This window comes from Fulvivirga marina (assembly GCF_016775155.1).
Taxonomy (GTDB): Bacteria; Bacteroidota; Bacteroidia; order Cytophagales; family Cyclobacteriaceae; genus Fulvivirga; species Fulvivirga marina.
On sequence record NZ_JAEUGD010000004.1, the window covers coordinates 115,343 to 230,685 of the forward strand.

The 115,343-nt window shown below is 40.0% G+C and carries 104 protein-coding genes and 1 riboswitch (2 of these 105 running past the window's edge); of the genes, 47 read left to right on the forward strand and 57 right to left on the reverse strand.

Features of this window, described 5'->3' with window-relative positions:
• Positions 1 to 545 carry the 3' portion of a coiled-coil domain-containing protein gene (locus JMN32_RS02275; protein ID WP_202854657.1) on the forward strand. The gene continues 418 nt to the left of window position 1, outside the view, so 545 of the gene's 963 nt are visible here — the last part of the coding sequence; its start codon lies off the left edge, out of view; the stop codon is at positions 543 to 545.
• Between the two features lie 634 nt (positions 546 to 1,179).
• Here JMN32_RS02275 and JMN32_RS02280 read toward each other — a convergent pair.
• Entirely contained in the window at positions 1,180 to 2,043 is an 864-nt protein-coding gene (locus JMN32_RS02280; protein ID WP_202854658.1) for a M57 family metalloprotease, read from the reverse strand.
• A gap of 524 nt (positions 2,044 to 2,567) precedes the next feature.
• The gene (locus JMN32_RS02285) at positions 2,568 to 3,317 is read right to left on the reverse strand and encodes a DUF547 domain-containing protein (RefSeq protein WP_202854659.1); all 750 of its coding nucleotides are present in this window, start codon (positions 3,315 to 3,317) and stop codon (positions 2,568 to 2,570) included.
• 196 nt (positions 3,318 to 3,513) lie between these two features.
• Between JMN32_RS02285 and rpsF the strand changes: the two genes are divergently transcribed.
• The 7 genes from rpsF to JMN32_RS02320 all read left to right on the forward strand — a co-directional run bounded on the left by rpsF (position 3,514) and on the right by JMN32_RS02320 (position 7,862).
• Positions 3,514 to 3,882: a 30S ribosomal protein S6 gene (gene rpsF / locus JMN32_RS02290; protein ID WP_202854660.1), complete on the forward strand. Its 369-nt coding sequence runs from the start codon at positions 3,514 to 3,516 to the stop codon at positions 3,880 to 3,882.
• Positions 3,879 to 4,130, forward strand: a complete 252-nt coding sequence (gene rpsR / locus JMN32_RS02295; RefSeq protein WP_040495468.1) for a 30S ribosomal protein S18 — start codon at positions 3,879 to 3,881, stop codon at positions 4,128 to 4,130. Before rpsF ends, rpsR begins: the two co-directional genes overlap by 4 nt.
• Before the next feature lie 13 nt (positions 4,131 to 4,143).
• On the forward strand, positions 4,144 to 4,584 hold the full coding sequence (gene rplI / locus JMN32_RS02300) for a 50S ribosomal protein L9 (RefSeq protein WP_202854661.1): 441 nt from the start codon (positions 4,144 to 4,146) through the stop codon (positions 4,582 to 4,584).
• 110 nt (positions 4,585 to 4,694) lie between these two features.
• The gene (locus JMN32_RS02305; RefSeq protein WP_202854662.1) at positions 4,695 to 5,240 is read left to right on the forward strand and encodes a GNAT family N-acetyltransferase; all 546 of its coding nucleotides are present in this window, start codon (positions 4,695 to 4,697) and stop codon (positions 5,238 to 5,240) included.
• A 237-nt stretch (positions 5,241 to 5,477) separates the two neighbouring features.
• Positions 5,478 to 5,882 carry a hypothetical protein gene (locus tag JMN32_RS02310; RefSeq protein ID WP_202854663.1) on the forward strand — a complete coding sequence of 135 codons (405 nt, stop codon included), beginning with the start codon at positions 5,478 to 5,480 and terminating at the stop codon, positions 5,880 to 5,882.
• A 102-nt stretch (positions 5,883 to 5,984) separates the two neighbouring features.
• Positions 5,985 to 6,818 carry a 4,5-DOPA-extradiol-dioxygenase gene (gene ygiD / locus JMN32_RS02315; protein ID WP_202854664.1) on the forward strand — a complete coding sequence of 278 codons (834 nt, stop codon included), beginning with the start codon at positions 5,985 to 5,987 and terminating at the stop codon, positions 6,816 to 6,818.
• 93 nt (positions 6,819 to 6,911) lie between these two features.
• Positions 6,912 to 7,862 carry a bifunctional helix-turn-helix transcriptional regulator/GNAT family N-acetyltransferase gene (locus JMN32_RS02320; protein ID WP_238354313.1) on the forward strand — a complete coding sequence of 317 codons (951 nt, stop codon included), beginning with the start codon at positions 6,912 to 6,914 and terminating at the stop codon, positions 7,860 to 7,862.
• A 314-nt stretch (positions 7,863 to 8,176) separates the two neighbouring features.
• Here the strand turns inward: JMN32_RS02320 and argJ are convergent, their stop codons facing one another.
• Genes argJ through argB form a run of 4 tightly spaced genes read right to left on the reverse strand, consistent with a single transcriptional unit; the run spans position 8,177 to position 12,493 of the window.
• Positions 8,177 to 9,388, reverse strand: coding sequence for a bifunctional glutamate N-acetyltransferase/amino-acid acetyltransferase ArgJ (argJ, locus tag JMN32_RS02325; protein ID WP_202854665.1), 1,212 nt, complete (start codon positions 9,386 to 9,388; stop codon positions 8,177 to 8,179).
• A 25-nt stretch (positions 9,389 to 9,413) separates the two neighbouring features.
• Positions 9,414 to 10,448: an N-acetyl-gamma-glutamyl-phosphate reductase gene (gene argC, locus JMN32_RS02330; RefSeq protein ID WP_202854666.1), complete on the reverse strand. Its 1,035-nt coding sequence runs from the start codon at positions 10,446 to 10,448 to the stop codon at positions 9,414 to 9,416.
• On the reverse strand, positions 10,445 to 11,638 hold the full coding sequence (locus tag JMN32_RS02335; RefSeq protein ID WP_202854667.1) for an aspartate aminotransferase family protein: 1,194 nt from the start codon (positions 11,636 to 11,638) through the stop codon (positions 10,445 to 10,447). Before JMN32_RS02335 ends, argC begins: the two co-directional genes overlap by 4 nt.
• A gap of 12 nt (positions 11,639 to 11,650) precedes the next feature.
• Complete coding sequence (gene argB, locus JMN32_RS02340; protein ID WP_202854668.1) at positions 11,651 to 12,493, reverse strand: acetylglutamate kinase; 843 nt, start codon at positions 12,491 to 12,493, stop codon at positions 11,651 to 11,653.
• A gap of 155 nt (positions 12,494 to 12,648) precedes the next feature.
• On the opposite strand from argB, the gene JMN32_RS02345 reads away from it, so the two are divergent.
• The 4 genes from JMN32_RS02345 (at position 12,649) to JMN32_RS02360 (ending at position 17,795) form a co-directional block, all read left to right on the forward strand.
• Positions 12,649 to 13,140: a DUF1905 domain-containing protein gene (locus JMN32_RS02345; RefSeq protein WP_202854669.1), complete on the forward strand. Its 492-nt coding sequence runs from the start codon at positions 12,649 to 12,651 to the stop codon at positions 13,138 to 13,140.
• 83 nt (positions 13,141 to 13,223) lie between these two features.
• Positions 13,224 to 14,594 (forward strand): hypothetical protein, encoded by a 1,371-nt coding sequence (locus tag JMN32_RS02350; protein ID WP_202854670.1) that lies wholly within the window; start codon positions 13,224 to 13,226, stop codon positions 14,592 to 14,594.
• A gap of 100 nt (positions 14,595 to 14,694) precedes the next feature.
• Positions 14,695 to 15,672 (forward strand): GSCFA domain-containing protein, encoded by a 978-nt coding sequence (locus tag JMN32_RS02355; protein ID WP_202854671.1) that lies wholly within the window; start codon positions 14,695 to 14,697, stop codon positions 15,670 to 15,672.
• Positions 15,669 to 17,795: a thioredoxin domain-containing protein gene (locus JMN32_RS02360; RefSeq protein WP_317191751.1), complete on the forward strand. Its 2,127-nt coding sequence runs from the start codon at positions 15,669 to 15,671 to the stop codon at positions 17,793 to 17,795. Before JMN32_RS02355 ends, JMN32_RS02360 begins: the two co-directional genes overlap by 4 nt.
• Positions 17,796 to 17,902: 107 nt before the next feature.
• Here the strand turns inward: JMN32_RS02360 and JMN32_RS02365 are convergent, their stop codons facing one another.
• Both JMN32_RS02365 and JMN32_RS02370 read right to left on the reverse strand, forming a co-directional pair.
• On the reverse strand, positions 17,903 to 18,433 hold the full coding sequence (locus JMN32_RS02365) for an acyl-CoA thioesterase (protein WP_317191752.1): 531 nt from the start codon (positions 18,431 to 18,433) through the stop codon (positions 17,903 to 17,905).
• A 91-nt stretch (positions 18,434 to 18,524) separates the two neighbouring features.
• The gene (locus JMN32_RS02370) at positions 18,525 to 19,178 is read right to left on the reverse strand and encodes a GDSL-type esterase/lipase family protein (protein ID WP_202854673.1); all 654 of its coding nucleotides are present in this window, start codon (positions 19,176 to 19,178) and stop codon (positions 18,525 to 18,527) included.
• Between the two features lie 296 nt (positions 19,179 to 19,474).
• On the opposite strand from JMN32_RS02370, the gene JMN32_RS02375 reads away from it, so the two are divergent.
• Complete coding sequence (locus JMN32_RS02375; RefSeq protein ID WP_202854674.1) at positions 19,475 to 21,019, forward strand: hypothetical protein; 1,545 nt, start codon at positions 19,475 to 19,477, stop codon at positions 21,017 to 21,019.
• A gap of 3 nt (positions 21,020 to 21,022) precedes the next feature.
• Here JMN32_RS02375 and JMN32_RS02380 read toward each other — a convergent pair whose 3' ends face one another.
• The 4 genes from JMN32_RS02380 to JMN32_RS02395 all read right to left on the reverse strand — a co-directional run bounded on the left by JMN32_RS02380 (position 21,023) and on the right by JMN32_RS02395 (position 25,299).
• A complete protein-coding gene (locus tag JMN32_RS02380) occupies positions 21,023 to 23,518 on the reverse strand; it encodes an Hsp70 family protein (RefSeq protein ID WP_202854675.1) in 2,496 nt (831 codons plus the stop codon).
• A 3-nt stretch (positions 23,519 to 23,521) separates the two neighbouring features.
• A complete protein-coding gene (locus JMN32_RS02385) occupies positions 23,522 to 23,839 on the reverse strand; it encodes a hypothetical protein (RefSeq protein WP_202854676.1) in 318 nt (105 codons plus the stop codon).
• A 302-nt stretch (positions 23,840 to 24,141) separates the two neighbouring features.
• Complete coding sequence (locus JMN32_RS02390; RefSeq protein ID WP_202854677.1) at positions 24,142 to 24,279, reverse strand: hypothetical protein; 138 nt, start codon at positions 24,277 to 24,279, stop codon at positions 24,142 to 24,144.
• Between the two features lie 156 nt (positions 24,280 to 24,435).
• Positions 24,436 to 25,299, reverse strand: a complete 864-nt coding sequence (locus JMN32_RS02395; protein ID WP_202854678.1) for an AraC family transcriptional regulator — start codon at positions 25,297 to 25,299, stop codon at positions 24,436 to 24,438.
• 781 nt (positions 25,300 to 26,080) lie between these two features.
• Between JMN32_RS02395 and JMN32_RS02400 the strand changes: the two genes are divergently transcribed.
• Positions 26,081 to 29,554: a M43 family zinc metalloprotease gene (locus JMN32_RS02400; RefSeq protein ID WP_202854679.1), complete on the forward strand. Its 3,474-nt coding sequence runs from the start codon at positions 26,081 to 26,083 to the stop codon at positions 29,552 to 29,554.
• Positions 29,555 to 29,800: 246 nt separating this feature from the next.
• Here JMN32_RS02400 and JMN32_RS02405 read toward each other — a convergent pair whose 3' ends face one another.
• Both JMN32_RS02405 and JMN32_RS02410 read right to left on the reverse strand, forming a co-directional pair.
• Positions 29,801 to 30,265: a GNAT family N-acetyltransferase gene (locus JMN32_RS02405; protein WP_202854680.1), complete on the reverse strand. Its 465-nt coding sequence runs from the start codon at positions 30,263 to 30,265 to the stop codon at positions 29,801 to 29,803.
• On the reverse strand, positions 30,259 to 30,651 hold the full coding sequence (locus JMN32_RS02410) for a rhodanese-like domain-containing protein (RefSeq protein WP_202854681.1): 393 nt from the start codon (positions 30,649 to 30,651) through the stop codon (positions 30,259 to 30,261). Before JMN32_RS02410 ends, JMN32_RS02405 begins: the two co-directional genes overlap by 7 nt.
• A gap of 108 nt (positions 30,652 to 30,759) precedes the next feature.
• On the opposite strand from JMN32_RS02410, the gene JMN32_RS02415 reads away from it, so the two are divergent.
• The gene (locus tag JMN32_RS02415) at positions 30,760 to 31,698 is read left to right on the forward strand and encodes a LysR family transcriptional regulator (RefSeq protein WP_317191753.1); all 939 of its coding nucleotides are present in this window, start codon (positions 30,760 to 30,762) and stop codon (positions 31,696 to 31,698) included.
• 21 nt (positions 31,699 to 31,719) lie between these two features.
• Here the strand turns inward: JMN32_RS02415 and JMN32_RS02420 are convergent, their stop codons facing one another.
• From JMN32_RS02420 to JMN32_RS02465, 10 genes are all read right to left on the reverse strand, one after another.
• Positions 31,720 to 32,325 carry a hypothetical protein gene (locus JMN32_RS02420; RefSeq protein WP_202854682.1) on the reverse strand — a complete coding sequence of 202 codons (606 nt, stop codon included), beginning with the start codon at positions 32,323 to 32,325 and terminating at the stop codon, positions 31,720 to 31,722.
• A 241-nt stretch (positions 32,326 to 32,566) separates the two neighbouring features.
• On the reverse strand, positions 32,567 to 33,157 hold the full coding sequence (locus tag JMN32_RS02425; RefSeq protein WP_202854683.1) for a hypothetical protein: 591 nt from the start codon (positions 33,155 to 33,157) through the stop codon (positions 32,567 to 32,569).
• A 243-nt stretch (positions 33,158 to 33,400) separates the two neighbouring features.
• The gene (locus JMN32_RS02430) at positions 33,401 to 34,261 is read right to left on the reverse strand and encodes an immunity 49 family protein (protein ID WP_202854684.1); all 861 of its coding nucleotides are present in this window, start codon (positions 34,259 to 34,261) and stop codon (positions 33,401 to 33,403) included.
• 357 nt (positions 34,262 to 34,618) lie between these two features.
• On the reverse strand, positions 34,619 to 35,107 hold the full coding sequence (locus tag JMN32_RS02435; RefSeq protein WP_202854685.1) for an ankyrin repeat domain-containing protein: 489 nt from the start codon (positions 35,105 to 35,107) through the stop codon (positions 34,619 to 34,621).
• Between the two features lie 7 nt (positions 35,108 to 35,114).
• Positions 35,115 to 36,314: a GH-E family nuclease gene (locus JMN32_RS02440; protein ID WP_202854686.1), complete on the reverse strand. Its 1,200-nt coding sequence runs from the start codon at positions 36,312 to 36,314 to the stop codon at positions 35,115 to 35,117.
• A gap of 117 nt (positions 36,315 to 36,431) precedes the next feature.
• Positions 36,432 to 37,289 (reverse strand): immunity 49 family protein, encoded by an 858-nt coding sequence (locus JMN32_RS02445; RefSeq protein ID WP_202854687.1) that lies wholly within the window; start codon positions 37,287 to 37,289, stop codon positions 36,432 to 36,434.
• 113 nt (positions 37,290 to 37,402) lie between these two features.
• Complete coding sequence (locus tag JMN32_RS02450) at positions 37,403 to 38,491, reverse strand: outer membrane protein assembly factor BamB family protein (RefSeq protein ID WP_202854688.1); 1,089 nt, start codon at positions 38,489 to 38,491, stop codon at positions 37,403 to 37,405.
• Between the two features lie 44 nt (positions 38,492 to 38,535).
• On the reverse strand, positions 38,536 to 42,696 hold the full coding sequence (locus tag JMN32_RS02455) for a hypothetical protein (RefSeq protein ID WP_202854689.1): 4,161 nt from the start codon (positions 42,694 to 42,696) through the stop codon (positions 38,536 to 38,538).
• Positions 42,697 to 42,705: 9 nt separating this feature from the next.
• The gene (locus tag JMN32_RS02460) at positions 42,706 to 44,208 is read right to left on the reverse strand and encodes an ATP-binding protein (RefSeq protein WP_202854690.1); all 1,503 of its coding nucleotides are present in this window, start codon (positions 44,206 to 44,208) and stop codon (positions 42,706 to 42,708) included.
• 195 nt (positions 44,209 to 44,403) lie between these two features.
• Positions 44,404 to 45,003: an alpha-ketoglutarate-dependent dioxygenase AlkB family protein gene (locus JMN32_RS02465; RefSeq protein ID WP_202854691.1), complete on the reverse strand. Its 600-nt coding sequence runs from the start codon at positions 45,001 to 45,003 to the stop codon at positions 44,404 to 44,406.
• A 189-nt stretch (positions 45,004 to 45,192) separates the two neighbouring features.
• On the opposite strand from JMN32_RS02465, the gene JMN32_RS27465 reads away from it, so the two are divergent.
• The 8 genes from JMN32_RS27465 to thiH all read left to right on the forward strand — a co-directional run bounded on the left by JMN32_RS27465 (position 45,193) and on the right by thiH (position 51,647).
• Positions 45,193 to 45,321 (forward strand): hypothetical protein, encoded by a 129-nt coding sequence (locus JMN32_RS27465; protein WP_262896690.1) that lies wholly within the window; start codon positions 45,193 to 45,195, stop codon positions 45,319 to 45,321.
• Positions 45,322 to 45,546: 225 nt separating this feature from the next.
• A riboswitch (TPP riboswitch) is annotated at positions 45,547 to 45,638 on the forward strand.
• A gap of 46 nt (positions 45,639 to 45,684) precedes the next feature.
• Positions 45,685 to 45,888 carry a sulfur carrier protein ThiS gene (gene thiS / locus JMN32_RS02470; RefSeq protein ID WP_202854692.1) on the forward strand — a complete coding sequence of 68 codons (204 nt, stop codon included), beginning with the start codon at positions 45,685 to 45,687 and terminating at the stop codon, positions 45,886 to 45,888.
• A gap of 25 nt (positions 45,889 to 45,913) precedes the next feature.
• On the forward strand, positions 45,914 to 47,785 hold the full coding sequence (thiC, locus tag JMN32_RS02475) for a phosphomethylpyrimidine synthase ThiC (RefSeq protein ID WP_202854693.1): 1,872 nt from the start codon (positions 45,914 to 45,916) through the stop codon (positions 47,783 to 47,785).
• Positions 47,786 to 48,394, forward strand: coding sequence for a thiamine phosphate synthase (locus JMN32_RS02480; RefSeq protein ID WP_202854694.1), 609 nt, complete (start codon positions 47,786 to 47,788; stop codon positions 48,392 to 48,394).
• On the forward strand, positions 48,391 to 49,140 hold the full coding sequence (locus tag JMN32_RS02485; protein ID WP_202854695.1) for a hydroxymethylpyrimidine/phosphomethylpyrimidine kinase: 750 nt from the start codon (positions 48,391 to 48,393) through the stop codon (positions 49,138 to 49,140). The genes JMN32_RS02480 and JMN32_RS02485 overlap by 4 nt, the downstream gene beginning before the upstream one ends.
• Entirely contained in the window at positions 49,137 to 49,787 is a 651-nt protein-coding gene (locus JMN32_RS02490) for a thiamine phosphate synthase (protein WP_202854696.1), read from the forward strand. Before JMN32_RS02485 ends, JMN32_RS02490 begins: the two co-directional genes overlap by 4 nt.
• Positions 49,771 to 50,538: a thiazole synthase gene (locus tag JMN32_RS02495; RefSeq protein WP_202854697.1), complete on the forward strand. Its 768-nt coding sequence runs from the start codon at positions 49,771 to 49,773 to the stop codon at positions 50,536 to 50,538. The genes JMN32_RS02490 and JMN32_RS02495 overlap by 17 nt, the downstream gene beginning before the upstream one ends.
• The gene (gene thiH, locus JMN32_RS02500) at positions 50,535 to 51,647 is read left to right on the forward strand and encodes a 2-iminoacetate synthase ThiH (RefSeq protein WP_202854698.1); all 1,113 of its coding nucleotides are present in this window, start codon (positions 50,535 to 50,537) and stop codon (positions 51,645 to 51,647) included. Before JMN32_RS02495 ends, thiH begins: the two co-directional genes overlap by 4 nt.
• Positions 51,648 to 51,801: 154 nt before the next feature.
• Here the strand turns inward: thiH and JMN32_RS02505 are convergent, their stop codons facing one another.
• From JMN32_RS02505 to JMN32_RS02525, 5 genes are read right to left on the reverse strand one after another with little or no spacing between them, the layout of a single operon-like run.
• Entirely contained in the window at positions 51,802 to 52,401 is a 600-nt protein-coding gene (locus JMN32_RS02505) for a MarR family winged helix-turn-helix transcriptional regulator (protein WP_202854699.1), read from the reverse strand.
• Position 52,402: 1 nt separating this feature from the next.
• Positions 52,403 to 52,651 carry a hypothetical protein gene (locus JMN32_RS02510; RefSeq protein ID WP_202854700.1) on the reverse strand — a complete coding sequence of 83 codons (249 nt, stop codon included), beginning with the start codon at positions 52,649 to 52,651 and terminating at the stop codon, positions 52,403 to 52,405.
• A 35-nt stretch (positions 52,652 to 52,686) separates the two neighbouring features.
• Positions 52,687 to 52,944, reverse strand: a complete 258-nt coding sequence (locus JMN32_RS02515; protein WP_202854701.1) for a DUF2024 family protein — start codon at positions 52,942 to 52,944, stop codon at positions 52,687 to 52,689.
• Between the two features lie 49 nt (positions 52,945 to 52,993).
• Positions 52,994 to 53,713 carry a hypothetical protein gene (locus JMN32_RS02520; RefSeq protein WP_238354314.1) on the reverse strand — a complete coding sequence of 240 codons (720 nt, stop codon included), beginning with the start codon at positions 53,711 to 53,713 and terminating at the stop codon, positions 52,994 to 52,996.
• Position 53,714: 1 nt separating this feature from the next.
• A complete protein-coding gene (locus JMN32_RS02525) occupies positions 53,715 to 53,954 on the reverse strand; it encodes a thioredoxin domain-containing protein (RefSeq protein WP_202854702.1) in 240 nt (79 codons plus the stop codon).
• A gap of 359 nt (positions 53,955 to 54,313) precedes the next feature.
• Here JMN32_RS02525 and JMN32_RS02530 point away from each other — a divergent pair, with 359 nt between their 5' ends.
• The gene (locus JMN32_RS02530; RefSeq protein WP_202854703.1) at positions 54,314 to 54,559 is read left to right on the forward strand and encodes a hypothetical protein; all 246 of its coding nucleotides are present in this window, start codon (positions 54,314 to 54,316) and stop codon (positions 54,557 to 54,559) included.
• Between the two features lie 4 nt (positions 54,560 to 54,563).
• Here JMN32_RS02530 and JMN32_RS02535 read toward each other — a convergent pair whose 3' ends face one another.
• A complete protein-coding gene (locus JMN32_RS02535; RefSeq protein WP_202854704.1) occupies positions 54,564 to 54,848 on the reverse strand; it encodes a hypothetical protein in 285 nt (94 codons plus the stop codon).
• Between the two features lie 152 nt (positions 54,849 to 55,000).
• The gene (locus tag JMN32_RS02540; protein WP_238354315.1) at positions 55,001 to 55,228 is read right to left on the reverse strand and encodes a DUF4372 domain-containing protein; all 228 of its coding nucleotides are present in this window, start codon (positions 55,226 to 55,228) and stop codon (positions 55,001 to 55,003) included.
• Positions 55,229 to 55,456: 228 nt separating this feature from the next.
• Here JMN32_RS02540 and JMN32_RS02545 point away from each other — a divergent pair, with 228 nt between their 5' ends.
• Positions 55,457 to 58,567 carry an eCIS core domain-containing protein gene (locus tag JMN32_RS02545; protein ID WP_202854705.1) on the forward strand — a complete coding sequence of 1,037 codons (3,111 nt, stop codon included), beginning with the start codon at positions 55,457 to 55,459 and terminating at the stop codon, positions 58,565 to 58,567.
• A gap of 32 nt (positions 58,568 to 58,599) precedes the next feature.
• On the opposite strand, the gene JMN32_RS02550 is transcribed toward JMN32_RS02545, so the two are convergent.
• The gene (locus tag JMN32_RS02550; RefSeq protein WP_202854706.1) at positions 58,600 to 59,967 is read right to left on the reverse strand and encodes a WG repeat-containing protein; all 1,368 of its coding nucleotides are present in this window, start codon (positions 59,965 to 59,967) and stop codon (positions 58,600 to 58,602) included.
• A 192-nt stretch (positions 59,968 to 60,159) separates the two neighbouring features.
• On the opposite strand from JMN32_RS02550, the gene hrpB reads away from it, so the two are divergent.
• Positions 60,160 to 62,649 carry an ATP-dependent helicase HrpB gene (hrpB, locus tag JMN32_RS02555; protein WP_202854707.1) on the forward strand — a complete coding sequence of 830 codons (2,490 nt, stop codon included), beginning with the start codon at positions 60,160 to 60,162 and terminating at the stop codon, positions 62,647 to 62,649.
• 1 nt (position 62,650) lies between these two features.
• Here the strand turns inward: hrpB and arfB are convergent, their stop codons facing one another.
• Both arfB and JMN32_RS02565 read right to left on the reverse strand, forming a co-directional pair.
• The gene (gene arfB / locus JMN32_RS02560) at positions 62,651 to 63,067 is read right to left on the reverse strand and encodes an alternative ribosome rescue aminoacyl-tRNA hydrolase ArfB (RefSeq protein WP_202854708.1); all 417 of its coding nucleotides are present in this window, start codon (positions 63,065 to 63,067) and stop codon (positions 62,651 to 62,653) included.
• 29 nt (positions 63,068 to 63,096) lie between these two features.
• Positions 63,097 to 63,459: a hypothetical protein gene (locus JMN32_RS02565; RefSeq protein WP_202854709.1), complete on the reverse strand. Its 363-nt coding sequence runs from the start codon at positions 63,457 to 63,459 to the stop codon at positions 63,097 to 63,099.
• A 344-nt stretch (positions 63,460 to 63,803) separates the two neighbouring features.
• On the opposite strand from JMN32_RS02565, the gene JMN32_RS02570 reads away from it, so the two are divergent.
• The 11 genes from JMN32_RS02570 to JMN32_RS02620 all read left to right on the forward strand — a co-directional run bounded on the left by JMN32_RS02570 (position 63,804) and on the right by JMN32_RS02620 (position 75,828).
• The gene (locus JMN32_RS02570) at positions 63,804 to 64,373 is read left to right on the forward strand and encodes a hypothetical protein (protein WP_238354316.1); all 570 of its coding nucleotides are present in this window, start codon (positions 63,804 to 63,806) and stop codon (positions 64,371 to 64,373) included.
• Positions 64,374 to 64,630: 257 nt separating this feature from the next.
• The gene (locus JMN32_RS02575; RefSeq protein WP_202854710.1) at positions 64,631 to 65,074 is read left to right on the forward strand and encodes a hypothetical protein; all 444 of its coding nucleotides are present in this window, start codon (positions 64,631 to 64,633) and stop codon (positions 65,072 to 65,074) included.
• A 36-nt stretch (positions 65,075 to 65,110) separates the two neighbouring features.
• The gene (locus tag JMN32_RS02580) at positions 65,111 to 65,722 is read left to right on the forward strand and encodes a hypothetical protein (protein ID WP_238354317.1); all 612 of its coding nucleotides are present in this window, start codon (positions 65,111 to 65,113) and stop codon (positions 65,720 to 65,722) included.
• Entirely contained in the window at positions 65,719 to 66,585 is an 867-nt protein-coding gene (locus tag JMN32_RS02585; protein ID WP_202854711.1) for a hypothetical protein, read from the forward strand. Before JMN32_RS02580 ends, JMN32_RS02585 begins: the two co-directional genes overlap by 4 nt.
• Before the next feature lie 23 nt (positions 66,586 to 66,608).
• Positions 66,609 to 68,636 (forward strand): leucine-rich repeat domain-containing protein, encoded by a 2,028-nt coding sequence (locus tag JMN32_RS02590; RefSeq protein WP_202854712.1) that lies wholly within the window; start codon positions 66,609 to 66,611, stop codon positions 68,634 to 68,636.
• Between the two features lie 506 nt (positions 68,637 to 69,142).
• On the forward strand, positions 69,143 to 69,520 hold the full coding sequence (locus JMN32_RS02595; protein ID WP_202854713.1) for a hypothetical protein: 378 nt from the start codon (positions 69,143 to 69,145) through the stop codon (positions 69,518 to 69,520).
• 159 nt (positions 69,521 to 69,679) lie between these two features.
• A complete protein-coding gene (locus JMN32_RS02600) occupies positions 69,680 to 71,242 on the forward strand; it encodes a SulP family inorganic anion transporter (RefSeq protein ID WP_202854714.1) in 1,563 nt (520 codons plus the stop codon).
• Complete coding sequence (gene can, locus JMN32_RS02605; RefSeq protein ID WP_202854715.1) at positions 71,215 to 71,862, forward strand: carbonate dehydratase; 648 nt, start codon at positions 71,215 to 71,217, stop codon at positions 71,860 to 71,862. The genes JMN32_RS02600 and can overlap by 28 nt, the downstream gene beginning before the upstream one ends.
• 213 nt (positions 71,863 to 72,075) lie before the next feature.
• The gene (locus JMN32_RS02610; protein WP_202854716.1) at positions 72,076 to 73,734 is read left to right on the forward strand and encodes a S41 family peptidase; all 1,659 of its coding nucleotides are present in this window, start codon (positions 72,076 to 72,078) and stop codon (positions 73,732 to 73,734) included.
• 97 nt (positions 73,735 to 73,831) lie between these two features.
• Complete coding sequence (locus JMN32_RS02615; RefSeq protein ID WP_202854718.1) at positions 73,832 to 74,086, forward strand: alpha/beta fold hydrolase; 255 nt, start codon at positions 73,832 to 73,834, stop codon at positions 74,084 to 74,086.
• The gene (locus JMN32_RS02620) at positions 74,083 to 75,828 is read left to right on the forward strand and encodes a L,D-transpeptidase family protein (RefSeq protein WP_202854720.1); all 1,746 of its coding nucleotides are present in this window, start codon (positions 74,083 to 74,085) and stop codon (positions 75,826 to 75,828) included. Before JMN32_RS02615 ends, JMN32_RS02620 begins: the two co-directional genes overlap by 4 nt.
• On the opposite strand, the gene JMN32_RS02625 is transcribed toward JMN32_RS02620, so the two are convergent.
• From JMN32_RS02625 to JMN32_RS02640, 4 genes are all read right to left on the reverse strand, one after another.
• On the reverse strand, positions 75,825 to 76,409 hold the full coding sequence (locus tag JMN32_RS02625; RefSeq protein ID WP_202854722.1) for a C40 family peptidase: 585 nt from the start codon (positions 76,407 to 76,409) through the stop codon (positions 75,825 to 75,827). The two genes, JMN32_RS02620 and JMN32_RS02625, sit on opposite strands and share 4 nt — an antisense overlap.
• Positions 76,410 to 76,494: 85 nt before the next feature.
• On the reverse strand, positions 76,495 to 78,654 hold the full coding sequence (locus tag JMN32_RS02630) for a glutamine synthetase III family protein (RefSeq protein WP_202854723.1): 2,160 nt from the start codon (positions 78,652 to 78,654) through the stop codon (positions 76,495 to 76,497).
• 787 nt (positions 78,655 to 79,441) lie between these two features.
• Positions 79,442 to 79,834, reverse strand: a complete 393-nt coding sequence (locus tag JMN32_RS02635) for a nuclear transport factor 2 family protein (RefSeq protein ID WP_202854725.1) — start codon at positions 79,832 to 79,834, stop codon at positions 79,442 to 79,444.
• Complete coding sequence (locus JMN32_RS02640; protein ID WP_202854727.1) at positions 79,831 to 80,940, reverse strand: alkene reductase; 1,110 nt, start codon at positions 80,938 to 80,940, stop codon at positions 79,831 to 79,833. The genes JMN32_RS02635 and JMN32_RS02640 overlap by 4 nt, the downstream gene beginning before the upstream one ends.
• A 415-nt stretch (positions 80,941 to 81,355) precedes the next feature.
• Between JMN32_RS02640 and JMN32_RS02645 the strand changes: the two genes are divergently transcribed.
• The gene (locus JMN32_RS02645) at positions 81,356 to 84,229 is read left to right on the forward strand and encodes a S8 family serine peptidase (RefSeq protein WP_238354318.1); all 2,874 of its coding nucleotides are present in this window, start codon (positions 81,356 to 81,358) and stop codon (positions 84,227 to 84,229) included.
• A 14-nt stretch (positions 84,230 to 84,243) separates the two neighbouring features.
• Here JMN32_RS02645 and JMN32_RS02650 read toward each other — a convergent pair whose 3' ends face one another.
• On the reverse strand, positions 84,244 to 85,236 hold the full coding sequence (locus tag JMN32_RS02650; RefSeq protein ID WP_202854729.1) for a CDP-alcohol phosphatidyltransferase family protein: 993 nt from the start codon (positions 85,234 to 85,236) through the stop codon (positions 84,244 to 84,246).
• A 123-nt stretch (positions 85,237 to 85,359) separates the two neighbouring features.
• Between JMN32_RS02650 and JMN32_RS02655 the strand changes: the two genes are divergently transcribed.
• The 3 genes from JMN32_RS02655 to JMN32_RS02665 all read left to right on the forward strand — a co-directional run bounded on the left by JMN32_RS02655 (position 85,360) and on the right by JMN32_RS02665 (position 88,419).
• Positions 85,360 to 87,189, forward strand: coding sequence for an LTA synthase family protein (locus JMN32_RS02655; RefSeq protein WP_202854730.1), 1,830 nt, complete (start codon positions 85,360 to 85,362; stop codon positions 87,187 to 87,189).
• Positions 87,179 to 88,099 (forward strand): diacylglycerol/lipid kinase family protein, encoded by a 921-nt coding sequence (locus JMN32_RS02660; protein ID WP_202854732.1) that lies wholly within the window; start codon positions 87,179 to 87,181, stop codon positions 88,097 to 88,099. Before JMN32_RS02655 ends, JMN32_RS02660 begins: the two co-directional genes overlap by 11 nt.
• Positions 88,100 to 88,263: 164 nt before the next feature.
• A complete protein-coding gene (locus JMN32_RS02665; RefSeq protein WP_202854733.1) occupies positions 88,264 to 88,419 on the forward strand; it encodes a hypothetical protein in 156 nt (51 codons plus the stop codon).
• 72 nt (positions 88,420 to 88,491) lie between these two features.
• Here the strand turns inward: JMN32_RS02665 and JMN32_RS02670 are convergent, their stop codons facing one another.
• Complete coding sequence (locus JMN32_RS02670; RefSeq protein ID WP_202854734.1) at positions 88,492 to 89,184, reverse strand: head GIN domain-containing protein; 693 nt, start codon at positions 89,182 to 89,184, stop codon at positions 88,492 to 88,494.
• Between the two features lie 372 nt (positions 89,185 to 89,556).
• Here JMN32_RS02670 and JMN32_RS02675 point away from each other — a divergent pair, with 372 nt between their 5' ends.
• Positions 89,557 to 89,952: a TerB family tellurite resistance protein gene (locus JMN32_RS02675; protein ID WP_202854735.1), complete on the forward strand. Its 396-nt coding sequence runs from the start codon at positions 89,557 to 89,559 to the stop codon at positions 89,950 to 89,952.
• A gap of 18 nt (positions 89,953 to 89,970) precedes the next feature.
• Here JMN32_RS02675 and JMN32_RS02680 read toward each other — a convergent pair whose 3' ends face one another.
• From JMN32_RS02680 to JMN32_RS02690, 3 genes are read right to left on the reverse strand one after another with little or no spacing between them, the layout of a single operon-like run.
• Positions 89,971 to 91,083, reverse strand: a complete 1,113-nt coding sequence (locus JMN32_RS02680) for an alanine racemase (RefSeq protein ID WP_202854736.1) — start codon at positions 91,081 to 91,083, stop codon at positions 89,971 to 89,973.
• A gap of 28 nt (positions 91,084 to 91,111) precedes the next feature.
• Positions 91,112 to 91,720, reverse strand: a complete 609-nt coding sequence (locus JMN32_RS02685; protein WP_202854737.1) for a DUF2911 domain-containing protein — start codon at positions 91,718 to 91,720, stop codon at positions 91,112 to 91,114.
• A gap of 48 nt (positions 91,721 to 91,768) precedes the next feature.
• On the reverse strand, positions 91,769 to 93,505 hold the full coding sequence (locus JMN32_RS02690; RefSeq protein WP_202854738.1) for an amidohydrolase: 1,737 nt from the start codon (positions 93,503 to 93,505) through the stop codon (positions 91,769 to 91,771).
• An 83-nt stretch (positions 93,506 to 93,588) separates the two neighbouring features.
• Between JMN32_RS02690 and JMN32_RS02695 the strand changes: the two genes are divergently transcribed.
• Positions 93,589 to 94,293 carry a hypothetical protein gene (locus JMN32_RS02695; RefSeq protein WP_202854739.1) on the forward strand — a complete coding sequence of 235 codons (705 nt, stop codon included), beginning with the start codon at positions 93,589 to 93,591 and terminating at the stop codon, positions 94,291 to 94,293.
• Positions 94,294 to 94,438: 145 nt separating this feature from the next.
• On the opposite strand, the gene JMN32_RS02700 is transcribed toward JMN32_RS02695, so the two are convergent.
• The 14 genes from JMN32_RS02700 to JMN32_RS02765 all read right to left on the reverse strand — a co-directional run bounded on the left by JMN32_RS02700 (position 94,439) and on the right by JMN32_RS02765 (position 111,319).
• A complete protein-coding gene (locus tag JMN32_RS02700) occupies positions 94,439 to 96,595 on the reverse strand; it encodes an OmpA family protein (RefSeq protein ID WP_202854740.1) in 2,157 nt (718 codons plus the stop codon).
• 231 nt (positions 96,596 to 96,826) lie between these two features.
• The gene (locus tag JMN32_RS02705) at positions 96,827 to 97,627 is read right to left on the reverse strand and encodes an ABC transporter permease (RefSeq protein ID WP_202854741.1); all 801 of its coding nucleotides are present in this window, start codon (positions 97,625 to 97,627) and stop codon (positions 96,827 to 96,829) included.
• A complete protein-coding gene (locus tag JMN32_RS02710) occupies positions 97,620 to 98,519 on the reverse strand; it encodes an ABC transporter ATP-binding protein (RefSeq protein WP_202854742.1) in 900 nt (299 codons plus the stop codon). The genes JMN32_RS02705 and JMN32_RS02710 overlap by 8 nt, the downstream gene beginning before the upstream one ends.
• 123 nt (positions 98,520 to 98,642) lie before the next feature.
• Positions 98,643 to 99,119, reverse strand: coding sequence for a DUF4252 domain-containing protein (locus JMN32_RS02715; protein WP_202854743.1), 477 nt, complete (start codon positions 99,117 to 99,119; stop codon positions 98,643 to 98,645).
• 100 nt (positions 99,120 to 99,219) lie between these two features.
• Entirely contained in the window at positions 99,220 to 99,723 is a 504-nt protein-coding gene (locus JMN32_RS02720; RefSeq protein ID WP_202854744.1) for a DUF4252 domain-containing protein, read from the reverse strand.
• Between the two features lie 43 nt (positions 99,724 to 99,766).
• Positions 99,767 to 100,294 (reverse strand): DUF4252 domain-containing protein, encoded by a 528-nt coding sequence (locus tag JMN32_RS02725; RefSeq protein ID WP_202854745.1) that lies wholly within the window; start codon positions 100,292 to 100,294, stop codon positions 99,767 to 99,769.
• A 10-nt stretch (positions 100,295 to 100,304) separates the two neighbouring features.
• The gene (locus tag JMN32_RS02730; RefSeq protein ID WP_202854746.1) at positions 100,305 to 100,829 is read right to left on the reverse strand and encodes a hypothetical protein; all 525 of its coding nucleotides are present in this window, start codon (positions 100,827 to 100,829) and stop codon (positions 100,305 to 100,307) included.
• Positions 100,816 to 101,334, reverse strand: a complete 519-nt coding sequence (locus JMN32_RS02735) for an RNA polymerase sigma factor (RefSeq protein WP_202854747.1) — start codon at positions 101,332 to 101,334, stop codon at positions 100,816 to 100,818. Before JMN32_RS02735 ends, JMN32_RS02730 begins: the two co-directional genes overlap by 14 nt.
• Before the next feature lie 313 nt (positions 101,335 to 101,647).
• On the reverse strand, positions 101,648 to 102,880 hold the full coding sequence (locus tag JMN32_RS02740) for a DUF3999 family protein (protein WP_238354319.1): 1,233 nt from the start codon (positions 102,878 to 102,880) through the stop codon (positions 101,648 to 101,650).
• Entirely contained in the window at positions 102,864 to 105,194 is a 2,331-nt protein-coding gene (locus JMN32_RS02745) for a DUF2339 domain-containing protein (protein ID WP_202854748.1), read from the reverse strand. The genes JMN32_RS02740 and JMN32_RS02745 overlap by 17 nt, the downstream gene beginning before the upstream one ends.
• 112 nt (positions 105,195 to 105,306) lie before the next feature.
• Positions 105,307 to 105,951, reverse strand: a complete 645-nt coding sequence (pdeM, locus tag JMN32_RS02750; RefSeq protein WP_202854749.1) for a ligase-associated DNA damage response endonuclease PdeM — start codon at positions 105,949 to 105,951, stop codon at positions 105,307 to 105,309.
• A 193-nt stretch (positions 105,952 to 106,144) separates the two neighbouring features.
• On the reverse strand, positions 106,145 to 108,355 hold the full coding sequence (locus tag JMN32_RS02755; protein ID WP_202854750.1) for a DUF6851 domain-containing protein: 2,211 nt from the start codon (positions 108,353 to 108,355) through the stop codon (positions 106,145 to 106,147).
• A gap of 122 nt (positions 108,356 to 108,477) precedes the next feature.
• Complete coding sequence (gene trxA, locus JMN32_RS02760; RefSeq protein ID WP_202854751.1) at positions 108,478 to 108,774, reverse strand: thioredoxin; 297 nt, start codon at positions 108,772 to 108,774, stop codon at positions 108,478 to 108,480.
• An 82-nt stretch (positions 108,775 to 108,856) separates the two neighbouring features.
• Positions 108,857 to 111,319: a ligase-associated DNA damage response DEXH box helicase gene (locus JMN32_RS02765; protein WP_202854752.1), complete on the reverse strand. Its 2,463-nt coding sequence runs from the start codon at positions 111,317 to 111,319 to the stop codon at positions 108,857 to 108,859.
• A 99-nt stretch (positions 111,320 to 111,418) separates the two neighbouring features.
• Here JMN32_RS02765 and JMN32_RS02770 point away from each other — a divergent pair, with 99 nt between their 5' ends.
• The 4 genes from JMN32_RS02770 to JMN32_RS02785 form a co-directional block, all read left to right on the forward strand.
• Entirely contained in the window at positions 111,419 to 111,907 is a 489-nt protein-coding gene (locus JMN32_RS02770; protein WP_202854753.1) for a MarR family winged helix-turn-helix transcriptional regulator, read from the forward strand.
• Positions 111,894 to 113,366: a pyridoxal phosphate-dependent decarboxylase family protein gene (locus JMN32_RS02775; RefSeq protein ID WP_202854754.1), complete on the forward strand. Its 1,473-nt coding sequence runs from the start codon at positions 111,894 to 111,896 to the stop codon at positions 113,364 to 113,366. The genes JMN32_RS02770 and JMN32_RS02775 overlap by 14 nt, the downstream gene beginning before the upstream one ends.
• Before the next feature lie 4 nt (positions 113,367 to 113,370).
• On the forward strand, positions 113,371 to 113,865 hold the full coding sequence (locus tag JMN32_RS02780; protein WP_202854755.1) for a GNAT family N-acetyltransferase: 495 nt from the start codon (positions 113,371 to 113,373) through the stop codon (positions 113,863 to 113,865).
• A 234-nt stretch (positions 113,866 to 114,099) separates the two neighbouring features.
• Positions 114,100 to 115,343, forward strand: partial view of an outer membrane protein assembly factor BamB family protein gene (locus JMN32_RS02785; RefSeq protein ID WP_202854756.1) — the 5' portion only. 706 nt of this gene lie beyond the right edge of the window; the window shows 1,244 of its 1,950 coding nt (coding positions 1–1,244); it begins with the start codon at positions 114,100 to 114,102; its stop codon lies off the right edge, out of view.

Here is a 115,343-nt window from a genome sequence, read left to right on the forward strand (position 1 = left end):
AAGATGAAGAGATAGAAAAGCTTAAAAATGTTAATTCTGAGCTTTTAACAGAGAACACATCGCTAAAAACAGAAAAGAATCAATTATTCGATTCATTAAGCGAGGTAACCAAATCTAAAGAAGCGTTGATTTCTAAAGTAGAGTTGGCATCACAATTAAAAGCCGAAAATATCCTTATCTATGCTATCAACAGCCGGGGAAAAGAGCGAGAAGCTCCATTCAAGAGTCGACATGCCGATAAGATCAAAGTAATTTTCAATATTGCGGAAAACGAGGTGGCTCCAATAGAAGGTAAGGATATTATGGTACGCATTGTTGACGGTAATGGGCAGGTCATCTTTGATGTAGCCAAAGGCTCTGGTACTTTTATGTATGAAGGCAAAGAGGAGTTTTATACTTCCAACAAAGAAATATTGTTTGATAACACTCGTCAGCAGCTAACCTTTGAATATGAAAAAGGTAGCGAATGGGAAGAGGGGCTTTACAACCTGGAAGTGTACACTGAAGGCTATAAAATGGGCAGCAAGCAATTTGAAGTAAAATAAGAAGAAAAAACTCTCAGTTTTAAAGAAAGAGGTTGTATCAAAAGTGTTGATACAACCTCTTTTTTTTTACTTACATTCCCACGATTAACAGGAAATAGAAAAACAGAGAAACAATTCTATAGATACCCTGAAGATATTCGAACAGGAGTTTTTATGTCAAACCAAATACGAAAAGGTACTTGACACCACTGCAAAAGCTGAAATTATTACTGCTCCAGCAGTTAACACAGGAGTAGTAAAAAGGCATGAACCTGACACTGCCAATAAAACCGAACAAGTCATGAATAGAAGGGCTGCAAATGTACTCCGCACTGCGGCGCTGAAGAGACACACCTCCATCATACCAGGGGCATAGAGCTGTGATGTTTTGGCAATGATCCTTATGATATTGCCTGGTATTTTAAGGTAGTAATGGATAACAAATACCTGTACTGTTTTAAGCGGACCATCGTTGCTGCCTCTTCAAAAGATGACCGGTTTATCAAACCATTTACTCAAGAGCTTTTAACCTGATCAAGTAAATTTTTAGGATCAGTCCCTTTCAACAACTTTTAGTATAGAAGAATACCCAATAGAAACAAAAAAAGCCGCATCTCACGATGCGACTTTCAATGTTAAATTGTTTCTGTCTGAATTAGTACAGATACTCTAAAGCTACTCTGTCGTAGTTGCCAAATTCGCCATCCTCACCTGTAGAGAAGCAAGAAAGCATGATTGAATTTGCATCGTAACCAGTAGGAGTACCAGGGATGTGAACTGCACCTACACCAGCATCACCTTCATTACCACCTGATCCACAAGAAAGCGAACGGTTGAAGTAATCAGTGTGACGAAGACCTAAGCAGTGACCAATTTCGTGAGTGATCACGTGCTCCACTACGTTAGTACCGTAGTTGCTGGTACCAGACTGGATCTGTACATACTTGTAAGGGGCACCACCGCTAGGGAAACCTGCTTGTCCACCACCGGCACCACTTACTCTGTAAACTACGATATCATAAGAACCATAGTTAGTACCGAAAGTAAGCGTGAAGTTTAAGGTAGTGTTTAAGGCATTGTAGTTATCAATAGCCCACTGCAAGGCAGTTCTCATAGTATTGTCCAATGCATTAGAACCTCCAGTGTAACCTATTACGTTAATAGTTCTAGGTGCACTTACAAGGTTATTGGTACGGTACTGCTCTCCAACAGGTCCTTTGTAGTAAACACTGCTGCTAAGCATTTGAGAAAGGTTTTCAGGGGTGATAACAATATCTCCTTCTAGTAGATAGTTTCCGGACTCATAAGCTGGGTCAAGCATTTCAGTTTTACCGGTAACATCGATATCACCAACATCAAAACCTAACTCACCGAACTGAGCCATTACATTATCAGTAATTGCCAGTTGGTTGTCAGCTTTGTTTGGTGCAACTTCCTCTTCTTGTGAACAAGAGGTGACAAAGACAGCTCCAAAAGCAAATGCACATACAATTGCTAGAGCATTTTTAACATTCTTCATACATAAAATGGTTTAGGTTGAAAATAAAATTCGGTTGCAAGATAGGACTTGTTAGGGATACAAAAAGAAGCAAATCACACCGACCAAATACACTTGTACCTTTTTGTAAACAAAACAAAGATTATATCATGGTTTATTTTTACATACAAATAAAAAACACATAAAACACACATTATCATAAATAACAACCTGAAATCAATTTCACGAAACATGTAATATTTAACACAAAATAGAACCTCTAATTATTTCTTTTAGCATATAGCACCTTCCTAAACCTAAATACTACCAAAATCCGGCACACTTTAATTGTTTAAACAACTACCTCTACCTCAATGAATACCTTTCCGGTTTTCAGCAGCGGTTTATCTACAACCTATTAAGCCCACCCCATCCTCATTCGGAATGCTGATCTTACGTATAGCAGGCAAAGTCACCCAACATTTAATGTATCGTTGCACCTGATGTTGCAATTCATAACTACCGGGCAACCTCGTTTTACGTAGCACATTCGCCTAAGAATGTAATTATGGTTTTTCATTTAAACGCCAATCATATGGCATATATACCACATCGGCATCATCTGAAATATGGGTTTGGCTGTATTGATTTACATACTCTATTAAAGAAGCACCCCTTGTAAAGTCCTCCTCAAACCATTTAAAAATACTGGATAGTGCTACCTGATCATTCTTTATACCGTTCCTCTGGGGATCATTAATAAACCTAATGGCTTGTTCATTTAACTGCTCATCGATAATAGAAGCTCTATAAGCTTCAGATCTCAAAGGAGGACAGGAATATGAGGCACAATTAATAGCAAAGTGTATCCGGGGTTCTTCAAATTCCCGCCTTAATATATTATGTTCTATTTCATCCAGAGTTATCTCCTTACCTCCTATCTTAAAAAAGTTTTTGTGCCACACAGTATTAATGGTAGGTATACTCAGCCATGGATCAAGATCCCGGATGCTTTTTAAGGGGTAGTGGTCAATAATGAGCTTTACAGTAAAGGCATTATACACATTAATCCAGTAAGCCAATTGCTCATCGCTACTCCATACCCCCTTATCTGGTGGATGATCACTCAGCAATATAAGATAGCTTTCCAGCTTTTCCCGATCCTGTATAAAACCTCTATAGTTTACCCACCCCGATTCATCCACATGCGTTTGCAACAATTCATTCCAGGTGTCGTGCACTGGTGGTTCAGGTGCACTTTGTCGAGTGGTACCTCTACAAGCTGACAATAACAGTATAAAAAGAAATAACCTCATATGACCAAATTCACATTACTTTTCATAACGCAAACTAACCATAAAGGTAACGCTGAAGTACAAATCTTTACTTCACCAAAGGAGACCTCCCTTAAAACCACCCTACCTACCACAATTTTTAGTAAGAGCTTTTGAATTTCATCGTATTTGGCTACCTTTGCAGACCAAAATTTTAACAACCATAATTATTTAAAGTATGAAAAATTACGAGACGGTATTCATTTTAAATCCCGTTTTGTCTGAAGAACAGATGAAGGATACTGTCAAGAAGTTCGTTCAGGTACTTACTGAAGGCGATGCCGAAGTAATCAATGAAGAGCAGTGGGGCTTAAGAAAGCTGGCTTACCCAATCCAGCATAAGTCAACTGGTTTTTACAACCTGGTAGAATTCAAGGCAGACCCTCAATTAGTAGACAAACTGGAGACTGAGTTTAGAAGAGATGAAGCTGTAATGAGATTTCTCACTACTGCACTCGACAAACATGCTCTTGAGTACAACGAGAAAAGAAGAAAAGGCGCATTTAGAAAAGACAAAAAGAAAACTAAAGAGGAGGCTGCATCATGACATTAATGAACGAACCTGTAAACAGGAACGAAAACAAGAATAAGTACTGCCGTTTTAAGAAAAATGGCATCAAGTATATTGACTACAAGGATCCAGATTTCTTGTTGAAATTTGTAAATGAGCAAGGCAAAATTTTACCTAGAAGAATTACCGGCACTAGCCTGAAATTCCAGAAGAAGGTTTCTCAAGCTGTAAAGAGAGCCAGACACTTGGCATTATTGCCTTATGTAACCGATTCTTTAAAATAATAAGACTATTATCATGCAAGTAATACTAACACAAGATATAGCAGGACTTGGTTACAAAAACGATACAGTAGAAGTAAAACCAGGTTACGGCAGAAACTATTTGATCCCTCAGGGATATGCTATCATTGCTAACAACTCTAATAGCAAAATGATTGCTGAGAACATCAAACAAGCTGCTCACAAAGCTGAAAAAATACAAAAAGACGCTGAAGAATTAGCTAAGAGCATTGGCGACCTTACCATTGAGTTAGGTACCAAAGCTGGTGAAAGCGGCAAAATATTTGGTGCTATCACTACCAATCAGGTTTCTGAAGCATTGAAATCCAAAGGATTTGATATCGACAAAAAGAAAATCTCTTTTAACCCTATCAAAGATCTTGGAGAATACAAAGCTATGCTTGACCTTCACAAAGAAGTTCAACACGAAATCTCTATAAAGGTTGTAGCTGAGTAATTCAAAAGACACATTACTAAAAGCCGTGAAGATTTCTCTTCACGGCTTTTTTTGTTTATGAAGACTTTATATTAAACAACTTAATAGATAAAACGTAACTACATAATAGCATGCAGGACAACCCATACTTATTTCAATCCGAAAGATTAGGCTTTAGAAACTGGAGCATCAATGACCTGGACGAAATGTATGCCATCAATTCGAACAAAGAGGTTATGGAGTTCTTTCCAAGAGCTCCGACTAAAGAGGAGACCAACTCATTTATATCGAGAATGCAAAAACAGTTCGAACAAAACCAATTCTGTTACTTTGCAGTAGAAAAAACCGAAAACCGAGAGTTTATAGGTTTCATTGGCATATCAACACAGGACTATGAAGCTGATTTCACTCCTTGCATTGATATAGGATGGAGAATAAAAAAAAGTGCCTGGCATAAAGGTTATGCTACAGAGGGAGCTAAGGCCACTCTGGATTACGCATTCAATAAACTTCAGCTAAAACACATTTACGCAATTGCTCCTGCTGTTAATACCAGATCAGAAGCGGTCATGAAGAAAATTGGAATGAGTAAGGTTAAAAACTTCATTCACCCCCAACTCATTAATGATAAAAGACTTGGTAAATGCGTATTGTATGAAATAAAAGCCGTCATATAAACACTACACTATGGGATACATGGGGTTTAGAATGCGAAAAGAGGTTTATACCCGTAAGCCAAAAGTGGCATTCAAAAAGGTTAAACAGCTTTACGACTAAGAATTCAAAAAAAAACAGGTAAGCCATTATACCTATAAGACTTGTGAGCCTGAAACACTTGAACGAATTCAAAGAAAGATGGAGCGTCAAAAAAGCAGGCTGATTTATATCCAATTATCAAGCATCATAAGCTAACCATGCTTTTTATTTTTCTAACCTGGAAGTTTTTGAATAGTCAGAATTACACTCCAAAGATTGAGAAAAAAGAACAAAAGCCTCATTTCAAAACAGTCACTTATCCGCTGAACGAGCAACGGACTCTTAAAGTTGAGTACTTTAATTTCGGGCCCAAGAGTGCCGAAACAAACCTCAAGAATGGCTTAAAGCATCAAAACACAGAAAGCTATTATGCATCAGGCGAACAGTTTCGCTCCGCAGCCTACTTTTATGACACCCTTGTTACAGAAGTATACTTCTACAAAAATGGAGATATTATTAAGAACTTTCCCTCCATCATGGAAACCAAGTGCACCACATCAAAATGCCCATTCCCTACAGTGGAAAAATCGCTGAATTTAAGTTTTACGATGGCAAAATCATAACCGGCTCATACATAAAGATGAATAAAAAATTTTAATAAAGCATTTGCTGTGAATTTTAATATTTATTTCAATGTTTAAACATTAAATATTAAATTTGCCCACATGAGCTCATTAAAAAACTTTAAGCGTTATACTGACCAACTCGAAGATCAGGGAGAAATTATGCCTGCATTATTCATAGGCCATGGTTCCCCGATGAATGGTATAGAAGACAACTTTTTCAGCAATAACTGGAAAAAACTAGGCCAACAGACACCTACACCTAAGGCCGTACTAGTAATCTCTGCACACTGGCTGACACGGGGAACTCACATTACAGCTATGGAAACCCCAAGAACCATTCACGACTTTGGAGGTTTTCCTCAAGCTCTATTTGACGTGCAGTATCCTGCCCCAGGGAATCCTATACTGGCTCAAGAAACCCAGAGACTCATTACCTCCGTGCCTGTAGCCCTGGATCATGAATGGGGCCTGGATCATGGAACCTGGACCATTGTCAGGCATATGTACCCTAAAGCTAACATCCCTGTATTGCAGCTTAGCATAGATTACCACAAACCTGCAAAGTACCATTATGAATTAGCCAAAGAGCTTACTCAGCTTCGCAAAAAAGGCGTACTCATTATAGGCAGTGGTAATATGATCCACAACCTGGGTATGATTGCATGGAGTAAGATCAATGAACCTGATTATGGCTATGACTGGGCTCTTGAAATACATGCTGTGTTTAAGGACAAAATATCAGCTCGCGATCATCAGGCACTGATCCATTATGAAAAGCTAGGCAGTGCTGCCAAGCTGGCAATCCCCACCCCTGACCATTACTATCCGTTGATCTATATATTAGCATTGCAAGGCAAGACCGAGGAAACACAATTCTTTAATGATCAGTTGGTGGGAGGTTCCCTAAACATGACTTCGGTTATATTTAGCTAATATTCAATGACTATCCCCTATTAAAAATTTGAATTATGTTTTGGCAAATTCAATAACCTGTTTAAATTTACGTAACACGTTACGTAATTAAATATGAACTTCTTTGACCAAGTAGGCAAAATGGCAATTGGCAGCCGATTGCGCATGCTGACAGAAAAAATAACCGAGGACGCTGCCAAGGTTTATAAAATGTATGATGTAGACCTTCACCCAAAATGGTTTCCTGTATTTTATGTTTTATCCAATGGTGAGCAGAAAACTATTACGGCCATCGCCAAAGAGATTGGGCACTCACATCCCTCGGTGAGCAGAACCATCAGAGAGATGTCTAAAAAAGGCTTTGTTACAGAAGCGAAAGACAAAAACGATGGCAGAAGAAATGTAGTAGGCCTCTCGCAAAAGGGCATAGATGTAAAGAATAAAGCTCAGACTCAGTATGAAGATGTAAACGAGGTGATTGAAGATATTATCTCTCAAACCCGACATGATCTGTGGCAGGCCATTGAAGAATGGGAATACCTGCTGGAAGAGAAGTCTTTACTCCGCAGAATGCAGGAAAAACTGAAAGAGAAGGAGAGTCAAAAGGTGGAGGTTGTAGACTACTCCCCAAAATATCAGGAAGATTTCAAAAGGCTTAACCAGGAATGGATATCAAAGTTCTTCAAAATGGAACCTGAAGACCACAAGGCTCTTGGCAACCCTCAGTCTTATATCATCAGCAATGGTGGATTTATCGTAGTTGCCCTGTACAACAACGAGCCTGTAGGCGTCTGCGCAGGGTTAAAGATGAACGACCCGGAGTATGATTATGAATTGGCCAAAATGGCTGTTTCTCCTAAAGCTCAGGGAAAGAACATTGGTTGGCTGTTAGGTCAGGCGGTTATTGATAAAGCTCGCCGTATGGGAGCAAAAAAGCTTTACTTAGAAAGTAACACGATACTTAAACCTGCAATTAGTTTGTACCAAAAGATGGGCTTTAAAAAAGTTGCCGGAAGGATTTCCCCCTATGAACGCTCCAACATCCAAATGGAATTAGACTTGTGAGTGCAGTAGCAAACCTGGCAGGTGAACGCCAAGTTCCTTTGCGCAAAACTCTGCCGGGTAGTTCATTAATCATTAGGGCACGATGAGAGTCACCGTCTGCCTTGTACACTTTTGATGTACCACAAAGCCATCCCCTCATTATTTTAAAGACAAGAATTCTTCGAAATTAGGGAACCGCCTCCTCCTGCTATCATCTCTATAACGGTCAATACTCAGCTACCGTAGCTTATAGAAGTTCACAGCTAAGCCCGTGAATTTCCCCTTGCTACCAATACAGAAGGAAGCAATCCTCCGATTAGGAATTATAGCTAAAACTATGTGGTATAAACAGAGTTGAACATCACATAATCGGTTGTGAGGTCTGAGCCCCAGCCCTCTGCTTGCTTTTTACCACTGTTCAGATCTACTTTGATATGTAACTGTGACTGTCTTAGCACTCGTTTCATGGTATTGCGGTCAAACTCTTCCGGTTTGCCCTGACTTAATACTTTAATCAGTTCCTGATCACTCCCCATATACAAGTCCGTTTTTTCAAAATCAAACGGCACCCCTGCATTACCTGCAGCGCACATAATCCTTCCCCAATTTGGATCTCTACCAAAAAGCGCTGTCTTTACGAGAGTTGAGTTAGATATCTCACGAATGAGTTTTCGCCCCATCTCTTCATTCGGAGCATTCACTACCTGATACCTCACAAATTTGGAACACCCCTCTCCATCAGAAACGATCGTTTGTGCCAAGTGGATCATGATCTCTTCCAGCTTTTCTTTGAATGAGTCATAGCCAGGATCCTTTTTAGAAGTAAGCTCCGGATTTTTAGCCATACCGTTACACAATACTGCTACCATATCATTGGTAGAAGTATCTCCATCCACGGTAATCATGTTGAAGGATTTATCCACTGCCGCCTTTACAGTCTGATTTAAAAGCTTGGGTGAAATAGCTACATCACATACTATAAAGGACAACATGGTACCCATATTGGGGTGAATCATACCTGATCCCTTGGCTATCCCTGCCATATTCACTTCTATACCATCTACATCAAATTCCAGAAAACCTTCTTTAGCAAATGTATCTGTTGTCAGTATCGCATTGGCTGCAAATGAACCTGCATTAGATTTATTGGAAAGCTTCCCTATATTTTCCCTGATCCCGTTAACAACATCTTCAGTAGGGAAAGGCTCCCCTATTAGTCCGGTAGAAGCTACCAGCACCAGATCTTCGTCTATTCCCAGTTCCTCCGCTGTAGTTCTCACCATAGCTTCAGCACCAAGTCTCCCTTGTTCACCTGTGCATGCGTTGGCATTCCCGGCATTGATCACAATGGCCTGGGCCTTCCCATTCGCTATATTCTTTTTTGAAACTTTTATTGGCTCCGCCACTACCTGATTTTTAGTGAATGTAGCGGCTGCACTGGCTGGCACCTCTGAATATATCAGTGCCAGATCACGGCGCATGGATTTAACCCCGGTATGCGCTCCCCAACAAGTAATGCCTCTTACATTGGTTAAATTCTTAATCATCTTCTTATAGTTTGGAAGTTTATCTTTAAGGATTCATAGGTACTTGCCTGAGACCGGCAGTCTCATCCCAGCCAAATAATAAATTCATATTTTGTACTGCCTGACCAGCGGCTCCTTTTACCAGATTATCTATAGCACTAATGGTAATAAAGTTATCAGTTCGCTCATCATAAGTGCAGTAAATATCGCAATAGTTAGTACCACGCACCTCCTTAATGGCCGGTGGCTGGTCTGTCAGCCGAATAAAGGGTTCATCTTTATAAAAATCTTTATAGACCTCGCTGATCTTTGACGTATTGACTCCTGTCTTAGGTTTTGAGTATATAGTAGAAACTATACCCCTGTCAACGGGCAGAAGGTGTGGGGTAAATTGAACCTTTAATTCATCAGAACTCAGTTTGTTCAGAGTTCCTTCAATTTCAATGGTATGCCTATGATTCTTAACGCTATAAGCTTTAAAGTTATCATTAACATTAGGAAAGTGAGTAGCTGCTTTAGCCTTCACCCCTGCCCCGGTAATACCTGATTTTGAATCAACAATGACTTGCGACTCTATCATTCCCCCTTCAACAAGCGGGGCCAGCCCAAGAATTGCACTGGTCGGATAACACCCAGGATTCGCTATCAGCTTTTTATCTTTGATTTCTTCTTTAAAAAGTTCGGGTATTCCATAAACAGCGTCCTCAAAACCCTTTTGGTATATATGACCTTTATTATACCAGGCTTCATACGTTTCCGGGCTATCCAACCGAAAATCCCCTGAAAGGTCAATCACTGGATAAGGTTTATCTGCATGATCTTTCACAAAATCCATTGAAACTCCATGAGGCAGAGCAAGAAATACCACATCGAGATCCATTGATTCAATGTCTTTAATGGACACTAATTGCTGGTCGATCAAGCCCCTGAAAAAAGGATGAACTTCTGCAAACTGGTCTCCCTTTCTACTTTCAGAAGTAATGGCCGCAATGTCCACTTCAGGATGATTGAGCAGTATCCGAACCAGTTCTGACCCTGTATACCCTGTAGCTCCAATTATTCCTATTTTCTTTTTTCTCATTTTGCATTCAACTCTTTAATGGCCGTAACCATAATTTCAACAGCATGTTTCAATTCTTCTTCTGTAATGATCAATGGAGGAACGAAACGTACTACCCTTTCAGCGGTTGCATTAGCTATAACACTGTGTTCCAGCATTTTGGCTACCACAGGTTTCGTTTCAAATTCAAATTCGGCACCTACCATAAGTCCCAAGCCCCTGACTTCCTTTAAACCGTTCAAGCCGCTATTTCTTATCTCCCTACACAGAAACTCACCTTTGCGCTCCACCTCGCTAAGAAATCCGGGATCTTTGATGATATTCAGGGTAGCTAATGAGGCTGCACATGCCAGTGGGTTCCCCCCAAAGGTTGTTCCGTGGTCACCAAAGTCTATTGCCGACCCAACCTTTTCATTACAGAGAATAGCTCCTATGGGCACACCTCCTCCCAATCCTTTTGCCAGTGTCATGATATCAGGTTCTACACCATAATGTTCTTTGGCAAACATTTTACCCGTTCTTCCTATGCCACACTGAATCTCATCGAATATCAGTACAATGTCTTTTTCATTACAAAGCTTTCTAAGCTGTTGCAGGTACTCCTTGCCTGCCACATTAATACCTCCTTCTCCCTGTACCGGCTCAAGAATAATTGCCGCTGTCTGATCGTCTATAGCATTTTCCACTGCAGTGATATTATTGAAGGGTACCTGTTGAAATCCCTGAGGCATAGGCTCGAAGCCTTGTTGCATGGCTTTTTTACCCATGGCTATAGTGGCGAGCGTACGCCCATGGAAAGACCCCTGCATAGCCATAACATTACCACCCCTGCCTTTGCTGTGCGCATATTTTCTAGCCAGCTTAATGGCCCCTTCTACAGATTCGGCTCCGCTGTTGGCTAAAAACACCCTGTCAAGGCCTGAAAGCTCACAAAGCAGTTTGGATAGCTCAGCCTGAGGTTTGCTTACAAAAAAATTTGAAATATGTACCAGCTCCTGAGCCTGGTTACATATAGCTTCTGTTACTGCCGGATGGCAATGGCCCAAATTGCAAACAGCTATGCCAGCCAGTACATCGAGGTATTCGTTGCCCTCAACATCCCACAACCGGGTGCCCTTCCCTTTCTCAAAAGCTATCGGGTAGCGCCTAAAAGTTTGTAAATAGTATTCCTTGTCAAGTTCATTGAGTGTTGCGTTTGTTAACGCTTCCATAAATTGTTTAAGTTATAGTTTTATAGTAGTTCCTATAGATTGATTTTCATCCATGAGCGAAAGGATTTGCTCTGGTTTCTTCCCATTGATGATGGTAGCCCTGGAAGCTCCTCTTTCTACTGCCAGGCGGCAGGCTTCTGTTTTTGGTATCATTCCACCTTTAATAACCCCCTCATCTATGAATTGTTTGATATTTTGCAGAGAAATTTCTCTGATCAGACTATCAGGGTTATTAATATCTTTCATCAGGCCATCCACATCAGTCAATACACCAAAAACACGAGCATTTAAGTGACCGGCCAGACTGCCGGCAAAAAGATCGGCATTGATGTTATAACTATTGCCATCCTTGTCGGGGGCTATGCATGTAATTACAGGTATATAGTCCTGCTCAAGCAAAAGATAGATCAGTCGAGGGTTGATTTGACTTACCTCACCTACCTGCCCAAGATCCATGCGGGTAATATTACCATTATCGTTGTGCTCATGGTAGTACCTTTTGGCTGTAATGATCTTCCCATCACGCCCGGAAAGACCAACCGCAGTTTGCCCAAGGCTATTTATTATATTGACTACCTCACCATTTACTCTGCCTTTCAGCGCCATCTCAACATAGCGAAGCGCTTCAGGCGTAGTTTTACGGTGACCGTGTATGAATTCACTTTTAATATCAACCTGATCAAGAATTTCCTGGATAAAGGGACCTCCTCCATGTACGATAACAACAGCGAATCCTTGTGACTTTAGCGTGCAGATATTTTTCAGGACAGCGCGTTGGAGATTTTCAGAGACCATGGCGTTGCCGCCATACTTGATAACGATGATAGGTTTTGACTTACTGTTTTTTTCCTCCATGTTATAAATGCTAAGTTAGGCAATAACAAAGGGAATAGAAAGAAATATGGCGTCTAATCTGAAATTTCGACATTTTTAAAGAAACTTAGTGGATGTAAACTCAGCTATTATACACTCAATCTTAACTCCGAATCAAACTATAATCTCAGATTTCCATGATCAAATTCAAAACCACTATTGGCCAACTCGACTACATCAATATGAAGTACCTTGAGATTCCCAAGGAAGTTGTTGATGAGTATGGTACGATGAAAATCAGACTGGTCTGTACGGTCAATAATGTACTATCTTTTCAATGTGGGCTGATGGCTCTGGGTAAGGGTAAAGCCTACATCAGTATTAATGCCAAACGTATGAAAGAGCTCGGGGTAAAACTGGGCGATCAGGTACAGGTAGCTCTTGAAAAGGATAATAGCAAGTATGGTATGGATGTGCCGGAAGAACTTGAAGAATTGTTAAAGCAAGACTATGAAGGTAAACGCAGGTTCGATAAACTGACACCGGGAATGCAACGCTACATTATCTATTATGTCTCCGGGGTAAAAAGCCCTAACCTTAAGTTAGAAAGGGCCATAAGGTTAATTGAAAACCTTAAAAAATCAATAGAAGGAAAGGAAACATTCCGCTTTTTGCTGGGAAAGGACTAAGGCAAAATTTATAAACACTTCGCTTAAAAGTGATGACTTTTTTAGTATATTGAGAGATTGTTCAAAACCAAGAAAGTACCCCAATGCATAGGTTAATAACCCTCTTGTTCTGCCTCATCATCATTAATACAAATGCACAAAATGGAAGGTATCTTCAGCGCATTGACCTTAGTGCAGAGGAGAACAAACCTTTCTTTTCAAGAGTCTATTCATTACCTCAATTGACCATCGAAGCCATACAAAAAGGAAAGGTCCATGCCTATGATATAGACTATAGCAAAAACACCATTACTTCATTAAGTAGAGAAGCGTTTAAAGCCAAAATGATTGTATATACCGCCGACAATGGCTTTGGAACAGTTGACACCATTTCGTATACTGGCCGCGACTTCACCGCTATAGAAGTAGATGTCTCAAAAAGGAATAATAGGACCACGGGACTAAACTATATTCATTTCAATGTAAACGATAGCAGCAAGTCCGAGCGGCACAGGTTCTCAGTATCTTTCGCTGAACTGTGTAATTATCTCAATCAAAAAAAAACACTATGGGTGTACAATAGCAACTCGTGGTTATGGAAAGGCCAGGTCTTACATTCAAACGGCTACTATGCAGATGATATTATTTACAACATTTTTCCTGATACTAATTATAGCTATATTCACCTCTTAAGGAACCCTGAAGGAGACTATGAAAAACTACAGTTCTATGACTTGGATCATAGGTTAATGCAAGAGCTTCCATTTCAAGGTTCATCAGCAAAGGCAGAAATTAAACTAATGGCAACAGCGCTTCAGGAAGGCAATTACATAACAAAGAACAAGAAAAAGATAAAAACCCGCATCGCCGAAGTCTCTGTACCTAGCCAGCCTCTCCTTCTAGATGAAAATTTCTTCATTATTCAAAATGAAGAAATACACTTACTACACCCTGAGAATGCCAGGTTCTACATTGAAGAAAAAGAACTACCAACGCTGATTATGCAGGCTATTGAGGAAGGGAAAATAACAAGAGTATATGAAGATAACATGCTTAACAATGAGATGACTCAGGAAGAATGGACACTCCAAGCAAGTGAGGAATTTATTTATACATCAAGTGATTCCGATAATGAAGAGGACGAAGAGTACCTTTTAAGCCAGCGAGTAATGTATGTAGGTCGCTCAGTCACTATTGTATCTGTTTCATGGAAAAAGTATTTTAATCATAAAGGAGAAATAATAGCTCAAATGCCTCATTCAATTGGTTTATTTGTCGGACCCGAACAAACTTTGACGGGCCTTCGCAAACCATTGGGGTATTTCTCTTTCAACGATCTATATCATGCCCTGAAAAATGCCCCGGAGGCCTACTACAGCACCCCTAAATCAGGTAATTTTATTAACGACCTAATGAAAAGGGATTACTTTTCTTATTTTACATCCACATCAGGAATTTTTGTTCAAAGCAGGTAATCCTCTTTTTTGTTTTTTTGATCTCCCATCATGCACTGAAGTGAGTATGTAAATTGTTTGGAGCAACCAGATTCTCTGTTTTCCTTTTTAACTTTACCCTATGTTCAGAACGGAAATTATACCAAAAGCTTCACGAGATAAAATAAATATTTCATCTCCTGTTCTTTCCATTGGCTCCTGCTTTTCTGACTGCATGGGCCAGCGCTTTGCCAACTACAAATTCGACAGTCTGGCCAACCCATATGGTACTGTCTATAACCCTGTTTCTATTTTTAAACTTCTGGGGTATACACTTTCAAAAAATTACCCTGATCAGTCCACTTATGTAGAGACACAGGGGCTACAGGCCAATTATGATTTCCACTCCTCTTTCTCTCATGAAGAGCCCATGGAAATTGAAAATTCCATCCATGAAGCCATAGACTTAGCTCATAAACACCTTAAGAAGTCAAACTGGTTGATCATGACCTTTGGCACTTCTTTTATTTACCGAAGAAAAAGCAACCAAGAGATTGTAGCCAATTGCCATAAAATACCAGCCCGCCACTTTAGCAAAGAACTTCTCACTCAAAAGCAAATCATTGAGAGATTTGAAGCTTTTAATCAACAGTTGATGAGTAACTATCCAGATATCAGGATCATCCTAACAGTCTCCCCGGTAAGACACATCAAGGACACCATGGAACAAAACAGCGTGAGTAAATCCATACTGAGGATAACCTGCGACACATTGGAAAGGGAATATGATAATATACAATATTTTCCCAGCTACGAAATCATGATGGATGACCTCCGAGATTATCGCTTCTACAAAACGGATATGATACACCCTACTCTGGATGCTGAAGATTATATTTGGAAAAAGTTTAGTGAGGCCTATCTCGATGCTGATACTGTATCGTTTATAGAGGAATGGGACAAAATTCTAAAAGCCATACATCACCGCCCGTTTAATCCGGCTTCGGATGCACACCAAAATTTTTTGCAAGAAACCATTACCCGGGTCAAGCGTTTAGAGGGTAAGATTGACATCAAGCAGGAAGTTGCCCTGCTGGAACAACAACTGATAAAAAAATGAATGCCGTCAGATTGATCAGAACCTTTCTGCTGGCAGTATTGCTAACAAACTGCATAACTAAAACCACAAACGAAAACATCATGAACCAAGCCCCCATACATAAGGAAGGAAAAGCTAATCGCCTGATCGATGCAACAAGCCCCTACTTGTTACAGCACGCCTACAACCCTGTAAACTGGTACCCGTGGAGTGAAGAAGCGCTAGATAAGGCTCGCAAAGAAGATAAGCCCATATTAGTAAGCATCGGTTATTCATCCTGTCACTGGTGCCATGTCATGGAGCGTGAATCTTTTGAGAATGATAGTATAGCCGCCATTATGAATGAGCATTTTATAGCCATCAAGGTAGATCGTGAAGAAAGACCCGATGTAGATCAGATATATATGGATGCTTTACAAGCTATGGGGCAAAATGGTGGCTGGCCACTGAACGTTTTTCTCACATCCGACCAAAAGCCATTTTACGGAGGCACATATTTTCCCCCACAAGCCTGGGCTAAGCTGCTACAGCAAGTAGCCACAGTATATAACGAGAAACGTGGAGAGATAGAAGAGTCTGCCGAACAGCTCACCAATGCCATAGCTACAAGCGAGGTGATCAAATACCGGCTAAAGAATGAAGGTTCAGAGTACAATGTCAACGGCATGGATAAGATGTACGAAAGCATAGCTGCTCGCTTTGATAAAAAAAGGGGCGGCCTTAACCGCTCTCCAAAGTTTCCAATGCCCGGGCAGTGGCTCTTCCTACTCCGCTACTATCACCTTACCGATAATCAGGAAGCTCTTCGGCATATTGAGGTTACACTGCATGAGATAGCATACGGCGGTATTTATGATCAGGCTGGTGGAGGCTTTGCCCGTTACTCAGTAGATGCCAACTGGCTTGTCCCTCACTTTGAAAAGATGCTTTATGATAATGGCCAGCTGGTAAGCCTGTACTCTGAAGCTTATACGGCAACCGGTAATGAATTATACAAACAAGTAGTGTCCCAGACCATAGAATGGCTGGAGAGAGAGATGACCAATAGCATGGGGGGCTTCTATTCTGCACTGGATGCAGATAGTGAAGGCGAAGAAGGAAAATTCTACGTCTGGACAAAGGCTGAGATTGAAAAGATCACAGGCGATGACAGCGACCTGATCAAAGATTACTACAACATCACAGAGGAAGGAAACTGGGAGGAAGGTAAAAACATTTTGCATAGAAGAATCTCTGACCATGAATTTGCAGCACAAAGAGGTATTGACGTAGCTATACTCAATGAAAAAATAGCAAAAGCTAATAATTTGTTTTTAAAAGAGCGTACCCAAAGGGTACGGCCTGGCCTCGATGACAAAGCTCTCTCGGGGTGGAATGGTCTGATGTTAAAAGGCCTTGTTGATGCTTATATAGCTTTTGGAGAAGAAAAATTTCTGACCATGGCCCTTAACAATGCATCCTTCATTACCAGCGAAATGAGTGATGGTGAGAGGTTATTCAGAAGCTATAAAGAGGGCAAGGCTACGATAGATGGTTATTTGGAGGATTACGCCCATGTTATCGATGCTTTTATTGCACTGTACCAAGCCACATTTGACGAAAAGTGGCTAAACAAGGCTAAAACAATGACTGACTATACGCTCAAGCATTTTTTCGACAACGGCGAAAAGCTTTTCTTTTACACAGATGATAGCTCCGAAAAACTAATAGTCAGAAAAAAAGAGATTTTTGACAATGTAATCCCCGCCTCAAACTCACAAATGGCATTAAACCTCCACTTATTGGGTATTATTTATGATAATGACGATTATAAATCGAAAAGCAAAGCTATGATTGGGAAAATGACTTCTCTACTGGAAGGGGAACCGACATACCTTTACAACTGGGGCATACTTTACAGTTATTTGGCATCATCCACAGCCGAAGTAGCCATAGTGGGCAGCAATGCCAATAATATCAGGATCCGTTTTGGCAAGAGATACTATCCTAACAAAGTAGTAATAGGAACAAAACAAAGCAGTAATTTACCGCTACTGAAAGGTAAAGAAGCGATAAATGATCAGACAACTATATATGTCTGCTACAACAAAACATGCAAATTACCAGTTACAGATATTGATCAAGCCTATGAACAGCTAAAATGAGACTATCGCATAAGGAGAAACTTATTCGGGTTCCTACCTGAAAAAAATTGTGTATATTAAAACCTGAGGCCGTTTCAAAATACTTTTTAGACGGCCTGGTTTTTAAATTACAGGATACTTCCTTCTTTCTCGTAGGCCAGTATTTCATTTTTAAGCCACTCAGGAATCTCCATGCTTTTCCTTTCTTTCATGTCAAACATAACCTGTGTGCTTTTGCCTTGGGCGTGGAGAATAGTCTGCCCTTCCCTCTCAGTGCAAATGATGTATTCCAAATCAAAGCTTTTGCCTCCAAATCTCATAGTGCGCACCCACACCGTAGGGTTATGATCTGTTAACTTGAGTTCCCTTTTGTAATCACAGGAAATATTTGCGATCAAAAACATGTTTTTATGCCAGTCCCATGTAGGGCTTGCCGCTGACATGTATTTACCACGGCCTAATTCAAAGTATTGTATATAAATAGAGTTGTTGACGTGTGCCAATGGGTCAAGGTCCATCCAACGCACTTGCAGGTCCTGTTTAAAGGTAAACTGATCAAAAATATCCATATTCGAGGTTACAAAATTAAAAGTGAAACCAGCTTGGTCAGGCTTTTCCAATACCGGCCATAAAGTGATCCGGCAAATATATACATTCACCTTAACTATTATTCCTAAAATGGCACTTGATATTACTGTATGAGCCAGTAACTATCCGTCCTAACTCCAATACTACATCGCTTAAATCCATTCAGGGCGTTAGTATAGGAGTAATGGCTCTCCTCCATATCTCATACCCCGCATCAGTCATATGAATACCATCTTCAAGATAAAGTTCTGGCTTAGGTTTGCCTTCTGAAGTAAGCATTGAATCATAAATATCTACAAAAGTCAGGTTCGACTTAGTTTCTGCATATTTTTTGATCATTTCATTCGCCATTTCAATCTCCCTGGCTTTATTCCACCGGGCCGGACAGGGCTTGATAGAGATCACACTAACCTTCGTCTCAGGAAACCTAGCCTTAATCATACCATAGACTGTGCAAAAATCACCGTAAACCTGAACAGCTGTCTTTCCATGAGTAATATCATTATCTCCCGAATAGATAACCACTTGGGCAGGGCTATACCTGGCAAGTACTCTGTCAAAATTTTCGATGATATCTACAAACTCTGAACCTCCAAACCCTCTGTTAATGACATTATCGTTATCCAGAACACTGGCTACATCTTTCCACATACGAATGGATGAACTTCCCGTAAAAATTATCGTACCTTCTTTGGGAGGAGGGTTAAGCTTGTCCTGCTCATCAAATTTCCTGAATTCAGGTTCCCATTTGCTTTGCCCCAAAACAGGAGATATGAATATGTAAAAAATAAGTGCCCCAATCGTTAAAATTCTCATGGTCTGAAATTTAATTATCACGTGATAAGTTTTCTCCCCGTTCTTTAAAATTCTTCAAAAGAAGAGAAAAACCCAAGTTTATCATCAAAATATCCCTGCTATGCAAGGTAACCTTTTTTGGTTTTCAATGATATAAGTATAAAACAGAGGTGTTACACTAGTATGGTTTATCAGCCTTAAATACCTGAATTCCATTTTTCTTAATACCATTTACTTAATTGCTTCTCCATGATATTTACTTTTTAGTTTTAGTTTTGTATCAACTCCCCATGCATATTCTTTAAACCGGACTTACGATGCATTATAGATCTCCCTTTCCAATTCTTGACTACACTGGTATTGACTTGAAGGAGATCAATGACCAGACTCTGACAAAGGCTAAAAAGATTCTTTTAGTTGAGATAGACCATGCTGACAACGGAAGTATAACTATTGATGGGGAGACATTAACCAAAAATGACATTTTACTGCTATTCGAAAGTCTTTCGAATACAGAGTACCTGATCTACCATCGCTGGATAAATGAAAATCCGGGTCTGCGGGCTTTACTTGAAAACAAGACACTTGATGACTATGAAGAGATTTTTGATGAGCAACTGCTCTCTCATGATAAAGCCAGTGGTTTTAAAGCTTTCGTCTCCCCTTACCTGGCCCAGCCTTTAGGCAAAATATTAAGTCAGACATTTACGCGTCAGGAATACACTAGAGGCCTGAAGATAATCAAGGCTACTCAACTGATCGAACATGCTAATTATGATGTCACATTTGGAAAGCTACAAAGCAACATTCGGGGAATTACGGCTGAGCTTAAGCTCTTCAATGAAAGAGGCGTAGGTCAATTTAAAGAACATCAATGCCACTATATCAACTACTATTTTATTCAATTCCTCAATCAATTGCCTGATGGTTTTGGGGTGTTGCGTGATAATTTTGCCACTGAACTCATCAACCTCACTGTAACAATCCAACACAACCATTCTCACCTTTGTAAAAGGCTTTATTTTTCTCTTAGCGCCCTTAACTGCTCTGATGAGATCAAAGAGGTCATTAAAAACAATCTGAAAATATTTCAAAGAGTAACCGGAGATTCATCATCAGCAGGAAAAAAAGAAACTGAATCCCAAGGCTCAGGTGCCATAATATTTAAAGTTGGGTTTATGGCGATATTTTTCCTTATTTTCATTTTGAAAAACTGTGACAACACCAGCTCCAGACGTGTCGATTACAAAATGGAGCTCACTCAGCCCATGACACATAGGCTAACCCACTTAAAAAATATGCTGGATCTCAAAATGCTATGCAAACAACAAATTAAACAGGGCTATCTGATGGCTGAGGAAAATAACTCCATTAATATAGCGGACTCTACTCTTTGGCCTTATACCTCTGAATATCAAAACCTGATCAGCTATACACCAGAAATTGGCCAGAAAATTTCAGTAACAAATGAGTCTCACTATGATGTTGTAGTGTTTCTATCTACGAACTGGCACAACTATTCAGCCTTCCTGAACCCTGGCGAAAAGCTGTCATTCAATATGGCTAGTAAAGATTACTTACAGTTTTACCCGGGACAACACTGGAAGCATGACTTGCGCTCCAAACTGGAGACCACCCAACGCCAGCATTTTGCAAAGGTTGACTCCACTACACTTACCTTTCTGGATAAAATATGGCAAAGGCAGTGTAGCCATACTACCCCATGCCGTGATTCCAGCTTTTCACTTTATATTGATAAAGGTAACAGTCTGAAGTTTTCCGGCAACAACCACACCAGTGGATTCAAAGAAGTTAACGAATACTTTTATCTCAAAACATTATCGGGTAATCATACTGAATAAATGTCAGCCTATACCCGTTCCCTTGAAGTTTTTCCATGCACTCTTCTCTTCCTTCTCTGGTAACAGGTGCAAAAGATTAAACACAATTACCTTTAGCTCCTTGTAATTCTGCCTTGCCAGTGCCTGCTGCCCCTGGTCTTTATAATTGACCGCAAGCTTTTCATCACTGAATCTGGAATTATCCATAATAGAAATCCGGTGGTACAGATCTATAATCCCTTCGTCAGAGTTTATGTAGAGATCATTGTTTAAAGATTCCAGCTTTTTTACGTGCCCCTCCATCAAGTATACACTCTGTCCTTTCATCACTTCATTTTCATGTTCTACAATCTCACCAAAGCGCAAACTTGCTGATTTGTCACCATTTTCGTCTATCCGTTTTTTTAGCCTTTCCTTTAGCTGGTAATATTCAACACGTAATTTGGTAAGTCGCGCATGTTTACCCAACTGATCGTACTTCTGAGCCAACCGGCGTTTCCGCTCACAAACGTGATATTTTTCATCTCCGGACAGGGTGTTTTTCATAAGAGCAACCTCCTCTTCCACAGCCATAGCTTCTGCAAGGTATTCCCTCAACGTTGTAGCCATTTCAAAATCCTCCTCTCTCTCCTTTTGCCCAAGGTCTTTCCTAATATTATGAATAAGTAAGGACAACTCATCTTCCATCCTTGTTGTACTCACATATTTTTCTGAAGAATTAAACACATGATCAAACTCCTGATCGGTCTGATTGAGATACACAGTTACCCTCAGATCGCGTGACTCTGAGATTTCCATCCTTATTTCAAGGTCAGACCCTTTCACCAGATCCATATCCAGCTTGGCAGGATCGATCTCTATAATACCAATGGCCTGGTTGGTTTCCGGCAGTGCATACCTGTCACCTTCCAGTACATTAACAATTAACTTGTCTTGCCCGTCACGATAAATGGTTTTTGACACCTCTCGATAAACGGTCTTATTTAATGGAAGTATACTATTTTTGGGAAAAACTACTTCCAGCTTGGTCCGGTTTTCCTCTAAGTCATCAACTTCGAGGCAGATATCATTGGGGAGAGGTTGCCCGTCTATGTTGAATTTACCGTGCAAAATACCTATTTCGGGTATATTGGTAGGCACCGGAGCATGCTGAGCATTTAACACCTCCACCTTAAAGTTATTTAACCGGTCAGGTGCCAGAGTAAGAAATTCCCTGACTTTAGGTACAGCATTTCTAATACCTGTATCAAAACCACCATCTTCTCTCCTGATTCTATAAAAATGACTTTCTATATCACTTTCAAAATCAAGCAATAATACCTCTTCACTATCCATACTGGATTTGGGGTATGAAATCCTCGCCTTGACTTCATTATCAGAGTCTGCAACTTCCTTTTTAGCCACCTTAACCTTCTTCTGTTTCCCTGCGGCATACTGCGCCGCACCCACCACTACAGCCGTGGTAGGGTCAACCGAAGCATTTACTTCTATCCTGAGTCTTGATTTCAAAAGCTCCTGCACCAATGGTATGTAAGTGCTACCTCCTACCAATATTACTTGCTGAATGTCTGCTGGTTCAAGTTCATTATCGATCAGTAGCTCTTCAACGAGATCCAATGCATACGATAGTTTCTCATGGATACAGTTATTAAACTGATCCCGGGTAACCGAAATAATTATCTCTTCCTCTATTCCATCCTCATCGTTTATTTCCAATTCAACTTCTACAGTTTCCTTTACAGACAGCTGTTTTTTTGCTTCTTCAGCTTTCAATAACAGTACTTGATACAGCCTTCTGAAATCCAGTGTTCTTTCCTCATACTCTTTCTTAAGATATGCCAGTGCAGGGTTACTAAATATAGCATGAAGAAAGATATCAGTAACCATACGATGGTCAAAATCAAGACCTCCCAAAAAATTATCTCCTCTATGGTCAATAATTTTCAACTCCTGTTCATTGATGGAAGCAATGGCCACATCAAAAGTTCCTCCACCAAGATCATAGACCAGCCATTTGCCAGCCTTCTCTGTTCTGTCTCCATTATTAGCAAATGCCAGGCATGCGGCTATAGGCTCCTGAAGCAACACTACCTCCTCAAAACCAGCCTCATAGCCGGCCTTTTTCGTGGCATTGGACTGTATCGTATCAAATGATGCTGGTATGGTAATCACCACTGAGGCCACCTCTTCTCCGGTATGAACGAAGGTTTTGAGTTCGCGCAAAACATAGGCTGACAGTTCAACAGGAGTTTTTGTTTCACTGGTATTGGCTACAAAAAAGGTTTCAGTAGTCCCCATTTTTCTTTTAAAGCTTCCGAACACATTTTCGGGATCCTTACCTAGCAGCTCTCTGGCTTTATCTCCAACTATAATTCTATTTCTTCTAAACCCCACTACTGATGGCAGGGTCTGTTTAAGATCCAGTGGGTTTTTAAAAACGTCAACTCCTCCATGTGTTGACCTCGCTATGGCCGAATTGGTTGTTCCAAGGTCTATGGCAAAATCAATGGTACTACTCATACATCAGGCTTTCTTTTCTACAATAACTACGGCTTTTTGTATAATGACAGGTGTCTCTCCACCCTCCTTAAAAATTATGGGTTTGATAACTTTGCTTATATACATGTTTCCTTCCTCAAAGTCACCAACTATACTGGCCTCACAGTCAGTTCGCATATCATTATAGTCTTCATGCAAAGGGTCGTAAAACGTATACCCATACTCCTCCAGATAATGTTTCATCCTGTTAACATTCCGTGTAACTCCTGAAGAATCTCCTTTAGAAGCAAGTTTCTGCTCCATTTCAAAAATCTGATTGACAATTCCTAAGATAGACTCCATACAAACTAGACATTAAGGCGGTTAACTTATTGATTTTGTATTGTCAAAAAATATGGGGAACCTAAAGTTAACGCAATATTATTACGCTTCATAATTTTCAGGATCCATGCTGGTCGTATTTTCTTTTGAATCTCTCCCCTACCTCAAAGCATATTTTCAGGAGAAATATTTAAACAACATGCGCTCAAATATGAACAACAAGCAGATAATCAATAAATTAAGAATGAAAAATATTGTACACCCTATGTTAAAAAAACGATAACAGTATAAATAATATCACTTTTTTTCATAAGTCATTTATTTTATTCAGGTAATTCTTTCCATCCCTCCTTAGGTGCTTTTCCTACAGTATCTGATACTGGCTTATTCCAAAGCACTTCGCGTAGTTCCGGGTTATCTGGGTGATATTTTAAATAATACCTTCCTCCTTCGATATTCACCTGATCCAAGTACTTTAAAGGACGCTGACTACCAAAAGCTTATCATTATTCACATAATAATAAGTGGATTTTAAAATAAAACATTGAATAAGGGGGAATACCTAACCTTTATGCATAGGTATCCTGATTGCTCTCCCCTTAAAGCCATGTGATCTGCTATAAGTTATGGTTGATCTTTCTGAAAACGGTAGGCGTATAACCGGTTATTTTCTTGAATTTTCTATTGAAATTAGAAAGGTTGTTGAAGCCTGAAAGATGGCAGACTCCTGTAATGCTGAGATCCTCTTTTTGCAATAATTTACAGGCGTAGCTTACACGCATCTCGGTTAGAAACTCTATATAAGTTTTGCGGGTCCTTTTTTTGAAATAGCGACAGAAGGATGGCACCGTCATGTTAGAAACGTCGGCCACTTCCTCCAGAGTAATTTCCCGATGAAACTCATTCATAGTGAACTGGTAGATATCGTTGAGACGCTTTGCTTGCAACTCAGTGTAATCGTGTGTTACTTCCGAGGTCAGTGAAATGCTATCTTCTGCGCTGGCTAAAATCTCCAATATAGAAAGCATCTCTATTACCTTACTCAGGTTGTTCAAGGATTGTAGCCGGGTGATTTTTGGTATTAATAGTTCCGCGGTATTCCGGTTTAACTTAAGAGATTGTCTTTTACTTAAAAACTGCCCAACCAGTTGGGTTTCGGGAAGTTTAAAAAACTTCTCTCCAAATAGTGTTTCCTCAAAAAAGATAGAGATGCCTAAAGCTCTCAGGTCTTCGGATTCGGTGTAATACTTCTTATCGTTCTTAAATACATGGGGTACGTTACTATTAATAAGGAATACATCGCCGGCTTTAAAGTTTCCTACATAATCATCGATGAGAACCGTCCCATCGCTTTCCAGAATAGTGGTCAGCTGCAGTTCCGGGTGCTTATGCAATATATCATAGAAGTAGGGCTGATCATCTACTTGTATGAGGAAGGATGAATTTATTGTCTTTGAAACTTTAAATGGCAGTACTTTCACCTGATATCTACATTTTTACGACAGTAATAATGTCATAAATCTATCTTTTAGCAAGATAGTTTAAAACAACAGACAATATAGTATTATCTTAGCGTATTTCTTCTCAAAACACGTCTTTTTTTCATGCTTTGAGCCGGCAACCCAAGTCTATATTTCCCAGCCGTTTCACTTCCGGAAAAACGATAAGATATATTTGTTACCCACAACGTTCTACCTGATGCTCAAACTGTTGCTGCTTGATCATTTTTCAATACTATTTTATCTTACCAAGTTATTAACCCTACTAAACCCCATATTATACTACATGCCTATGAAATATTCGTATTTAAACAAAAATGACATTGATAATTAAGCTACTTACTTTTATAAAATATTGACAACCAAAATCATTTTCACTCCCTTTCTAAAAATCTGTATATAAATGGTGTCATAAAAAATCAAATTTTTCATAAGGTTTGATATATAAAACACCTCACATCGCACAAAAGTTAATAATTTGATAATTGCATATACATATAGGTTAAAATAGTATCAATACTGACTAAAATTTTACCATACCTTGAAATTATAAAACCCAGTATTACAACCTAACCCATACCCATGATGAACAACTCTGTTTTCACACCACCATAGCTGCCTCAGGCAATGCCTTAAATACAAGCTTTAATCAAGAATACAATCATATCGACAGCGCAAAATATTGTCGAAGGGGAATCTTTTTTGTCCAAAAAATCACCCCCTGAACTTTAAATAAACCTTACAAACCTAAAACCCAAAAACCATGAGACTAACACTCTTACTATTATGGAGTTTTTGTGTTGTTCTGACTGCCAACAGCCAGGACAACCATCCGATGTGCCAGACCGATGCGCGCATGAGAGAACTCTACCAGCAACATCCTGAAGCCAGACAAGAGGCCAGGGAATTTGAGCAACTGATGCGCTCTAACAAGCACCAGGCTACCAGCAAAACCGCAGCTACCGGCTATACCATACCGGTAGTATTTCATATTTTCGGTACCGACTTCGCCGGCAAAACGGTAGATGACAACACCATTATTACTGCACTCGAAAAAACCAATGAAGATTTCAAAGGGCTAAATGATGATTACAATACGGTAAGCGATCTGTTTTCAGGCCTGAGAAGTACACTTGACATTGAGTTTAAGCTGGCCAAAACAGACCCTAACGGTAACCCAACCACTGGTATTAACTATTACCCTGAGCGCTCAGGATTTGGTAATGGCGGTGGTTATGACAGCCAGATCCAGCAATACGCATGGGACAACTACATGTATATGAATGTGTACATTATGCTGGACCTTTACGCCGATGGCACATACAATAACTCTGGGGTGGCCTGGTACCCTGATACCTGGATGTCGGACAATAACCTGGCTCGTGTAGTGTATAATGGTCGTTACTTATATGGCAATACAGACAAAGAGTTTGCCTCAGTGCTTACCCATGAATTCGGTCACTGGCTCAACCTGGCTCATACTTTTGACAACGAGTGTAATGCCCCCGGAGACAACGTCGACGATACTCCTGCCACTACTGCCAATTCAGGAACCTGTAATGTAACTACTGAAATGTGCCCTGGCGCGGGTATACCCAACGGAGAGAACTACATGGATTATGCTTCGTGCTATAAAATGTTTACACAAGGGCAGGTAGCCAGAATGACCAGCGCACTTAGCCATGCTTCACGTCAGCCGCTATGGCAAGAGTCTAATTTAGAAGCTACTGGCGTCAACAATGCTTCTCAGCCTATTCTGTTATACGCTGCTTCTCAGCTGTATGAAGACGAAAGTAACAATGGTGCAATTGATGGCAGCGTAACGATCAGTGGTAAAAACGGAGCAACTTACGCCACCACCGGAATACTAACTCCCGGAACCCACTACACTGCAAGCAACGTTCCCGCCGGGCTGTCTTTACAGATCAACGTCACCGGCAGCACTTCAGCAGAGATGTCTTTTACCGGCAGTGCTTCGGCTCACGCAAACAGCAATAGCGTATCCAACATTTCCATTACCTTTCTTGACGCCGCCATTTCTGGTGGTGCATCCAGCATTCAGAACCCAACCTACAGTGGTTTTTCCTTATTTTTCCAAGACCCCTACACGATCGTTTACAACGACATCAATAACATCACTGCTAACAGCTCTGCAACATGGACCTACTTCACTGTAGAACATGGCGATGGCGCTTACGGAAGCTGGTACGATGGCGGTAAATTAAGACTGGAAACCTACACAAAACCCCTGATATGTGAAGGGTCTACCCGAAACATCTCACTTTTGACCAGTGGCACCCCAATTGGCACCAACAGCAATTGGGTTGATGGTGGGGCTTACCCAGATGAACACGACCTTCGCTCCTCCTCATACACCGTTTGGGATGGACAAACCGGATATATAGGCTTCAGGTTTTCAAGCCCTGAAGGCAAAAAACTCCATGGCTGGATGAAAGTTAGTGTCAACGCCAGTGGCAATTCGTTTACGGTTTACGAGTATGCCTACTACACCAAACCTGAAGGAACTATCATTGCAGGCTCCACCACGGTTAACCCTGCTCCGGTAGCAGCCTTTACAGCATCTGCCACTACTATGACACCCGGGCAAAGCGTTACCTTCTCCGATCAGTCTACCGGCTCCCCTACCAGCTGGTCCTGGTCATTTCCCGGAGGTACACCTGCCACAAGCACCCAGCAAAACCCAGCAGTAACATACAACACTGCAGGAACTTACAATGTAGAACTGACCGCAACCAACGCCAATGGTTCCAGCACCAAAACTGCCGCTAATTACATCACGGTTAATGGCGGATCAAATACCTATTGTAGCTCATCTGGTGATGACGCCTCATACGAACACATTGCCAATGTAGCCATTGGTGACTTCTCAAATCCTACGGGGGCTTCAACCTACAGCGATTATACGGGGCTTAGCATCAACCTTGTCAAGGGTGATAACAACTTTACGCTCACCCCGGGCTTTTCCGGCAGTGCTTACAATGAGTACTTCAGGGTATGGATCGACTACAACCAAAACGGGGATTTCTCAGATGCCGGTGAGCTGGCCTTCGATGCAGGCAGTGCTTTATCTTCTGCCGTATCAGGCACCATCACGGTACCTGCCTCTGCCCACGACGGTACCACGAGACTAAGGGTAAGTATGAGATACCGGTCTGCTCCTCAATCCTGTGGATCTATTGTCTACGGTGAAGTAGAAGATTATACGGCCCATATTGGTAATGCGGTTACCGTTAATGCGCCAAGCAACCTGACAGCCAATGCGGCTTCTACTGCTGTATCCCTCAGTTGGACTGATAACTCTAATAATGAGGATGGCTTTGACATAGAGCGATCTACTGATGGCACTAACTTCTCAGTGGTATCTTCTGCAGCTACAAACACAACTTCATACAATGATACAGGCCTTTCCGTCAATACTACTTACTCCTACAGGGTAAGGGCTAAAAAAGGAACTGCCTATTCTGCTTATTCTAATAGCAGTAGCGCTACCACATCCGGAGGCGGTGCAGGTTATTGTGAAGTTACTAACGGCAACCCTTCCGGGCAGTACATTACCAATATATCCATAGGCAGCATCGACAACACTTCTACCTATGACGACAGTGGCTACTCAGACTACACAAGTCAAAGCGCCAACATATCATCTTCAGCTACACTGACCGTTACCCCACATAACACGTGGGCGGCTACTGCGGCTAAGGCCTGGGTAGACTGGAACAAAGATGGCGACTTCGATGATGCCAATGAAGAGGTACTCAGTGGCAGTGGCGCCAACGGCTCCTATAGCGCTACTGTATCTGTACCATCTGGCACCTCTGGTGCCGTAAGGTTAAGAGTAAGAGTTGCATACAGCGCAACGCCTACTGCTTGTGGCGATCTTTATTTCAGCGAAGTTGAAGATTATACACTTAACGCTGGCACAAGCGCTAGCCCGAGTCGTTCAGGCTCAGGTATCGATTTTGAAAATGAGGTTAGCATGTTTCCCAACCCTTCTAAAGAAAGCAGGTTCAACATCAAATACCCTGAGTATGGTGGCGACCTTGAAGTAACTGTATTGAGTCTTCAGGGTGTGACTGTCCACCAAGAAGTCATACCTCAGCAAGCAGCCAATACGGGCATGATCTCCATCCAGCTTAATCAAAATATACGAGGAACATTCCTGGTAAGAGTGAAGAACAACACTTCTTCTGTAGTAAGAAAAATTCAGTTTGAATAAACAAAACAATAGATCGGGGGCAGGGTGAGATGCCTCTCTCCGCCCCGATCTTATTGAAGAGGATTAACCTTTCTTCTACCTTGTCGCATGGAAACGCAGAATATTTCAACCTTATTTTTACCGTAAGTGAAAGGGTGTTAGTGAACAAAATAAGCTTTATCAAACTTTAGGAAGCTTAATAAAGCTGCAGTTGAACCCAACGCTAAATTTGGCCCACAAACTATCTTCGATCAACCTAAAAGATATCTAGCCACCAGCTTGCACACTCCAAAAGAACCGCTTTTTACTCTTAGATGTAGCACCAAGTTTTTCATAAAACCTGATTGCAGATTTATTAAAATCCGGGGTTTGCCACTGTACCCACATGCACCCCTGGGCTTTGGCTAATGTAGCTATGCTCTTCATCACTGCTTGCCCTAATCCGTGCCCTCTGGCACTTTCTTTCAGGTATAAACAGTCAAGGTAAATGTAATATGCGGCATCCCAGGTGGAGAACTGTTTCATGAAAGTGGCAAAGCCTTCTACCCTCTTTTCTCGCTCTACCACCAGACAGTGAACGTCTTTCGCTTGAAACAGACGTTCTGAAAGATCTGCCCACTGAACCTGATCAGAAATTTCAGCTTTTTCAAATGCTGCGTGCTCATAGCAAAGTGCTATAACCTGGCCCAGGTCCTCGGGCCTTGCACCTCTAATCGTAAAGTCATTTAGCATGCACACTGTATCTCCGACCCTGCGGTGGCCTTACTACCCTCGGTAGCATATCCGTCAAACTTCCACCATTCAATGCCTCCTATTAACTCTTTAACCGTAAAGCCCAGCCGGGCCATATTTAGTGCCCCTTTGGTAGACGCATTGCAGCCTATACCATCACAATAGCAGACATATGTTTTAGATTTATCAAGGTGCCTGGTAGTCTCTTCAGTCATCTCCCGATGTGGAATGTTAATGGCACCCGGAATGTGTTCTTTCTCAAAGCCGAAGGGTTGACGGGTATCAACCACCACTACATCCTGCATATTCTCCAGGGCATCAAATAAATCTGAAGGGTCCATTTCATACGTCAGCTTGCTTTCATAAAATTCAATTTGCTTGTTCATAACTTTTTAAAATTTTGTTTTCTCCAAAAGTATGTACCTGTCACAATGAAGTATATATGCTATGATTGAGGTTTTTTGACGGCTTAACTGAATTTATTTCAATTTAAAGTGAAGCGTATTTATGTAACTTTAGGTTCTGATAATTATAACCGCTCAGGCATGGAACTCAGGCACTTCAGGCTCATTAAAACTATCGCAGAGGAAGGCAACATTGCTAACTCTTCTGAAAAGCTCTTCTTAACCCAGTCGGCTTTGAGTCATCAACTTCGTGAGCTGGAAGAACAATTGGGCTTTAAGGTATTCCACCGGTCACGTAATAAGTGGGAACTTACAGAAGAAGGCGCAGAGCTGCATAAGCTGGCCAATACTATTCACTCTGCTATAGAGCAGGGTTTTCATAGCATCAAAAACATCAATGAGGGTACAAAAGGATTGGTTAGAATAAGTACAGAGTGCTACTCTTTCTATCAGGGGCTACCAACATTCATTCAAAAAATGGCTGCTCTGTATCCCAAAATAGATGTCGAACTCATACTCGATGCGACGCATCACCCGGTTTCGAAAATACTCTCTAATGATATTGATATAGCGATTGTCACCTCTAAACCCTCCACTCCCATACTTTCCTGCAAGGCATTATTTGAAGATGAGATATTAGCCATCATGCACAAGGAACACCCTTTGGCAGATAAACCCACATTGGAAGCCGGAGACTTCTCTGAAGCTCATTTGATCATACACTCCTTCCCACTGGAGACGGTCTCAGTTTATCAGACTTTCTTAATGCCCAACAATATTATTCCTGTTCGCATTTCTGCCATACCCCTCACCGAAGTAGCTCTTGAAATGGTAAGCGCCAATATGGGGATAACCTGCATGCCTCAATGGGCATTGAAATCATTTAAAGTGCCTGAAGAACTGATACTCAAGCGTATCAGTAAAAATGGGTTAAAAAGAACCCACTATCTGATCTCAAGAACTGAGGATCATTCGAAGAAATATATAGCTGAGTTTATTTCTAGTTTTGAGGAGAATTTTTTAGAATAACCGACAACCCACAAAGTCTGCCTATTCATTCCAGATACATTCTCCGTTAACACCCTTTCCTTTCAACTCCATGATGGCTTTAAACTTGTGCATTATCTCCGGGGAATCAAAGCAGTTAATTTCTTCATTGGGGATATTCTCCGGCTTCACTTTTTCAGCATCTCTTGATCTAATTTCATAGTTTTTACTCAGGCACTTTACGGCCTCTTCATTATCGAAATAAAACCTACTTTCAGTAATAATATCTTTAGTTTGCGAAACAGGCTCATCTTCATCTCCTGTTCCCATGTCAAACGTCCAATAGCCTACATCAGAAAAATAAAAGAACAATTTCCCTTCCCATACCAAATACTGATTCTTCCCTCCGTAATGATCACCTTCGGAAAATGAGTGTTCTATGAGTTTAACCTCCTCGTCCTGGCTGTAATACGTTATAGTTCCCTCCTCAGGAAAATCAGGACAGCGATACTCAAGTACCTCAACAGTTAAAGCCTCTTTGTCCTTTAACCCCATTACGGTTGCATACTTTGACCTGATGTCCTTAATTATAGTTTCTGTATCCTGAGACTGAGCTGTTAAATGAGCTAAGGAAAGAAGAGTTATAACTAGTGGAGCAATGTATTTCATAGTTTGAGTGATTCAGCTTTACTCAAAAATATATAGTTATTTCAGAAAACTGATCCTGACATTATAAAATTTAAGGAGTCAGGCTTTCTAACCAACTTTTCCACTAACCAACAACCTTCACCCCTCCGGCTTAAATTACTTCCCTCTAAAATCAATAACATTACCTTTGGGGATTATATCCACTCAGCCTCTGCCACTATTACATCATCCATAAAATCCTTATTTACTTCTTTTAATACATTCAAAAACTCTTCAGTAATAATAGTCTCTTTTCTTTTCTTCTCTTCTCATCCACACGAAAAATATCTTCACCTTGCCAAGATTCAAAATACACCTGTCTCTTTGCCAACTCCCCAACCCTTTCGACCTCTTTATACTGGGTTATTTCCCCTATTAAGTCTAATATATCTGATTTATATGGGGCTATTTCCATGTGACACATGTCACATCCAGAGTCCTTTATTTCATACCAAATCGGCTTTTCTTTTGCCTGCCCTTTTATATTCAAATAATAGAAATTTGGCAAGGTTTGAGAATAAGCATCCTCATCTATATCAAAATACTCCTCCGTGTCTACAATTATCTTCTGGAAATCCATCCCCTTTAAGTTTCTCAACTCCAATTCATTTTTCAAACGCTCGCTAACAATATAATATGGAGTCATGTATATAAAATCCTCCCCTGACCAGAAGTCAAATTCATAGCCCAGTTGCTTGACACTTTCTTCAAGGACTCTTCTACATTTTTTACATTTCCTTGTGATAATTTCTGTAGCTCCCCCCATCTGACCAGGTGTAGAAGCACTTAACAAAGCATAAATTTTTGGTTTCATATTACTTCAATAAAAGTCAACACTTATTGATGACTCTTTTAGCACCTTTAAAGGCTATAGCCATTTGATTGATTAATAAAAAAAGAATATGCTCTCAAGCTCCTCCTCAAAAAATTCTTGATCAAAATTCTTAAACTCTATTTCATACATCCCCATTAGGATTTAGCTCCTGTTTTCAGAAAACAGACAAACTCAACGGCAAAATATAATTTATGGGGTAATTAAAATTGATTTTAGCAAAATTTAAGGAGCCAAACTTTCTACTTTACACTCTCCTTTTACTAAATACATAGGCAATCTTGAATCTTCCACAGTAATTTCCCAACCTTTATCATGGGCTCTGCAAGCAAAGCTGATAAGGCCCCATGGTAGCCAACCGTCTACATCCCTAAAACGGTTACCTTCTGTAGTATCTCTATATTGCTTGTCTTTTTCAAGTGCTTCTTTTAATTGCTTATTAAATGAAGAAGAATCTCCAAAGTAATACTGTTCCAGTAACTTTTGTCTCGGTTCGTCGATTAACGAAACATAATTTTTTAACTCCGGATCGCCTCCATACTTTCCTCTTGAATTCTCTATATAGTCATTAAAGAGTTCCTTATCAATATCAGGCTCGCTTTTAAAAAGTTGATACAGCTTATACACTGGATGATTATCATGTTCACCGTAGTTTAAAAACTTGCTACTTTCCGGTAAATTAAAAATCAAATCTATGACATCACTACAACGACAAATGGAGGCATAAGTATAAGCACTCGCTAGCTCAAACACTGAATCGTAGCCGGCACCAGTATTGGTAAGTTGTACTTCTTGATCGGCAACCCAAAGCTTTGTGAGTTCTCCATTATTATCAAGAGATTTAATATGACCATAGATACCCTGCATAGCTAATTTAAAACACCTGCTTAGCTCCGTACGGTCAGTTTCTCCATTAACAATTTTGAGGGTAATCTGCTGCATGCCAAATTTGAACAATCTATGTAAACCCTCGCTATCACCTTCCACTAACCATTCAATTGATTGACTTACAAGAAGAAGAATATGCTCATACTCCTCCTCAAAAAATTCTTGATCGAAATTCTTAAATTCTATTTGATTACCCATTTGTAAATTTGGTTAGCTATGTTCAATACATTCCCATAGGCTTTATCTCATGCTTTTAGAAAACATTAAAGCTTTTCAATAATGGGAAATATAATTTATGGGGTAATTAAAATTTAATTTTCAGCAAAAATATATAGCTGTTTAGAAAAATCCATCAGTATCAGATGTCTACCCATTGTTGCAGGATACCCATACAATTCGCAATTATCCTCCAATGGGTGTGAGTTCTTAATTTCAAAACTATTTTTTTCTAATACAACAAGTGCAGGAGTACCTATTGAAGTTCCAATAAAAAGGCATGACTTCGAAATACCCATGTGGCCCAAATCAAGCTATTTTCTATCCCCTCAAGCTCTACTACTCGAACAAGTGTCTTATATTTTCATTCTTAGGCATTTTGAGTAAATTAAGTAAATTGACACCATGACTATTAGGTATATGCGGGTCTATGCCTGTATCCAGTAACATTTTAATCATTGCATCCCCGTCCTCATCATCGTAATGCATCACAGCACTCCATAATAATGTATTACCATCTGGATCTTTGATGTTTTTATTAGCACCATTATCTAATAAAAGTTTTAGGGCTTCATAGTTATTGCTGAATACAGCCAAATGAGCAGCACTATATCCTGGCTTCGTTAAAACATCAAGATCAGCTCCATTTTTAATTAATACATCCAAAATATCAACATTGCCTTTTTCTGCTGCCACATGAATTGGGAATTCGCCAACTGCCTCATTTAATATATTGATATTTGCTCCTGACGCAATTAACTCTTTGACATCTTCAACTTGCCCTTGCAATGCGGCATCAAAAAGCTGTTCATTTATCTTATTTTTCATAATCTAATTAATCATTTTGTCTACTTCTGTTAGAACTTCTCTCCTCCAAGACATACAGTTTGGGGTCATTTTCAAGTTCTAATATTTCTTCTCTGGTTTTCCCATCTTTCTTATGCTTAGCCAATCTATCTTTCCATGCATTTCCTTTTGCATGGCCTATATCCGCTCTAGGCTTTCCAACCAAATTTGTAGGCACCGGTTGTCCTGCTTTAGGGTGTGGGTAGCCTAAAGGAGTCTTATCAGGATAGTGAGTACCGTAATTTGGTATTGGCTTACCTGTTTTACCATCAAGATATATCTTATACCCATTTACATCAACTTGTCCTGAATCAGCATTCTTAAATATTTTATCCCTTACCTCTTTTCGAAGTGATACACGTTCACTTTTTGCACCTCCCCTTATCCAATCTCCTCGCCCCTTATCATCAAGTCTACTTAATTCTTGAAATTCATCTATTGCTTTTGCTTCATCTAAATCCAGATCATCCACATATTTACTTCCTGTTTTACCTGAATTATCTATGCCTTTTACTCCTTTACCAGCATCAACATCGACCTTACCAACAAGAATCCCTTCCGTACCATCTCCCATATCAACTTTTTCCCCCACCTTTTTATTTTTGATTCTAACATCTTTGTCATCTAAATGCTTCACCTCACCACTAGCCAACAACACCCAAGGATTAACCTCTCCCTCCAGCTTAAACCTACGCTTCTCAATGCGCATTCTAAACTTCTTAAATCTCAGCTTTTTGGATAGTCTCTGACCAAGGTCGTCAAAAGTTTTGGCACCTTTTGCAAAGCCTTTTCGTACGCCTTTCATGGCGACTTTACCATTTCTTACCACAGCCTTGGCTCCTTGTTTACCCACTTTAGCCAGGTCGGTAACTGCTTTGGCTGTCTCTTTCACTGACTTCTGAACACCCGCTTTTGCAGCTTTTACTCCTGCCTTAGTGGCACCTTTCACCCCTTGTTTGGATACAGTTTTGATCGCTGTTTTGGCCCCTTTAAGAGCAGCTTTCCCTCCAAATAAAAGTGCAAAGATCAGCTCAATAGTAATAACAGCCAGACCTCGAGCCAGTTTGGTAGCCCCTTCTACGAGGTTGCCTGGCCACGCTGCACCCAGGTAGCCTCCAAAGTGTTTGGCCGCCTGATAAATACCCTCTGCAGCAAAGTATGCTCCTATGATCTGCACCAACAACGGCATACAGCCATGATGGCTCCACCTGTAAGTATGTTCGCCAGATGTCTAAAAAAAGTAAAGCTTTTCAGTAAATGAAAAATATAACTTATGGGGTAATTAAAAATTGATTTTCAGCAAAATTTAAGGAGCCAAACTTTCTACGCTACACTCGCCTTTAACTAAATACATGGGCAACCGAGGATTCTCCACAGTAATTTCCCATCCTTTATCATAGGCTAGACAAGCAATACTTATTATGCTCCATGGCAACCAGCCCTCTACTTCTCTAAAGCGATTATCTTCAGTAGTATCGTAGTACTCCTTATTCTTTTCCAAACATTCTATAAGTTGCTGATTAAAACTCTCACTGGTACCCAGAAAAAATTCTTTCATAAGTTGCTGATAGGGTTTATTAATTAAACGATAGAATTCTTTCAGAGAAGCATCCTTTTGGTAATAGCTTTCAGCAGCCTTTATATATGCGTCTATTTCTCCTTCCGTCACGTTTTCTTCATGTCGGAATAAATAGTAATGTTTATATGCCGGATGATAATTGTGCTCTCCTTGCCCCAAGAGTGGACTTTCTTCCTTCAAGGAAAAAATAAAATCAAGAACTTCCTTATTCCTACAAATTACAGCATATGTAAAACCTTCCACAAGTGTAAATACGTCACTATATCCGGATTCGTCATTTTCCAACTCAACTTCCACACCTGCTATAACCAATTTCACGACCTCTCCTTTTCTATCTACTAATTTTAGATGGCCATAAATCCCCTGCATAGCCAATTGGAAGTAGTCCCTAAGTTCTTCCCGGTATGTTTCTCCATTTACTATTTTTAAAGTAATCCAACTGATAGCATCTTTGAACAGATAGTATAGCTCACCACCATCCTCTTGAGCATTTAATATAGTCTCTTCTTTATAATCAAATGTGCGTTCATACTTTCGCTTCAGAAACTCTTCATCAAAATTTTTGAAATTTATCTTATTACCCATTTGTAAATTTGATTAACGATACCTAATACATTCCCATTAGAATTTAGCTCCTGTTTTAAGAAAACAGAAAAACTCAACGGCAATGAGAAATAAATTTATGGGGTAATTAAAATTTAATTTTCAGCAAAAATATATAGCTGTTTAGAAAAATCCATCAGTATCAGATGTCTACCCATTATTGCAGGATACCCATACAATTCGCAATTATCCTCCAATGGGTGTGAGTTCTTAATTTCAAAACTATTTTTTTCTAATACAACAAGTGCAGGAGTACCTATTGAAGTTCCAATAAAAAGGCATGACTTCGAAATACCCAAGTGGCCCAAATCAAGCTTAATTTCATTCAAGGCCTGATCTATATTACTTGACCTTTTTAATTCTCCTGTTTTAATATCAATTTCATATAGATAGTTTGCTAATGCATATATATATGGGTCTCCTTCGCTATAAATCAAACTAACACCAGCCGACTCTGCATTTATAGATGCAACCCAGTTAACCTCTCCACTTTTAGTACTCAATGAAATCACCTTCCCTTTATCAACGCCAACTATAAGGTTATTATCCACAAGGACGGCATACATTGTAATGTCTCCCTCTTCGTCAGATTCCCAAACATCATCATGATAATTTCCATAACTAGCCAATTCTGTCTTCCAAAGCACGGTACCATCAGTTATGCTACGGCAAACGATGTTACTATCATCAGTTAGAAAAATATGCTCTCTTTCAAAAAGAATAAACTTAGGGAAAGAACCCTGCTTAAATTCTACCCGTTTACTTTTTTCTGCAAGGTCAATGAGAAGAAGTACATTCTCATTGCCTTTATCCAATGAAACAAACAAACTATTCTTAAAGATGAAGGAATCATAAATTAAAAACAGGTCATTTAACTCTATTAAAACTGAAAGATTGCCCTTATTGATTTCATATAAGTAAATTGCCTCATCCAATTGTATAATAATTGAATTTTCATAAAGCAATAAATACATTCCTCCAAAGTCATCTTTGTCCCGATGTATTTCTGCAAAATCTTTAAGATTTATTTCCTTTTTAAGTTCCAGAGTATCAATATCAACCATTTTAATTCTACCATCAGCCATGGGGATATACATAAATTCCTTATCTGAAACGGCCATACTGGCACAGTTGGAAATCTTACATTGTAATTCAATGGCACAACCAAAGTCTGCCGATGGCATTTGTTTTCTAGTATTGTAAAAAACATTACTCCTCATAAGCTATCTTAAAATGTAATATGAAAATTCGCAACATCAATAGAATTCATAATTTTCGCTCTATTTCTATTCAAAAGAGCTCTCTCGGCCGGTTTTAAATGTTTTTGCAAATATTTGGTATCTTTCAACAAATCATCCACCATTTTCAAGACATCTTTCTTAGTACCAAGTCCATTGCTAAACATCCATTTAACACTCTTACCTGCTTGAACATCCTTCACCATTTGAGTAATAAAGGATTTTTTTCTAAACATTCCCCAATGTTTAAATTCAATCCAGCCTCTATTGCCCCTTAATGTTACGTCCATTTCCCTCCTAAGCTTTCCTAATATGGTAATTGATTCTTCAAAATTAGTAACCAAAGCCGCTATCTTAGGGTTTCTTTTAAGGAATGTCAACGCAAAAGTTGCCCCCAAAGTAAAATTACCTCCTCGTTTTGATAAGTCCAGAACAACATTTTCTATTCCTTCAGTATTCTTAAACTTCTTAATTGCAGCAAGAACTTCATCTGTATATTCAGGAGGTACTCTGCTCATGCCTTTAAAAAGATCATCAGGATTAACCCTTCCTCCATCTTCAGCTAATTCTCTCATAGCCTTATTAAACTTAGGGTCAGCATCAAGTTTTTTAACAAAAGCACTTTGGTCTTCTACCCCTCCGATTAATCGCCCTTTTACCGTTTTATTATTGCCTTTTAGGGCAAATTCACCCGACTCACCAACATTCTTTCCTCCTTTATTTTTAACCTCAACGATCTTCCCACTAGCCAACAACACCCATGGATTAACCTCTCCCTCAAGCATGAACTTGCGTTTTTCAACACGAAGTCTGAATTTCTTAAATCTCAGCTTTTTGGATAGCCTCTGACCGAGGTCATCAAAAGTTTTGGCGCCTTTTGCAAAGCCTTTTCGTACGCCTTTCATGGCGACTTTACCATTTCTCACCACGGCCTTGGCTCCTTGTTTACCCACTTTAGCCAGGTCGGTAACTGCTTTGGCTGTCTCTTTCACAGATTTCTGAACACCTGCTTTTGCAGCTTTTACTCCTGCCTTAGTGGCACCTTTCACCCCTTGTTTGGATACAGTTTTGATCGCTGTTTTGGCCCCTTTAAGAGTAGCTTTCCCTCCAAATAGCAGTGCAAAGATCAGCTCAATAGTAATAACAGCCAGACCTCGAGCCAGTTTGGTCGCACCTTCTATCAGGTTGCCTGGCCACGCTGCACCCAGGTAGCCGCCAAAGTGTTTGGCCGCCTGATAAATACCCTCCGCAGCAAAGTATGCTCCTATGATCTGCATCAACAACGGCAATGCTGCCATGATGGCTCCACCTGTAAGTATGTTGGCCAGAATAACACCAGCAATACCCGCTATTATTCCGGCAATAATGGCTACTTTATTCTCACTGAACCATTTCACCACGGCATCCTTCATGGTACCTATAACATAGCCCGCACGCTCCATAGGCGAGTTGAACGGGCCAACCATTGCCTGCCCCGTTGGCTGGGCCGCTGTTTTACCTGTAGTCGCCGTTTCCGCCGCAGGTTCCGGTGCTTTTTCCTCAGGCCCCTGTGCAGCAAGGTCATGTTCCGCCTCAACAGCATCACGCTTTACGGCTTCCATGCTATGCTCTTTATCATCCGACGCTCCAAACTCCACCATTGCACCTTCTTCCATACCTGCCAGCCTACTCATCAGTGCAGGGTCCAGTTGAGCATCGGTCACTATCTGGTCAGCTTCTACCTGATCAGAGTGGTATGAAGTCTGCTTATCCAGAGTCTCGGCATCCCGCTGCCCCATATCAGGAGCAGACTTTGAAGTTACAGCTTTTAAAGTACCCTTCTTTATCGGATCATATTCATTGGGTAACGGCTTGGTTACATCCTGTCCGAGTAACTCTTCAGACATTTGCCCAAAGAAATGATCAGGAGACAGTCTGGCAGAAGATACCAGGTTGGCAATACCCTGCATGATCTTGATCAGCCCTACAGCTATCATTTCAATAGCGCTCATCACCATATTAAATACCTGCTGATACGCAGCCAGCACAGCATCCAGCGTAGCGCCTAGTATATCCAGCAACGCACAGACTGCTGCTTTGAGGGCATCAGCAAGCTTATTAACCGCTTTCACCGCAAGGTCTACAGCCTTATCTATGAGTGCATTGAACTTCTCCGCCAGTTTAGGGAAGGCAAAAAGCACAATGCTCACCAGCTTTTTCAGTACCTCCGCATAAAGCTTGATCAGTCCGACCACAGCCTTACGTGCCAGCTCTATAATGGATTTGGCCAGCTTCTTAGCTGCTTCAATTACCTGCTTCACAAAGGCCCGCAGTGCATCAAATATTTTATTGATCGCCTTTTTAACCTTGTCTATGAAGCTGGATACGGCATCCACTGCACGATCCCAGAAGCTCTTGTCCTTTTTCTCCGCAGAATTTTTCTCATCTGTGGCTTCTTGCTCAGCAGCAGCTTTTTTCTGCTCTGCCTTTTTCTGGGCGGTTTTAAATTCTTTATCTACTTTTTCATTGGCCCCGCTAACCTCTCCGTCAATCTTCTTCTCCACGGAGGCCTTTTCCGTTTCCGAATCCTTGGCATAGTCTGCCGTTACTTTTTCATTTTCAGCCTGCCATGCCGTACGTTGTTTACCCACTTCAGCCTGGGCCTTTTTCTGTTCTCCCTCCTGACTGGCTTTTACACTGGCTGTTTCTTCTTCAATGCGTTTCTCATTATCCTTTCTCGCCTTATCAGAGTCGACCTCCATCTGCTTGTAAGCATCGGCCTGCTTTTGCTTTTCAGCTCCAAGCTTTTCATCCATTTGCTGCTTGGCCTGAGCATTAAAGGCTGCCAGGGTCTCTGCATCCATTTCAGGCATGGGGTCAATCCCCTTGTTCTCCAATGAAGGGATTTCCTGTAACTCAATATTAGGACTGAGTTTTTCCGGTTCTATCTCTGGGAATATGTCATGCTCACCAAAGTCATTTTGAGTTTGCTCCTGATGTGCTGTCAGCTCAGTATTTACCGACTCATCCGATTTTCCTTTATTTTCAGTATTTTGGGCAGGATCTGCATCACCGGAAAGTTTAACCTTTGGCGCTTTACCCGGGCTGGTGTTTACTCCCTTATCATCTGCAGGCAACCTTCTAATGACAGCTTTTGCCTCCTCAGGATCAGCCTTACCTTCCTTACCCTTCAGGTTAGCCTTTTGCGCATCGCGGATTACAGAACCCTTCGGCACTTCATGCTGTGTATTTACATCCACAGGCTTCTCGCCTCCTTTGGACTTCAGTTCAGGCTTTTTACCCACTTTACTTCCCTTAGCACCTGCTTTTCCAGCCTGATCTTTGGTTCCCTCGCCTTTCACTGGCAGGCCGGTAGGCTTATCTATTTCAGGAAGACTGTCTTTTAAAGTCTCCTTTTCTTTACCTTCAATACCCGGCACGAGTTGAGGTGCCTGCTGAACACCTTGTATAAAGTCTGTCGGTTTAGAGGCTGCCAGTTGGTCCATAAAGTCTCCGGTAGTCTCCGCTTTAAATTCTTTTTTCTCAACAGCAGCTTCCTTACCCGTTTCGCCACCTCCCTGAATGGCATCTGCTTGTTTGGCAGGGAGTTTATCTTTTTCGGGCTTATTTACCTGTTTCTCTTTGGTCTCTGCTTCCGGCTGTTTAGACTTTTCTTTCTCAGGTTCAGGTTTCCTGACTGTATTCTCCTCCTCTTTCGGAGGTTTGGTCTTATTGTCTTCTTCTGTTTGTTTTTCCGGCTCTGCCTTCTGCTCGCTTTCCTTCTTCGCTTCAGGTGTAGTTGGCTTATCTACCTTATCTTCCTTTACCTGAGGCTCAGTGGTCTCAGGCGCTTTTTTATTATTATTCTTGGTATTCTTTTCTACAGCACTTTCCGTGCTCTCTGCTTCATTCTTAAGCGGATTGGCGAGCACACTATCCAGCTCCCTATTGGCTTCCCAGGTTGCATCCGGATTTCTCGGAAAGCCTTGAAACAGCCTTTCTCTTTCCAGTAGCTCATCAAAATACGGATGGCCTTGCAAAAAGGGGTTTTGATCTAAAAAGGAATGTATATCATTAGGGTTTTTGGTACCGGGAATACCATAAATACCCTCCTCTTCTAAAGGGGTCTTGCGTTTGTCAAATAAAACACCTCCTGCAAATTCCTTTTCCATATCCTAAAGCTATCGGGGTCTCATACTGGTTTTTGTTCCTGGCCTGGACCCCATACGGGAAGCAGCGGTATTTACCATGGGTTTCACATTCATATTCTCTTTGCGCATTTCCTGTTGTATGTACCCTTCCAAATGTCCGAGTGTAATTTGCTTTGTACCTTCTGACATAGCGTGTATACACCCCAGTTTGATAACATTGGAAATGTTAGCTCCGGTAAGTGGATAGTCAGTAGCGAGTTTCTCCGGTAAATTAACAGGTTCGTATTGGAATGATGATGGCAGACCTGTTTGCCACATTTGCAATCTCTCGTGCGATTCGGGAGGTGGAATATGTATAAAAGTTAAAATTCTTCTTTTAAAGGCATCATCCAGATTTTGTTTATAGTTACTGGCCAAAATTACAGGACAGGAGCACTTTTCTATACGTTGCAGCAAATAAGCTACTTCCTGGTTAGCATAACGATCTTTGGCATCTTTCACCTCGGTCCTTTTACCAAAGAGTGCATCGGCCTCATCAAAAAACAGGATACAATCTTTACCTTCCAGCCTTTCAAATATCTTCTCCAGGTTCTTTTCTGTTTCTCCTATGTATTTGGAAACCACTCGTGACAGATTAACAATATAGACATCTACTCCCAGGTGCTTACCTATCACAGACACTGTCATCGTTTTACCAGTACCTGGCCGCCCATAAAGCAATGTGGTAAACCCGGGCTTGATCTTCCCTACCACATCACTTTCGTTAAAAAGTTCTTTTCTGAACCGGATAAAGTCCATCAATGACTTCAACTGGTCTCTGGTTGTATCTGGCAAAATCAGGTCTTCAAACTTTTTATCAGTTTCCAGAAGTGTAGCGGGAAAGTTCGAGGTACCATCAAGCCGTGGTCTTTTGCCTATCAGAAAATAGTCAAAATAACTCTTTTCCAGCTTGAGCATATATCCGGCCAGATAGTCGTAGTTCTGGCTGATGCTTTCCAGCGTAATGATCTGCTCCCTGAAAAGAAAGTGGTTATTTTGAAAGTAGTGGTAATACGAGGCTACTTTTGCCTGATTTCCTCCACTGAGCAGAAACAGTGCTGTTTGTAGTGTAGGAATAAACTGACCATTTTCCCGGCTATAAACCCCTCCTATCTCTCTTAAAACTCCGGTGTTATCTGATCTTTTTTTCAGAAAAGCATCCAGTATTTGAGGACTATACTGAGCGGCAAAACACAAAATCAACAATAGCCGATCTACCTCATTCAGGTCATGCTCCTGAACAAAGTGTCCATATATCCCAGTCTCCTGCTCGCTTGCCGGAACCACTCCATTGTCAGAAGTTACATTTTCCATCTCGGCATTCAACCCCTCCATGCGAAGAGCTATAATTTTTTCGAGCCACCCAAGTTCAGTATGAAGACTCTGTGTATTGGCTTCAAAATCATGATCCCCAACAGAAATCAATGTATTTTCCCCATTGAAATCGTGTATTTTCCCTACTGAACTTTGCTTTACCAGATCGGTCAGTTCCATTTATAAAACTTAACAATAAATCAAAAATTAAACATAGCCAGAAAAAAAATTAATTACCAACGAATTCAAACTCAAAAAAAGTCAGTTTAAACAAATAATATTACATTGATTAAAGGTTAATTCTATAAAATATACACTCAACCACATACCATTCATAAGCAGCCCCTCATTCAGAAAAACACAACAACCTGAATATCAAATACTAAACCTCCTAAACGTAAGATTAATCCTTGGCTCTTTAACCTTCTTCGTCTTGGGCAGGCTATGAAGCCAGTTTTCCTGAATCTCCCCCATCATTGCCAACAGACTGCCATTTTCCAGCATTACTGAAACGGTCTCTCCGGTTCGTTTATGTTTAAAAGAGAACTTACGCTCCGCCCCAAGGCTAAGTGAAGCTATTGTTGCCCTGGGTTCCAGTGTATCCTCATCATCACTATGCCACCCCATGCCCTCTTCTCCATGATGATACAAATTCAAAAGGCAGGAATTATACGTTGTTAAGGTCAGTTTTTCCACAAGTTCTTTAAGCTCCAAAAGTTGTCTGATCCATGGTGATGCCTGACGAGTGGTGCCGGAATATGTATAGCTAAAGTTACTATCTCCATACCAGGCCATCATCCGCTTGGTAATATGTTTTTTACCGAAAACCACTACCTCATCGTGCTTCCAGTCTACCACATCTATCAAACACTGTAAATAGTCATTAGCCCTCTCCCGGTTGAGTACAACACCATAATATTTAGCTATACCATCACTCGGCAAACAGTTTTCCAAAGCGGTATCAAAGAGCTTCATAATAATGTGGCATTTCTTAAAAATTTAGTAATACATTTCATCAAACAATAGCTAGCTAAACTCGTTTAATTATATGCACAATCTATTATAAATATGAATTTTAGGAATATGTTAAAATTCACTACAGCCTGCACAACTTGACCCACGGTATTAAAAATATGAATGTAAATCAAAAAGTTAAAATAAGATATGAAAACAGACAACAAAGTAGATGATGTCTACTTAAGCCCATTCGACCGGTTGCTGATTCAGGCAACTGCAGAAAATGCCAAGAAAAACAGAGCAAACAAAAATAAAAGCAAAACCGATGAGCATTAGATCATCGGTTTTTTTATCGTTTACTATTCACATTTTCACTGCGCACGGTTTATCGGTTTAAAACACCCCTATAATCCCTCAAGGGGATAGTTAGTGACATAGAAACATCAAAATTTTGATTCTTTAACACACCCCGTTTTAAGTTTTACTGACCACCGGTCAAACACAGATAACCGAATTCTCCTCCAACATTTTGCCGTTTCCAACATATTGACTAACATTGAATTCAAACTTTAGGGGTGCTGTAAAAGGCTGAGACTTTACCCTCAAAACCTGATCCAGGTAATACTGGCGAAGGGAAAAGTAAGGAACACAGAAGTATTCCCTTCACTGTGCACCTCCTAAAGTAAAAATAATATGCTTATGGAGGTACTAATCAATCAACAACCCTTTACTATTTCTGAAAAATCTCCTCTACATCAGGTATTGGAGCAGCGCGGCTTTAGTTCTGCCAAAGGTATTGCTGTGGCCGTAAACGACAGCGTTGTCCCCAGAGATACATGGGGCGAATATATTCTACAACCCTATGACAAAATCATGATCATCCGTGCTACACAGGGTGGTTAATTCTCATTAAAAAAAATCCATTGTTATGCGAAAAGACAAAACACCGGGTGCTGAAGTCATCAGCAGAGCGCCTTTCCCAAAGTCAAAAAAAATATATGTAAGTGGTAAACTTCACGATATCAAAGTACCCATGCGTAAAATCGGGCTACACGATACCCAAGATCATACAACCGGGGAAATGATCAAAAATGATAGTGTCACCATATACGACACCAGCGGTCCGTACACTGACCCCAATGTGGATATTGATGTAAATAAAGGATTGCCTCAACTTCGAAAAGACTGGATACTTGACAGGGAAGATGTGGAAGAGTTGCCGGGCATCACATCCGATTACGGCAACCAAAGGCTGAATGACGAAACCTTGAACGAATTAAGGTTCAAACACCTTAAAAAACCACTGAAAGCGCAAGCCGGGAAAAATGTCACTCAACTGCACTATGCACGAAAGGGCATCATTACCCCTGAAATGGAATATATAGCCATTCGTGAAAATCAACGACTGGAAGAGCTCTACAACGAGAAAGACTCTCTTTTTGATCAGCATCAGGGACACAGCTTTGGTGCCAACACACCAAAAAAATTTATCACCCCTGAATTTGTAAGAGATGAAATAGCCGCAGGACGTGCCATCATACCTGCCAACATCAACCACGCGGAAATAGAACCCATGATCATAGGCAGAAATTTTCTGGTAAAGATCAATGCCAATATTGGTAACTCTGCTGTAACGTCGTCCATTGAGGAGGAAGTAGAAAAAATGGTATGGGCCATCCGCTGGGGGGCTGATACGGTTATGGACCTTTCTACAGGTAAAAATATCCACGAAACCCGTGAATGGGTCATCAGAAACTCGCCGGTGCCTATTGGTACAGTACCTATTTACCAGGCACTGGAAAAAGTAAACGGCAAAGCAGAGGATCTAACCTGGGAAATCTTCAGAGATACCCTCATTGAGCAGGCCGAACAGGGTGTAGACTACTTTACCATTCACGCTGGAGTAAGATTAAAATATATTCCCCTAACTGCCAAAAGGCTGACCGGTATTGTATCACGCGGTGGTTCTATCATGGCCAAGTGGTGCCTGGCTCATCACAAAGAAAGCTTCCTTTACACACACTTTGAAGAGATCTGTGAGATCATGAAGGCTTATGATGTGTCCTTCTCTCTGGGTGACGGTTTGCGTCCCGGCTCACTGGCAGATGCCAATGATGCAGCTCAGTTTGCTGAACTGGAAACCTTAGGAGAGTTAACAAAAATAGCCTGGAAACATGATGTACAGGTAATGATCGAAGGCCCGGGACACGTGCCTATGCATATGATCAAAGAGAACATGGACAAACAATTGAAAGAGTGCCATGAGGCTCCTTTCTATACCTTAGGACCATTAACCACAGACATTGCACCGGGGTACGATCACATTACCTCTGCTGTAGGAGCTGCTATGATCGGATGGTTCGGTACAGCCATGCTCTGCTACGTAACTCCTAAAGAGCATTTGGGTCTGCCTAATAAAAAGGATGTAAAAGACGGTGTAATTACCTATAAGATCGCTGCACATGCAGCCGACCTGGCCAAAGGACATCCCGGAGCTCAATACAGGGACAACGCGTTGAGTAAAGCCCGTTTCGAATTTCGTTGGGAAGATCAGTTTAACCTTTCACTGGACCCGGATACGGCCAGGGAGTTTCATGATGAAACCCTGCCTGCTGAGGGAGCTAAGGTCGCTCACTTTTGCTCTATGTGTGGCCCGCATTTCTGTAGTATGAAAATAACACAGGATGTAAGAAACTATGCTACTGAAAAGGGACTGAGCGATGAAGAAAAGGCTCTGGAAAAAGGTATGGAGGAAAAGTCTAAGGAATTTAAACAAGCGGGGTCTGAAATATACCTGTAAATGTCCACGGATAAACTGATAGTCATTACACCAGAACATGCTCTTGACCATGAAACCGACCTCTGGATACAACTTCTCGAGGTCGGTGTTGGAAAAATTCATGTGCGCAAACCGGGTATGAGTGTTGAGCACTTACTCGGGTTGGTGACTAAAGTACCATCACCGTATAGAGACAAAATTACAGTACATTATTACCCGGAAGTAACCTTAAAAGCTAAAACCAGAGGTTTGCATTTATCTTATGAGCATATAATTAAGGGCAGAGTTATTCTGCCCGCTCATCATGAATTATCTGCCTCTACGCATAGCTGGGATGAAGCAAGGAAAGCTTTAAAAACATGCTCCTACTGCTTTATTAGCCCGGTCTATAACAGCATTTCGAAAAAAGGATATCATGCTAATCCTGACTTGAGCCATGTGCCGGATGATTTGAAAGGGCATAAAATATTTGCCCTTGGAGGAATCAGTCAGCAAAATATAAAGGAGGTTCTTAACATGGGGTTTTACGGTGCCGCAGTAATGGGCACCTTATGGGAGCAACCGGATACTGCTATCGAAAAAGCGGCTACCTTAATACAGGAGATCTACAGAGAAAACACATACTCATGAGCACAATTCACCCAATCGCAATGACAATTGCAGGATTTGACCCCTGCGGAGGGGCCGGATTGCTGGCCGACATCAAAACCATGGAACAACATGGTGTATATGGATTAGGTGTAGCCACTGCTAATACCGTTCAGGATGAAAACAAAGTATACAGTGTCAACTGGCACAAAACTGAAGTGATCCTCGAGCAGTTGAATGTTTTGCTCAAGAAGTATGAAGTTGATTGGGTAAAAGTAGGTATTCTGGAAAACAGCCAGTGTTTTGCTGCCATCAAAAGGCTCCTGCAAAAGCACAACCCGGAGATTAAAATCATTTGGGACCCAGTACTTCGCTCCTCTTCAGGCTTTCAGTTTTTCGAAAACGATCAAGAGTTGAGCACCTTACTTAAAGGTGTTTACCTGATCACTCCTAACCTCCCGGAGTTCGAAACACTTTTCAAAGAGGAGAAAAAAGCTGTGGATGCTTCATATCTATGCAACATTTACCTCAAGGGGGGTCATCATGAAAAATCACCGGGAACTGACTATTTATTTAGCCAGGGCAATAAAATGACATTCGCTGCTAATACCGTATCTATAGCCTCAAAACATGGCTCAGGATGCGTGTTATCTGCTGCCATTACTGCCAGCCTTGCCCTTGGTCAGGGTCTTCCTCAATCATGTATATCAGCCAAAACCTATACCGAAAAGTTTTTATCATCCCATAGCTCATTGCTGGGGTGGCACAATAAAACCAGCGTATCATGATCGACAAATTACATTTTATAACTCAGGAAAATGAACATTTCACCCACCTCTCGGCCATGGAAGAGGCGCTTAAAAATGGTGTCAGGTGGGTACAGCTCAGAATAAAAAACAGACCTGTTGCCGAAGTAGAAGCTCAGGCATGGGAAGCCCGAAGGCTTTGTAACAAGTATAGTGCACGGCTCATCATCAATGACCACCCCACTATTGCCAGTCTTATAAAAGCCGACGGTGTACATCTGGGCAAAGAAGATATGTCTGTAGTCTCCGCCCGAAAAATACTGGGAACATCAAAAATTATAGGAGCAACAGCTAATACACTGGAAGACATTATCGAACACAATGAGGCTGGTGCTGATTATATTGGTCTTGGTCCATTCAGGTTCACAACAACCAAGGAAAAACTTAGCCCTACCCTCGGACTGGAGGGCTATCGTACCATACTTTCAAAGTGTAGCGAGCATAATATCAACATTCCTATAATCGCTATAGGTGGAATTACCATCACCGACATACCGGCTTTGATCGGAGCGGGTGTTCACGGCATTGCGGCTTCGTCCATGATCATCAATGCGCAGGATATGCTTCAAACCACACAAACCATATTTGATATTGTAAAACAGCCAATAGATTATGCTAACAATAGCTAACAAAACGTTCAATTCCCGTTTGTTTACCGGAACGGGTAAATTCAACAGCAGCGAACTTATGAAAACTGCCCTACTGGAAAGTGGCAGTGAGCTCGTAACCATGGCGCTTAAACGAGTGGAGCTAAACAATGAAGAAGATCACATCCTCGGGTATCTGGATAACCCTCAGTTTAACCTGCTGCCCAACACATCAGGAGTACGCAATGCAAAGGAAGCAGTATTTGCCGCTGAGCTTGCCCGGGAGGCCCTGGAAACCAACTGGCTCAAACTGGAAATCCACCCTGATCCTAAATATCTATTGCCAGACCCCGTGGAAACCCTGCTTGCCGCAGAGCAACTGGTAAAGAAAGGTTTTATCGTTTTACCATACATCCATGCTGACCCGGTATTGTGCAAGAGGCTTGAAGAAGTAGGAACTGCTGCTGTTATGCCACTGGGGTCTCCTATTGGCAGTAACAAAGGGCTCAGGACCATCGATTTCCTGGAAATCATCATTGAGCAAAGCAACATACCCGTAGTTATAGATGCCGGCATAGGCTCTCCCTCAGATGCAGCAAAAGCTATGGAAATCGGAGCAGATGCGGTGCTGGTAAACACTGCCATAGCAGTTTCTGAAAACCCTGTAGCCATGGCCAGGGCTTTCAAAATGGCCGTAGAGGCGGGTCGGATAGCTTATGAAGCCAAACTGGCACAACCTACTGGTCACGCCAGTGCCAGCAGTCCATTAACCTCATTTATAGACGAACTATGAGTTTCAGCGAAGTTTTTGAAAAATACAATTGGGAGGATATAAAGGGGAAGATCTATGCAAAGACATCCCTGGATGTAGAAAGAGCCCTATCCAAATCTCAGCGAAATCTTGAGGACTTCATGGCCTTGATTTCTCCGGCAGCAACTCCATACCTGGAGCAAATGGCCCAATTAAGCCATCGGTTGACGCAAAAGAGATTTGGAAAAACTATTCAAATGTATATTCCGATGTATTTGTCTAACGAATGCCAGAACATTTGCGCTTACTGTGGTTTTAGCTTAGACAACAAAATCCCCAGAAGAACACTCACAGAGGAAGAAATACTATCAGAAATTGCTCATATCAAAGCTATGGGTTATGACCACATATTGCTGGTCACAGGCGAAGCCAACAAAACGGTAGGGACTGAATATTTCAAAAAGGCTTTAAAACTGATACAGCCATCTTTTTCACACATTTCTCTGGAAGTACAGCCATTGGACCAGCATGAGTATGAAGAACTGATCCCACTAGGACTGAATACTGTACTGGTATATCAGGAAACTTACCATGAAAATGATTACAAAAAGCATCACCCAAAAGGCAAAAAATCTAACTTCAATTACCGGCTGGAAACCCCTGACAGGCTGGGAAGTGCAGGTGTTCATAAAATTGGTTTGGGAGTTCTGTTTGGCCTTGAAGATTGGCGCGCAGATTCCTTTTTCACTGCTCTGCACCTGCAATACCTCGAGCGAAAATACTGGAAAACCAAGTACTCCATATCCTTTCCTCGTCTCAGACCACATGCAGGTGGGTTAACTCCAAAGGTTGAAATGACAGACCGGGAGTTGGTACAGTTGATCTGTGCCTACAGAATCTTAAATGAAGAGGTAGAACTGTCTCTTTCAACGCGGGAATCCAACAAATTCCGCGACAATGTTATTAAACTGGGGATCACCTCAATGAGCGCCGGCTCAAAAACCAACCCCGGTGGCTATGCCAATGCTCCTGAATCGCTGGAGCAGTTTGAAATTGACGATCAAAGATCTCCTGCTCAAATTGCTGAAATGCTTACAAGGCAAGGTTATGAACCTGTCTGGAAAGACTGGGATAGGGCGTATAGTTCTTGAGAGTCTGAAGACGGAAGAAAGAAGACAGAAGTGGGGGTCTGAGGTTCAGGCAGGGTGTTCGGTGATGATCGGTGTCAAGTAATCGGTTTTTGGAGGTGAAAAAGTAAACTTTTACCTCCATTCCATGGTCTGTACCCCCGACAAATCATTTTGCTTACTTGCCTGCATCAATAAATTCAGGGCAATCTATCCTAATTTCGGTATTAGCCAAATCAGATTTCAACAAGTTACAATGGTGACCGGTTTGAAGTTTTTCATAGAATTTGCAATTATAACAGCTTCTTTGAATGGTGATTACTCCGGATTTATTCAGATACCTGATCACTTGCAAAAGTGAATGTAAAAAGTCGTTTTTTTCCGAGTCTGAAATATTTTCCAGTGCCTGAAGTACTGGCAGACCAAAATCTTTCATCTCCTTTATTTCATTCTTCCCGGTTAATGTAGGCTTTATGGAATAACTGCGGCTGTCCTTATCATCAACCGTCTTCTCCACCAGTCCCTTTTTGATCAAAACTCTTACAGCATCACTGATCGTAGCTTTCGTAATATCGAATTCCTGAGCAAGGTAACTCACTGTACATAGCTGCTCATGATGAAAATGGATAAACATAAGGATCTGCATCTGGATAGGACTAAGGCTATGCTCTTTCCCCATACTCAGCTGCATAACCTTAAAGGCATGTGAGATCCGCTCCAGGGCAGCCACGATTTTTACATCGCGCTGGGTATGCTTCTCCGGATTAAAAATACTCATATCAGCAGTCACAGGTAAAATCCATAATATCTTTATACTTAGGTGCTACCATTTTATCTACCCTTACCAGTCTGTCAAAGCGTACCTCCTCTCCTGAAGCTAATACAAGCAGCTCCATACCATCACCATTCTTCAATTCTTTGGCCACGGCCGTCACCGTCAGAAATTCATGAATATCAGTAAAGTACTGCACCTTCACATAGGTTCTGGACTTAACCTTTTCCTGAACGAATTCATAAAAACTATCCATGTCAAATTAACTTTAAAACTCAAAAAAGCAGGGGCTTAACACCCCTGCATTTCTATAATATGATAACCTCGTGTTTCAATATCGAGCTGTACCTCATCCGTTGCCTGCTCAATATGACAAAATTTACATTCTCTGGCCGTCATTGACTGTCCCTCCTGCTCCTTACTTTTCAGGTATTCCTTACCATAATCAATCACCTTATCATATCCCAACTCCACCGGCACAAGAATATCAAAATGCATCAACCCTCCCTCTTTCTTTTTTACATAAGTATCAAATACAGAAACTTGCATCAAATTATAAATTTAGGATTCCTAACTAATTATCGCAAAAAAAGTTTTACTATTTTACAGTATAAGGCAACGACAGATCACCCGACAATACACTGTAGACCTCATACACTCCCAACATCGGTTTACCCGCATCTGTTGTGTTTACCTGCATAAAGGCAGCCACGGCATCATACTTAAACTCCTTCTGTTCATAAATTCTTTTCAAAGGCACCAATACCTTCAACTGTTTGCCCATAGTTAACACGCTGTAACCGGGAGAGTCCATATACATGGGCATACCTGGGTTTGTTGGAGGCAATACGACAGCATCAGTTTTTGCAAATTGTTTCACCGACAATCCGCCGGGAACCCGGTCATCACTTTGTAACACAACCCAATGTGTATGCCATACCACACCATCATTTTTGTAGTCCCTGTCATTGTTTTCATCCCACAGGGGCGTGTCATCAAAATCAGGGTGCGCTGTTATTGCCAGGGCAACGATGCCCTCGGTATCACCAAACGCAACATCTGTAGACTTCAGTGACGTGGGAAATACATAGCCAAGCACTGGCGCACCATTAAGCTGTCCTTTGGCTTTAGGTACGGTCTTTCCGGCCACTCCGGCTACATCAATCTGGAAAACCAGAAGATCCAACTCACTGTGATATTTCACGGATGCACCTTTAATGATCAGGTCTCTGGAAGCTTTAAACTCACTCCCTGGCTGAGCTACAACAGCTACAGAAAGCACAAAGCCCGCCAACAATAAAATTGCTTTTCTCATCATCTTATCCATTTTTAACATCGGTTAAACTTGCTCCAAAATTGATATGAAGTACATTTTGATTTAGCCATAGCGCCGGAACAGACTCTACTCCCACTACTTCGGCTTCGGGAATACGAGTTGGATCCTGGCCTAAATGAACTACCTCAGGGTCATACTTTGAGCGATCAATGATTTTCAAAATGTCCTGCTCTGCATTTACACAAACCGGGCAGCCTGCATGATAAAATACTGCTTTTTCCATAATAAGAATTGTTTAAATGATTACGCTGCAATTTTAGTTAGGATTCCTAACTATTACAAATAGATCTTTAAAAATTTTGAAATGGTTTAGTTAGATAATTCGAAAAATACTTCCCATTTTAAAGAAAAAATCAGCCATCACTTGCTGTCAGAACACATTAAAATCACTATTTATCGCACGCCGGAGCAACTATTCCCCTATTTCAGCCAAGGTTTTTCCGAAGGGCAGTTTTTGTGAAAAAACCGGCGGGTTTCATGAAGGATTTTTTTACGCTTGTAATTAATTTCTCAAAAGAAATTAATGATGATCCCAATAAAAAAATTATCTTGCCATAGTTTATAGTAACTTTAACACTCAGTATGCATCCTGACAAAGAATCAGATTTGTTAATGAATAAGGTGGAGCTCATCATGGAGTCGCCCACTGAAAGATCTAAGTATAAAAACATGCATTCAGAGGATGACAGGTTAGCTTTCTTTTGTAACCATTTCATCATGGATGATATGTCGGTAAGGCTAATGAAGAGAAGGTATCTACTCTCAAAACAGCACAGAGAGGCTTTCATTCAATCTGTAGATGACATAATAGAAAAACTGGAACGGTAATAATTCAAGCCACCGTAGTGAGCATTGAGTTATTCTCACAATTATCAGCCCCTGGAAGAAGTTCCTTTAACGTTTCAATAAGCACACACTCCGTTTTTATCAAATCATTGTTTCTCTGTGCAATCACATTGCAAATGCGCATTATTTCCTGTTTTTTTTCTTCGTCCAGATCATCACATTCTTCTACATAAAGTATCAGTGCTGTTAGCTTGGACTTTAAGTCGCATGTTTTATACCTAAGTCTAAAGGAGTGATTCAGGAGGTCTTTTCTGGGGTTAGAAGTTACCATAGGCCGATGATTTTTGGGATCAATATATAGATAGTAATAAATCTTCAGAATATGAAATTTTTTAAGCTCTTATTACATTCTAACATTTAGAATGTTAAGACTTTAGTAAAAACCACTTCTACCTACCCTTTATATGTCCTCCCGCTGACAGCTTAAAAAGTTAATCGGTTCAAATGCTGTCCTAAATCCTTTAACAGTACATAGTACAGATCTTTGAACAAACCCGCCTCTCTACGCTTGCTCTGGTAACTTACGCTTGATTTGGACAGAGCTTTCCTGACGCCCAAATGGTTGAGTTTCCCGTTGCAAGAAAGAAGCCCATTGGAGATGTCACTGACCGATGTGTTCTTAGCAAAATGGCAAAACAGCTTGGATACCAAATGAGTCCAGCTATCAAAACCTTTGCATCCTTTGTCAGTTTGTTTTCCTGCACCAATTTATTAAAAATCGGCCGATCAATCTTTTCAGGCTAAAATTCACGGCCTCTCATTAGTATTTAGGACGCTATTGATAAAAGATCAATTTAAAGCACTACTTATTGCATTCAGCAGATCGAATAATATTATATTTATCCCTCCCCCATATTTTATATTAACACTATTGACAGAATGAGCAAGAGCATACCGCAAGAGAACCAACCTACAACAACTTCTCTAAATAATAGCAAGAAAGCCGAAATAACAACAAACCGTGACAGCCTACAACAAGCTAACGCCTTCGTACATGGTACTGCCAGCTTTACTCCGCCCGCTACTCCACTTGAAACGGCAGCTAAAAGTATTAACGATCGCCCAAAAACCAGCCTGGAAATATCTGCGACTCAATTGGGCACCAATCCTCCCCTCACGCAGTTGCAAAAAAACGCAGCTCAATTAGATAAAAGCCAGAGCAAACCCTCAACTCTTCAGATGAAAGATGACCCTTTACCTTCCTCCATGAATACCGCTAACAACTCCTCTTCCAATGGTCTTCCTGATGCTGTCAAAAGCCAGATGGAAGGGGCTTTTAACACCGACTTTTCCAATGTTAAAATTCATAATAACTCCCCCAAAGCAAAAGATATAGGGGCTTTAGCATATACTCAGGGTAAGGATATCCATTTTGCTCCCGGCCAGTATAACCCTGACTCTAAAAGTGGGCAAGAGCTGATTGGTCATGAATTGACCCATGTGGTACAGCAAAGCCAGGGTCGTGTAAAAGCCACAACCCAAGCTAAGGGCCTGCCAGTAAATGATGATCCGGAACTTGAAAGGGAAGCTGATGAAATGGGTAGAAAAGCGGCTTCAACCAGTGAAGGCCATACTGCTCAACGTAAAGCGGCTAAAAGTCTGAATGGAACGAACATTGATGCTCCGATTCAACGGTTTGAAGCACCTTTGCATGAGAGTGCATCTCGTAATGCCCTTACCGCCAACGGTGACTTTTCTCAGGATGAGGCCAGCATGATATATTACGGTAACTGGATGCGTGATGTTAATCAGGCTTTTGTACCAGCGGCTATGGAAATGCTCGGTGCAGACACGTTATATGCCATGTTAAATTATGTGGCTCTACAGAAGTTCGGAAAGGCCCCTACTTCAGAACAAATGGGCTATTACATTCTTGCTGAACATTTGGATAGCCCGGTTGGCGCTATAGAAGGGTCTGAGTACAGCAAAACTCCTCCGAAGATTAAAGCCGAAATGGAGAATCAAACTTATGTGAATCCTGAAAAAGCCTCTACTACGCCAGAAAAATATAAAACCGCTCAACATTCAACCAACCCGGGTACCAGTGCAATACCAGGCAAGAGTCTGGGAATATTTGAAGTAGATAGTACCGGAGTAATGGGCTACATAAGGAGAACAAACCAGCACGTTGAAAAACGTCTGCAACTAGCCGCCGAAAAAGGAAGAAACGAAGAGGGATTTTTACACTTTGGAGCAGCCATGCATGCTGTTGAAGATCTTTTCGCTCATTCAAATTATGTTGAGATTGCTGCGGCAGAGCTTTTGAATGGTGAACTATCAGGAATATTTAAAGATCTTAGAGATGCCAACGGGAAGATAGAAATACAATCTTTCACTCCTGATGTGGGTGTACCTACAGGTTCAGGAAAAAAAGAGAAAAGGAGTGTATTAGCTACAGGTTCTTTTTCATCAGTAGATACTATGGAGTCTGTTGGGCATGAATTAACTCATATTCTGAGAGAACCCCCAAAAGCACCTGCATCACTTGAAGAAATACAGGCTCAAAATCAGTTTACAAAAAAGCTAGCGCAGCAAATGGATGTAAACCTGTCTGATCCGGGTAATCAGGAACAAATTATACAGTCAACAGGTATCCCTAAAAGTGTTTTAGTCACTCTCAACTTTATCGGCATTGAAAATATTGTAATGCTTCAAAATTCCATGGTTGAGGCGGCATGGAAAATTACACCTAAATGGACTAAAGCCATAACAATGGCTGTTAACACATTTATTTATAACAATGCTATGCTTCCCTTAGCAGATCAGATCGACTCTTTGGTACTTGAAACAAATGTTGCTGATTCCAGTATGGTAAGTGTACTTGAATCAAACAAAAGAGTTGTTGCCGATGAAGGGAAAATGAATGACTATATACAGCCTCAGCTTAATAAAATTGATACCAACGGAGACATGCGGGCATCGCGTTTGTCAGATGCTAAAACCCGGGTAAACACCTTGCAATCTACCCCTGAAAAAGCGGTTGCAGGCCCTTCTCATTCGCAAATATCTAAAGATCACAAGAACAGTGTGTTTTTTGGATTAGGTTTTCAATTGGCTGTAGCGGCCGATAAGAAAATAAAGGACAAAATGTTAAAGGTATGGGGAAACAAAAAAGCTGCAATCTCTTACGTAGATGGACTGGAAAAGAAACGTAAAGAGGATGCCGACAAGAATCTTGAAGAAGGAAAACATGTTATTGAACATGGCTATGCAGAAGGTGTTAAACCTGATCTAACTGCCGCCAAGAAGGAGTCCGCCGACTCTCTCAGACAGGTAAGTACCCTGCTTCTAAAACTTGACAGTGCTCCTGCCGATGTTCAAAAATACCTCAAAGATAATCATGAACTAATCAAAGCGACTGAAATTATAGGAAAGAATACCTATATAACTGAAAAGCTTGATAATATATTCAAAGTAGCAGACAGCAGTTTAAAAATTGTTGATAAAAACGTCCGACCTCTTGATCTTCAGAACGGCGCTAAGTTATTGAAAGACTTGGCTAATAAAGCAGAAGCAGCAAACTCTCTGGAAGCAAGGGAGCAGGTTTATGGGCATATGATCACCATGCGCGCTCAATTTGTTAAATACCTGATATCCAACCAAAACAAACAAGGCTTTGAGCGTAATAAGGTTTCCTATGCAGCCGTACTGACTGCAATGGACAGAGCAATTGCTTTTAACGCTCCATCATACACTTCTCATCAGAAAAATATCCTGGAGGGATCAGAGCACGTAAAAGGTTTTTCTGCAAACTTACAAGGCAACCTTACCGTGAACTCTGGTTTCAAGCAGAGTGCTATAAGTACAGGAAACACAAATATAAATGAGCTACTAACCACCAGTCGTCAAATTATCAATCACCCAAAAGAGAATAACTGGTGGAAGGATACAGTAAAAGGCTATATTTTATCAAACAAAGATGTTGTCAAAGACTACATCAAAGCTCGTAATATGGGATTTGCAACATTTAGAGGAACCGATGAGCATTAACAACGGATTCTAATCCGTGATGCTTTTAACTACTAGTTATCAGATATAAAATTGTATTGCACGCCTTGAAAACCCCGGATGTCTTGATATTTTACAGGTAACACCAATGTTCCGTGTTTGGTTAAAACACCGTACTCATTGGCGATTCTTGCAATATAGTGATCACCATTGCGTATGCTTTCAAGCTCATCAAATGCAGGCTCTACAATTTCCTTTCCTTCTGTATTAACTAAGCCATACTTTCCTGTTTTTACTACTGGCGCCAGCCCATTCCTGTAAAAAAACTCTACCTCATCATACTCAAAAGGCACTTTAACATCTCCATCAGTATTTATATACCCATATTTGTTGTCACTCAAGCAGGCGGCCATACCATGGGTAAACGGTGTCATAAAGCTGTAACCATTAATAATTTCTTTCCCTTCCTTAGTTATTACCCCAAAAATTTCGCCGGGGAAGGGTCCTGTATTATCCGGTTTGATGGCCTTTTTTCTTACTACGGCCCTTTCGTCCGAGAAGTAATATATATCAGTATATCCAGAATCTATCTCCAATAACATATGACCTTCCTGATCAACATATCCTTTACTTCCATTCATAATATAGGGAATCCAGCCAATTTCATCTGTTACAGGGGGCACATTGACCTCGCTTTTAATTTTCACAATTCCGGTTCGAATATCAATTAAAAAATTAACAGAATCTGTAAAGGCCCAAACCTGTGGATACAAATAAACCTGATCAAAAAATACAGTACGTTTGTTTGCCCTTATCGAGGGAAATTTTATTTCAATTACAACTTCATTTTGCTCATTAATAACACCTGATTTTCCGCCCTCAGTCACAATATACCTGTTAGTATAAGCTGTTTCTATACGATCATATAATCTTTGAACTAGAATTTTCCCACCTGCTTTTAGCAATCCCCACCTTTTATCATCCCTTACAAGGAACCTCTCCTGATTAGTGTAATCCTCTTTCACTTCATTGTAAACAGGCTCCAGCAAAACTTCTCCTTTTAAATTCATAGCCCCCTTACCTGTCTCCTTTTCAAAAACAATGGTCTCAAAGGTTTCCATAAACTCCGCATCAATAGCTTCAAATTCCAACAAGGCTTCACCCTTGCTATTAATTACAGCGTGCTTACGTAGTTCTTTCTTTCCTGTTGAAGAATCTTCTAAAAAAGTAACAATAGCCAAATCATTAATAACCGATTTGCAGTTATCATAAGACGGTTCAACAATCCATTTCTCATTCCCATCAATCAGCCCCCATTTACCCTCAAGTTTTACCCAAATGTGCAGGTCAGCTTTCTCCTTTTTTGATTGTGCGTGGAATTCATTCATTAATAAAAAAAATAAAACAACTATCAGTAGTAATCTGGATATTAATGTTTTCATACCATAAATGTCTTACGCCGTAAATATAAAGCTTCTGATCAAACCATCTAATACTTTCAAAACAGTTATGCCAGAACTAAAATCATTCCTGGTTAAATATTGCACCTCAAATCCATTTGATCATTTTCTGTTGTAAAGTTTGTAATTTTACAGTCACAATAACTTGACCAACTTTAAACTTATACATAAATCTTGTCGTTCGATCCTCTTAACATTGATCTTCCTGTAGTAGACATTATCTCTGAAGTCAGAAGCAATCTTAAAAAAGACAACACGCTAATTGTCAATGCTCCTCCAGGTGCTGGAAAAAGCACATTGCTACCCCTTGCTCTACTCCATGAACCTTGGTTAGAAGGGAAGAAAATACTCATGCTTGAGCCTCGAAGGCTAGCGGCCAGATCTATTGCCTATCGCATGTCTGAGTTGATTAGTGACGACGTAGGCAAAACCATAGGTTATCGCATCCGTTTTGAAAATCGCACAGGCTCTGACACCAAAATAGAGGTGCTAACCGAAGGTATTCTAACACGTATGATCCATAGTGACAATGCTTTAGAGGGAGTGGGACTCGTAATATTTGATGAATTTCATGAAAGAAGTATCCATGCTGATGTAGCACTCGCCTTATGTCGCGAAGCTCAACAAGTACTCAGACCCGACTTGCGCATTATGATTATGTCTGCAACGCTGAATATGCCTCAACTTACGGAACTTCTTAATGCACCGGTTTCAGAAAGCCAAGGACGACAGTACCCCGTTGAGGTAATCTATGATGGTGAATCAGATTTAATGATGCTTCCGGAAATGACAGCTAAAACTGTAAAAAAGGCGGTAAAAGAAAATGAAGGGGATGCTTTAGTATTTTTCCCGGGAGAAGGAGAAATAAGGAAATGTGAAGAATTGCTAAAAAGGGCATTACCTGACTTTGTCATTCACCCATTATATGGAAAATTACCTCAAAACAAACAATACAGCGCCATTATGCCCGACAAAAAAGGGCGACGCAAAATAGTACTGGCTACTTCAATTGCAGAGACTAGTCTTACCATTGAAGGAATTAAAATTGTAGTTGATACAGGCTATGGACGTACTTCTCGCTTCGATCCAAAATCTGGGTTATCGAGACTGGAAACCGTCCAGATCACTAAAGATTCAGCAGACCAACGGGCAGGGCGCGCAGGACGCCTAAGTGCCGGGGTCTGTTACCGGATGTGGACTAAAGCAACTCATGAAAGGCTTGGAGAACACCGTGTACCTGAAATTATGGAAGCGGACCTGGCTCCTCTGGTACTGGATATGGCGCAATGGGGAATAGTAGATGCGCATCAGCTCACCTGGCTCACTCCTCCTCCAAAAGGTGCCCTTTCCCAAGCCTCTGACACACTTCATCAGCTCGATGCTCTACAAAACGGGCGCATTACGGAGCATGGTAAAAATATACATCGCCTACCCTGCCACCCAAGGATTGCGCATATGCTACTGATGGCTGAGGATGATGATATGCTTGAACTGGCCAGTGATGTGGCCGCCATTCTTGAAGAAAGAGACCCATTACCCAGAGAATCCGGCATAGATATCAACCTCAGGATTGAAGCCTTAAGAAGGTACCGAACAGGCAAGGGACAAGGTAAAAAGTTTGGAAGAATAGAAAAGGTAGCCGCTTCATATCGTAAATTGTTCGACAAAGATGAGGAAAATGGACCTGTAGATCCATATGCAACCGGCGTGCTATTAGCTCATGCTTACCCGGAACGTATAGCTTATGCTCGCCCCGGAAACAACGCTCAGTTTCAATTAGCTAATGGAAAGTATGCCATGGCAGGCCACCGGGATGACCTGGCTCACGAACCCTGGCTAGCTATAGCTAATGTCGATGCCCGAGATGGTATGGGAAAGATCTTCATGGCATCGCCCCTGAACCCAAAAGACCTTGTGCCTCTGGTAAAAGAACAGGAGATAATTACTTGGGACACTCGCAAAGGGGGATTAATCGCCACAAGAGATATGCGCATTGGTTGTATTGTGTTGCAATCCAAACCACTGCCCTCACCTGACAGCAAACATTTGGTAAAAGCCATTTCTGAGGCTGTAAAAACTGAAGGGGCCAACTTACTGAATTTTGATGAAAGCGTTACTCAATGGCAAAACCGAGTGCTCAGCATTAGGAAATGGCGACCTCAGGAAAACTGGCCCGACGTGAGCACCCAAACTTTACTCATCACCAATGAGGAATGGTTATCTCCCTATTTGGATCAGGTGAAAAAACCTGAAGACCTCAAGAAAATTAACCTGGTAGATATACTTCACCATTCCCTGGATTGGGAAAAGCAAACAACCCTTGATCAACTGGCACCATCCAGAATTAATGTTCCCAGTGGATCGGCCGTTAAGTTACAGTATTTAGCTGATGGCTCTTCGCCCGTACTTGCTGTCCGGCTCCAGGAAGTATTTGGACTAGCTGACACACCGAAAGTCAATGAAGGGAAAAATTCTGTACTCATGCACTTGCTATCGCCAGGATTTAAACCAGTTCAGGTAACATCAGATCTGCGAAGTTTCTGGGACAATGCTTATTTTGAAGTAAAAAAGGAACTTCAAAGGCGTTACCCTAAGCACAGCTGGCCCGAAGACCCCTGGACTGCCGAGGCTTTAAGGGGAGTGAAGAAAAGAGACAAGAAATAAGTTAAAAATCCTTATAGTTCTGTCTTTGCTGTTTTTTCTCTGATTGCTTCTGTTTGGCTTTTAACCTTTTTTCTATGGCCGCTTTGGAGGGCTTGGTGGCCTTTCGCTTTTTCTTAACCTTAAAAGCTGCCTTTAGGAGTTTGTAAAACTTGCTAATAGCCTCTTCCTTATTTTTAAGTTGCGAGCGTGCAGACTCTGAAGTAACAATAAGTATGTTGTCATTACTGATCTTGTTGGTGAGCTTACTAGCTATAGTTGCCTTTTCTTCGTCACTAAGCAATTCCGAAGCCATTACATCAAACCTCAACGTAACCTTGGTATTGACCTTATTAACGTTTTGCCCACCCGGACCACTGCTTCTGGAAGTAACAAACTCCCACTCTCCACTAAAATCCCTATCGTAAACTTTCTCACTCATTTCTCAAAGATAACCTAAGCTACAACTATCTACCACTTCCCCTGAGCATAAAGTCCTTCTCTACTATACCACACTACTATGAGAGCTAACCCGGCCGATGCTACATCGATCATAACAAAGGCAACTTCCTGATGCACCAGGTAATTGTATCCCTGCCAAAGCATGGACGCGATAAGTACAATTGAGGAAACCAGTCTTACTTTAGAAAATAACAAACAAACAGCAATAAGAATATCTAAAAGACCAATGAAGGACACTAAAGAACAGGAATATCCCCAGATCACCAGATCTGTATATCTACCAGAAAGGCGCATAGCACCTGAAAATACAAACTGAAAGCACAAAAGAAGAATAAGGATCCAGAGAAAAATTTGTTGACTGCGTTGAGGCATATTTTGAGTTTTTGGACACTGATATTCACGGCTTTTTGTATTACCAGGTTAAACCTTTTATATAAATAGCATAAATACTCCGACCAAAAACGCTTTTATTATTACCAATAACATTACCTCCATAAAAGAATGACCACCTGCATGTTATAACCAAAAAATTACCAATTAACAAAAACAATAGTTATATTAGGCAATCTTTTCAAACCACTTTTGGTTTTACTTTGGCTATCTGAGCCGTTTTCTTTTAACCTTTAAAACATTTTTTTATCGAATTTATAGTCAAAACAGTCATTTTTTCAGCTCTATTTTTTTCATCATTCACTGGTTATTCTCAGAGTAAACCAATGCCTCTTCCTGCCGATACCTATGAGAATAAAAGCATCCCGGAGTTATTAAGCTCAGAAATAAAAAAGGCTTTATCTTACTACCCTGAATTGCAAAACACCAGAATTGATTTTGTATTTAGAGACAATATCAGAAATGCAGTAATGCAGGCTCAACCAAGAGTAAAAACCCTTTTTAAGAAGAAATACAAACGTGTCTATAAAGTAAAAATCAGCAGGTATCTTACCCTGAACGACAGCACTATGGGAATAGAGCATGTTCCGCACGAAATTCTGGTAGGTTGGCTCGCTCATGAGTTAGGCCATGTTTTGGATTATCTGGACAGAAGCTCATTTCAAATGGTCGGATTTGGCTTTAAGTATCTCACTTCCAAGCCATTCCTTATGAAAGCTGAGCGTCAGGCTGATACCTTCGCCATCATGCATGGATTAGCGGATGAAATTGTCAAAACAAAAAAATACATACTGAACCAAGAAGATCTCCCAAAAGAATATAAAGACCGAATAAACCGGTTATACATCTCTCCGGAAGAGGTACGGCATATCGAAGAAGAAATGGAATCCATTTAGTACCAAACGTACGTCTCCGAAGGGTTAAGGGATAACAATTGAAGAAATAAATTTATATCGAAGATATTTCCATGTAACGTTTGAGCCCCCTGTCTTCGTGTACCTTTTTTCTGTAATTAATTCGATTTTGATTACAAAATATGCATTAACAGAAACAAGGCTTTCGTGTTCCAACTTGGATATTATTTAAAATTCGTATGAAAAATTTCAGTTTCCTCAATAATTTATTATAATTTGTATTCCCATAATTTTTAACTATGAACTTATTTAAGTATCGCACTGGTGTCTATATCTTAGTTTTATTGTTAACTTTTTCATGTAAGACGTCTCAAACCGCCAAATCTGACGAAGTAGATGAAGAGCCTCAGATTATTCGCAGTTCTGATATTATTCTGGTTGATAAAGAATTGAAGGATACTTTGGAGGGCTATTTCAGGTTATTTTCTAAAATGGATCTTAACGATACTGGAAACAGAGATGCCAAAATGGAAGAAGTCTTCGAATATTTCAGTTCTCCTGATACACCAGTTTTTTTTGCGCTTTATAACAATAAGGGTGAGAAGTATTATGACAAACCTGTTACCATATCCAATTACCTATACTACCTGTATGACACCCGCCAGGCTCCTCACGTTATTCAAGCTGTCAAGTTAGATGAATCTCAGAAAAAAATCACCCAAATAGAACTAGCTATAAAATAAAACACAATCACCTGATATTTTAAGCCCCAATCGACCATGACTTATAAAGTACTGTTTTGTTTATATTTTATTTTGGTGTTTTTTTCCACTCCCGACACCCCATGTATAGGGCAGTCATCTGCAGATTATTTCGAAGAAGAAGAACCTATTGATCCTGAGCAAAAGCTTAAGGTTGACTCCATGGCCATGGAGAAAATCAGGGATCTCAGCAAATATATAGCCATTATCGGCAGCAAAAACACCCCATTCTCAGAAGCCAATCGTGTAGTATCCAGAGCTCTGGAACTATTTGCGGAAGGAAGCGTCATTGGAGTTTCCTCATTGGATAAAGAGGAAGTTAAACAGTACGAGATCAAAAAGTATTTTGAAAGACTCATGGCACTAAGCTATGATCAAGTAAAAATCCAGTGGTTTGATATTCAGTATATCAGTGACCTGGAAATGACCCCCGATGGCAAGTATGTAGGTGTAGTTACTATTTATCAAAAATTTGAGGGGCTTCAAGGAGACGCCTTAATTTATAAAGATGTAACCAAAAAGGATATCACTATATATGTTGAACGCAAGATTATGCAAGTAGAAGGTACCCATGTTAATTTTTGGGATGTATTACTTGGCGACATAGTTGTAAGCGAAACTGTTTTATGAAAAGAAGAAGCATATTTTTAATTTTTGTAGTGGCTTTATTGTGTTCCTCTGAAGCAATGGCTCAAGGAGTATCTTACCTCGAAGGTAATGAGTTTGTACTCGCAGAAACCAAACAGGTTAATCAGTTTTTCCGCAGATTTAATGGAGAAGAGGACTATGACGGCACGAGGTTCTACAGTAGTGATTCTCTATACCACGACCCCATGCTGCGCCAGGTTTATTTGTCTAACCTCTTTGACAAACAGGATTACAATATGCCTGACTCCATGAAAAACAGTTTCATATTTAACGTTACAGACAGGTATTCTCCAAAATATTTAAATCATAGAAAAAACGACTGGTATGCGCAGGTGGATGTAATTATCAACTACGAAAATCAGAAACATCCATGTACCTTGTTTTTAAAAATGGAAAGGGAAAACAAAGGTACGAAATGGGTACTGGCGAATGTATATTTCCAACCTTTCACCAGTATGTTTAAAGGTGTTGATTTTTTTGGGAATGAACCTTATAAACCAGGCCCCTACCTTCACCCCAAAAGTCATGAAATAAAGTTTATTAACTTAAAAAAGGCTTTTGACAGGTTGGGTGAAATTGAAAAGTATGCTGCCAACGAGTTTAACCCTGACTATCTTACGCTTTTCATTTATGAGCTTAAGCGAGGGAATGCAGAATTTCTTGATGTGAAAAATGTAAAATTTCATTTTTTTCAAGTAGACAACTGGTATTTTGAGCTGTCATCGCTAAGCCGCAAGAATATGAACTCTGGCTGGCTAATAACTGACCTGATGAGGGTAGCAGAAAAAGATAAAGAGATTTTAAGAAAATATATTTTCTTTCATGAGAATAATCATGCTAATTAATTTTGAATAAAATCCCAATTAAGATGAGACTTGGAGCTGTAAGTATATTGATGATCGCAATGCTGCTAAGCAGCATTAATATTGCAAATGCTCAGAGCGATGAGGAGAAAGTAAAAGTATCTGAACTTATGAAGTTCCTGGAGTTCACGCTCAATACTTTAGGTGATCCCGAAGTTGCTGTAGGCGATAAGAAAACCATCACCGATCAGAGCTACCTCAAAATCTTCCAGGATGAAAATGTCCAGATTGAAGATGACCTCTCTGAGAGGAAGGTATCCATCAATAAAAATATTCAGTCATACCTTCAAGATGTAGACATACTCTTCAAGGAAGTAAAATTCCAATTCGACATCAGCAAAATAGAAAAGCATACCACTGCTGCTCAGAAAGATTACTTCAAAGTCACCTTCATGCGTACCATAACCGGAACTTCAGCTGATGGGGAAAAAGTGGAAAACGCTAGTGTAAGATATGCTGAAATCAACTATGCCCCAACCCAACAAGTTTATAAGGTCGCCAGCATATACTCTTCAGGGATCAGGGATATGCAAACATTCCAGACGTGGTGGGACGGGCTCAACTTTGAATGGAAAGTAGTATTCCAAAGAGCCGTAGGTAGCACCGTAACCCCGAGTGAGTCCCACAAAGTGATGGGCATCAAAAAAATTGATATTTCCTACAATAAATATATTACTGACCTTAAACCTTTAGCAAAACTTACCGCTCTGGAAATACTTAACTTTTCCAGCACTGGAGTTAATGACATATCCATATTGTCTCAGCTCTCTAACCTAAGAGAGGTTTATATGTCTAACACCGGTGTGCAAAGCCTGGAACCCCTTAAAGCACTTGAAAGCCTGGAGGTAGTATATTTCGAAAATACAGCCGTAACTTCACTAACTCCCATTGCACCACTCAAATCACTAAAAAAAGTGGTTTGCATCAACACCCCAATTGACCTGTCTGAAATTCGAAAATTTGAAGAAACTAACCAGTCTTGCAAGGTACTATATGAAACTGCCGATCTCATGAACTGGTGGAATAACCTACCCTTGGCATGGAAAGAAAGCTTTAAGGAGCAATTTAGCATAGCAACAACACCTCCAACAGGTGAGGATCTGGCTAGAATAAAATCTGCTGAAAAAATAGATATCGAGGGCAAATACGATATATACTCATTGGACCCTATTGCTGATCTAAGCAATGTAAAATTCTTAAACCTGAAAAAATCAGGGGTAACTTCGCTCGAACCACTCAAAAAGTGGTCTAGCTTGGAAAGACTGGATCTCTCCGATACACATGTAGATTCTTTAGGACCGGTCAATAGCCTGAGCCTTAAGCTTCTCGTTGCTGATTACTCAAAAGTAAGCAAAGAAGAACTCGCCAGGTATGAAGCCAAACACCCTTCAACTACCGTAATCTATAAAACGATGGACTTTACCATCTGGTGGATCAAGCTATCTGAAGAATGGAGAGATATTTTTGCGAAATCAATCGGCTACATAGGCCCAACAGATAAACTACCTTTAAAAAACCTATATCAAATCCTTGAACTTAAAAAGCTTGTGATACCGGAAGGCAGCGAGATTGAAAACATTACACCATTGGCATCTCTCAAAAACTTACGAGAACTGAAAGTCAGCAAGGTAATGAAAATTTCAGACCTTTCTCCATTGTCAAACCTGACCAAACTGGAGTCCCTGGATTGCTCGTACAACCCCGTTGTAGATCTGACACCCCTAATACCCCTTAAGAGCCTAAAAACGCTCAACATTGAGTACACAAGGGTATCTGACCTTGATCCTTTAAGTGAAATTGTCAGCCTGGAATCCCTCCATGTCTCTGGCACAAAAATAAATAACATTAATGCCGTGCGCAGGCTAAGCAACTTGAAGGAGATTTCATTACAAAACACATCCGTCAGTAACCTGTCACCTCTATTCACATTAATACACCTGGAAAAAGTTTCTTGCTACAACACCAAACTGTCACAAAAAGATGTAAACGGTTTTAAAAATACCAAACCATCGTGTGACATAACTTTTTACTAACGGAGCATCACAACAAAAACAAATAAAGGCCTTTGAGATTATTTCAGAGGCCTTTATGTTTCTATTAAAAGTAAACAAGAATCATCAAACCAAAAGTATGCTAATTATAAATCAGTTCTTCATAAAGAATATAAATCGACATTAAAAGAACAAACCACCCAAACCATCATTTGAGCCTTTCATTTGCTACAAACCTTGATACGTAAGAGCCTATAAATATTCCCAAGATAGCTGCTGCGGTAAAAGGGATCAAAAAACTCCATTCAATAGGCTGTTCCTCTATATCCCCTATAAAACCAATTAATGATTTAGCTGCGATTTCCCGCCCGAATACAGGCTTTCTACCCTGATATAGAAATGTTTAAAAAGTTTTCACTTTACAAACCGTACTTTAAAGCATTTTTAAATATGAAAAGAGAAATTTAATTTTTTTCAATTCGATATTTTCAATAATTTTTGAGAGTTTTGTTGAACCAGAATTAAAAGAGATTCGTTAAATCTCATCAATGAAGATCAGAACGACCATAATATTTCAGTTGCTGTCAATTTTTATTGCTGCACAAGTACTTAATATAAGTATGAATGTCAGCGATAACCTTATAGGCAAAAATGGTCCCGGCTATAAATACATCAACGAAATAGAAACCGTTGTAGAACTTATAGCTGAAATAGTACTAAGCCATACTGATGTCATCCCTGAAACTCATATACCTGGAGGAACCCTTGGCTTTGAGGAAGAGGAAAAACACTTTCTAGAAGAAAAGGAATTCATACACACTAAGGACTTTATTCCGGATTTACTTTACAACAGTCGCTGTTTTTATAAATCCATCATTTTCACCAATCATGTGACAGAGGTAATCACACCACCTCCAAAATCCTGATCTATTCTTCCCATAGGTAATTAATTTTTTTTCTTCTTCAGTTTACAACTGAAGGCAATAGCACATGCTTCCCTTTGAAGGGAGTTATGCTCTAATCTGCCTTTATGGTATCTGCATACCACAAAGTCAGAGATATTATAATTATTGAATAGATAAAACATGATTAAACAAAGTATATTTTCACACCCGAAAAATGACTTTCCAGCTGGTTTGGTTGTATTTCTAGTGGCGCTTCCCCTTTGCTTAGGAATAGCACTTGCTTCCGGAGCACCTTTATTTTCAGGGCTTATAGCCGGTATTGTTGGCGGTATAGTAGTAGGCTCCCTGAGTGGATCCAACGTTAGTGTCTCAGGTCCTGCTGCAGGCCTGACAGTTATAGTACTCTCAGCCATTGAGTCCCTGGGATCATTTCAAGCGTTTTTGGTAGCTGTTACCATTGCAGGAGCCATACAATTGCTTCTTGGCGTATTGAAAGCTGGAATTGTAAGTCACTATTTCCCATCATCAGTTATCAAAGGCATGCTGGCCGCTATTGGCCTTATACTCATATTGAAACAAATTCCGCATGCCTTGGGGTATGACGCAGACTTTGAAGGCGATGATGCCTTTATACAACCCGACGGCGAAAACACTTTTTCCGAGCTTTTAAATGCAATTGGGGCACTTCAACCTGGAGCTATCATTATAAGTGTGCTCGCACTGGCAGTTTTGATCCTTTGGGATAGGCCCAAATTAAAGGAAATCACATTTTTCAAGATCGTACCGGGTGGCCTGGTTGCAGTAGCTCTTGGTATAGTACTTAACCAAATCTATGCTCTTGTAGCTCCTCAGATGGTACTACAAAAAGACCATATGGTTCAGCTACCTGTTGCTTCGGATTTTTCTGAATTCCTGGGGCTTTTCACCACTCCAGACCTGTCGGTAATTACCAACCCTCAGGTATATATTATTGCCCTGACCATAGCTATTGTAGCAAGTTTGGAAACGCTATTATGTATCGAAGCCACTGACAAGTTAGACCCTCAGAAAAGGATAACTTCAACCAATAAGGAATTAAAAGCTCAGGGAGTGGGTAATATACTTAGTGGACTAATAGGAGGATTACCCATGACTTCAGTAATTGTGAGAAGTTCTGCCAACATTGACGCAGGGGCTAAAACAAAACTGTCTGCAATTATTCATGGTGTATTATTATTCATCACCGTCATCTTCATTCCTAATATTTTAAATATGATACCTCTGGCATCCCTGGCAGCAATATTACTGGTTGTGGGTTATAAGCTTGCAAAAATATCGCTATTCAAATCCATGTACTCATTAGGATGGGATCAATTTATTCCTTTTGCAATTACTGTATTGGCTATTTTGTTTACTGACCTTTTGAGAGGTATAGGTATAGGGATGGTATTCTCAATATTTTACATTCTTAGAAACAATTACAGAACAGCATTCCATTATAACAGTGAAGACAGCGAAAAAGGTAAGAGGATCAACATTCGCTTATCGGAGGAAATGACATTCCTGAATAAGGGAAGTATGCTAGTGACCCTGAGAGATATCCCAGAAAACTCAGAAGTAGTGATCGACGGAACTCACTCAAAAAATATTGATCATGATGTAAAAGAAGTTATTCAGAACTTTTTGGAAACTGCTAAACATAAAAATATTAAATTAACAATTAAGAATATAGGACAATGGAAAAATCATACAGCAGGCTTATAGAAGGCAACAAGAAATGGGTTGGGGAAAAATTAAGCCTTGACCCCTCTTATTTTAAAAATATGGCTAAAGGACAAAGTCCTGAGTTTTTATGGATTGGATGCTCTGACAGCCGCGTACCTGCCAATGAAATCACTGGCACACAATCAGGTGAGATATTTGTACACAGGAATGTGGCTAACATGGTGGTACACACTGACCTTAACTTCCTTAGCGTATTACAGTATGCAGTACAAGTGCTAAAAGTTAAGCACATTATTGTATGTGGTCACTATGGTTGCGGCGGGGTACTTACCGCAATGTCTAAAAACAATGCTGGACTGGTAAGCAACTGGTTAAGAAACATTAAAGATGTATACCAAAAGCATTCTCAAGTGCTTGATGCTATTGATGATGAAAATGAAAGAGCCAATAAACTTGTAGAACTCAACGTAATTGAGCAAGCATCAAACCTGGCAAGGACTTCATTTGTTCAAGAAGCATGGGCTGAGCGTGATCTTCATGTACATGCATGGGTCTATGGTCTTGATTCAGGAACAATAAAAGAACTTGGAGTGACCATCAAGGGCGCTGAAGATCTGGAGGAAATCTATCGATACAACCTCAATCAATTGGTAAGCTAAAACAAGCTTAACCCGTCAATAAAAAAGAGGTCACTGCATGGCCTCTTTTTTATAATCGCAGAAAACAAGCCACTTCCATTCAACTATCTCTGCCCCTCCCTCATTTCCCTATTCCATGGTAAGACAGCAACTTTATGATCAAATCATACGTTTATTTGAACATTTATGGCTTATAAAAGTGTTACTTTATAAGCGTAATCTGAATACAACTATATGAGTCTCCGCAATAGAAAAATAAAAATATGGGGCGTTGGAACACTGATCATTCTTATCGCTTTGGCATTTTCCAGCCCCAGCGACCGCTACTTTGAAATTGCTAAAAACCTGGACATTTTTGCCACTTTGTTTAAAGAAGTAAATGCCCTCTATGTAGATGAAGTTAACCCCAACAAGGTAATAAAAACAGGCATTGATGCCATGTTAGCCTCCCTTGATCCATACACTAATTACATCCCGGAAGATGATATAGAAAACTTCAGAACCCAGAGTACCGGACAATACGGTGGAATAGGTGCCATCACCAGTCGTTTAAATGGTAAAATAAAGGTTGTAATGCTCATTGAAGGCTATTCAGCTGAGAAAAATGGATTAAAAATCGGAGACGAGGTTATTAAAATTAATGACATCGATATTCGTGAACTGTCCAGAGAAGAAACCAGCGAATTGATGAAGGGACAGGCTAACACTCCTGTCTCCCTAACGGTTTTGAGATATGGTAAGTCAAGCCCAATAACTCTGAACTTTAAACGAGAAAAGGTAAAAATAAGCAATGTACCCTATTATGGCATGGTTTCATCCGACATAGGCTATGTTAAACTTACTGAGTTCACTATGCAGGCAGGTAAAGAAGTTAGGAACGCAGTAAACGAGTTAAAAGATAAAGGGGCAAAAAAAATCATACTGGATGTAAGGGATAACCCTGGTGGGTTGCTTATTGAAGCTGTTAATATCACCAATGTATTTTTACCTAAGGGAAAGGAAGTAGTCTTCACAAAAGGTAAACTCACAGAGAATAATGCAACATACAAAACTTTAAATAACCCTGTAGATGAAGAAATCCCCTTAGCCGTATTAATCAATAGTGGTAGTGCCTCTGCGTCAGAAATTGTTGCCGGCACCATCCAGGATTATGACAGAGGTATAATCATTGGACAGAAATCATTCGGAAAGGGACTGGTGCAAATCACCCGACCATTGTCTTACAATTCTCAGTTAAAAGTTACAACTGCGAAATATTACACTCCAAGTGGTCGGTGCATACAGGCGCTTGACTATTCATTCAGAAATGAAGATGGTAGTGTAGGCGCCATCCCTGATTCTATGAAAATGGAATTTACTACTTCCAACGGAAGAATTGTAATGGATGGTGGCGGTATAGACCCGGACATTACCGTAAAAAAAGACCCTCTCTCCCCAATTGCCAGATCGTTATATACCAAAGGTTACATCTTCGACTATGCAACAAAATACCACTTTGAACATGAAACCATTAAGGATGCTAAGAACTTCAAACTCTCCGATGCAGAATATCAGGCTTTTGTAAACTGGTTGTCTGACAAAGATTATGGCTATACCACTCAGGTAGAAAAAAAGCTTGAAGAACTAACCAAAAATGCTAAAAAAGAAAAATACTACCAAGATATTAAAGCAAGGCTTGCTGATGTAAAAACTACTCTTGAAGATAGCAAGAAGAATGATTTGATCGATTTCAGGCATCAGATCGCTTCTTTGCTCGAAGATGAAATTACTTCAAGATACTATCTGGAGAAAGGCTCGGTAGAGTCCACATTTGACAGTGACGATGACATTATAAAAGCTATCGAAATTCTTAACGCCCCTGAAAAGTATAACCAAATACTCGGAAAGAAATAGTAGCACCCCATTACATAAAAAGATCATTAAGGTATTTATTTATGTATTGGGTGTTTTTATCCTGATTCAAATCTCAGACAGTTGTCTGGGTATAAGAATGAACAAAGACGAAATCGATGATTATTTCGCAAACAGGCCTCAAAAACCGGTGATCCGACAATATGGTCACGATGACCATAACATCAACTACGCTGAAATAGGCAATAAAAAACTTCCCGCCATTATATTCCTACACGGTGCACCTGGATCGTGGACCGCTTTCATTGGCTTCTTCTCAGACACCGCACTAATTGATAAAGCAAACAATCCTGGTATTGCATTTGCATTTTTAACCCAAAAACAAAGCCCATGACAAGACCTCGGCAAACTATTATCTACCTTGCTTATGCCTGTATATCTTTATTTGCTTGCACTAACGAAACCGAATTCGAGATTAAGAATGACAAAATAAGGTCATTGATCAAAGTTGGAAGTGACTCTATAAATGCCCAGGCTTACTTTCCTGACAGAGATGTGAGAAATTATTTGCACGGCGAGTTCAATGACTTCTACAAAGAACGAGAGTATAACCTGGCCTGGCTTAATTTCGATGAGCCTGAAAAATGGGCAGATGAATTACTCGAAGCTTTAGACAGCGCACCTGAACACGGACTGAGATCTGAAAGCTATGAAACAAAGAAAATAGAAGAGCTTTTAAACTCCATATACAATATCGAAAGTCAGAAAGAAAAGAGAAAGAAATGGCGAAAAAAGCTGATTAAAACAAAAAAATTTAAGGAGAAAATGCGAGAAGAGGATACCGTACGCTTTAAGGATATTGCTCAATTAGACTTTTTGCTTACCGCCTCCTACCTCACGTATGGTTCGCACCTCCTATCCGGTAGAATAGACCCCAATGAAAAAGAAGAATGGTTTGCTCCAAGGCGTAAAAATAATCTTTCTGAACATCTGACTAATGCCATAGAGCAAAATGATATTAAGGGATCATTACACGCTCTGGAACCGTCCCTCAAGCAATATACCTTATTGCAAGAATACCTTATTCATATTCGCAAAATATTGAATAGACCCATTGCAGAAATACAACAACCTCTCCGACCTGATGATAAGAGTTATGAGGTAGTCAAAGCAAAGAAGCGCCTGACCTTCTTGAAGGACATTGAAATAAGCATGAACGACTCTGCATTCTATGATAAGAGTACCATTGATGCCGTCCGACAATTTCAGCACATTAATGGATTAGAGGAAACCGGAGAAATTGATCAACGGACACTATCGCTTTTGAACAAACCGCTGTCCTACTGGATTGACAAAATTGAGACCAACATGGAAAGAATGCGCTGGCTGCAACGGGACTTTGAGGATGAGTACATACTAATTAATATACCCGCTTATGAACTCAAGGTGATGCGTAAAAATAATGTTGCACTTTCTATGAAAGTGATTGTAGGTACCCGATATAAAAAGACCCCTGTATTTAGTGATACAATTGAGTACGTAGTATTTAACCCCTCCTGGACTGTACCTACAAAAATTGCCATAGAGGATATGCTCCCGAGGCTTAAAAAAGAAGATGATTACCTGTCCACCCGAAACCTGCGGTTATATGAGGGGTGGTCTGTAAATGCTAAAGAACTTCAACAAAAAGATGTGGACTGGGACTGTGTAGACAGTTCAAACTGGAAATATAGAATAGTGCAAGCTCCTGGTCCAAAAAATTCTCTGGGAAGGATAAAGTTTATGATGCCCAATAGTCAATTCATCTATTTGCATGACACACCTGCTCATCATTTGTTCTCTCTGAAAGAGAGAAGCTTTAGCCATGGCTGCATTCGAGTGGAAAAACCTCTGGAATTGGCTGAGCTGATACTAAACTGGGACCGAAAAAAAACGGTCCGTTACTTAGAGGCAGAGATCACACAAAGTGTTGTACTCAAAAACAAACTACCTGTACACATCGTATATTGGTCTGCTTGGGTTAGTGAAGACGGCATAATAAATTTCAGGGATGATATTTATAACCATGATCAGGATCAGCAGAAAAAAATCAAGCAAAAAGAAAAAATCATTGCTCATGTTAACGAACAAGATTAATCTGTTAGCACACGACGAGCCCCCAGATAACGGGCTTTATAGTGTTTGTGGTTCAGGCTATCTACAATCACACCTCGCCTTGTAGAACTATGAATGAAATTGATTTTTCCATTCGCATTGGATACAACCAACCCAACATGACCGACACGATTAACACCTGTCGTGGGACTTTTGAAGATCAGAAGGTCTCCTTTCTGTACATCTTTGGTTGCAGTTTCAGCACCAAACTTTGATTGCAAGGTAGATGAAGCCGGAAGCTGAACATTAAATCTTTTATAAACATAACATGTAAAGCCTGAACAGTCAAACACCTCGGGTCCTTTACCTGCGTATTTATAGGGACGCCCCTGTAAAGTCATTGCATATTGCACAAGGCTATCTCTCAAGGTCATTCCCAAAACCTGTTTTTCTTCCTCACTTTCTATGTCCAGGGTATCTATAACTTTCTCAGACTGGTAGTACTCCGCTAATAAATCAGCATTGTTACTCTCATTAAAATTCATTGCACTACTTACAGCCGCAATAATCACTAAAACCACATAAAACAACTTATCCCTGATTATCACTTTTATTAGTTCCATAATGTTATAGCAGCAATTTCCTTGCAAGTAACAAAAAAAGCGGATGAAATAATTCCACCCGCTTTTTTAAAGGTTTTTTGAAATATTATCTCAAAAATAACATCTCTCTGTATTTTACAAGAGGCCAGTCCTCATCATCGATCAACATTTCAAGTTTATCAACTGCATAACGTATTTTATCAAAATATTTCATTTTAACATCGTCGCAGTAGCCAATAGCCTTATCCCGCAAATCTTCTATTTTATTAAGACGCTTGCGCTCTTCAATCATATTGTAAACTTCCGTCTGAATGGTTTCTATATACCCTGTAATGCTCTCGATAGTGTTGATCACACCTTTATTACTGATGTTCAATCCTTTTAATCCGTTAGCATTCTGGATCAGCTTATTTTGATAAGCAATTGCAGTAGGAACTATATGATTAAGTGCCAAATCGCCCATTATACGTGACTCTATCTGTATTTTCATAATATAGCTCTCCCAACGTATCTCATTTCTTGCTTCCAGCTCCCTGTCGGTAAGAATAGCATGTCGGTTAAACACTTTTCTTGCTTTTTCAGTCAGGTATGCATCAAGGGCTCTTGGTGTATCCTGGATATTTGATAAACCTCTTTTTTCAGCTTCTTTCACCCATTCATCCGAATATCCGTCACCTTCAAAACGAATAGCTTTTGACTCTTTAATGTATTTTCTTAGTATGGCAACAATAGCCATTCTTTTCTCAGTACCTTTTTTGATCTCCTTTTGAACAGCTTCATAGAAATCAGTAAGCTGATCTGCTACTATAGCATTAAGTACAGTCATGGAAGAAGCTGAGTTATCGTTACCTCCTACTGCTCTAAACTCAAATTTGTTACCTGTAAAGGCAAATGGAGAAGTCCTGTTTCTATCAGTGTTATCCTGAATGATTGGTGGTATTTTGTCAATACCAAGTTTCATGTACATATTCTCACCTTTTCCAACCTTCACATTACCTTTTTTCTCCAATTCATCCAGTACCGCAGTTAACTGAGAACCAATAAATACTGACATGATAGCAGGCGGAGCCTCGTTTGCTCCCAGACGGTGATCATTACCGGCAGAAGCCACACTTGCTCTAAGCAGGTCTGCATTTTCATAAACAGCCTTAATTGTGTTCACGAAGAAAATCAGGAACAATAAGTTCTCTCTTGCACTTGAGCTTGGCTGGAACAAATTAACGCCAGTATTAGTGATCAATGACCAGTTGTTATGCTTTCCAGTTCCATTAAGACCCGCAAATGGTTTTTCGTGGAATAACACTTTTAAACGATGCCTCTCTGCCACTTTAGACATTACGTCCATCAGTAGTTGATTGTGGTCAGAGGCGATGTTAATATCTTCAAACAAAGGCGCTACCTCAAACTGACTTGGAGCAACTTCATTATGTCTTGTACTAACCGGGATACCCAATTTTAAAGCTTCTACCTCGAAACCTTTCATAAAATCGTATATCCTTGGAGGAATAGACCCAAAATAATGATCATCAAGCTGTTGTCCTCGAGCAGGGTTATGTCCAAACACCGTTCTTCCTCCCATTACTAAATCAGGCCGTGCCGCGTACAATGCTTTATCTATAACAAAATACTCTTGCTCACAACCTAATGAAGCTTTTACCCTTGTAACCTTCTTATCAAATAGCTGACACACATTAGTAGCAGCTTTATCTACAGCTTCTACTGCTTTAAGAAGTGGAGTTTTGTAATCCAGAGCCTCACCATTATATGAAACAAAGACTGTAGGGATACAAAGTGTAACACCGTAAATAAACATAGGTGAACTCGGGTCCCAGGCTGTATATCCTCTGGCTTCAAAAGTACTTCTTATACCTCCACTAGGGAATGAAGATGCATCTGGCTCTTGCTGAACAAGTGCTGATCCCTTAAACTTTTCAATGCCTGATGAAGCATCAAAAAATGAATCATGTTTCTCAGCTGTAGAACCTGTAAGCGGCTGAAACCAGTGAGTGTAATGCGTTGCTCCTTTTGTCAAGGCCCAAGACTTGGCAGCAGAAGCTACTGCGTCCGCAGTTTCAGCATCTACCTTGGTCCCTCCATCAATAGCCCTTTTTACCCTTTTATAAACTTCGGGTGCCAAAAGGCTCTGCATCTCGCGAAGGCCAAAAACATCCTGCCCAAAAAAATCTGAAATTTTTTCTGATACCTCTACTTTAGTTCTGGTTCTGTTATTTGCCAGATCAAGTGCTTTGAAGCGTAAGTGTGCCATAGTGGTTGATATATGAGTTAAAATTTTCGTAAAAGTAGTAAAAATTTGATTCCATGGACCATTTTAACCCCATTATTTAAAAATATAATAGGCATAACTTTAAATCAAGGACTTTTCAACACCCCAACACACAAAAAAGCTAAACAAAACAGTTTCTACCCAAAATACCCTAAAAATTAAATCAAAACTACTTTATATCGACAAACAGATTAATTAACACCCTTCAGCCATTAATGTTTATTAATTCTTCCATTTAACCGGTTAATTAATAAACCAAAAACAAACAACCTTACTATCAGGACCTTCAAAACGTGTTTCCCCTTGAGTTATTATATTGCAGAATGGACAGCATTACCAATGAAAAACTAAGAAGATACTATCCATTCGCATCGTTAGTTTCAGAAAGCATACCTACACACTCCCGAGGACAGGATATTTTTTACAATAGAAAGAAAGGAGTTGCAGCTTATAAAATATGATATCATCCCAAACTTACCCAGGAAGATAAAAATAACATATTAAGAGGGAAGGAAAATAGTAGGCAACTATATCTCCAAATTCATATCGACGGCCTTTACGAGTTTAAAATTGCACACGATTTTCTCAACTTTTAAAAACATGAGATGGATAGGCTATTAATATATCTCTGAGCCATGAATTATTTCATAATTTAAGCACAAAAAAAGCAAAGAAGTAATAAGAAACGAAAGTGAAATGTTTTTATTCTAAATAAAACGAAGAGCCCCAAAAAGATCATTTAACCTCTGGTGGCTCTCCTCTTATCTCCTCAATCCTGCATTGCTTGATGAATTAATAAGGTATCCGTGTACTGGGTAAACTTGGCAATCTTATCGTCTCTAAACTGATACCGGTGAACAAATTCAGCTGACACTGACTTTCCAGTTACTCGATAGCCCCCCTCATACCGACCAATAACAAGGACTGAATTTTCAGCCTCCAAATACTCATCAACTATAGTCTCCCACTGAATCCAGTTGTCTCTGAAATTTTGAAATACATTATGAAATATTTCATCCGCCCCCTCAAATCTACCTCCATCAGGAAATCCCTTCATTTGTACCCAGACTATATCATCTTGGAACAATGCCCTTATAGAATCATTGTCCTTTTTGGCAAAATGCTCATAAAGCTCTTTTACCAACGTCACATTAGAACTCATTTTTTAAGCTCCAGAAACTCTCCGTTCACGGCTGGGTAGTCAATATACCCTTCTTTTCCTGGTGTATAAAATGTGTTTTGATCCGCTTCGCTTAACTCTGCACCGGTTTGCATACGCTCTACAAAATCAGGGTTTGCAATAAAAGGCCTGCCAAAAGCTACCAAATCACCCTTACCAGCCTTTAAGTCATCTTCAGCACGCTCCTTATCATACCCTCCACTTAGTATGTAAGCACCTTTAAAAATCTTTCTAATCTTTTCTTTTAAGGCTGCAGGTACCTCAGGTGCACCCATTGCAGAATGATCAACAATATGGATATAAACAAGCCCCAACTCATTCAATTTTTCGGCTAAATACTCAAAGGTTTCATCCACTTCAGCAAATGCTCCGGTATCATTAAATACTCCGTAAGGTGATAGCCTTATTCCTGTCCTTTCCTTCCCAATCGCTTTCACAACTGCTTCAGCCACTTCCAGCACAAATCTTGACCTATTTTCAACTGATCCTCCATACTCATCATCTCGATCGTTTATATTAGGATTAATGAACTGTTCGATCAGGTAACCATTGGCCCCATGGATCTCAACACCATCAAAGCCTGCCTGTATTGAATTTTTTGCCGCTCTGGCAAATTCCTCTACCGCCTGAGAGATATCTTCTTTAGTCATTTTTCTCGGTGTAGTATGCTCCTGAGGTCCTTGCGAATCTGTATACATTTCACCAGATACAGGTTGAGCCGTAGGGCCTACCACTTCAGCACCTTCCGGAAGATTGAACTGATGCCCTACCCTACCTGTATGCATGAGTTGTATGAAGATTTTCGCGCCTTCCTTGTGTACCGCATCGGTTACCAGCTTCCAGCCTTCTATCTGAATTTTATTGAAGATTCCGGGAATCCTTGGGTACCCCAATCCATTGGGAGAGGGGGCTGCTCCTTCAGTAATAATCAGACCTGCCCCGGCTCTTTGCGCATAGTATAGCGCATTAAGCTCGGAAGGTGCATTATCCTGAAGTGCTCTGGAACGTGTCATAGGCGCCATTACCACTCTGTTTTTTAAAGTGATATTTCCTAGTTGATAAGATGAAAATAATTGTGAATTACTCATAGGATTAATGTTTAAACATTGATAACACTTCAATAACGTTCACTTACGCCAAGAGTTTCATTGTTTAAACATTATTCTGAAAAAAAATAAATAGACAGAAGAAAAACTCCTGCCTATTTATAGGCGAATTGACAATAATCGCTACCTGATAAACAAAACAGGCAGCTTGGCATTGCTTCAGAATCAATAAATTATGAAGCTCACATACCAAATGGTTAGGTTGAAAAGGTTTCATGAGCTTCCCCCTAATACTATAATCACAATATAGGAAAGCTTGAGCTACGTCGAAATTTGTTTTGGCCTTTTTCATTAACTATGTAATATTGTTTCCAACATCACACTTAATTCAACAAATAATTTAATGATATTCACGTTTCTAATTTTTAAGTCACCTGATGCTTTTATCTAAACAAGCATGAAATATTTCTCGATGAACAGATCGCTTTACACCTTTCTATTTCTTTTTGTTTCGTTAGCTTCTTTTTCCCAACAGATACCCACTTCTAAATGGGATGTATTTACAAAAAGGGAAGCCCAGAATCAGAAACAAGCTCATAATGATTTCTTCCTGGTAAGTACCGAAAATGCAAAAAGCACGCTATATAATAATGAGGATATTAAAATTGCCCGAAAACTAGACGAGCAGCATTATATAGTATATTCAGAATCGAAACAATCATTATCAACAATACGCAGCAAATTTGGCTACGCACAACCTGTAAATCACTTTTGGAAATTATCTCCAAACTTATTATCGCTTCAAAAGAGCTTAACTTCTACAGAAGATGAAGTTTTTATCATTAAGACAAAAGATTTAAATCAATGTAAGAAAAACCTTCAAAAAGCAGGTTCTGTTAAAATCATTCAAGAATATGCCCTCAGCAATACATTAACCATCCAAACATCATTAAAATATATTAATGAAAACATACTTCCTTCACCTCTGGTCCTTTACATTTCAAGGCAATCCGTCACCCCTAAAGAAGAGAGCCTGGTTCTTGACCTTAACCTGAATGTCAACAAAGTTAACCTTGTACATGATTCTGCTCCTAACCTGAATGGCACAGGTTCCAACATCTCTATAAAAGAACAGCGGTTTGATGAAACAGACATTGATTTTAAAGGCAGGGTGCTATCATCTTCTTTAAGTGCAGAAAGCACCTCTCGCCATGCTACAGAAATGGCAACTATTATAGGTGGTGCGGCAAATAGTTCTCCCAACAGCAAAGGAGTGGCGTGGGGTGCTAACCTATCATCATCTAATTTCATGAATCTATTCCCGGATAATATTTCATATTTTGAAGGGGCTGGCATTATTACGCAAAACCATGCCTACGGAACTATCATTGAAAATTTTTACGGTGGCTATGCCGTGGCATATGACGAACATGCTCATAATTACCCCTCCCTACTACATATATTCTCTGCCGGCAATAACGGTATCGGAACGGATACCATAGGAACTTATAAAGGTGTAGAAGGGTACGCTAACCTTACCGGTAATTTTAAAATGGCCAAAAACATCCTTACGGTAAGTGCGGTAGACACACTGTACAACACTGATCCTTATGTATCGAAAGGTCCCGCATATGACGGTAGAGTCAAACCAGAAATAGCGGCTTACAGTACAGTAGGCTCGTCTTCATCAGCCGCTTTAGTTTCCGGTTTGGCTGTAATTTTACAGCAGGCATACCAACTCAAAAATGTTCAAACTCCTGATGCAGCTCTTATCAAGGGTGTACTCATGAATTCTGCGGATGATGTAGGCCCAAAGGGTATCGACTTTCTATCAGGCTATGGCAGTGTCAATGCAGATCGTGCCCTTAAGACAATCAACGCAGATCAGTTTTTAACAGGAAGTATCAGTGACAGCCAAAAAGAAACGCTCAACATTGATGTTCCCGCAAATGTTAAAAACTTAAAGGTGATGCTAATCTGGAATGATCCGGCAGCGTCTGCAAATGCCAGCACAGCATTAATCAATGACCTGGACCTGACGCTTAAGCATCAAAGCAGTGGCGATAGCTGGATGCCTTGGGTGCTTAATAGCTACCCTCACAAAGATTCACTAGTTCAACTTCCCCGCCGTAAACCTGATCACCTAAACAATGTAGAACAGGTGACTCTGGAGTCTCCGCAAGCTGGTATTTATGAAATATCTATAGATGGATTCAATGTAGTTGATGGTCCTCAAAAATTCTTCATAGTTTACCAATGGGATGAACAGGATACTTTTTACTGGACATTTCCGGTGGGTAGCAGTAACCTGCCTTACAATGGGGAAAGAGTCTCATTTTTCAGATGGGAAAATACCTATGAAGGACAAACAGGTACATTGGAATATTCAATTGACAAGGGCTTAACATGGCAGCCTATTGCTGCTAATATAGACTTGGACCAGCAATACTACAGCTGGGACTCACCAAATATTTACACTACTGCCCTGGCAAAAATGACGATCGGTGCAAAAGAGTTTGTTAGCGATACTTTTACCATTTCCAGACCCTTAAAAGTATCAGTAGGGTTCAATTGCCCCGACTCCGTCATGCTATTATGGAATAATTATACCAATACCTCCCCATATACACTTTATACGGTAGGAGATAAATATCTGGAACCTCTACAGGAAATATCAGACACTGCTGTCGTGCTAAATAAAAATGAATACCCTTACATTTTGTATTCTTTGGCACCCAAGCTGGGGCAAAGCAAATTGGGGCTTCGCAATCTTACCTTCAATTACTCATTTCAAGGTGTAGATTGCTACTTATCAAGCTTCTATGCTCTGGAAAATCAACCACTAGGACAAGTAGAGATCAAACTTACATTAGGCACAAGCTATCAGGTTGCCAAAGTGGTTTTCGAACGTGAACAAAATGGTGTGTTTGCTCAAGTCGACATTGTAAACAGCCCAAAATCCAATATCATTGAAGCTATAGATAAAGAACCCTTTCAAGGCTTAAACAACTACAGAGCCAGGATAATATTTAATGGTGGGGTAGAAATAGTAACCGATATTTCCACCGTATACTTCCTTTCAAAACTCCCCATAATGGTATTCCCCAACCCTATAGAAAGATCCCAAGGAGAACTAGCCATTTTTACACGTGATTTTGCAGGTGAAAAAGCGTATCTCAAACTAATTAACTCCAATGGACAAGTTGTATTAAAATATGAATTACAATCAGAGAGGGAAGCTCTACCTATAGCTCATCTCAAACCCGGATTGTATCTTTACACACTAATAAGTTCAGGAATTGAACATTCCGGAAAAGTTGTAATCAAATAATATAGGCTTGCTGCTCATTCTTCGGGTTGCTCTGGGTTACTCCAATACCATTCAGCTTTTAGAGTACGGAAAGTTTTTATGATCAGAAGTAGTATATTGACCAACAAGTAGAGAAACAGAATAAAGAAAATATCCATGACATTCAGGTATGCTGTAAAGAAGCCTACTGCCAAAATAATTGGGGCAAATAGCCCTGGGCTCCTTTCTACCCCATCTACCAGCTGTGCCATAAGTAATTTCCCAATGTAAACACCGCCATAAAAAAGGATAATTATAGCCGCCAACAAAGGGTCCATGCTATAAAAACTCAAAACGGAGACAAGAAAAAGAAACCCCATAAACATCCAGTAGCCGTAAGTAAGGTGAGGAACTCTAATAATAGTAAGAATGCTGTTTATTATTGCCCCGGCAGACACAAACAATAGCACCAACTCCACAAGTAGTAAACCCTGAAAATCAAATGTTTCGACAAATGTATAGATGGAACTGCTATTGCAAAACAGTAACCCAACCGCTAACAGCATTTTAAACTCAAAAGCCTCAAAAACACCTTTTACCAAAATGTTGGCCTTATATTGCTCATAGAACCTAGTCATTTTTAACAGAACAAGCGAGGTTAGTACTAGTAAAACTATCCATTCATGTTTAATGCTGAATAAATTCCAAATAACCAACACCAATACCCCTTGATTAAATATTTCAAAATAATGATCCATGAACTCCCCTAATGCAGATGCTGTCCTTGTAGCTCTGGCCTGGACACCATCAAGCTTATCGGTTATCAAATGAAGAAGTAGCAAAATAGGGATAATAATAAAGCCCGCGTCTCCCAGGTGGCTGTTTGCGTAAGAAACATACAGTGCGACATAAATAGAAAGATGAGAAATAATACTCAGGTAATTCGCCGGAAGTTTGGGTGGGACAAGGCTACTTATAGGAGTGAGTAGCGTTACAAATGCCTTAGATAAGAGTGACTTGTCGTTTTGCCGGTAGGTATAGTTTTTCATATTCATGCAAATAAAACAAAAATGACACTATCGGAATTATTTCAAGTCAGATTTGATTACCAAGGGGTAATATTAAATATATATTATCTTTGCGTCAATCTATCAATTAGTCGGCATTGTGAAATGAAAGAGAGGGTTAAAGTTTTTTTTAGCTATGGCTTATTTTGGATAATATTTTTTGTAGCTGCCCGTGTATTATTCCTAATTTACAACCTTAACAGAACGCTGGAAATGTCTGTTGGGGATATTTTACTTTCAATAATCCACGGATTACGTCTGGATTTATCGGCAACGGGATATTTTCTACTCATTCCAGGACTTTTCATCGTTTTCACTACCTACTTCAAGCCCAGGATTCTTAATATACTTCTTACAGGATATACGCTAATACTGCTGGTCTTATGCTCTCTCGTTATAGTAACCGACCTTGAGATGTACACACACTGGGGTTTTAGACTAGATGCTACCCCCTTACTATATATCGGAGAAGATACTCCTTTAGCGATCAGCGGCTGGTCTCTGTTTTTGTTAATACTGCTATGGACAGTATTACTGAGTATTTCCCTACTGGTATATAAAAAGCTTACACTTAAAAAAATTAAAGATTTACCTACATGTGATTGGAAAGTTAGCCTGGTAATGCTGATGATAACAGCCCTTATGATAGCCCCCATTCGTGGTACGGTTGGGGTTGCCCCTATCAATACAGGCATGGTTTATTTCCACAACTCTAATATATATGCTAATCATGCAGCTATAAATGTAGTTTGGAATACAGGTTACGCTTTAAGTAAATCGGACAGGCTAAAATACCCTGACAACTTCCTTGATGCAGCAAAAACTACCCGCTATTTTGATGAGCTTTATACAAGCCAGGGACATCCTGTTAAACTACTCAACAGCGAGCTTCCCAATATAGTAATCATCATTATGGAAAGCTTCACTTACAGTTTTATTGAACCAATGGGGGGTATTCCAGGAGTTGCACCAAACTTCAGCAACCTTTCCAGAGAAGGGATACTTTTTGACCATATGTATGCATCTGGTGACAGAACAGATAAGGGTATAGTCTCAATATTAAGCGGATATCCTTCTCAGCCTGTATCGTCAATAATTAAATATCCCAAAAAGACTCAAAATCTACCTTACCTGAACCTAAAGCTAGAAAAATCAGGATATCATACCACTTTCACCTATGGTGGTAATATTGATTTTGCAAACTTCAGATCATACCTTAGTAATGCTCAGTTTGACGACATTACACATAGCGATGATTTTCCAGAAGAATTAAACAATTCAAAATGGGGAGTACATGATGGCCCTGTTTTCGATCGTTTTTTCACGGAAGTCAATGAGGCTAAGTCTCCATTTTTCAAAGTAATGCTTTCACTAAGCAGCCACGAACCTTTCGATGTACCTATGGAGACTGTTTTTGAAGGGAATGATGAAAAATCAAAGTTCATGAACTCAGCCCATTACGCGGACAGGTGTTTAGGAAAGTTTATTGAGGATGCAAAAAAAAGTGAGTGGTGGGACAACACCTTAATCGTAATTACAGCAGATCATGGACACAGCTTACCCAACAACCAGGGAGTCTCTAACCCTGACAGGTTTAGGATACCTATGCTTTGGCTGGGAGGAGCTTTGGCTGTAAAGGATACTGTAGTACATAATTTCGCCAGCCAGACGGATATTCCCAACACTATACTGGGTCAAATAACTCAGCCGGACGCTGACTTCAAGTTTAGCAGGAATGTACTTGATTCAACTAATCGCGACTTTGCTGTCTATGTTTATAATAACGGCTATGGTTTTATTGATAGTACTAAGCTGGTAGTATATGACAACACTGGGGAGCGCTATATGAAAAAGTCTGGTGTTAAAGACGAAAAAGATCTGGAGCTCGGGAAAGCGTACATGCAGACCTTATATAACGACTTTAATGACAGATAGAGGAAGGACCGTGGCAAGCAAGAAAAAGATACTTTTTATCATTAACCCGAAGTCGGGTACATCAAATAAGCGGAATATTCCGGCACTACTGGAGAAGCACCTGGATAAAGGTCTGTTTAGCTATGAGACGCTATATACTAGTTATGCCGGGGAAGCCATCAAAATAAGTGAGGCAAACCGTGATCAGTTTGATATAATAGTTGCCATAGGTGGTGACGGTACTATCAATGAAGTGGCTGGCCCATTAACCCATAGCAATACAATACTTGGTATCATCCCTTGTGGCTCTGGAAATGGCTTGGCCAGACACCTAAAAATTCCACGTAATATTAAAAAGGCTATTAAGCTCCTAAACAAAAACTGCATCACTACTATAGACACCATTACACTGGACAAGAAAGTCTTCCTCAATGTTGCTGGTGTTGGTTTTGACGCACATATTGCTCAGCTTTTTGCAACCGCCGAAAAAAGAGGCTTTTTCTCTTATGCCAAACTGACCATACAAGAGATAAGAAAATTCACATCTATTGATTATCAACTGGTCATTGATGGACAGGAAAAACTTGCAAAAGCACCTTTCTTAATCTCTATTGCCAACTCAACTCAGTATGGTAATAATGCCCACATAGCACCCAATGCACTGATATCTGATGGTCTAATGGATGTTTGTGTACTGAGGAAGGTTCCCTTCTGGTATTACCCGGTATTGGCCTACAGGATGTTTACGGGTACCTTGACAAAGTCAAAATACTACCAAACCTGGCAGGGGAAAGAAGTGCAAATAAAATTATTGAGTGATACCCATGGCGAGCATATGCACATAGATGGTGATCCTTATGCTATTAGCAATATCATGAAGCTAAAAGTAAACCCACTGTCGTTAAAGGTAGCTTGCCAGGCAGTGACTTAACTCCAAAAAGAACAAAACATCGATAAAAAACGACAAAGCGATAATTATTTTTTAAGGTTCACGTTCAAAAACGGTAACATTGTACAATTTCTCTTGTCTTTGAAAGCAAAATTTGGAACATTAATTCAGAATTATCGTTAAAAAAATCTAAAAAAATTTTAGTGATGATTAACATTTCATTGAAAAGGTCGAGTTGGAATTTAAGAAAAGCTGTTAATAGAACTGTGGATGCATCTTACCTCAAACATTTTAACCAAGCAGTACTTAACCTGGAGCTTAACCTTCAGGAAGAGCGAATAAAAACTACCGCTAACGCATAATACCTTATTACTTATAATAAAAAAACCTTTAAGTACGGGCCTTAAAGGTTTCATTCATTTCAAGCATAATTTCTAGTTGGATTTTCGAACTGAGCCTCCACTACTGCTATCAGTCTGCGATCTTTCGGGGTTTCCTCTATATCTAATACTCCCTCCACTACTGGCTCTGGCATCAATTTCTTTTGTAGCTACTACTTTAGCTCCCCCGGCACTGCTTGCCCGCACTTTAACATTTTCCGACTCCAGATCAAAGGCATCAACTCCCCCCGCGCTACTCGCGCTTATCTCCAGGTATTTTGCCCTTCCTTTGAGTTCAAGATCTCCCGAGCTTGAAACGGAGACAGTTACTTCATTCATATTAATACTCACCTCTACATCGGCCGCACTCGAAACATTCACCTCTAACCTATCTCCTTTAATAGTACCTTCAGAAAAAACACTAGAGGCCGAGCTTGCTGATATATGGTCCAATTTAACATAAGTAACATACACTTTAACCACATGATGACTATGTCTCCCGGAAGCCAAGTGTATTTTCAGTCTGCCTCCTGAGACATCTGTAAGAACATCCTCAAGGGAAATTCCTTTCACTTCCAACCTTACACTTTCCTTGGCTCCTTCTTTCAAGTACACATCAATAGCCTGCCCTGTTCGTATTTCATGAAATGACCCTACATTCCTAACCTCTGTATCCTGAGCTATAACCCCTGACAAGGTGAATGAGAAAAAGAGCAAAGCCGACAGTATCAATTTCAATCTGTTCATATATTCTAATTTTAATAACCACCCTAAAGACAGACAAAACATCTTTGGGTTGCACCAATCAAAAATAATATAACTCAGAATGGTGTAAACAAAACGGAGCTAAGATACCCATTTTGTGATTAAACACACTAGTTATTTTTACACTATGGCGAGTTTAGAATCTAACGAATCTCAAAGCCCATATCACCCCTTAATGGCTAACAGGCCAAAAATACCACCTACTAAAAGTCAAATACTTTATTAGCTTCAATAGTTTTCTTTTTACTAATGGGTGTAATAATTAATATTTTTTTTGATTATATTGGATGGAGTTATTTCATAACTTCGTACACAAATTTTTTGTAGATATAGATAAACAACACTTTTTAAAAAATGGTTAAGGAACAATTAAATGTACTGATTCAGTTGGCTGCAAGTGATAACCAGGTTGCAGAAAAGGAGGCTAAGTTAATTCATATGATAGGTCAGTCAAATGGTCTAACTAAAGATGATATAGATGAAATGCTTAAAAACCCTGGTCACCCTATAGGAAACCTCAATACACTTACTGATGATCAAAAATTTGAGCATTTATACCATGTTGTCCAACTCATGAAAGTTGATGGGCAGGTTTTTAAGAGTGAGATAGTTTTTTGTGAAGATATAGCTACAAGGCTGGGATATAAAAAAGGAGTAATTGGAGAGTTATCATCAAAAATATTCAGCGACCCGTCAATCACCTCGGACAGGGACCGATTAAAACAACGTGCCCAAAGATACCTTCGATAACTAGGATAAGAAATAGAACTAACCGGGCAAGTCCCGGTTTTTTTGTGCGTAGTGATCCACAAAATCTCCGCCAGGTGTCATATAGTAGCCCATAGCCTCTGCTGTTAAACAGGAATGAATAGGCAAAACAGTTAGGACATCTCCAATATCTACAGCATCAAACTCCTCCTTCTCCAGTTTCACTATACCATGTTCCTGCGACAAGCTTTTTACATAGGCTCCATTGTCTGGAATCCCCCAACCGGACCTCTCCTGCCGCACTACCATGCCAAAAATATCTTTCCCTTCCCAGTTTTCACTATCCTTTGAAAAATGAACAGCACCTCCATAGATGCATACTTCGCTAGTATGTACATTCTTCGAAACCACTGGACAAACCATGGCCACTGCAATATCTGAAGACACACATGATCCAATAAAAACCTGCATCAGGTCATAAAACACAAAATTACCAGGACTGATAGCATTGATGCCGGTAAAATCCTCACCAACACTACATGTTGGTGTATCTCCAATACATATTTCCAAGTCGGGGGACAGGTCATTTATGCGCTCTTTCACTTCTATAATTCTTTTCTTAGTAAGCGAAAATATAGTATGAATATCTTCTTTTGACTGAGCATTATAAGAGTGTCCTGCATGACTGTAAACTCCTTTGAGAGATAATTTTCCTGACTTATTTATTGCCTTGGCTATTTCTTTTACAACATCTGTATCATCAAACCTTACACCAGTTCTTCCCGCTCCTGTATCAATTTCTATATACACAAAAACATGATGAGCAAGTTGTTTCTCCAGTGCATTAATAGCTTCAATATTATCAACCAGCAAATTGAGTTTTACCTTAGCTGCCAACTCATTGATCTCATCAAATTGCAAAACGTTGAGAGGGAATGCCACTGTAATTTCAGACCAACCAGCCTCTTCAAAATATTTTGCCATGCCTAAAGATGAAACGGTAATAGCCTCAACTCCCCTTTCTTTGAACCACTCTCCTATTAATTTTGATTGATGTGTTTTGAAATGAGGCCTGAATTTCAACCCATTACTTTCCACTTTTTGAAGCATTCTCTCAATATTAGCCTTGCACTTCTGCTCATCTATTAGCAAGGTTGGTTTGCTTATTTTCATCAATCAAGCTGACTTAAAAGGATTAGAATTATTTTTTTGCCGGCACCAGAGGCACTGATATCCGTACTTTTTCCCACGACATATCAATCGAACTTTCTGTAACATCATACTGCAACCTTTCCTGAACCTCTTCAGTCCATTGAGGTTGCACATTCACTCTGACTACATCGTGTTCTTTGTTATAGTTATAAGCACCCCAAGCTCCATGCTCTTCTCTACTCCAGTCCGTATTGACAATAGCCACCCAGTCTTTATTTTTATTTGGGATCAGGTAGAAGCCATATTTGCCTGCTGGTACGACTACGCCCCCAATTACAATATCTTCGTTAAACTCCAGTGCAGTAGTTTCATTGGCTCCGGCTCTCCAGACCTTACCGTATGCCTCAAGCCCTCCCCATATCTTACGTTCTTTTACACCAGGCGAACCATAATCCACACTTACCTTCACACTCCCAATTTTACCCTCAACCAATCGTCTTGGGCTGGCAATTGCAGGCTTTTCATCTACTTGCCCTGCCGCTGTTGAAACACTATCTTCCATATTTGACTGATGGGATGTTTCGCCAGAATTACAAGCTACTGCTACCACAGCAACAACCGTTACACTTAGTCTAATGACTCCTTTTTTAAATAACATTAGTGATTAAAATTTATTACCATCGAATATGACCAATATTTCATATAACTACAAATCAACTTTGCTGTAAACTATATTTCCACCTACAATTGTCATTTCAACAGTAGTTTTCAATAAGTCCTCCTCTGGGACACTCATAATGTCTTGGGATAAAATTGTAAAGTCCGCTAATTTTCCTTCTTCAATAGACCCCTTGATACTTTCCTCAAAGGCACCGTAAGCTGCATCAAGCGTGTATGATCTCAGGGCCTGCTCCCTAGTCATTTTTTGCTCCGGCTCATAGCCACCTTCAGGAGAACCCTCTAGCGTTTTTCTACTAACACTTGCATAAAAACATGCTATAGGGTTTATCGGCTCTACAGGCACATCCGTACCATTAATTATGCGAGATCCTGATTTAAGAAGTTCCTGCCATACATATGCTCCTTCCTTTATACGTTTTTCTCCGAGCCTGTCTATTGCCCACGGACGATCTGAAGACATATGAATAGCCTGCATAGCAGGTATTACTCCCAACGCAGCAAATCTAGGAATATCATCGGAATGAAGATGCTGCGCATGTTCTATCCTGAAACGATGATTAACAGCTGCCTCAGAATTTTCCTTAAAAGCCTTTTCATATCTATCTAAAATTTCTTTATTAGCCCTATCTCCTATAGCATGAGAACATACCTGGAAGCCACTTTTCAACGCCTTTTGGGCAGTTTCATAAACAAATTCCATGGGAAGCGTTTCGTGCCCAAAATGCCCAGGTCTGTCAGTATACTCTTCTAACAACCAGGCCCCGCGAGACCCCAGAGCACCATCACAATTTAGCTTTACTGACCTGATCGTCAACAAATGGTCTACTGTATCTATTTCAGGACCTTTCTTGTACCACTCGTCAAGCAATGCTCTATCCCAGCCTGTGAGCATCACATACAGCCTTACTCCAAGGGTACCTTTTTCTTTCGCTGCTTTAAACAATGATATATGTTCTTTTCCAACACCGGCATCATGAAAACTGGTTATCCCTTGAGCATGGCAGGCCTTGATGGCCATTTCCAATGCCTGCCTATCCTTTTCCGGAGTGGTCTGGGGAATATGCTGTGCAATCAGTCTCATGGCTGTTTCATTAAATATACCTGTAGGATTACCCAACTCATCTCTGATAATCTCCCCGCCTTCCACATCATTTGCTTTCATACTTTCATTAGACATCTGTAGTACACCAGCTATTTCCATAGCTTTGACATTAGCAAAACCTGCATGTCCACTGGCATGTCTTAAAAACACCGGATTATCAGGTGAGATCTTGCTCAATTTATGATGCGTCTGAAAGCCTTTTACAGATGGTTCAGGTGCAGGTGTCCATTTGCTTTGATGCCAGCCTCGACCAGTGATCCACTGCCCTGGCTGAGCTTTGGCAACAGCTTCTTTCACACGTTCCACAAGCTCATCATAACTTTTCACATCAATCAAATTAAGATTGAGTTCATTGTAACCAAGCCCCATAAAATGTCCATGCCCCTCTATTAGTCCCGGCGTCATGGTTTTCCCATGTAAATCAACAACCTGAGTCGAATCCCCTTTATATTTTTCTGCCATCTTCAACCTTCCTGCAAATATGATCTTATCTTCTTTAACAGCTACGGCCTCAACTTGAGGTTGATTTGCATCCATAGTATAAATAGTGCCACCTTCGATAATAATATCAGCAGTAACCCTTTCTTTCTCTTGGCTGCACGAGAAAATTAGTAACACACTGAATAGATAAACAGTTAATGTTTTCTGATTTAACTTCATAAATTTTAATTTACCTTCGGATTCGAATAGTTGGCCTTTAATTTACCATTGAATTTTTAATTTACTAACTACAAACCTCTGATATGACTTTTAAAATATTTAAACGGTCGATAATAGCTATCCTCTTTTTAATCATGCTTTCCAATAGTACTCTTCGAGCTCAGGAGGTAGGTCTTTCATTCTCCTATTTCCTTCCTAAAAATGGCTATTTTTCCACACCTATTAGCCCTTTCTCTATACGAGGACTGGGAGTAGAACTTAATCGCTACTTTGCCTTGCAAACGGGAGCTTCCTTATACAGAATGAGTGGTTTAAATGTAAAAGATATTGATGATTTTGAAACAAAAGACGCAATTCTCGGTCCGAACTTTACCCTTTTAGTACCTGTAGAGTTGGTGCTACAGTTTGTAGGTAACACTCAGGAATTTCGTATTAAGGGTGGTGGCTTCGGGTTTTACGGTTTTGACAATAAACTAAATTACGGTAACCTGGATAAGGCCATTCGCAAGTATGAAGGTTGGGATGTCGCCAATTCTAACTTTGATTACAAGCATGGGATTGGGCTGGGGTATTATTTTGGCGCCGAGTATATTGTTTATGTCACTCGACAGTGGGGCCTCTCTCTGGAAGCTAATTATTTCATTGGTGATGCTGACCTCGGCATGAATGGAAGCTATACCGGAGGATCTCAAGGAGGGTCTTTAACCACTAAAACCGTGGATTATGAGGACTCCAAAGTAGATTTTACGGGTTTAGAAATCTCCATAGGAATATTGATCACACAATAATTACAACCATATCAGGAAAGGGGGATCGAACTTGCCTCCTTTTCCTGTTCATAGCACCGACCAGCAGTAAAATTGTTCAAAAAGTTAACTTCTTACCTATTCCACTTTAGGCAAATACAATCTCTAAAATAGTTTCAACGTTGGATTAATTACTGACTATGGTTGGGTCTCCAACCCCTGTAATCTCTATTTCTGTTCTCCTGTTGATTTCCCTTCCATCTTTCTCATCATCATTTGATACTAGAGGACGCTCCTCACCAAACCCCTTTGCGGATAATCTTCCCGCATCTATGCCGTTAGCAATGAGGTAGTCAACCACCGCCTGTGCCCTTTTCTTTGAAAGCACTTTATTATAAACGGAATTACCGACATTATCCGTATGCCCGTTAATTTGCACCTGCAAAAGTGCATTTTCTGACAAAAGTTCTTTAATCCCGTCAAGTTCAGCAAGCGACTCTGTTCTTAAATCTGATTTACCTATATCAAAAAAGATATTCTTCAGTACTACCTTTGATCCTACTTTAGCTTTTTGAAGAATGATGTGGGTATCTATCTCCTGAAATTCGTGAAAAGCCGGCAAGTCGAAGTTAATGGAATTGAACAGGTAACCCAATTTACTCGTTGACACACCATAGTTACCACCATGAGGTATGATCAACTCAAACTCTCCTGTATTGGGGTCAGAAGTAAGTTCAGCAATCATGGTATTAGTTTCATTGTTCATCAGCCTTAGCCTGGCGTACAATGGCTTGGCTGTTGAAGCGTCAATTACCTTACCCTTCAAAATTGTAACCACTTTCAAGTCCTTTTGCATCTTTACAAGATCCTCATCATAGTATTTGACAGATGCTTTTTCCTCCCCCTTAACAACTGCTTCTTCCTCTTTAACAACATCCACAGGTATGACAGGGCTTGTGGTCGCTACTATATCCTCTGTCTCAGGCTCAGTTTCAGGCTGAGCCTGTATCAGTGGTTCAGGTTTAGTCTCAGCTATTATTTCCTCAGCTATCATCTCCTCCTCCCGAAAAGGCTTTGTTTTTGGCTTCATGGCCTGTTCTATGTCGATGGAATAGATATCGGCCATTCCCTCTCCTTCCGGTCGTAATGACGCATAATATGCTCTTTTACGATCCGGAGTGATAACAAAATAGTTATCATTAAATACAGTATTAATTGGATACCCCATATTAACAGGCTCCTGAAAAACACCATCTTTAATATCACTGTAGAAAATATCATGACTTCCCATTCCTAGGTGACCATTGGAACCAAAGTAAAGTGTTTTCCCATCGGGATGAATATATGGTGCATCTTCTCCCAGTGGGGTATTGATAACCGGACCGAGATTCACGGCTTCTCCCCACTCTCCGTTTTCATTTAGCTCACTTTTGTATATATCCAGATCTCCCATACCACCGGCTCTGTCACTTGTAAAGTAAAGCGTCTTTCCATCAGCAGTTATAGAAGCTGCTGTTTCCCAAAAAAAAGTATTGATATTATCATTTAGTGGTTCAGGTTTTGTCCACTCTCCATCCACATATTTTGAAACATAAATATCACCCCCTCCTTTTTCATAATACAAAAACAGCATTTTCCCATCTGGTGAAATAGATGCTGCTGCATCATGGTATTTTATATTAACTCCCCCTCCAATTTTTTCAGGTTTACTCCAGATACCTTCGACGAGATGTGACACATAAATATCTTCATAATATGTACCGTCACTAAGCCTCAGACCTCCGGTTGACCCCGGCCTGTTGGAAGTGAGGATCATGGATTTTCCATTGTTATATATCAATGGGGTATAGTCATTGAACCTTGAATTGATATTTTTCCCCATGTTCTCTACATCTGCATTCAGAGGATTTCGGATAAGGGAATCTCCAAAGATGCATTCTCTGATCTTATAATCAGCAACATTAGCCCTTTTCTTATTTCTCTCCTTATAACGGGCAAAAGCGGCTTTGGCCTCTGCAAAACGATGGTGATATTGATAGGCCATTCCAAGATAATATTCTACCTCGGAATCTATACGGGGATTTAGTTTATAAACTTTCTCTATATATTTAAGAGCTTCCTTCTTATCGTTTCCTGCCAGATATGCTAACCCCAGACGATATGTTGCCTTGGCATTACCTGGCTTTTGTCGTATAGCTTTTCGAAAATTAACTGCTGCACGGTGGTAATCACCTATTTTATAATACCGATTTGCTTTTTTATAATAGTCATTGAAGCTCTGAGCAAGCAGAACACTACTTAAGCAAAACAATATAGTCGTTATGATGATCTTTACCCCTCTCATTATCATTGTAATATTACATTGATATTATACTGTCTATGGTCATCAAATAACATAAAACTTTTATCAGAGCCCGCCAATTATGAACTAGCGGGCGCAAAATAGAAATTTTGGCTTACTTTATCAAATAGGATCGGGACTAGTATTGTTACAGAAAGGTAAAATATGATTTTTACCTGCACAAAGGTAATATAAAGTTAACAAACAAAACATCATACTGCAAAAATTACAGAATTATAGGTCGCTGGTTTTCAATTTATAATGAATAGCATAAATAAATATTAAGAGATAACCTACTACCACACCCACAGCCGACATACTAACAAAATCCTGAATCTCCTGGAACCAGTATTTGGCAAATGGAAACTCAATGAGGTTGTTAATGGCGTGTAAAGGAAAATACTCTGCAATAAAAACGAATGACTCTGGCAAATATGCTGATATGGCATATTCTATAGGTGTATAAAGCAACAATATGAATATTGTAAGTGCAGACCTCTTCAGCAAAACAGTTAGCAGAAATGCAAACACCATATAAGTAAACAAGTCAAGAAAATATGCAAACACAAACTCAATACCAATAAAGGTATCTGCAAAGTCTAATTCGGGAGTATAGATGACCCCTGTAAGCAAGCCGGTAACAAACACAAAAAGTGTTGAACCCAAACTCAACAGTAAAATGGTAAATAGCTTTGATTTAATAAAATCAATTCTACTCATGCCATCAATAATATTTTGCCTTATAGTCTTATAACTATACTCGTTGGAAATCGATATAATTACCACAATAGCCAAAAATATTTTTAAAAATGTATAAACATAGGTGATGTTCTGCCAAATATCCGGGAAGTGAAGCACGGGAATCCGCATTGGATCAAAGCCTTCAAACTCCGCCCCTTTGACTTTCAACCATTTTAAAAATTCCATTACTGACACTGGAATACTGAAAATCAACAGTCCATACATGATATTAAGCACCCAGAAGGCCCGGTAATTCGTCAGTTTTTTAAGATCTATTCGTAATAATCTAAGCATTATCTGATTCTGCTAAAAGTTCAAGGAATTGTTTTTCCAGACTCTTTCTCTGAGTCAAAAGATGTGATACAGTGATACCCTTACTAAAAAGGTATGCGTTTAAATCAGATGCATGGGTATCCTCCACAAGCGTAACTACAAACTTACCACTCTCTTCCACTATCTTTGTAGCTTTATTATAAACTTCCAGCACCTCCCTAATCTCTGGGGTATCACTCATCACCTCAACAGACTCAACTCCCTTATTCACTTCATCTACACTACCAGAATATAATAAGGTGCCCCTTTTCAAAACGCAAAAGTGAGTACATACCTTTTGTACTTCGTCTAATAAGTGACTGGCCAGAATGATTGTCTTACCTTCTTTGGCAATTTGCTTGATCAGCTCTCGTATTTCTGCTATTCCCTGAGGATCCAGCCCGTTGGTAGGTTCATCCAGTATCATTACCTCCGGATCGCACAACAGTGCTGATGCGATTGAAAGGCGCTGTTTCATTCCAAGAGAATAAGTTCTGAACTTATCAAAACGCCTCTCATATAACTCCACTTTTTTTAATACTTGATCAATATTTTCTTTTGGAGCCCCCTTTATTTCTGCTACTATCTCAAGATTTTTTGTAGCAGATAGATACGGGTAAAATATCGGGGTTTCGAGAATAGCACCTATTTTCTTCCGAACTCCCTTACCCGGAGGCTGGCCAAACCAGCTAAAGCTGCCGCTAGTCTTATTGATCACATCTAATAGTATACCGAGTGTAGTAGTTTTTCCACTACCGTTAGGCCCCAGTATACCAAACACATTTCCTCTCTTCACCTCAAGCGACAGGTTCTTAACTGCAGTTATCCTCCCATATTGCTTAGTGAGGTTATCTATTTTTAAAACTGTATCCAATTGTAGTTTATTTTCTTAAAAGTATCAGTCCCTTATCACATACATACGAATAAACACACCTTTGGTACAGAAGATATGAAAAGGGGCTAAGCCAGATGCTAAATGGAATATTACCCTGATAAGTTAGTTTATATCCTGAACTTTTGAAATGAGACTAGCCAGTTTGTTCAGTGGCACAGCACCTACGATGTCCAAAACAGAAAAGCTCTCCGGATCACTCATTAGAAGCACTAGGCCAGATGTAACTCCACCTTCCTCAAGAATATAAACATTGACCTTCATCCCCTCATGACTCATGGTCATTAAGTCTTCAAAGTCCTCATCATGGTATTTTTCTACCATACCTTTGAAATCAGCATCCGTAAGTTTGTTTTGCTTCTTGTCTACACGGATAAATTTCATTTTATCAATATCCTTGATTAATTCATCAAACTCCTCATTGCCCTCCTGATTGAGCATTTTCAATGTATTGTTATAGAAGAAAAGTGTAAAAGCATCATCATACTTCTCCGCAAACGCCTTCGTGGTTTTACTCTGCCCAAAGACTACCACCCCAAAGACAAGGTATGTCACTGTCAATATGCTAAAAAACTTTTTCATAGTCATGTTCTTTAATAGTAAGCCTAACCCCTAAAATAGCAAATACCCCTGGAACCGACAAGCATAAACTTATCAGTACCAGGGGCTTGAATAAGTACTATTACTCCCAGTTTTTATGATTCTTAGCCAGGTAAGCCAAATCCTTCATTTCCAAAGTTCCATTGATACTCATAACCATAAACTCTTCGTCTTCCCTCATAATTACCAGCATGTTCTTCACTTGTGATTCAGTGCCCTGAGTCATAAAATACATACGGTTACTTCCCTCCTTCACGGTCATAAGCTCTTCATATTTTTCTTTCTTCAAAGCATCCCTCATGTCATCCATAGACTTGCTATCGAAACCTGATTTATGCATAGGGATTGCCAGTATTTCCATAGACTCAATTCCTTTGGCAATTCTGGCGATGGTCTCTGAATCTTCATCGTCCTCAGCATAGGAAGCAATAGACCCGATAAGCTCAAACAGACTTCCGTTAAGTGATACTACCTTTGCATCACGATCATCTTTATACTTGTTTTGAAAATCCTGTACTGTTTTGCTCTGTGCCCATCCAAAGCTTACCGAACCAACTAATACGAGTGTTGCAATTAACTTTTTCATAATTTGATTTGTTTTGAGTTTTTACCTTGTTATTATTTTAATCTTATTTATCCTTTTTTCCTCCATCCAGTTTTTCCAAACCTTCCAGCCCATCGATATCCATGGCCCTTGATATTTTAGAGATCTGCTTCAGGTCGATTTCTCCGAAAAGTGTCAGAATAAAGAACTCATTATCACCCCCCATCACCATCAGAAGTTCGCTGATCTTACCATCCTTCTCCTTGATCATGAATTTCATATCCTTATCTTCATCCCTTACTGACATCAATTCATCATACTCACTTTTAGGAATTAGTGAGAAAGCTTCTTTGTACAATTCTTTTCCTTTAGTAGTATTCTCTTTAGCAAGAATCTTCAATCCCTTAAGTTTACTGATAGCATCCATCACTTCCTGATCTTCCTCACTATCCATTTCCAGGTTGGTAAAAAGACCGAACATACGACTGGTTACGGATACATGAGTAAAGTCTGTGTCTTCTTCATATGTGCTAAAAAACTTACTAATAGCATCCTGTGCGCTTAGCTGCACAGTGATCATCATTCCTATGGCTAATACAATTACCTTTTTCATTTTTTTATATTTATAATGCTTCTGTCTCTTTTATTTTTTCCTGGGCTTCACTGAATACACCCACTTTTTCAACCTCTTTTCTACCTTTGTTAAAGTTTTTAGAAATCAGCATCAACGCTTTTTTCGTTTCCTCAAATGCTTCTTTCGGGTCTTCAAAGGTATCTGCAATATAAGGGTCCATCTTATCCTTTTTATTGAGATATTCTTCCCTCACAAAATAGCCTGCCGTAACCAATATCAGTACCACTGCAGCCACTTTGGCAATGTCATAAAACATACGAACCACCTTGCCTTTATCTCCTGTCGACTCAGCCCGTTTTGTGTCTATTTGAGCCAGTACCTGCTCATCAAACAAGCCGTCCAACTGGCCATTTTTCTTTTCATGTTCGTAGTACCTGAACAAAGGTGCAATAGCCTGCCACCTTGTAGGTACACTATCCGAATTGAAGAACTTCCTGAGTTCTTTTTCCTCTTCAAGCGTGGTCTCACAATCCCAATATTTAGCCAACAACTGCTCTATCCTATCCAAGTCCATATGCATTGATGTTTAATAAACTTTCTTTCACTGCTTTTCTAGCTCTAAACAGGTTCACTTTTACCTGATTCATATCAATCTCCAGAATATCGCTGATCTCCTTATAACTATACCCTTCAACATCTCTCAATTGAATTACCTGCCGCTGTTTTTCTGGTAGTGCTTCTATGAAGCTTCCGATGTTTTTCATCATATCACTCATTTCTGCCGCGCGATAAGGCGTTTCATTTTCCCCTCCACTAACATCAAACCCTTCTCTCATGGGATCTGTATATTTACTGTGTTTCGATTTTAACCGATCAAGAGAAACATTGCGAGTAATTCTCATGCACCAGGCTTCCATATTCTCCAGCTGATTCATGCCATCCCTCTTATTCCATACTTTGATCAATACCTCCTGAACAACATCCCTTGCATCATCCTCATCCTTGAGGAATCGTAAAGCAAAGCGATAAAGCTTGTCTTTAACTGGTAATACCCGGGTTTTAAATTGTTCCAAACTCATGATTCAATAGCAAGACGATGCATCTAATGGAATGTTACAAAAGGTAATATTTTTTTTAGCACCCTGTTCAAATTACTTACTTATAAGGCATTTAATCTACCCTGTACCTATTATTTTAAAAGGCTTAGTTAAGATATACTGTTCTCTGGTTAAAGCTTTCCATTAATATTTGAAGGTTTGAACTGGAAAACGAAACTAGTAACAACTCTAGAATGTGTGGGTCGGAATTGCTAAGACATCCCTACCCGTGGCAAAACACTACTAGACAAACAAAATGTCCGCCTCCCCAAACTACTCCAAAGCTGTCTGAAAGCTACTTCCTTATCATATGTACAGAAAACCATCCCAAGACAAAAATAATTAGCCCCATTACCACCCAAAGCCATGTTTTATTCTCAAAAATGGGGACCACTGGGTCTATCGGCACCTTATCTATGACTTCCTCCTGCCCCAATGTAAGTGTAGATATTGCCTCCGGAATTTTATTTGCAAAGTTAACTATATCGTAGTTAGGGCTTGTGGCTCGATCATTACCATATACCAGTATATATGAAGCCGGTTCAGTGAACCTGGCATGAAGCTCATAAACATTACCTTTTACCACAAAACCCTCAAACTTTAGAGGATTGTTATCAAAGTTCCGAATGACTACCCTTACTTTATGAGTAAAGACATTTCTAAATCTAAACTCATTACTTTCAAGTGAACTAAGCATTCCATTAAACGCGACCCTGTATTGTTTCTTCCAGCCGTTCGGAGTTTTAACACTGTCGTGAAGATACTCAATGCTAACAGGTCTGTAATAATCGAATTGATCTACCACATTAACCTTTATCTGTGACACTGAAACAATACTTTCCAAATCCAATTCAATTTCGGTTTGTCTTCGATCCTGATTTTCTCTGATCGAAGTGTTCAAAACATCATGTGTTACATAATTCCCGGGTTCAAATTTCTCTTCCGTAAGTCTTGCAGAATTCAGTATTGGCATTTTACCGTTTTCCGGGATAAACAAGCGTATGTATTGATACTTGGCCGAAGGGAATGTAAGAGAAGTAAAGGTGTATTGAGTCTGAGAATTTTCAATGGACAAAACTCTTGAAGATTTCAATATAGTAAACCATTCTTTCTGATCATGGCTACCTTCCAGAGTCACATATCTGTCAAAGTTAGTGCCCTGAAAATCCAATTGAATATGATTAATACCCTCAATCGATGGCACTTCAAAAGTATAATAATAACCTTTCCGGTTGTGAGTAGAATTAATCAGGTTGAAATCAACCTGCCTATTAGAATAAGTATCTTCATTTACACGAAGTACATATGGAGCTTCCAAGGTGTCGTTTGAGGTGGTGATACCATATATTCTTATATCAGACAGACCGTGAGATACTTTACTAAAAATATCATTAGGTAATATGATTTTATGCCACAGTTCTGATATTTCTCTGAGTTCTCTTTTAAAGCGATAATCCTTCATCTGACCAAAGGCAGACGACATCAACATGACAAAAAGGATTGTAATGATATTAATTCTGAGCCTCATCGGATATAACATGTTTGTACTTATTATATAAGAATGAAATTATGAGTAGCAAAACCCCTAACGAAACCAGGACAATAGTTTTTCCAATAGTATCCAATGATGCCAGGTCGTAGAGGAATAGCTTCACAAGAGTAACTCCAAAAAGTGAAATAGCCGCTATTCTAAGGTATTTTTGTCGTTTAATAATACCAAGTATAATTAGCAACACGGCATATAGTCCCCATAAAATACTCAAAGCTAATTTATAAGATTGTACTGAACCTGCAAGATCCATCCAGTTGATCAGCTCACTGCTTACTACCCACAATATACTGGCATGAAATATAAGGTAAAATGCTCGTCTAAAACCTTCCCCGGAAAAGAATGATTTTACATAGTTATGAATAGAGAACATCAACAAGGCAACAAACAAATAGCTCACATACCGTACACCCACATAAAATACACCCCTGCTATAGTACTCTGACAGCGTTTGATCAATATAAAGCTCTCGCAATTCACTTAAGGCGTACAGCCCTTGTGTTAAAAATACAAGAAGCACAAAGAGGTTCAACACCATATTCACATATGAAAGCACTTTATTCTTCACCTCCCATATATTGGCTAACGATAACAGAGAGATGAAAAGCATAGTATAGTTAAGCACCCATATAACCTTAAAAAACTCCAGGGCATAATTTCGTTCGTAGTTATCAGCATGAACCTCAGAATCCAAAAATAGCTGGTCCCAGTAATTGGCTATCTCAACCTGAAAGGCCTTATAGAGAGTGAAAATAAAAATTACAGGGATGCCATAACGCACTATTTTAAACAACCCTCGTTTATCTCCAAAATTTTCAGGTGTTGAAATCTTTTCATTTAAAAAGGTCATAAACCCAAAGCCCCCCGCAAAGAGAATGGAGGTAAGAAAATTTATGTTTAACAGAAACACCGTTCTGGTGCCTAAGTCGTCATAATAGTAACTCTCATAATTTTCTGACCAGTCATGAAGCAGGCTTATGAAGGCCAGTGCCATCAATGGGTATGACAATTTCTCATATACCGGAACATTCTTACTCCTTCCTATCCAAAATAGCAGGGTAGCTTCGCCTACCCAGAGCAATGTAACCCAGTTGCCATCGAGTTGTACAGGCACTGAAATGGTAACAAAAACCATTACAAGCCCTACAGCCATATAAAACAAATTCTTATCAGCCTGCCGCTGACGGTAGATTACAAAGCTTACCGCAGCATGTATTACTCCATTGACCAAACTAAAAAGCCCAAGGAGGTGTTCGCCTACTTCATCTCTTTCCAGTAGATCAAAGCCAAAAGCATAAAATATAAATGAGTTGAGCAGAAGCAGCACAACATCTCCCTTTCCGTATTTTTCCTTCTTGATGAGCTTGTAAGAAAGAAAGGTAATATAAAAGATAACGAAATATACACTCAGGAATATAAATGCAAGCCCAAAGTACTCCTGATTGTACCTATCCATGTACCAGGCGCTATAAATAAGCCATGTCAGGACAAAGGCCGAATAGTAAAGTGATTTCCAATATTTCTTAATCGCTACAATCAGGATACCTGCATTGATAATGGCTATATAGGTAAATAAAACTGCTACTTTCCCAGAACCTTCACTCAGCAAAAAAGGCACAGCATAAGCACCTACCAGGCCAATATGGGCAATTACAGGCCTATCATATTGAAGTGCAGCAAATACTGTAAACGCCGTGAACACTACCATCAGTACAAATGCTACCGACTGAGGAAAAAGATCATAAAATGAGTAGGCTGCAAACGTTATGAAATACATAATAGCCATTGCTCCACTGAGCAATACGGCACTAAAGTTTTCATACTTGCTTTTGAGCTTAAAGGCAAACCCTAAAAGACCGGCACCTACTATGTATCCTAAAATGATCCTGGTAAGTGGGCTGATAAGCTGGTTATCAATAGCATATTTAGCTCCGACCGCAACTCCCAAAACAGTAATGGCAATACCTATTTTACTAATCAGGTTTTCACCAATAAATTTCTCGAAATCAGATTTCACCTTAGGTATAGCTTTGCCGAATGCTGACTCAACAAAACTTTCCTTTTTCTCAACTTCTGGAAGATGCTTCTTAGCAATTGGTAATGAATCTGCTTTTATGGTCTCAGTTGCATATGTTTTTACTTCCCTTACATCATCGGGTGGAGCGGATGAGCCTTTAAGTCTGTAAATCTCTGCTCTTAGCTGATCTATTTCTTTCTTAAACTGCTCTTGACGAAACAATAGTGTCTCAAGCTTATTAAGAAGTTCATCAATTCTTTCCTGATCTTTTGCCATATACTTTGTCTAAGGGTAACCTATTTAGTTTTGAGAATGATTACCTCATCTCTGAAATATAACAAAATGATTTTAAACTGATAGGATTTAAAGGCTCATTACATCTAAGCCTCTAAACTTTGATTACTTTACCATCCACGATTACAAACACCTGATCTCCAACTTTAGGCTTGATCTTATATAGTCCGGTAAACTCTCCAAATGCTGGCAGCAGGGCTTGATTTTTCCCGAAATAAAAGCAAGGCAGTTTTATCCCCTGACGTCCCTTACCTCTAAGATGCACGCCAGGGTGAATGTGGCCAGCAAAATTATAACACCCTTCGGGAACCCCCTCCAATGGCTCATGAGACATAATAAAGGCCCCCATCTCCAACGGTTTCTTATGCATCACCAGTTGGTGTTTCTGGTATTGATAGTCACTCATGATATCATGATTACCCATAACCAGCTCAAATGAAATTGCAGGAAAGCATTTAAGTACCTGACCAAATACTTCCCACTCAGTATTATAGTGGCTATGGAAAAGGTCGCCCATAAATAGCACACGATCAGGCTGCACTTCCTGTAGCAGTGTTATTAGCCGCTCTATGTTTTGATCATTAGGATTATGAGGCACGGCTATTCCAGACCTACGAAAATGATTGACTTTGCCCAGATGTAGATCTGATATCAAAAGTACACCCTCTGACTTCCATAAAACAGCCTTTTCAGAGCACAGTAAAAATGTATTATTATATAGAGTTACTTCTTCAGACACGTTGCCAGCCAGATGAATTAAGTAATTTGAAGTCAACAAAGTAATCCAAAAGAAGTATATCGAACAATGACAACAATATATTTCAAACCTCCATGATTCTATTTTATATTCTGATCAATCACAGCTCTCAACTGATTAACCGGTACCACTCCCGATTGTCTCTATATAATTTAATCTTTGTTATAAAATAGAACTAGTCAACTTTAAGTTTATAGGTATGGTTAATATGGCTACTAATTATTCTTAGGTAATAAACACCTTGAGGAACATCGCTCATTGCGATTTTAACCACACCTGCATCTGTATTTAAAGAGTTTTTTTGATAAATCACCCGACCCATCGTATCAAACATCTCATACGATATTGTAGAGGTTTCCCTACCAACATCAATAGTGACATATTCGCCTCGTAAAACAGGGTTTGGATATGCCTGCACTTCATTAACCAATGGAGCTGTTTTTTCCTCAACAGCAGTCACCATTCCATTGAAATACATACTAGCTCGATTAAAAGTATTTACTCCAATTTCCTTTCCAATAATTCTCCCTCTAATATCATCTGCAGGAGGGTGTATGCCTCCCCAAATTCTCGATAGGCTGGTCTGGTCAGAAGCATCAGCATATGTCGCCCATTGCAAAACTATATCAACACTAGGCCCTTCTTCAAAAACAAGAAATGAGTTTTTTCCTGCATGAAATTCCCCCATCCCCCCAGGGAAATATTCATCCCCTGTCAAAAGAGTAAGCACCTCTGCGGCAGCTCTTGAGAAAGTAGAATGCCCGCTTAAATAACCTGCAAAGGGTGGCGTAACGAAAGAAGGCCGTTGATAAGGCCACCAGTTCTCAGCCAAAATCCACCCAACCCCAGCTACATCGACTTCTGGGTTATCAATATAATCATGTCCTCTCCATGCATAAAGCTTAATTTTACCTACATTTTCGTTATCAGCACCTGCAAGAGAATCCCCTGTTTCAACCAATTCTATGTAACCTTCAATTAAAGGTATGCCATTCTCTGAATAACTTGCTTTACCAGGATCTGAACTTTGTCCTTGATCTGCCATATAGCGAATGGCTGAAACAGGCCGAATATAATCATACCATCCTTTTATTCCCCAAGCCGAAACCGCGCAATCATGCATGGCTCCACCTAGTGTAAGGTAAGCTTTAACATCCCATTCAAGATCATCCAACACAGCCCCCTCTCCTTTCATTTTCTTTTCAAAAAGAGGATGATCATTGACATAATTAAGAATTGTGAACCAGTGCCCTGGAGGTGTTTCTGAGTCTGGCCCATCTGCCCAAAATTCTGCCAAAACCCTGGCATAGTCACCTTTTGGAACTACCTGAGGTTCATAAGGCTGACCTGTATATGGGTTGATAGCACGACCAGAACCTGACACCCCTCCCTCAAGAAGGTTATAGAAAGTTCTATAATCTTCCAACTTCTCAGGCAAAGGATCTGCGTTACCTACTGAAGCAGGAGATATATCAATCATAACGCTATCGGAAGGATCAAGGTGACTTGACCATACAGATACCAAAGAAAATGTCCATTTATATTCATCAGATAGCTCACCCCCCAAATATGGTGGAGCACCTGGATCATGGTAGACCCAATAGTCATTGCCCCCCCTTTCATAGATTGTGAGATTCTCTTTGGTTAAAGCAAATGGCTGAACTTTGCCCCATTCAGGTCCAAGAAATTCCGGGGTCGCTCCCGGAATTACATTTCCGGATTGATCAATAAAAATATCAAGAGTTAAGGGCTGCCACCGATTGGGATCAACAATATCGGGATTACCTGGTAAAGCAGGCAAAAGTGGTGAATTAACAGGTTGATAGTAAGTGTTTTCATAACCACCTTCCTCATTCGATCCATCTTGAAAACCAAAATCAATTAAGCTTTGACCGATATAGTTACCCAAAGCTGCTGAGGAACCAGTACTATAATCTGTCGATGTAAAGTTAATATCATACCCCAGTTCTGCCATCAAAGCATCAAATGAATCTAATGATGCCGAAGCTCCTGGAGAATTTTTGAACCTATGAGAAAGTAACCTATATGCTGCATAGCTAATTGTAGTCTCTCTGGCCGATTTCAAATCGGAAGGAGACTGAATGCCCTTGAACTCACAGTTAAAATCACCGACCGTTTTTCCAAGAAGAAAAGTACTGGCCTGACCTCCACTATAGACTGCCCAGGAATCATACAAAGCGACAGAAGTGTGAAACAAATTTCTTGCATGAACAGTAGGCCTGGCAAAATCTACCCTAATGGCAGATAACAAAGCTTCGTTCCATTGTCGGGCAACCGAATGCTGTGCTATTACATCATTTACAGAAGAAGCACCAAATACAAATAAAACAATAAGAATGAAAACTCGCCTGATAAGAAAATACATGATTGTCAGTTATTTTAAAAGCACAGAAATAGTCAAAACAAGGGTAATCAGCGCTACACCAGTTTTACTTCATTATAGTTAACTGCGCAAGTTAAATAAGTTTGACATTTATCAAAAATTTCCTAAGCATTCTGATCAATCACAGCTCTCAACTGATTAACCGGTACTACTCCCGATTGTCTCCACTTAATTTGTCCGTTTTTGAAAAGTATTAAAGTAGGCACTCCCCGTACACCATAAGTGGCTGCTGCTTGTTGATTTTTATCAACATCAACTTTTATAATTCTCGCTTTATCACCAATTTCTGATTTTAGCTCATCAAGCATAGGTGCCATCATTTTACATGGACCACACCAGGTAGCATGAAAATCAACCAAAACAGGTTGGTCCCCTTTAATTAATTCCTGAAATTTTGACATAATTTTTAATTTAAAATTCAATCTGTTAACCATCAAAATCCATTCCCTTCAAACAAACCTGCAAAAATGGCAGGGATTTGTTCTAGTCAAACTGTAGCTGCATGCGTTTCACACGATCTTCCAACTTTTCGGAACTCAACTTTTCTCTGAGCCTGTCAACCATGATAGGAAAAGCAAATGGCGTGGGCTTATCTGGTTCTGTGACAATGAACTTTTGTTTGTTGATCCGCAATAGAGCATTTCGCATTCGCGCCTCCTCTAACTGAAATTCCATCACTTCTTCATAGGCCTGCAGTAAAAGTAAGTTGTGTGACTCATAATCATTAAAAACGTCAAAAAATAACTGCGATGAAGATTGCAAGTGCCGATCTTTTACCTGATGACCCGGGTACCCTTTAAATACCAGACCAGAAATCGCTGCTATATCCCGGAACCGCCTGCGGGCCATCTCTACACTATTAATACTGGCCTGAATATCCTGCCATAGATTATCAGCAGATAACACATCTGTTTCTAAAGCCTCATAAAGTGGAATCTCCTGATCTGAAAGTAACTCAAAGCCATAGTCATTCATCGCAATACTAAAGGTTATAGGAGTTATTTTTGATATGCGATGGGCCAGCAATGCTGCCATGCCCTCATGTACAGCCCTTCCTTCAAATGGGTACATTAGCACATGATAGCCTTCAGTACTTTTGAAGTATTCTATCAGAAATTCGTTTTTCGTAGGCAAATGAGACCGCTCCTTTTGCAAGTCCATCAGGGGCTTCAAAAACCGCAGTTCAATGTCGTGATCAAAATTTTTGAGTGTTATTTCATGTAACTTTTTTCGAAGGACTACCGACATCTGGGATGATAACGGCATTCGCCCTCCTTGCCAGGAAGGTACTGCTTTTGCTTTTTTTTTAGTATTTCTAACCTGCACTACCATATCCTTGATACGCACCAATTCCAGATTACGACCAGCAAACCAAAAAACATCACCAGGGTTAAGCCTGGCGATGAACCATTCTTCTATTGTCCCTATGTATTTTCCGCTAACGTATTTCACCTGGAGGGAAGAGTCACTTACTATGGTACCGATAGATAATCGGTGTCTCATGGCTATTCGCCTGTTGGTAACCTTATAAAACCCCTCCTCGATCTCTACCTTCCGGTATTCATCATACGCTGTCAATGCTGCTCCTCCAGTTGAAATAAAGTTAAGAAGCCAACTCCACTCATCCTGAGTAATGCTACTATAGCAGAAGGTACCCTTCACCTCTGAAAAAATTTCATCTGGCTTAAACCCATCAGAAACTGCCAATGTCACCAGGTACTGAATCAAAACATCAAAAGAGCGAAGGTATGGCACCCTGTCTTCAACGATGCCATTGGCAATGGCATCACGCAATGCTGCAGCTTCTATCAATTCAAGGGAATGTGTTGGAACAAAATATATCTTACTTAAAGCTCCTGGCTGATGGCCACTGCGTCCTGCTCGCTGCATAAACCGGGCAACACCCTTAGGACTACCTATTTGTATTATAGTTTCAACCGGCCTGAAGTCAACACCAAGATCCAGGCTGGATGTACATACCACCGCCCTAAGCTGCTCATTATGCAGAGCATCTTCAACCCAGTCTCTGAGTTCTCTGCTAATTGAACCATGATGCATGGCCATGATGCCTGCCAGGTCAGGTGATCTATCCAGCAGTTTTTGATACCATATTTCGGCAAATGAACGCGTATTAGTAAAAATGAGCGTGCTTTTGCTTTTTTGAATAATCGGAATCACTTTATCAATGAGATTTGTGCCCAAGTGTCCGGCCCAGGGCAGTTTTTCTACCGTATCAGGTAATACAGATTCTACCTCAATGAATTTCCTGATATCAGATTTGATAACCTTATATTTTTTCTTTTTTAAAGAGGATCCTAAAAGTGCCTGCAAGGCCTCATCCATATTGCCAATGGTTGCCGATATACCCCATACTTTTAGCTTAGGGCAAATCGTCTTGAGTCTGGATAAAGCCAACTCCATCTGCACCCCCCTTTTGGAACCCATCAGTTCATGCCACTCATCACAGACTACGGTTCGAAGATTTTTAAAAAACTTTTCATAGCCCTTCTGCGCCAGCATAAGCTGTAGGCTTTCCGGAGTGGTTATCATAAACTCCGGCGGATTCTTTTTCATTTTCTCCCGCTCGGCTGAAGAAGTATCTCCCGTACGCAACTTTACATGCCAGTCAATATCAAGTCCATCAACTGCTCTTTGGGTGGAGTTCCCAATCTCCTTAGCCAACGCTTTTATTGGAGTTATCCAGATAGCTCTTAGTCCTAAATCTCTTTTCCTGGGTGATGTCACCTCACTCTGCCGCTCTCGGAGGTACTCAAGCAAAATAGGTATGACCAGAGAATACGTCTTACCACTACCTGTTGGAGCATTGACAAGACCGTGATACCCTCGAAGATAGGCTTCCCACGCTTCCTCCTGAAAAGCAAAGGACTTCCATCCTTTTTGTTTAAACCAATTATGGGCAAGCGTCAGGTTCCCTGGGTCCGTCATACCCTCTAAAATACATCACATCAGGAAAAAATTAAATATTTAATTTATGTAGTTAACTACATTTGTTTTTTTATACATTTACGTAGTTAACTACATATTATGCACGAAGATTTCATTAAAGAGCTGGGCTACCTTTCTCTGGCATCACGACTAAAGCGTATTAGCGACAGTATGATCCACAGTGGGCGACAGATGTACAAGAACCTCAATGTAGACATTGAACCAAATTGGTATTTGATTTTTAAGTTACTTGAAAAACATGGCAACCTATCTGTAACTGACATTGCTGAAAAGCTTCAGTTTTCTCACCCATCGGTTATTACTATCATCAACAAAATGACTCTGGCTGGTTATTTACAATCTGAACCTTGCCCTACCGATGGTCGCCGCCAGTGGATAACTTTGACACAGAAAGCAAAGAAAATGCTCCCTGAATATCAAAAATTATGGGTCGCAGGTACTAAAGGAATTGAGAATATGCTAAAGGATACCAACTTTTTGACTCTTTTAGATCATCTGGAGCAAGAGCTATCCCAACAAAGTTTTATGGAAAGGACATTAAATGAATTTAACAATGGAACAAAATAATTCTCTTGATTACACTCTTGAAAAATTCTCGGAGTTACTGTTAAAAACCAGTGATATCATTATTGATCGCTACCAAAACCTGGATACGGCAAAAGCCTACTCCGGGCTTACTCCTCAGAAGGTAGAATTGTGGTTCAACGAACCTGTTCCTGAAAATGGGTTGGATGCTAATCTTCTACTCGATCAAGTTAAAGAAAAAGTGATCGACACTGCTACTTTAAATATTGGCACCAATATGTATGCTTATGTGATGACCGGTGGCACCCAGGTTTCAGTTCTTTCTGAAATGTTAGTAGCTGCGATCAATCAGAATGTAGGAAAATGGCACCTTGCCCCTGTTATGAGTGAATTAGAAAAAAGAGTAGTTCAATGGGGAAGTCAATTCATTGGGTATGATTCCTCGGCTGGAGGTGTACTGGTCAGTGGGGGTTCGGCGGCCAATTTAACAGGTCTTACAGTGGCAAGAAATGTGATGTTTGAAAAATATGACATCAGGAAACAGGGACTATTCGGATTAAAACCGTTCACAGTCTATGCATCGGATGAAACACATGGTTGTATTGATAAAAGCATTGAGCTTTTGGGTATAGGTACTGATAATTATAAAAAAGTAAACTCTCTGGATGACTTCACCATAGACTTACATGCTCTTGAAAATCAGATCAAGCAAGATATCCAGGATGGTAAAAGGCCCTTTTGCATTATAGGCAATGCCGGAACGGTCAATACAGGAGCGATTGACCCTCTGGATAAGTTAGCAGCACTAGCTCATAAATACGATATGTGGTTTCATATAGATGGGGCTTATGGAGGGCTGGCTGCCTCTCTGAAATCTTTACATGACAGGTTTAAAGGACTTGACTTGGCTGACTCTGTTGCTATTGACTTCCACAAATGGCTATATCAACCTTTTGAAGCCGGGTGCACGCTTGTAAAAAATTGGTCTGATCTTAACAGAACTTTCTATAAAAGGGCGGCTTACCTTGACTCTGACTCAAAAACTGATAATAGATTTGATTTCAACGAACATCATTTTCAGCTTTCCAGAAGCGCCAAGGCCCTGAAAATATGGATGAGTTTTAAGGCCTACGGCGCCTCTGCTATTAGGTCGTGCATCCACAAAGACATTCGACTAACTAAATACCTTGCTGAGACTATTGAAAAGTCAATTGATTTTGAGCTTTGCAATCATCCTGATCTTTCCGTGGTCTGTTTTCGATATATTGCAAATGACAGAAGCTTAAGCCAATCCCTGATAGACGAACTCAATAAAAAGATCATACCCGAACTGGAAGCAGATGGCAGGGTGTTTATTACAGGTACTACACTTAATAACCGTCCAGTGGTACGAGCCTGTCTCATTAACCATAGGTTGCAAAAAGAGAATGTAGATTTTTTATTGAAAGTGATCAGAGAAATAGTAGTAAAAATTAAAAATCAATTGAAGGTAATAGATTAGATCAATGACCGACGAATTAATTATCAGAGCTGCAAAATCTCGTGATGTAGACCAAATTTGGGATATCATACATAAGGTTATAAAATCAGGAGATTCTTATGCTTTTGCCCCAGATTCTTCAAAGGAAAAAATGCTGGCGTACTGGATGGCTGAAAAGATGTACACCTATGTAGCAGAGTATCAAAAAAGTATAGTAGGCACGTTTTTTATTACTGATAATCAGCCCGGGCTGGGATCTCATGTGGCTAATGCCGGTTATATGGTACATCCAAACCTCAGAGGGCTTGGGCTTGGCAAAAAACTGGGGCAATTCAGCATTAAAGAAGCTAAAAGGCTCGGTTACCATGCGCTGCAATTTAACTTTGTTGTAAAATCAAATATCACTGCAATATCATTATGGAAGAGTCTTGATTTTCAAATTGTTGGTGAAATTCCTAACGCCTATCAGCATCAACAATCGGGACTAACGAATGTATACGTTTTATACAGAGAGCTATAATATTCTATCACTTTTTTCATAATCACATAATAGATTATTAGTCAGCAATTTCAGACAATTATATCTTTATATATCCCTTACCAGGGCTTCCTATCAGCTAAAGCAATGGTATGATTTCTTATATATAATCACTAACTTAAAAAGAGCCGGAATTGCGGACCTCGTTTCAACTTGGTATGGATATTGGACATTCGGCAATAGTAATAATTATTTTTTTTACCAATCTCTATCAATATGAATATAAAAATTACCATGACCTCTATGTTGATCATATTTAGTTCGGTCTGCATATCACAAGTCAAAGAAAAATGGAACACCTCTCTTCAGGGGAGTGCTAACTGGCAGCAAGTAACTCCAGCAGGTCACCTTCTTATAGGAACCTCCTCCGCCCTTACTGCAGTAGCTCCTGAAACGGGCAAAATACAATGGGAGCTTACACGGTTTGGAGGCATAACTCAAGATGGTGTACAACAGGTGGGCTCCTCTCCCTTGGTATCCGTCAATAATAATGGAGATATCTTTATGATTGACCCGTTTTCGGGCGAAATTAAATTTGACTCACAAAAAGCAGGAATAGTTGAAATTCTGGATGATTACGTACTCTACAAAACCAATGGAATTTTAATTGCGGGAAAGGACGCCTCAAATAAACCTGCTATGGTTTTTGCCAACCTGGCGGATGGGAAAATAGCGTGGAAACTAAGTGATGACTACGGTAGGGTTGTTAGTGTTAATGAGTTGAATTCAAATGAACTTCTCATAGTAACCTTATTTAACAACTATAAAATCAACAGTAAATCAGGTGAGATAATCTGGAAAAACGATGTATCTGAAGCAAACAAGCAACTGGAAAAACTGGGCGCTTTTGGAGGACTTATGAAGCAAGTGGCCACGCAGCAGGCCGAAGGTATGGATTTCAACGTAAAGTTTTACAAACACCCTATGATGGACGTTTTTTATGTCGGATCAGAACAAAAAAAGGAGTCCTCCATTAGCAGTTCATCATCTACTCCTGTCACATATTCATCGGTATTTTATGCTTATAACATGAGTGATGGTGCTCGACTTTGGGAAAAGCCACTTGAAGTTAATGGCCGATTGAGTCAACTTTACTTTCATGGACGGGACTTGGTAATATTACCTGACGATGGTTCCAACACCAAAATCAATCTGTATAACCATAAAAATCAGGAAAGTAGCTGGGGTAAAAAGGGCAGAGGCATAAAAGTAAAAGGTGGCATTTATGATTATGTAGCAGTAGGAAATGGCCTTTTGCTCATTTCTAAAAATGGAGACAGAAATTATTTAACATTTCTGGACCTCAACCTGGGCATACTAACTTTTGAAAAACCTGTCAAAATAGACGGGGAAGTGGTACGCACAGAAAAAATTGGTAATGGTGTGTTCTTTGTAACCACGGAAGAAGCCAATGTACTGAATACATCATCAGGCGAGCTATTGTTAGATAGTTCTATTCC

Coding starts and splice junctions, on each gene's coding strand:
- JMN32_RS02530 (WP_202854703.1), top strand. CDS start 54,314: ATGCATCCTGACAAAGAATCAGATTTGTTAATGAATAAGGTGGAGCTC.
- arfB (WP_202854708.1), bottom strand. CDS start 63,067: ATGAGTGAGAAAGTTTACGATAGGGATTTTAGTGGAGAGTGGGAGTTT.
- JMN32_RS02615 (WP_202854718.1), top strand. CDS start 73,832: ATGAACAAAGACGAAATCGATGATTATTTCGCAAACAGGCCTCAAAAA.
- JMN32_RS02420 (WP_202854682.1), bottom strand. CDS start 32,325: ATGAAATACATTGCTCCACTAGTTATAACTCTTCTTTCCTTAGCTCAT.
- JMN32_RS02440 (WP_202854686.1), bottom strand. CDS start 36,314: ATGCCGTTGTTGGTGCAGATCATAGGAGCATACTTTGCTGCAGAGGGT.
- JMN32_RS02485 (WP_202854695.1), top strand. CDS start 48,391: ATGAGCACAATTCACCCAATCGCAATGACAATTGCAGGATTTGACCCC.
- JMN32_RS02455 (WP_202854689.1), bottom strand. CDS start 42,696: ATGGAAAAGGAATTTGCAGGAGGTGTTTTATTTGACAAACGCAAGACC.
- JMN32_RS02590 (WP_202854712.1), top strand. CDS start 66,609: ATGAGACTTGGAGCTGTAAGTATATTGATGATCGCAATGCTGCTAAGC.
- JMN32_RS02280 (WP_202854658.1), bottom strand. CDS start 2,043: ATGAAGAATGTTAAAAATGCTCTAGCAATTGTATGTGCATTTGCTTTT.
- JMN32_RS02375 (WP_202854674.1), top strand. CDS start 19,475: ATGCATTATAGATCTCCCTTTCCAATTCTTGACTACACTGGTATTGAC.
- JMN32_RS02480 (WP_202854694.1), top strand. CDS start 47,786: ATGTCCACGGATAAACTGATAGTCATTACACCAGAACATGCTCTTGAC.
- JMN32_RS02550 (WP_202854706.1), bottom strand. CDS start 59,967: ATGAAAACATTAATATCCAGATTACTACTGATAGTTGTTTTATTTTTT.
- trxA (WP_202854751.1), bottom strand. CDS start 108,774: ATGTCAAAATTTCAGGAATTAATTAAAGGGGACCAACCTGTTTTGGTT.
- ygiD (WP_202854664.1), top strand. CDS start 5,985: ATGAGCTCATTAAAAAACTTTAAGCGTTATACTGACCAACTCGAAGAT.
- JMN32_RS02585 (WP_202854711.1), top strand. CDS start 65,719: ATGAAAAGAAGAAGCATATTTTTAATTTTTGTAGTGGCTTTATTGTGT.
- JMN32_RS02520 (WP_238354314.1), bottom strand. CDS start 53,713: ATGATGAGAAAAGCAATTTTATTGTTGGCGGGCTTTGTGCTTTCTGTA.
- thiC (WP_202854693.1), top strand. CDS start 45,914: ATGCGAAAAGACAAAACACCGGGTGCTGAAGTCATCAGCAGAGCGCCT.
- thiS (WP_202854692.1), top strand. CDS start 45,685: ATGGAGGTACTAATCAATCAACAACCCTTTACTATTTCTGAAAAATCT.
- JMN32_RS02430 (WP_202854684.1), bottom strand. CDS start 34,261: ATGGGTAATCAAATAGAATTTAAGAATTTCGATCAAGAATTTTTTGAG.
- JMN32_RS02515 (WP_202854701.1), bottom strand. CDS start 52,944: ATGCAAGTTTCTGTATTTGATACTTATGTAAAAAAGAAAGAGGGAGGG.
- JMN32_RS02410 (WP_202854681.1), bottom strand. CDS start 30,651: ATGAACAAGCAAATTGAATTTTATGAAAGCAAGCTGACGTATGAAATG.
- JMN32_RS02665 (WP_202854733.1), top strand. CDS start 88,264: ATGATTAACATTTCATTGAAAAGGTCGAGTTGGAATTTAAGAAAAGCT.
- JMN32_RS02700 (WP_202854740.1), bottom strand. CDS start 96,595: ATGAGAGGGGTAAAGATCATCATAACGACTATATTGTTTTGCTTAAGT.
- JMN32_RS02735 (WP_202854747.1), bottom strand. CDS start 101,334: ATGAGTTTGGAACAATTTAAAACCCGGGTATTACCAGTTAAAGACAAG.
- argC (WP_202854666.1), bottom strand. CDS start 10,448: ATGAGAAAAAAGAAAATAGGAATAATTGGAGCTACAGGGTATACAGGG.
- JMN32_RS02450 (WP_202854688.1), bottom strand. CDS start 38,491: ATGCCATCGGCAGACTTTGGTTGTGCCATTGAATTACAATGTAAGATT.
- JMN32_RS02465 (WP_202854691.1), bottom strand. CDS start 45,003: ATGAAGCTCTTTGATACCGCTTTGGAAAACTGTTTGCCGAGTGATGGT.
- argJ (WP_202854665.1), bottom strand. CDS start 9,388: ATGATTAAGAATTTAACCAATGTAAGAGGCATTACTTGTTGGGGAGCG.
- JMN32_RS02715 (WP_202854743.1), bottom strand. CDS start 99,119: ATGAAAAAGTTTTTTAGCATATTGACAGTGACATACCTTGTCTTTGGG.
- JMN32_RS02730 (WP_202854746.1), bottom strand. CDS start 100,829: ATGGACTTGGATAGGATAGAGCAGTTGTTGGCTAAATATTGGGATTGT.
- JMN32_RS02655 (WP_202854730.1), top strand. CDS start 85,360: ATGAAAGAGAGGGTTAAAGTTTTTTTTAGCTATGGCTTATTTTGGATA.
- JMN32_RS02305 (WP_202854662.1), top strand. CDS start 4,695: ATGCAGGACAACCCATACTTATTTCAATCCGAAAGATTAGGCTTTAGA.
- JMN32_RS02435 (WP_202854685.1), bottom strand. CDS start 35,107: ATGAAAAATAAGATAAATGAACAGCTTTTTGATGCCGCATTGCAAGGG.
- JMN32_RS02685 (WP_202854737.1), bottom strand. CDS start 91,720: ATGTTATTTAAAAAAGGAGTCATTAGACTAAGTGTAACGGTTGTTGCT.
- JMN32_RS02510 (WP_202854700.1), bottom strand. CDS start 52,651: ATGGATAGTTTTTATGAATTCGTTCAGGAAAAGGTTAAGTCCAGAACC.
- JMN32_RS02705 (WP_202854741.1), bottom strand. CDS start 97,627: ATGCTTAGATTATTACGAATAGATCTTAAAAAACTGACGAATTACCGG.
- JMN32_RS02545 (WP_202854705.1), top strand. CDS start 55,457: ATGAGCAAGAGCATACCGCAAGAGAACCAACCTACAACAACTTCTCTA.
- JMN32_RS02425 (WP_202854683.1), bottom strand. CDS start 33,157: ATGAAACCAAAAATTTATGCTTTGTTAAGTGCTTCTACACCTGGTCAG.
- JMN32_RS02635 (WP_202854725.1), bottom strand. CDS start 79,834: ATGAGTTCTAATGTGACGTTGGTAAAAGAGCTTTATGAGCATTTTGCC.
- JMN32_RS02460 (WP_202854690.1), bottom strand. CDS start 44,208: ATGGAACTGACCGATCTGGTAAAGCAAAGTTCAGTAGGGAAAATACAC.
- JMN32_RS02625 (WP_202854722.1), bottom strand. CDS start 76,409: ATGGAACTAATAAAAGTGATAATCAGGGATAAGTTGTTTTATGTGGTT.
- JMN32_RS02660 (WP_202854732.1), top strand. CDS start 87,179: ATGACAGATAGAGGAAGGACCGTGGCAAGCAAGAAAAAGATACTTTTT.
- JMN32_RS02595 (WP_202854713.1), top strand. CDS start 69,143: ATGAAGATCAGAACGACCATAATATTTCAGTTGCTGTCAATTTTTATT.
- JMN32_RS02775 (WP_202854754.1), top strand. CDS start 111,894: ATGGAACAAAATAATTCTCTTGATTACACTCTTGAAAAATTCTCGGAG.
- JMN32_RS02345 (WP_202854669.1), top strand. CDS start 12,649: ATGATCAAATTCAAAACCACTATTGGCCAACTCGACTACATCAATATG.
- JMN32_RS02445 (WP_202854687.1), bottom strand. CDS start 37,289: ATGGGTAATAAGATAAATTTCAAAAATTTTGATGAAGAGTTTCTGAAG.
- JMN32_RS02285 (WP_202854659.1), bottom strand. CDS start 3,317: ATGAGGTTATTTCTTTTTATACTGTTATTGTCAGCTTGTAGAGGTACC.
- JMN32_RS02575 (WP_202854710.1), top strand. CDS start 64,631: ATGAACTTATTTAAGTATCGCACTGGTGTCTATATCTTAGTTTTATTG.
- can (WP_202854715.1), top strand. CDS start 71,215: ATGGAAAAATCATACAGCAGGCTTATAGAAGGCAACAAGAAATGGGTT.
- JMN32_RS02405 (WP_202854680.1), bottom strand. CDS start 30,265: ATGCTAAATGACTTTACGATTAGAGGTGCAAGGCCCGAGGACCTGGGC.
- JMN32_RS02335 (WP_202854667.1), bottom strand. CDS start 11,638: ATGGAAGCGTTAACAAACGCAACACTCAATGAACTTGACAAGGAATAC.
- JMN32_RS02495 (WP_202854697.1), top strand. CDS start 49,771: ATGCTAACAATAGCTAACAAAACGTTCAATTCCCGTTTGTTTACCGGA.
- JMN32_RS02580 (WP_238354317.1), top strand. CDS start 65,111: ATGACTTATAAAGTACTGTTTTGTTTATATTTTATTTTGGTGTTTTTT.
- JMN32_RS02310 (WP_202854663.1), top strand. CDS start 5,478: ATGCTTTTTATTTTTCTAACCTGGAAGTTTTTGAATAGTCAGAATTAC.
- JMN32_RS02745 (WP_202854748.1), bottom strand. CDS start 105,194: ATGGCAAAAGATCAGGAAAGAATTGATGAACTTCTTAATAAGCTTGAG.
- JMN32_RS02755 (WP_202854750.1), bottom strand. CDS start 108,355: ATGTATTTTCTTATCAGGCGAGTTTTCATTCTTATTGTTTTATTTGTA.
- argB (WP_202854668.1), bottom strand. CDS start 12,493: ATGGAGGAAAAAAACAGTAAGTCAAAACCTATCATCGTTATCAAGTAT.
- JMN32_RS02350 (WP_202854670.1), top strand. CDS start 13,224: ATGCATAGGTTAATAACCCTCTTGTTCTGCCTCATCATCATTAATACA.
- JMN32_RS02535 (WP_202854704.1), bottom strand. CDS start 54,848: ATGGTAACTTCTAACCCCAGAAAAGACCTCCTGAATCACTCCTTTAGA.
- thiH (WP_202854698.1), top strand. CDS start 50,535: ATGAGTTTCAGCGAAGTTTTTGAAAAATACAATTGGGAGGATATAAAG.
- JMN32_RS02360 (WP_317191751.1), top strand. CDS start 15,669: ATGAATGCCGTCAGATTGATCAGAACCTTTCTGCTGGCAGTATTGCTA.
- rpsF (WP_202854660.1), top strand. CDS start 3,514: ATGAAAAATTACGAGACGGTATTCATTTTAAATCCCGTTTTGTCTGAA.
- JMN32_RS02675 (WP_202854735.1), top strand. CDS start 89,557: ATGGTTAAGGAACAATTAAATGTACTGATTCAGTTGGCTGCAAGTGAT.
- JMN32_RS02695 (WP_202854739.1), top strand. CDS start 93,589: ATGACTTTTAAAATATTTAAACGGTCGATAATAGCTATCCTCTTTTTA.
- JMN32_RS02370 (WP_202854673.1), bottom strand. CDS start 19,178: ATGAGAATTTTAACGATTGGGGCACTTATTTTTTACATATTCATATCT.
- JMN32_RS02640 (WP_202854727.1), bottom strand. CDS start 80,940: ATGAGTAATTCACAATTATTTTCATCTTATCAACTAGGAAATATCACT.
- JMN32_RS02690 (WP_202854738.1), bottom strand. CDS start 93,505: ATGAAGTTAAATCAGAAAACATTAACTGTTTATCTATTCAGTGTGTTA.
- rplI (WP_202854661.1), top strand. CDS start 4,144: ATGCAAGTAATACTAACACAAGATATAGCAGGACTTGGTTACAAAAAC.
- JMN32_RS02725 (WP_202854745.1), bottom strand. CDS start 100,294: ATGAAAAAGGTAATTGTATTAGCCATAGGAATGATGATCACTGTGCAG.
- JMN32_RS02770 (WP_202854753.1), top strand. CDS start 111,419: ATGCACGAAGATTTCATTAAAGAGCTGGGCTACCTTTCTCTGGCATCA.
- JMN32_RS02645 (WP_238354318.1), top strand. CDS start 81,356: ATGAAATATTTCTCGATGAACAGATCGCTTTACACCTTTCTATTTCTT.
- JMN32_RS27465 (WP_262896690.1), top strand. CDS start 45,193: ATGAAAACAGACAACAAAGTAGATGATGTCTACTTAAGCCCATTCGAC.
- JMN32_RS02505 (WP_202854699.1), bottom strand. CDS start 52,401: ATGAGTATTTTTAATCCGGAGAAGCATACCCAGCGCGATGTAAAAATC.
- JMN32_RS02720 (WP_202854744.1), bottom strand. CDS start 99,723: ATGAAAAAGTTAATTGCAACACTCGTATTAGTTGGTTCGGTAAGCTTT.
- JMN32_RS02670 (WP_202854734.1), bottom strand. CDS start 89,184: ATGAACAGATTGAAATTGATACTGTCGGCTTTGCTCTTTTTCTCATTC.
- JMN32_RS02355 (WP_202854671.1), top strand. CDS start 14,695: ATGTTCAGAACGGAAATTATACCAAAAGCTTCACGAGATAAAATAAAT.
- JMN32_RS02600 (WP_202854714.1), top strand. CDS start 69,680: ATGATTAAACAAAGTATATTTTCACACCCGAAAAATGACTTTCCAGCT.
- JMN32_RS02570 (WP_238354316.1), top strand. CDS start 63,804: ATGCCTCTTCCTGCCGATACCTATGAGAATAAAAGCATCCCGGAGTTA.
- JMN32_RS02610 (WP_202854716.1), top strand. CDS start 72,076: ATGAGTCTCCGCAATAGAAAAATAAAAATATGGGGCGTTGGAACACTG.
- JMN32_RS02490 (WP_202854696.1), top strand. CDS start 49,137: ATGATCGACAAATTACATTTTATAACTCAGGAAAATGAACATTTCACC.
- JMN32_RS02680 (WP_202854736.1), bottom strand. CDS start 91,083: ATGAAAATAAGCAAACCAACCTTGCTAATAGATGAGCAGAAGTGCAAG.
- JMN32_RS02385 (WP_202854676.1), bottom strand. CDS start 23,839: ATGGAGTCTATCTTAGGAATTGTCAATCAGATTTTTGAAATGGAGCAG.
- JMN32_RS02620 (WP_202854720.1), top strand. CDS start 74,083: ATGACAAGACCTCGGCAAACTATTATCTACCTTGCTTATGCCTGTATA.
- JMN32_RS02740 (WP_238354319.1), bottom strand. CDS start 102,880: ATGAGGCTCAGAATTAATATCATTACAATCCTTTTTGTCATGTTGATG.
- JMN32_RS02630 (WP_202854723.1), bottom strand. CDS start 78,654: ATGGCACACTTACGCTTCAAAGCACTTGATCTGGCAAATAACAGAACC.
- JMN32_RS02525 (WP_202854702.1), bottom strand. CDS start 53,954: ATGGAAAAAGCAGTATTTTATCATGCAGGCTGCCCGGTTTGTGTAAAT.
- JMN32_RS02780 (WP_202854755.1), top strand. CDS start 113,371: ATGACCGACGAATTAATTATCAGAGCTGCAAAATCTCGTGATGTAGAC.
- JMN32_RS02765 (WP_202854752.1), bottom strand. CDS start 111,319: ATGACGGACCCAGGGAACCTGACGCTTGCCCATAATTGGTTTAAACAA.
- JMN32_RS02380 (WP_202854675.1), bottom strand. CDS start 23,518: ATGAGTAGTACCATTGATTTTGCCATAGACCTTGGAACAACCAATTCG.
- rpsR (WP_040495468.1), top strand. CDS start 3,879: ATGACATTAATGAACGAACCTGTAAACAGGAACGAAAACAAGAATAAG.
- JMN32_RS02320 (WP_238354313.1), top strand. CDS start 6,912: ATGAACTTCTTTGACCAAGTAGGCAAAATGGCAATTGGCAGCCGATTG.
- JMN32_RS02565 (WP_202854709.1), bottom strand. CDS start 63,459: ATGCCTCAACGCAGTCAACAAATTTTTCTCTGGATCCTTATTCTTCTT.
- JMN32_RS02650 (WP_202854729.1), bottom strand. CDS start 85,236: ATGAAAAACTATACCTACCGGCAAAACGACAAGTCACTCTTATCTAAG.
- JMN32_RS02400 (WP_202854679.1), top strand. CDS start 26,081: ATGAGACTAACACTCTTACTATTATGGAGTTTTTGTGTTGTTCTGACT.